This is a genomic window from Nonomuraea marmarensis (assembly GCF_043197025.1).
GTDB classification, from domain to species: Bacteria; Actinomycetota; Actinomycetes; order Streptosporangiales; family Streptosporangiaceae; genus Nonomuraea; species Nonomuraea marmarensis.
This window is the reverse complement of sequence record NZ_JBICRM010000008.1, coordinates 1-113,522: the sequence shown is the minus strand read 5'-3', so window position 1 is coordinate 113,522 and position 113,522 is coordinate 1. Positions and strand designations below refer to the sequence as shown.

Here is a 113,522-nt window from a genome sequence, read left to right as displayed (position 1 = left end):
GTGTACAAGACCGATGTGATCGCTTCGGCGGGCAAGGTCACCGGGATCGCCTTTCCGGAGGCGGACAAGGCGATCAACGACTACCCGATCGCCACGCTGGCCAAGGCTCCGGCTGGTGATCTGGCCGGGCAGTTCGTGGAGCTGGTGTTGTCGCAGCAGGGCAAGGACGTGTTGACCAAGGCCGGGTTCGAGGTGCCCTGACGCGTATGAGCTCCTCGGCATCGAACGGTTTCGACCATCCTGGCGCGCAGGGTGGGGCACCCGCGCCCGGTCCGGACGTCGGTCGGTCCGGTGCGGTTGCCGGGCGGTTGCCCTGGATGCTGGTGCTGCCTGCCTTGCTCGGGCTGGCGTTCCTGGTGTTGCCGCTGGCGGGGCTGCTGATCCGGGCCCCGTGGGCGACGTTGCTGGTGCGGCTGGCCGAGCCGCAGGTGCTGGAGGCGTTGCGCCTGTCGTTGGTGTGCGCCACCGTCGCGACCGCCCTGTGCCTGTTGCTCGGGGTGCCGCTGGCGTGGTTGCTGGCGCGGGTGTCGTTTCCCGGGCGGCGGGTGGTGCGCGCCCTGGTCACCGTTCCGCTGGTGTTGCCTCCGGTCGTGGGCGGTGTGGCGTTGCTGCTGGTGCTGGGGCGGCGCGGGCTGGTCGGGCAGTGGCTGGAGTCGGCGTTCGGGATCACGCTGCCGTTCACCACGGCGGGCGTCGTGGTCGCCGAGGCGTTCGTGGCGATGCCGTTCCTGGTGATCAGCGTGGAGGGTGCGTTGCGGGCGGCCGACGAGCGGTTGGAGGAGGCGGCGGCCACGCTGGGCGCCTCGCGCTGGACGGTCTTCCGCCGCGTCACGCTGCCGCTGGTCATGCCGGGGGTGGTGGCGGGGGCGGTGTTGTGCTGGGCGCGGGCGCTTGGGGAGTTCGGGGCCACGATCACCTTCGCCGGGAACTTCCCGGGCACCACCCGCACCATGCCGCTGGCGGTCTACCTGGCGTTGGAGACCGAGCCGGAGGCGGCCATCGTGCTCAGCCTCGTCCTGCTGGCCGTCTCGGTGATCATCCTGGCCAGCCTGCGTGATCGGTGGGTGACCAGCCCATGAACCCTCCCGGGCTGCGTGCTCGCCTGGTCGTCAGCCGGCCGGGCTTCACCTTGGACATCGACTTCGAGGTCGCCCCGGGCGAGGTGGTGGCGTTGCTCGGTCCCAACGGCGCGGGCAAGACCACCGCGCTCCGCGTCCTGGCCGGGCTCACCGCGCTGTCCCAGGGCGAGATCATCCTGGATGGCCGTCCGCTGCACACCCAGGCGGCCGAGCAGCGTCCTGTCGGCATGGTGTTCCAGGACTACCTGCTCTTCCCGCACCTGTCCGCCCTGGACAACGTGGCCTTCGGGCCGCGTTGCCATGGCGTATCGAAGGCCGAGGCCCGGCGCATAGCCGCCGAGCTGCTGGAGCGGGTCGGGCTGGCCGGTCATGTCACCGCCAAGCCCCGGCGGTTGTCGGGCGGGCAGGCGCAGCGGGTCGCCCTGGCGCGGGCGCTGGCCGTACGGCCCAAGCTCCTGCTGCTGGACGAGCCGCTGGCCGCGCTGGACGCCCATACCCGGCTGGAGATCCGTTCGCAGCTGCGCCGCCATCTGGCCGACTTCGACGGCGCCACCGTGCTGGTCACCCACGATCCGCTGGATGCGATGGTGCTGGCCGATCGGCTGGTCGTCATCGAGCACGGGACGATCGTCCAGCAGGGCAGCCCGGCCGAGGTGGCCCGGCGGCCGCGTACCGACTATGTCGCCCGGCTGGTCGGGCTCAACCTGTATCGGGGGCACGCCGACGGGCAGCGGGTCAAGGTGGGTGAGCTGATGTTCAGCACGATCGAGCAGCTCGACGGGCCGGCGTTCGTGGCCTTCCGGCCCGCCGCCGTCGCGCTCTACCGCTCCCGGCCCGACGGCAGCCCGCGCAACCTGTGGCAGGCCACGATCGAGGGCATCGAACGGCACGGCGACAACGTCCGCGTCCACCTCGACGGCCCGATCACCGCATTCGTGGACATCACCCCGGCCGCCCTCGCCGACCTCGACCTGACCCCGGGCCAACACATCTGGGCCTCGGTCAAGGCCACCGAAACCCACGCGTACCCGGCATGAGCACCGACCCGCATGAATGCAACGCCATCTGCCTGGGTGGTCCGTGCCACGGGCTGCTCACCCACATCGACCAGGACATCGGCATTCTCACCATCCCGGTCCCGTGCCGCTCACCGTCCGACGCCGCCGCCGGCGCCCGCTACCGCATCACCCGCGAACGCATCCGCTACCACGGCCGGCCCGCCCCCTACATCGCCCTGCGCTGGGCCGATCCGCGCCCTGGCCCCATCTGCGAGGATCACCAGTAGCACCTATAGCCACGAAACGGGTGACCCGAGTGTTGTTGCGGGAGCTGGAATACCTGGTCGCGCTGGCCAGGGAGCAGCACTTCGCGCGCGCGGCGGCGGCCTGTCACGTGTCCCAGCCGTCGTTGTCGGCCGGGATCCGCAGGCTGGAGCGGGACCTGGGCGTGCCGCTGGTCCGGCGGGGCGGCCGGTTCGCCGGCCTCACCCTGGAGGGCGAGCGCGTGTTGCCGTGGGCGCACCGGATCCTGGCCGACTGCGAGGCGATGCGCCAGGACCTGACCAGGATGCGCGAAGGGCTGACGGGCACGTTGCGGGTGGGCGCCATCCCCACCGCGCTGGTCGCGGCCTCGCTGCTGACCACGCCGTTCTGCGAGCGCCATCCGCACGTACGGGTCAGCCTCACCTCCCTGTCGTCCCAGGAGATCCGCCGGCAGCTGGCCGAGTTCGAGATCGACGCGGCGCTGACGTACCTCGACGATCCCGGGGACGGCCGGCCGCTATACGAGGAGCGTTACCTGCTGCTCACCCCCGACGACGGCGAGCTGGCCGATCGTGACGTGGCCCGCTGGGCCGAGGTCGCCGCGCTGCCGCTGTGCCTGCTCAGTCCCCAGATGCGCAACCGCAGGATCCTGGACGGGCTGTTCGCGCAGTCGGGCGCGGTGGCGGTGCCGGCCATCGAGACCGACACCGTCTCGGCCCTGTTCGCGCACGTCGCCACGCACCGCTGGTCCAGTGTGATCGCGCATGCGTGGCTGCCGATGTTCGGGGTGCCGGCCGGGATGCGGGTGATCCGGATGGAACGCCCGTACCAGGCGCCGCGGGTCGGGCTGGTGCTGCCGGGGCGCACCCCCGAGCCGGTGCTGGCCCGCGCCCTGATGGAGGTCGCCCGCGATCTCGACCTGCGCCACGCGCTGGACCGGGTGCTGAGCGACCACCTGCGCGCATAGGCGGCGGCTATCGGGCCATAGGGACTCGCGCTTTGCCATCACTTCGCCACGCGCGGAAGGTGAGAGCATCACCGAAAGGACATCAGGACATGGCGAAGATCCTTTGTGTGCTCTACGACGACCCCGTCGACGGCTACCCCGCCTCCTACGCCCGCGACGGCCTGCCGGTCCTGGACCGCTACCCCGGCGGCCAGTCCCTGCCCACGCCCGAGGCCATCGACTTCACCCCCGGGCACCTGCTCGGCAGCGTCTCCGGCGAGCTGGGCCTGCGCCGCTTCCTGGAGGAGCGCGGCCACACGCTGGTGGTCACCTCCGACAAGGACGGCGACGGCTCGGCCTTCGACCGCGAGCTGGCCGACGCGGACGTGGTCATCTCGCAGCCGTTCTGGCCCGCGTACCTGACCGCCGAGCGCATCGCCCGCGCGCCCCAGCTCAAGCTGGCGATCACCGCGGGCATCGGCTCCGACCACGTGGACCTGGACGCCGCCATCGCGCACGGGGTCACCGTCGCCGAGGTCACGTACTGCAACAGCATCAGCGTCGCCGAGCACGTGGTCATGATGATCCTGTCGCTGGTACGCGACTACCTGCCGGCCCACCAGTGGGTGCTGGACGGTGGCTGGAACATCGCCGACAGCGTGCGCCGCTCGTACGACCTGGAAGGCATGCACGTCGGCACCGTGGCCGCCGGACGGATCGGGCTGGCCGTGTTGCGCCGGCTCAAGCCGTTCGACGTGCACCTGCACTACACCGACCGGCACCGCCTGCCCGCCGAGGTCGAACAGGAGCTCGGCCTCACCTTCCACCCCACCGCCGCCGACATGGCGCCGCACTGCGACGTGGTGACGATCAACGCGCCGCTGCACCCGGAGACGGAGAACCTGTTCGACGACGAGCTGATCGCGACGATGAAGCGGGGCGCGTACCTGATCAACACGGCCCGCGCCCGCATCGCCGACCGCGACGCGGTGGTACGGGCGCTGGAAAGCGGGCAACTGGCCGGGTATGCCGGCGACGTCTGGTTCCCCCAGCCCGCTCCCGCCGACCATCCCTGGCGCACCATGCCCCACCACGGCATGACCCCGCACATCTCCGGCTCGTCGTTGTCGGCCCAGGCCCGCTACGCCGCCGGCACCCGGGAGATCCTCGAAGCCTGGCTGGCGGGTAAGCCCATCCGCGACGAATACCTGATCGTCCACGACAAGGCGCTGGCGGGCACCGGAGCACGCTCGTACTCCACGCGCTCCTGACCTGGGACGATCACGTCGGCTAGGGGGTCAGGCCGGTGTACTGGCCGATTCTCGACTTGACCGGGACGTTCACCCGCAGGGGCTCGAAACCGCGGAACGAGAAGGTCATCGGCACCGTGTTGCCGCGTATGCCGGTGACCGTGCCGATGGGCTTGTTCCCGGTGCCGACCGGCCGGTTTGGCGGCAGGGTGACGGGGCCTGCCAGCTGTACGGAGCCGCCGCCGTCGACGGTGACCTGTTCGAGCCGGGTCGGCTGGTTGCCGGTGTTGATCAGCACGGCGTACAGGTGCTGTTGCGGGGCGGGCGAGGCCGGGTCCGTGCCGCTCAGGAGGAACGCGTTGCGCAGGTGCAGCACTCCTCCGAGGTCGGCGTTGGCCCCGTCGTTCTGCGGCAGCGTCAGAGCGGGGTAGGTGGCCGCTGCCGCGCAACCGGTGGCGGCCATGGCCACGACGATCACGGCAAGGATGGTGCGACGCATCGCCGTGCCTCCTCTCGGCGCCCAACGTTGCCCGCCCTGCTACCCGCGAACGCCCCCCTGAACCCAGCCCGACCGGAAGCGCGTGCGGATGGACTGTGGGCGGTGGGCGTGCGACGCTCGGGCGGTGTCGGACCCACCGGCGCTACCCGATCGACTTCCAGCCGTTCACCCCCGGCGACCTGGACGCCCGGCTCACCGAGGCCGGCCTCGCCGTCGCGGGCTCCACGTACCGCCAGGACCGCCAGCGGTACGCCGTCGCGGCCACCAATCGGAGCCCGCTCAGCTGATGCCGAGGACGGCCTTGCCGGCCCGCCACTCCCCGCCTTGATCGTCCCGCGGAAGGGCCGATCACCAGCGGAGCAGCACGATCCCCGCGCTGACGCCGCCGGCCACCCCCACCAGGGCGACCAGGTCGCCGCGCTGGACACGGCCGGACTCGACCGCCTGGTGCAGCTGCGCCGGGATCGTGGACGCGACGAGGTTGCCGTGCTCGGCGATCGTGTGCACGACCCTGTCATGCGGTATCCCGGCCAGGTCGCAGAAGGCGTGCAGGGACGGCAGGGACGGCTGGTGCAGGCAGATCGCGGCCAAGTCCTGCCAGTCGAGCCCACGCTCGGCCAGCGGTTGCCGCAGGAGGGACAGATCGAGCTTGCGTACGCCGGTGGCAAGGTCCATGGAATCGCCCGGCGTGATCGCTTCCCGCCAGTGGGCGGAGTTCGCGCAGAACCGGTGGCCCAGCACCCCCGGGACCGCACTGGCCTGCAGCAGCATGGCCGTTCCCGAGTCGGAGACGGTGTAGGAGGGGATCGCGGCCGTGAAGTCCTCCTCCGACTCCACCTGCCAGCGCATGGCCGGGGTGGCGACTTCCCCGCACACGACGAGGATCGTGCGGTGGCGGCCGGCCGTGATGAGCGTGTCGGCCAGCTCGACCGCGTTCAGCACGCTGTTGGCGGCGTTGCGCACGTCGAACACCGGGCAGCCGGCGCCCAGCTCGGCGGCTACCAGGTGCGCGGTGGCGGGCTCGACGGCGTCGAGGGTCACCCCCGCGAAGATGATCAGGTCGATGGCCGGCGCCGCGTGCCCGATCCGCTCCAGCAGCGTACGCGCGGCGGCCGCGGCCAGGCCGGCGGCCGTCTGGCCGGCGGCGGCCACATGCCGCCGCCGAACCCCGCTGACCTGCTCGATGCCCCCTCGGGGAATGCGGGTGCCGGGATTGCGATCGGCCAGCGCGGCTTCCAGCTCGGGCGTGGTCACGCTCTGCTCGGGCAGGTGGACGGCCACTCCGGCCACGTGGGCGTACCGCCGCGATGCCATGTGCCGTCCCCCTCTTGATCGGCTGCTGCTCAGGATAGGAACGGGAAAGATCCCGTACGCCACGCGAACCGCTGGACCGCGACCGAGTTGCCCGGCTCTTGACCTTGCCCCGGCTCCCCTTCGGCGGGCCTGGCCGCTGAGAGCGGACGCCGTCAGACCACTCCCCAGACCGGGAGGCCGTCGAAGCGGCCTCCGAAGCATCTCAGGTGCGTCTGACTACTCGAGTCCGGCAAGACCACGCCGTCCGAGAGCGTGCAGGCCAGAATCGTGACCTTCTCGTCCTTCTCGATTTCGTTGGCCGAGGCCGGGCCGGCGGCGGCAATCGGCAGCGCGACGGCGGCGGACGCGAAGGCGAGTATGGCGATAAGACGGCTCATGACACCGCTCCAATCACTCTAAGTAACAGTTCGCTACGTAGAGTTACCTTCGGTCTATTGTCCGAAACACGCCAGGGGTGCGGCTTTGGAAGACTTGACCTTGGCCAGGCCGGATCTGATCATGGCGCGCCGAAGATCCCGGCTCGCCCTCCGCCCGGCTGTTTGCCGGCGTGTTAAGGAGTGAAAAATACCTTCGCAAAGATCTCGCCTGCGAAGGAAAATGTTGAGACGCTGAGCTGCAGCACGCACCCCCAGCCCCAAGGAGCGGTTCATGCGCAGACTGCTGGCGATCTCCCTCATCGCCGTTCTGCCCTTAGCCAACACCACAGCCGGCACCGCCGCGGCCCAAGCCCAAGAACCCCCGGATCGGCAACAGGCCTTCGCGGCCGCCGCTCAGGAGTTCCAGGTGCCCGAGAGTGTGTTGCTCGGCGTCTCCTACCTCGAGTCCCGGTGGGACGCACACGCCGGTCAGCCGTCCAGTGATGCCGGGTTCGGCCCCATGCACCTCACCGACGCCGCCGCCTTCTCCTCGTCCAACCATCACAGTGAGGGCGAAGAGGACGCCCGCGGTGACGACAGCCGGCCCCTGTCGGCCCCTAGCGCCCAACCTGCCCCCACTGACATCCCGGGCTCGCTCCGTACCATGGAGAAGGCCGCTGAGCTCACCGGGGAGAGTCGCGAGCGGCTCCGTACGGACGACGCCGCCAACATCCGCGGCGGTGCGGCCCTGCTGGCCGACTACCAGAAGGCGCTCGGTGCGCCACTGAGTGACAATCCCGGCGAATGGTACGGCGCGGTCGCCAAATACTCCGGCGCCGAGGAGTCCGGTGCGGCCAAGTTCTTCGCCGACGAGGTCTTCGCGACGATCAAGGGCGGCGCGGAGCGGGTGACGGACGACGGGCAGCAGGTCAAGCTGCCGGCGGTACCGGGGCTGGCGAAGATCGAGAAGTGGCTCCAGAAGCTCGGCCTGCGGCCCACTCGTCCCGACGGTGTGGAATGTCCGGCCTCGATCTCGTGTGAGTGGATCCCGGCGGCCTACCAGAAACTCCCGGGGAACGACTACGGTCACTACGACCTGGCGAACCGGCCGGTCAGCCAGAAGATCGACTACATCATCATTCACGACATGGAGGGATATTTCCTGCCCTCCATCGGCCTCAACCAGGACCCCAACTACGGCGCGAGCTGGCAGTACTCCGTACGCGCCTCTGACGGCCACATAGCCCAGCACATCAAGAGCAAGGACGTAGGCTGGCAGGCCGGCAACTGGTACATCAACGCCAAGTCCATCGGCATCGAGCACGAGGGCTTCCTGGCGGAGGGCGGCACCTGGTACACGGAGGCGATGTACCGCTCCTCGGCCCGCCTGGTCCGCTACCTGGCGCTCAGGCACGGCGTGCCGCTGGACCGCGCCCACATCCTGGGCCACGACAACGTGCCCGGCACCCTGCCGACGACGGTCAGGGGCATGCACGAGGACCCGGGCCCGTTCTGGGACTGGGCGCACTACTTCCAGCTGATGGGCGCCCCGCTGCACCAGTTCGGCGGCCCCAGATCCGAATCGATCATGATAAATCCGGACTTCGCCACGAATAAGCCGTACTTCTACGGCTGCGACCGCGCGAACCCGGAAGCCGCCTGCCCGCCGCTCCCCTCCGGCACCGTCTGGCTCCGCACCGAGCCCCGCGCCGACGCCCCGCTGGTCAAGGACATCGGCAAGCACCCGACGGGCGACTCCCTCTACAGCGTGTACGACCACAGCGCCAGAGCCGGCACCGGCCAGCGCTTCGCCGTAGCGGACCGCCAGGGCGACTGGACGGCCATCTGGTACCTCGGCCAGAAAGCCTGGTTCCACAACCCGGCCGGCGCCCCCACCGCCGTCCCGTCCATGGGCCTGGTGGTGACCCCGAAGCCGGGCAAGACCACCATCCCGGTGTACGGCAGGGCGTACCCGGAGCAGGAGGCCTACCCGGAAGGCATCCCGTACCAGACGGTGACCCCGCTCCAGTACACGTTCTCGGCCGGTGAGAAATACACCCTCGCGGGCGCCGCGGCCACCGAGTACTACCGGGCGGTCACGTTCAACCTGGAGGACCACAAGGTGGTGAAGGGGAAGACGAAGTACCTGGAGATCCAGTTCGGCCACCGCGTGATGTTCGTCAAGGCTGACGACGTGCGGGTGACGTTCTCCGGGTGAACTCCTTGACGGCCCGCCTGGTGCTCGCGAGCGCCTCCTGAGAGGAGTCGAACGTCCGCTGGGCGACGCCGACGAAGATGCAGTCGACGACGAGGAGCTGGCTGATCCTGCTGGCCAGGGCGCCGGGACGGAACTCCGTCTCGCGCCCCGCGGAGATCAGCACGTGTTCGGCCAGCTCCGCGATCGAGGACCGCGGATTGTTGGTGATGGCCACGGTCGTGGCCCCCGCCTCCTTGGCCCGGGTGAGCGGCTCGATCACATCGGGCGTCTCTCCGGAGGTGCTGATCCCGATGGCCACGTCCCCGGGCCTCAGCAACACGGCGCTGGTTAAAGCCAGATGAGCGTCCGCGAACGCGTGGCTGGACAGCCCGATTCTCAACAGCTTCTGCGCCACGTCCTCGGCGACGAGCCCCGAAGCGCTCACCCCGTAGGCGTCGATCCGCCGAGCGCCCACGATGGCGTCGACCACGAGCCCGAGCCGCTCGGAGGTCAACTGGGCCACCGTGTCGTTGATGGCCTCGGACTCGGCCCTGGCCACCTTCTGGATGACCTCCGACAGCGGATCGTCAGGCGCGAGATCTCCGGGCACCAGCCGGTCCGGCTGCGCCGCGGCCGCCGCCAGAGCCAGCCGGAGCTGCGGATACCCCGCGAACCCGAGCAACCGGGCGGTACGCACGATCGTGGCCTCGCTGGTGCCTGAGGCGGCGGAGAGCTCCGTGATGGTGCTCCTGGCCACCGTCGCGGGGTCTTCCAGGATGAGCCGGGCAACGGTCTGGGCGGCGGGCGTCAGGGACGGCAGCACACCTCGGACCGTGGCCACCAGAGTGTCGGCCCGCAGGCCGTTGCCGCTGTCGTCCACCCCCCGATTATGCCGCAACGTTTACTTTGCGAGCTTTGCCGCGATGGATGTCCTCGCTGCGCTGCGGATCCATCGCATTACCGCAACGTGCCGTTTGTCATCCCGGCAGGCTCCTCAGGCACGGCGATAAGCCCCAACTCAGCGGTGGTGGCGACGAGCGGGTGATGCGGTACGACCCGCACGGTGTATCCGAAAGCACCCGTACGGTCGAGCGGCACGACCCCCGTGTAATGAGCCCGCCCGTCGTCGTCCAGAGACGCCACGGCCAGCTTCGCGTACGCGGGATGCACCAGCTCGTCATGCGGCCCGACCTTGCCATAGGCGGCCTCGACCAGCACGTCGTCCGGCTCCAGGTCACCGAGCGCGATCGTGGCGTGCAGCTCGATCGAGGCCCCCACCTCAGGCGTGTCCTCCACACCCGACGCCTCGACGTGCTCCACCCGCACCCCCGGCCAGGCCCGGGCCACCCGCACCCGCCAGGCGGCGAACGCCTTCGCGGGCGCGTAGGAGTCGGCGGACAACGAACGGGCCGCGCCGGCCGCCGGGCTGTACAGGTCCACGACGTAGTCCCGCAACATCCGCCCGGCCAGCACCTTCGGCCCGAGCGAGGCCAGCGTGTGCTTGACCATCTCCATCCACCTCCGGGGCAGCCCGTCGATGGGACGGTCGTAGAACCGGTCGGACACCTCGTGCTCGATCAGGTCGTACAGGGCGGCGGACTCCAGCTCGTCCCGCCGGTCCGGGTCCGTCACCCCGTCCGCGGTCGGGATCGCCCAGCCGCTGGTGCCGTCGTACCACTCGTCCCACCAGCCGTCGCGGATCGACAGGTTGAGGCCGCCGTTCAGCGCGGACTTCATCCCGGACGTGCCGGACGCCTCCAGCGGGCGCAGCGGGTTGTTCAGCCAGACGTCACACCCCTGGACCATGAGCTGCCCGAGCGTCATGTCGTAGTCGGGCAGGAAGACGATGCGGTGCCGTACCTTCTGCTGGTCCGCGAACTTGACGATCTGCTGGATCAGCTTCTTCCCGCCCTCGTCGGCGGGATGGGCCTTGCCGGCGATCACGATCTGCACGGGCTTGTCCGGATCGAGCAGCAAACCGGTCAGCCGGGCGGGATCACGCAACATGAGCGTGAGCCGCTTGTACGACGGCACCCGCCGGGCGAACCCGATCGTCAGCACGTCGGGATCGAGCGCGTCGTCGATCCACCCGAGCTCGGCGTCGGAGGCGCCCCGCTCGCGCCAGGACCTGCGCAGGCGGACCCGCGCACCCTCGACCAGCCGCTCGCGCAGCGTGCCCCTGATCTGCCAGAGCTCGGCGTCGGAGATCTTCTGGATGCCGTCCCAGCCACGGGCCCGCTCGATGAGCGAGGGCAGCTCCCGCCCGGCCAGCTCCATGAGCTCGCGGCCGACCCAGGTGGGGGCGTGCACGCCGTTGGTGATCGACCCGATCGGCACCTCGTCCAGGTCGAAGCCCGGCCAGAGCTCCTTGAACATCTCCCTGCTGACCTCGCCGTGCAGCACGGACACGCCGTTGACCCGCTGTGCCAGCCGCATCCCCATGATCGCCATGTTGAACCGGCCGGGATCGCTCTCCGCCCCGAGAGCCAGGATCCGCTCCACGGGCACGGTCGGCCAGGCGTTGTCGCCGCCGAAGTGCCGCTCGATCATGTCGCGGGGGAAGCGGTCGATGCCCGCGGGGACCGGCGTGTGCGTGGTGAACACCGTGCCGGCCCGTACGGCTTCCAGCGCCTCGTCGAACGAGAGCCGCGCCTCGGTCAGCTCCCGGATCCGCTCGAGCCCGAGGAATCCGGCATGCCCCTCGTTGGTGTGGAACACCTCAGGCTCGGCGTGCCCGGTGATCTTGCAGTACGCCCGGATCGCGCGTACGCCGCCCACTCCCAGCAGCAGCTCCTGCATGAGCCGGTGGTCCGTGCCGCCGCCGTACAGGCGGTCGGTGATGTCGCGGGCGGCGTTGTCGTTGTCGGCCACGTCCGAGTCGAGCAGCAGCAGCGGCACCCGCCCCACCTGTGCCACCCACACCTGCGCGTGCAGCACGCGCTCGTCCGGCAGGGCGATGCGGACCTTGACGGGGGCGCCGTCGGTGTCCTTGAGCAGGCTCAGCGGCAGCCCGCCGGCGTCGAGCGACGGGTAGTGCTCCAGCTGCCAGCCCTCGGGTGAGAGCGACTGCGTGAAGTAGCCGTGCCGGTAGAGCAGGCCGACCGCGAGGATCGGCACACCCAGGTCGCTGGCGGCCTTGAGGTGGTCGCCGGCCAGGATGCCGAGACCGCCCGAATACTGCGGCAACGCGGCGGCGATGCCGTATTCGGGAGAGAAGTACGCGACGGCGCGCGCTCCGTCGGGCAGCGTCTGGTACCAGCGCGGGGAGGTCATGTATTCGCGCAGGTCGTCGGCGGCGTCGGCGAGGCGGCGCAGGAAACGGCGGTCGGCGGCCAGCTCGGTCAGCCTGGCCGGGGTGACCGCGCCGAGCAGGGCCACGGGGTCGTGCCCGACCTGCTCCCAGAGGTCCGCGTCGACCTCGGCGAAGAGGTCCATCGTCTCCGGGTGCCAGGACCAGCGGAGATTCTGCACCAGCTCGCCCAGGGCGGCCAGCTCCGCGGGCAGGACGGTGCGGACGGTAAACCGGCGGATAGCTCTCACGTTTCTGCACCCTATGGGCTAGGAGGGACCAGTCAGTCCTTCACCCCCATGAACCCCGTTCAAACCCCTTCCGGGAACTAGCATGAAGAGGGACTATTGGGGCAACTTTCCTCATTGTTGGCTCTCCCGCAGACACACTCGGGAGGTCTATCCGCTGCTGTCCACAATTTACATGCAAGGATCGTTCCTGCCAGGAAAGCCTCCGGCGGCTCCGAGAGCGTCGCCGCAAACCCTTGAATGCGATGATCGGACGAATTCCCATCACGGACATCTCCCCCGTCGTCGACTGCGGGCAGTGGCCCGCCAAGGCGGTCGCCGGCGAGACCTTCGGGGTCTCGGCGACCGTGTTCAGAGAGGGCCACGACGCCGTGGCCGCGGGCGTGGTGCTCACCGCGCCCGACGGGCAGCGCGGTCGCCTGAGACCGATGCGCGAGCTGGCCCCCGGCACCGACCGCTGGGGTGTGGACGTGTGCCTGCCCGCCGAGGGTGACTGGCTGTTCCGCGTGGAGGCATGGGGCGACCCGATCAGCACCTGGCTGCACGACGCGGAGATCAAGATCCCGCGTGGCATGGACGTCGATCTCATGTGCGAGGAGGGCGCCCGGCTGTTCGAGCGGGCCGCCAGGGCCGTACGCGCGCCGGACTGCCCGAACGGCGTGCCCAAGAACGCCCACAAGAACGGCCGGCGCAGGCAGAACGGCAACGGCGACAGCGCCTGCGGGCACCGGGCGGCGCTGCTGTCGATCTCGGCCACGCTGCGTGACGAGGAGCTGGACCCCAGGGCGCGGTTGTCGATCGCGCAGCTCCCCGAGACCGCCGCGCTGCTGGACTCGCACCCGTTCCGCGAGCTGGTGACCAGGTCCAGGTCGTACAAGGTCAGGGTGGACCGGCGCAGGGCGCTGTACGGCTCGTGGTACGAGTTCTTCCCCAGGTCGGAAGGCGCGGTGATCAACAAGCTGGGCATCTCCAAGTCCGGAAATTTCCAGACTGCTGCCAAGCGGCTCCCCGCCATCGCCAAGATGGGCTTCGACGTCGTCTACCTGCCGCCCATCCACCCCATCGGCACGACGTTCCGCAAGGGGCGCAACAACACGCTCAGCCCCGAGCCCGACGAGCCGGGCTCGCCCTGGGCCATCGGGTCCGAGGACGGCGGCCACGACGCCGTGCACCCCGACCTCGGCACGCTCGACGACTTCGACGAGTTCGTGGGCCGCACCCGAGCGCTGGGCATGGAGGTCGCGCTCGACTTCGCGCTGCAGTGCTCGCCGGACCACCCGTGGGTGAAGGAGCACCCCGAGTGGTTCACGATCAGGGCGGACGGGTCGATCGCGTACGCCGAGAACCCGCCGAAGAAATATCAGGACATCTACCCGATCAACTTCGACAAGGACCCCGAGGGGATCTACATCGAGGTCAGGCGGGTGCTGCGGCACTGGATGGCCCACGGGGTGCGGATCTTCCGGGTGGACAACCCGCACACGAAGCCGGTGGCGTTCTGGGAGCGGCTGCTGGCCGACATCCACACGACCGATCCCGACGTGATCTTCCTGTCGGAGGCGTTCACCAGGCCGGCGATGTTGCGTACGCTGGCCAAGGTCGGCTTCCACCAGTCGTACACGTACTACACCTGGAAGAACTCCAAGTGGGATGTGGAGACCTATCTCACCGAGCTCTCCCACGAAACGTCCTCCTACCTGCGACCGAACCTGTTCGTGAACACGCCGGACATCCTGCACGAGTTCCTGCAGCACGGCGGCGGGCCCGCGTTCAGGATCAGGGCGGTGCTGGCCGCGCTGGCCTCGCCGACCTGGGGCGTCTACTCCGGGTACGAACTCGGAGAGAACATCCCGGTACGCCCTGGTAGCGAGGAGTATCTAGATAGCGAGAAATATCAGTACAAACCTCGCGAATGGCTCGCGGCCGAACGTGAAGGCCGGAGTCTGGCTCCCTTCATCACTCATCTGAATTTGTTCCGAAGAGCGCATCCGGCGCTGCAGGAATTGCGTAATCTACGGTTCCACAGGGTCGACCAACCGGACATCGTTTGCTTCTCGAAGCGACTTCCGGGCGCCTATGACACGGCCACACGAAGGCACGGGCTGGGCGACGTCGTTCTGGCGGTCATCAACTTGGATCCACACAATACCCACGAGGCGACTGTAGATCTGGAGCTGCCCGCCCTCGGTCTCGACTGGAACGCCGAGTTCGTCGTCGACGACGAATTGTCGGGCGAGTCGTTCCGCTGGCGGCAGAGCAACTATGTTCGCCTCGACCCGCACATCCAGCCTGCCCATATTCTCACCGTTCGAGCCGCGCCACGGTAGAACAGAATTCAGCGGGGAGTCTTCAACGTGTGTGAAAGCGCCTCCCTCGTGAGCCCCTCCTGGGGTGACTCATGAGCTCCACCACACCCATTCCCAACACCTTTGACGAGGAAAAGCCGCGCGACCCCTACTGGTACAAGCGCGCGCTTTTCTACGAGGTCCTGATCAGGGGCTTCGCCGACTCCAACGGCGACGGGACCGGCGACATCCGGGGCCTCATCAGCAAGCTCGACTACCTGCAGTGGCTCGGCATCGACTGCCTCTGGCTGCTGCCGTTGTACGAGTCGCCACTGCGTGACGGCGGCTACGACATCGCGGACTTCATGAAGATCCTGCCCGAGTTCGGGGACCTGGGCGACTTCGTGAAGCTGGTCGACGAGGCCCACAAACGCGGCATGCGCGTCATCGCCGACCTGGTCATGAACCACACCAGCGACGCCCATCCGTGGTTCCAGGCGTCGCGGCACGATCCGGAGGGGCCGTTCGGCGACTTCTACGTGTGGTCGTCGACGGATGAGCAATACCAGGACGCCCGGATCATCTTCATCGACACCGAGACGTCCAACTGGACCTACGACCCCGTACGCGGCCAGTACTACTGGCACCGTTTCTTCCATCACCAGCCGGACCTCAACTACGAGAACCCGGCCGTGCAGGACGCGATGCTGGAGGTGCTGCGCTTCTGGCTCGACCTGGGCATTGACGGTTTCCGGCTGGACGCGGTGCCGTACCTCTTCGAGGAGGAGGGGACGAACTGCGAGAACCTGCCGAGGACGCACGAATACCTCAAGCGCATCAGGTCTGACGTGGACCGGCTGTATCCGGACAGAGTGCTGCTCGCCGAGGCGAACCAGTGGCCGTCGGACGTCGTGGAATACTTCGGCGATCCGGTGGGCGGCGGGGACGAATGCCACATGGCCTTCCATTTCCCGCTCATGCCCCGCATTTTCATGGCCGTGCGCCGGGAGTCCCGTTACCCCATTTCCGAAATCATGGCGCAAACGCCGAAAATTCCGGAACACTGCCAGTGGGGAATCTTCCTCCGTAACCACGACGAGCTGACGCTCGAAATGGTCACGGACGAGGAACGCGACTACATGTACACCGAATACGCCAAAGACCCCCGCATGCGGGCGAACGTCGGCATCCGCCGCCGCCTGGCGCCCCTGCTGGAGAACGACCGCAACCAGATCGAGCTGTTCACCGCGCTGCTCCTGTCGCTGCCCGGCTCCCCGGTGCTCTACTACGGCGACGAGATCGGCATGGGCGACAACATCTGGCTCGGCGACCGCGACGGCGTGCGCACGCCCATGCAGTGGGACCCCGACCGCAACGCCGGCTTCTCCGACTGCGACCCCGGGCGGCTCTACCTGCCGGTGATCATGGACCCGATCTACGGCTACCAGGCCATCAACGTCGAGGCCCATCAGAAGAACGCCGGCTCGCTGCTGCACTGGACCAAGCGCATGATCGAGATCCGCAAGCGGCACCCGGTGTTCGGGCTGGGCGGTTACGCGGAGCTCAACTCCTCCAACCCCAGCGTGCTCGCGTTCGTCAGGGAGCTGGGCGACGACCGGATGCTCTGCGTGAACAACCTGTCACGCTTCCCGCAACCCGTCGAGCTTGATTTGCGGAGATTCGTGGGCGTTTCCCCCGTTGAAACCATGGGAGGCGTACCATTCCCGGCAATTGGCGAACTTCCGTATCTTTTGACGCTTCCCGGGCATGGGTTCTACTGGTTCACGCTCCCGCCGGCCATCACCCAGGAGGAGTAGGACGTGCTTGACGAGCTCCTTGCCGCATGGATCGCACGCCAGCGCTGGTTCGGCGGCAAGGGGCGCCCGATCGACGAGCTGTCGATCGACTCGGATGTCGAGCTCACGCCGGGCCTGCGGCATCTGATCGTCGCCATCTGGCAGGAGGGCTCACGCGACCGCTACCAGGTGCTGCTCGGCGAGCGCGACTCCATCCCCGACCGGCTCACCCACGCCCTGATCGCCACGGTCGGGGACCTGTACCTCTACGACGCCGTACACGACGCCGACCGCATGGGCTGGCTGCTGAACGGCATGGCCCACGACGAGACCAGCGGCGGCCTGCGCATGCGCCATGTGCCCGGCGTCACCATCGACACCTCCCAACGCAGCCTGGTCCTGGGGGCCGAGCAGTCCAACACCTCCCTCGTGTACGGGGACGCGTACATCTGCAAGCTCTTCCGCCGTCTCATCCCCGGCATCAATCCCGAGCTGGAGGTCATCACGGCGCTGGCCGCCAGGGACGCGCCGCACATCGCGCAGCCGTACGGGTGGATCGAGACCGAGCTCGACGGCACGGACACCACGCTGGCGATCATGCAGGAGTTCCTGGCCACCGCGAACGACGGCTGGGACCTGGCGCTGGCCAGCGTGCGCGACCTGTACGCGTCGCTGCCCGAGATCACGGCGGCCGAGGCGGGCGGGGACTTCGCGGCCGAGTCGCTGCGGCTGGGCAGCGCCACCGCCCGGGTGCACCACGAGCTGGCCGAGGCCTTCCCCACGGACGTCGTCGAGATCCACGAGATCAAGCGCATGGCCGAGGGCTTCAGGCGCAGGCTGGGCCGGGCCGTGGCCGAGGTGCCCGAGCTGCGCCAGCATGTGAGCACCGTTGAGGACGCCTACCACGAGGTGGAGCTGCACACCAGCGAGGTGCCTGTGCAACGCGTTCACGGCGACTACCACCTGGGCCAGGTCATGCGCACGCCGACGGACTGGGTGGTGCTGGACTTCGAGGGCGAGCCCGGGCAGCCGCTGGCCGAGCGCAAGGCGCTGTCTTCGCCGCTGCGGGACGTGGCGGGGATGTTGCGCTCGTTCGACTACGCGGCCAGGCACCTGCTGCCCGACAGCGCCAACATCCGGGCCCAAGCCCAGGAGCTCGAGCCGCGGGCCCAGGAGTGGGCGGACCGCAACCGGGCCTCGTTCCTGGAGGGGTACGTCGAGGGCGGCGGGGTCATCACGCGGGGAGACGCGGCGCTGCTGCGGGCGTTCGAGTTGTCGAAGGCCGTGTACGAGGTGGTCTACGAGGCCCGCAACCGGCCCACGTGGATCGCGATCCCGCTGGCCGCGTTCCGTCCCCGGCCGGTCTAGGGTTCGCCTCGTGGCCGAGGGCGCGCCTGGGCGGCGCTCCTGGTCGGAGCCGGGTCAAGAATCCTCTCGGGATGAACCCGGGATTTTGCACTTTCAGTGATTGTCTCGATGAAAGCGGGCAGTGCCTGGGATGGACGGTCATCATAGGGCAGTGTTGGGAGCATGCCGATGAGGACAGAGCTCGACCGCCTCGCGGGCGGGGCGCACCACGATCCGCACTCCGTGCTAGGAGCACACCCCGTGTCCGGAGGGGTGGTCTTCCGCGCGCTGCGCCCGCTGGCCGAGCGGGTGCGGGTGGTGCTCGAAGACGGTACGGCCCATGACATGAAACACCAGGCCCACGGGGTGTTCGAGGTCACCGTCCCGGGCCTGGACAAGGTGCCCGACTACTCGCTGAGCGTCAAATACGCCGGCGCGGAGCCGTACCTGACGCGGGACCCCTACCGGCACTGGCCCACGCTCGGCGAAGTGGACCTGCACCTCATCGGCGAGGGGCGCCACGAGCGGCTGTGGGAGGTGCTCGGCGCCCGCGTGATGGAGCACGAGGACGTCGAGGGCACCGCGTTCGCCGTCTGGGCGCCGAACGCGCGCGGCATCAGGGTCGTCGGCGACTTCAACCACTGGGACGGCATCGCCTACCCGATGCGTTCTCTGGGGCGTTCGGGGGTGTGGGAGCTGTTCGTGCCCGGGCTGGCGGCGGGCGAGCGGTACAAGTACCAGATCCTGGGCGCCGACGGGGTGTGGCGGGACAAGGCCGACCCGATGGCCAGGCGGACCGAGGTGCCGCCGATGACGGCTTCCGTGGTGGAGAAGTCGGACTACACCTGGCAGGACGGCGTCTGGATGGCCGACCGGCCCGAGAGGCAGCCGCAACGCGGGCCGATGAGCGTCTACGAGGTGCACCTAGGGTCGTGGCGGCCCGGGCTGACCTATCTGGAGCTGGCCGAGCAGTTGTCCGCTTACGTGGCCGACATGGGGTTCACGCACGTGGAGTTGCTGCCGGTGGCCGAGCATCCGTTCGGCGGCTCGTGGGGCTACCAGGTGACGTCCTACTACGCGCCGACGGCCAGGTTCGGCACGCCCGACGAGTTCCGCCATTTCGTGGACCTGATGCACCAGCGCGGCATCGGCGTGGTGCTGGACTGGGTGCCCGCGCACTTCCCGATGGACGAATGGGCGCTGGCGCGCTTCGACGGCACCCCGCTCTACGAGCACGCCGACCCGGCCAGGGGCGAGCACCCCGACTGGGGGACGTACGTGTTCGACTTCGGGCGCAGGGAGGTGCGCAACTTCCTGGTGGCCAACGCGCTCTACTGGCTGAAGGAGTTCCACGTCGACGGGCTGCGGGTGGACGCGGTGGCGTCGATGCTCTACCTGGACTACTCGCGGCGGGAGGGCGAGTGGACGCCGAACGTCTACGGCGGCCGGGAGAACCTCGACGCGGTCGAGTTCCTCAAGGAGATGAACTCCGTCTGCTACCGCGAGGCGCCCGGCATCTCGACCGTGGCCGAGGAGTCGACGGCCTGGCCCGGGGTTTCGCGGCCGGTGCACCTGGGCGGGCTCGGGTTCGGGTTCAAGTGGAACATGGGCTGGATGCACGACACGCTCGAATACCTGCGGCACGAGCCGGTCTTCCGCCAGTACCACCACCATCAGATGACGTTCTCGCTGCTGTACGCGTACTCGGAGAACTACGTGCTGCCGCTGTCGCACGACGAGGTCGTGCACGGCAAGGGGTCGTTGCTCGGCAAGATGCCGGGGGACGAATGGCAGCGGTTCGCGCAGCTCAGGGCGTTGCTGGCGTTCATGTGGGCGCATCCTGGCAAGCAGCTGCTGTTCATGGGCGGCGAGTTCGGGCAGGGCTCGGAGTGGTCGGAGGAGCGCGGGCTGGACTGGTGGGTGCTGGAGTTCGACGGGCACCAGGGCGTGCAGCGGCTGGTACGCGACCTGAACCGGATCTACAAGGAGACCCCCGCCCTGTGGGACCAGGACTCCACGCCCGACGGGTTCCGGTGGATCGACGCCGACGACGCCTCCGGGAACACGTTCTCGTTCGTCCGCTACGCGTCCGACGGGTCCGCGGTGGCGTGCGTGGTCAACTTCAGCGGCGGGCCGCATGAGAACTACCGGCTCGGCCTCCCGTACGCCGGGCAGTGGACGGAGATCGTCAACACCGACGCCTACGACTACTGGGGCAGCGGCGTGGGCAACCTGGGAGTGGTCGAGGCGAGTGAGGAGCCCTGGCACGGGCTGCCGTGCTCCACGACGCTGCGGGTGCCGCCGCTCGGCGCGGTCTGGCTCACCCACGAGGGAACAACCTGACAACATCTGGCTGAAAGTTCGGTGAGAAACCCCGCCGGAGACCTGTGCCAGTCCGGCAAATCCCCATAAACTCCGAGATCATCCCCTCTCGGAGGACGACGCGTGCGACTTCGCCCCCTGATCGTGTGCTCGATGGTGCTGGCCCTGCTGCCGTTGTCGGGCTCGGCCTACGCCGACGATCCGACACCGACGCCGACCCCCACCGCGGCCTCGACTCCCAGCCCCTCACCGAGCGCCGCTCAAACCCCCGAGGACAAGGTCGAGGACGGCTTAGGGGTCGACGGTGGCTCCGAGCGGGCCATCGTCGAGCTGACCGACCCCGGGCAGAACGCGCCCGTGGCGAGCCAGGCGGCGGCCGAGAGCGTGGACGTGGTGTTGCAGCCGCCGAGCCAGTCGTTCATGGTCGTCGAAGGGACCGCGGAGGAGTTGGCCAAGCTGGCCGAGGATCCGCGGGTCACCTCGATTCACCGGGACAGGACGTACACGCCTGCCGAGGTGAGCCCCAACCTGAAGCTGATCGGCGCCGACCAGGCGCACGGGAAGGGCCTCACCGGGACCGGCCAGGCGGTGGCGGTGCTCGACACCGGCATCGACCTCGACCACCCGTGGTTCACCGGCAGGATCGTCGCGGAGGCGTGCTTCTCCTCCGTGGAGGAGTCCGGCGTCGAGTCGCTCTGCCCGAACGGCCAGCCGGAGCAGACGGGTGCCGGAGCGGCGGACGCGACCACGGCCAAGTGCCTGGCCGACGGCGTGAACCTGTGCGAGCACGGCACCCACGTCGCGGGCATCGCGGCCGGCAGCGGCGGCGTGGCGCCGGGGGCGAACATCGTGGCGGTGCAGGTGTTCAGCCGGCTCAACGACGAGGGAATCTGCGGCGAGCCCTCGTGCCTGCTGGCGTTCGAGTCGTCGTTGCGGCAGGCCATGGACTACGTGACGACGCTGAACCAGCCGATCGCCGCCGTGAACCTCAGCCTGGGCGGCGAACTCTCCGAGACCGACTGCGACGCCAGCGAGGAAGGCGCGATCTTCAAGCCGAAGATCGACGCGCTGCTGGGCAAGGGCATCGCGACCGTGGTGGCCGCGGGGAACGAGTTCTTCGAGGGGGCGTCGTACCCGGCCTGCATCTCCACGGCGGTGGCCGTCGGGGCGAATGACAACAACGACGTCATCGCGGACTTCTCCAACCGCGGGGCGCTGGTGGACCTGTTCGCGCCGGGCGTGGACATCGAGTCGTCGGTGCCGGACAACGCGACGGCCGTGCACAGCGGCACCTCGATGGCGACCCCGCACGTGGCCGGCGCGCTGGCGCTGATGAAGCAGGCCTCGCCACAGACGCCGATGGCCGACCTGGTCAACACGCTGAAGACGACCGGCAGGCCGTACGTGTACGACGCCAACGGCGCGCAGGTCACCACGCCGCGCCTGGACCTGGCGGCGGCCCTGGCCGGGGCGGCGCCGCAACCGCCGATCACCCAGGCCCCGAACCCGGCGCCCGACCAGCCCGACCCGACCGACAGCAGCGGCCCGAGCCCCGAGCCCGACGACCCGGCAGACCCCGAGCCGGAGCCCTCGACGTCCAGCACGCCGATCCCGTTGCCGACCGTGACGGTCACGGTGACGGTGATGCCGAGCCCGGCCGCCACGACGGCCGCGGTCTGCACGCGCGGCACGGCCGCCAAGAAGCTGACGGCCAAGAAGTGGGCCGTGGAGATCCACCGCAGCAGCGGCACGATCCCGGACGCCACGCTCACCTGCTACCTGAAGCTCATCGGCAAGTCGAGCAAGGTGTTCCCCGAGTTGACGAAGGCGTCGTCGCTGGGCAAGGCGTACCGGGTGCTGAAGAGCACCAAGTCCAGCAAGGCCGCGCTCGACAGCGCGCTGCTGACGGCCTGGCTGAACTGGGCGCACGGCACGAACGGCACCACGACGCTGACCGCCGCGGAGAAGGTGCGGCTGAGCAGCAAGCCGTCCACCGCGGCGGTGAAGAAGGCCGCGAAGAACGTCCTCAAAACCAGCAAATAGCTAGATATCTCGAAAAAGGCCGGTCACTCCTGACCGGCCTTTCTCTTTGGCCGCAACAAGGCAAAAAGGCCTCCAACGTTGCTCTCAGTCACATAGGTCACTGACATCACTGTTGTCGCAGGCGGGGATGTATGCGGCTGTCCGCAAGCCGGGAGCCGCGATCAGCTTCACGGCTCTGATACTCGGAGGAATTTCGTGAGGCTACGGTCTCTTCTGGCCTGCGCCACGACGCTGGCCCTGACGTCCGCCGGGCTCTGTGCGGCCCCAGCGCTCCATGCCGCCACCGCCGACACCGGCGACCCGGTCATCAGCCCCGCGCTCGTCGCGGAGATCAAGGCGAAGACCAGCGTTCGCTCCATCATCCAGCTCAAACCGGGCCAGAGCGTGGCGGCCGTCGCCACCGACCTCGAACAGGCCTCCGAGGGCGGCCGGGTGCTGGAGAGGGCGCAGTCGCCGCACTTCTTCGTCGCCGAGGTGGACGACCCGACCCTGGCCAAGCTCAAGAAGGACAACCGCGTCGAATCCGTCTACAAGGACGAGTTGAGCCTGCCCATCCTCGACGTCAGCACCAACCTGATCCGCTCGAACCGGGCGAACGACGCCGGCTGGACCGGCAGGGGCGCGACGGTCGCCGTACTGGACACGGGGATCGACCGCGACCATCCGTTCTTCGCCGACCGGCTCGTGGACGAGGCGTGCTTCTCCTCGTCCGACGCGAGAGACGGCACCGTCTCGCTCTGCCCGAACAACCAGCCCAGCCAGATCGGCGCCGGCGCGGCGAACGCCGAGATCGGGCAGTGCGTCGTCAACAACGCGAACGCCTGCTCCCACGGCTCGCACGTGGCCGGCATCGCGGCGGGCAAGATGGCCACGGGAGCGCCCTCCGACGGCGTCGCCCCCGCGGCGGGCATCCTGCCGATCCAGATCTTCAGCCGCGTGAACAACGCCCTGACCTGCATGGCCAGGGGCGCCCTCGCGCCCTGCTACCTCACCTACACCTCGGATCAGAAGCTGGCGCTCGAGTACGTGGCCAGGGTGGCCAGGAACCACAACGTCGCCGCGGTGAACATGAGCATCGGCGGCGGCGGCCCGTTCAGCTCGGCCTGCGACACCGACGCGACCGCCGCCGCGGTCAAGCCGAACTTCGACGCCCTGGTGGCCCTGGGCGTGGCGCCGGTGGTGGCGTCGGGCAACGACGGCTTCCTGAACGGTGTCTCCTCCCCCGCGTGCGTCTCCACGGCCATCACGGTGGGCGCCACGGACGACAGCGACGCGTTGACCACGTTCACCAACCGGGGGCGGCTGGTCGACCTGCTCGCGCCGGGCGCGGGGATCAACTCCTCGGTGCCCGACAACACGTACGCCGTCCAAAGCGGCACCTCGATGGCCGCGCCGCACGTGGCCGGGATGTTCGCGTTGATGAAGCAGGCGTACCCGAACTTCACGGTGGCGCAGTCCCTGCAGCGGCTGCAGGCGACGGGCACGCCCATCCGGTACGACGCGGGGGGCACGCAGGTGACCACGACGCGGATCAACGCGGAACGCGCCACGGCCGCCGCCCAGGCGGCCGCCGATCCTCGGGTCTGAGCGGCGGGAGGTGCCGGACCGGCACATCCGGCCCCTCCCGGAGCCTTCCCCGGAACGGTCGGGTCACCGGAACGGTCGGGTCATCACAACAAGAACCGATAACGGAACCCCATCCCCCTCTCTGACATCACTTGTCCGATTAATACACTTCTTAGAACAAACACCCCCCGAGCCCCCGGAGGAACAGTTGAGACTCTCGTCTCTGCTGGCCGGCGCCATCGCGTTAGCGACCACCTCGGCAGCGCTGATCGCCACACCCGCCCTCGCCGCCCCCGACTCCAAGATCGACCCTGCGATCACCGCGTCCGGCGAGCACCGCGCCATCGTCCGCGTACACCGGCCCGCCCAGGTGAAGACCGCGCTGACCAGCGCGGAAGAGGTCAAGCAGGGCAGGAAGAACGTCTCCGCGGAGCCGCCTTCCGAGGTGGCGGGCAAGCTGGACTTCTTCGTCTACCGAGGCACCCGCGCGGAGCTGGAGAAGATCGCCGAGCAGTCCGACGTGGTCTCGATCCGCAAGGACACGCTCAGCGAGCCGTCGCTGGTGCAGAGCATCCCGCTGATCGGCGCGGACCGGGCGCAGCGGCAGGGCTACAACGGCAAGGGTACGGCCGTCGCGATCCTGGACTCCGGCATCGACAACGACCACCCGGCCTTCGGCAACCGCATCACGGCCCAGGCCTGCTTCTCGGCCGCCGACCCGGTGGACGGCTCGTCACCGCTGTGCCCGAACGGCAGCCAGTTCCAGATCGGCGACGGCGCCGCCAACGCCGAGACGCCGGCGTGCATGACGGGCGCCCCGCAGCCCCAGTACGGCCTGTGCTACCACGGCACGCACGTGGCCGGGATCACCGCGGGCCAGGCCACGGCCGAGTTCGCGGCCAACGGCGTCGCCCCCAAGGCCAAGATCATCCCGGTGCAGGTCTTCAGCCGCTTCGACAACTCCCCGTACTGTTCGGGCCGTCCCGCCTGCATCCTCGCGTACGACTCCTCGGTCCTGACGGGCATGGCGTACGCGGACCTGCTGGCCGACCAGTACAACATCGCCTCGGTGAACCTGAGCCTGGGCGGCGGCCAGTACGACACGGCCTGCGACGAGGGCGACGGGGCCGACTTCAAGGCGGAAGTGGACAAGCTCCTGGCCAAGGGCACCGCCACGGTGGTGGCCTCGGGCAACAACGGCTGGGACGCCGCGGTGTCGTGGCCGGCCTGCGTCTCGAACACGGTAGCGGTAGGCGCCACGGACAAGCAGGACGCGGTGGCCTCCTTCTCGAACCGGGGGGCGTTGCTGGACGTGTACGCACCGGGCGTGGCCATCACGGCGGCCATCGCAGGCAACACGTACGCGGCCCTGAACGGCACGTCAATGGCCACTCCGCACGTGACGGGCACATTCGCATTGCTACGCCAGAAGCACAAGAACGCAACGGTGGACCAACTGCTGAACACGTTGAAGCGAACGGGCAAGCCGATCACGTACACAAGCGCGGGCACGGAGACAACCACCCCCCGCATCAACGTCTACGCGGCCTTGCGCAGCCGATAGGCGCAGGGAAGCAGGTTGCCAGGGGCTCACCCACCCGTAACCCATCTGGGCGGTGGGCCACCTGACATATTCCCCTAAGCGCATTTCGAATTGTGTCGTTTAGGGTGGCTTCTATGGACGCAGGCAGGGCGATCTTCGAAACCGTCGACAAGATTCGCCAGCGGCGCACCGCCCCGCTGGTGCTGGAGCTCGATCTCACAGAGGGCCTCACCGAGGGCCCGCCGAGCGATCCGCTCGCCGCAGTGTTGTCCATGCGCAAGACGCGCCTGTCCGACGTCCTGTCCGGGCTCAAGCGGGCCAGGCAGGACTCCAGGGTCAGGGCGCTGATCGTGAAGATCGGGGGCAACCCGCTGGGCCTGGCCACGGTGCAGGAGCTGCGGCAGGCCGTGATCCACTTCAGGGCCGCGGGCAAGCTGACCGTCGCGTTCGCGGAGACGTTCGGCGAGTTCGGCGGCGGTACGGTCCCCTACTACCTGGCCAGCGCCTTCGAACGCGTCTACCTGCAGCCGAGCGGCGACGTCGGGCTGACCGGGGTGGCCATGGAGCAGCGCTTCGTCAAGGGCACGCTGGCGAAACTCGGCGTCGGGTACGAGGTCGGGCAGCGGCACGAGTACAAAACCGCCGTCAACACCTTCACCCAGGACCACATGACCGAGCCGCACCGCGAGTCCATGAGCCGCATCGTGGAGTCGGTCACCGAGAGCCTCGTCGCGGGCATCGCCGACGGGCGCCGGCTGGACCCGGGCAAGGTGCGGGAGCTGATCGACCGCGGCCCGTTCTCCAGCACCGAGGCGCAGGAGGCCGGGCTGGTCGACGGGCTGGCGTACCGGGACGAGGTGTACGACGAGGTCAAAGGCGACGCGCACCTCCTGTACGTCTCCAGGTACGCCAGAGGCGCGGCCGTCAAGAAGTTGCCGCACCCGATGGCGGACGGGATCGCGCTCATCCACGGCCTGGGCATGATCAGGAGCGGGCGCAGCGGACGCAGCCCGCTGGGCGGGGGCGGGGCGATGGGCTCCGACACGATCAGCGCCGCGTTCCGGGCGGCCCGGCGGGACGAGCACGTCAAGGCCGTCGTGTTCCGGGTCGACAGCCCCGGCGGCTCGTACGTGGCCAGCGACACGGTCTGGCGTGAGGTGACGCTGACGCGCAAGGTCAAGCCGGTGATCGTCTCCATGGGCGACCTGGCGGCGTCCGGCGGATACTTCGTGTCGATGGCCGCCGACGTGATCGTCGCCCAGTCAGGCACACTGACGGGCTCGATCGGCGTGTACGGCGGCAAGCCCGTCATTTCCGAAATGCTCGAAAAAATCGGGATAAATTCCGAGATGGTGGCCGCGGGAGCCAACGCCGGGATGTTCTCCACGTCCCGCGGCTTCTCCCCCGAGCAGTGGGAACGCGTGAACGCCTGGCTCGACCGGATCTACGACGACTTCGTGGGCAAGGTGGCGAGCAGCCGCGACCTCACCCGCGAACGCGCCCACGAGCTGGCCCGCGGCCGCGTGTGGACCGGCGCCGACGCGCAGGCGAGCGGGCTGGTGGACGAGCTGGGCGGGCTGGAGGACGCGCTGGCCCTGGCCAGGAAGCGGGCCGGCCTCGCCGACGACGCCCCGGTGCGTACCTACCCCCGGCTCAACCCCCTGGAGCGCCTGCGCGGCCCGGAGTCGAGCGAGGACAAGTCCGCGGCGCTGGCCAGGATCAGGATGGACGCCTGGGGCCCGCTGGCCCGCCTGTCCGCCGAGCTGGGCCTACCGGCCGCGGGGCCGCTCCTGCTCCCCACCTGGTACACGATCCGCTGACGCAGTCCCCGCCTGGTGGAGGCGGAAGCGCTGTACCAGTACAGCGGGGACACGATCAGGGCGCTGCGTGACGCGCATCACGATCCCATCGCGCGGTAGCGGCCGCGGAGTCGTACCAGAGGGTTGAGAGTGGGGTTGACGTAGGAGACGGCGAGGACGGCGGCGATGAAGATCGTGTGGTCGCCGGCCGCGACCACCTTGGTGGTCTCGGCCTCCAGGGCCGCCACGCCGCCCTCCACCACCAGCGCGTCCGTGTGCGGTCCCCGGTGGTGCGGGGTGCCCGCCAGCAGGAGGCGGGCGCTGGGGCGGCCCGCGGTGGCGAAGCGGCTGGCGATCGCGGCCTGGTCCGACGACAGCAGGGAGGCGGCCCAGCGATCCTGGCGCAGCAGGACCTCGTTGAGGTAGCCGCTGCTGGCCAGGCTCACCAGGACGAGCGGGGGTTCCAGCGAGACGGACATCAGCGCCGATACGGTGGCGCCGAGGTCGTCGCGCCCGTCGCGTACGGTCACCACCGCCACGCCCGCCGCGAGCTGCGCCATCGCCTCCGTGAACTCGCTCACGACGAGGGCCCCCGGAGGACGGGGACCCTCGCGACGAGCGTCAGCCCAGGCCGTTGGAGGTCAGCCATTCCTTGGCCACCGTGGCGGGCTCGTCCTTGTTGACGGAGATCTTCTGCATCATGTCCAGGAGGGACTGCGTGGAGAGCTTCGCCGAGATGGAGTTGAGCGTGGTCCTGATCGTGTCGGTCGCCCCGGCCTTGTAGAGGAGCGGCGTCACGTTCTGGGCGGGGAAGATGTTCTTGGTGTCCTGGAGCGGCACCAGGTTGTTGGCCACCATCTTGGGGTCGGTGGTGAACACGTTGCCCACCTGGATCGTGCCGTCCTTCAGCGCGTCAGAGGTGGTCGGCCCCGTGGGCTTCCACTCCTTGAACTCGATCCCGTAGACCTCCTTGAACCGCGCCTCCCACCGCTTCTTGAACTCGGGCGGCCCGCCGACGACCAGGTCCTTGGAGACCTTGGCCAGGTCCTCGATCGTGTTCAGCGACTGCTTGGTCTGGGTGTCCTTGGTGATGGACAGGCTGTCCTTGTCCTCGGCCGGGGAGGAGTCGAGCACCTCCAGCTCGGCCGGCAGCTTCTCCTTCAGCGCCGCGTTGACGTCGTCCGTGGTCGCGGCGGTGTTCTTCAGGTCGATGAAGGCGAGCAGGTTGCCGTTGTACTCGGGCACGATGGTCAGGCCGCCGCTCTTGACCTGGTCGTAGACGGCCTCGCGGCTGCCGATCCGCGGCTTCTCCTCAACCTGCACGCCCTTGGCCTCGAGCGCCTGGGCGTAGATCGACCCGAGCAGCACGCTCTCGTCGAAGTCGAAGGATCCGATGACGGCCTTCCCACCCCCGCCCGAGGCCGAAGCGCTGGGAGCCGCGCTCGTCGTGTCGAGCGGGTTGCCCCCGGTGCTGCCGCCACCACCGCAGGCGGCCAGCGCGAGCATCGCCGAAATCAGCACCCCCGCGATGCCGTACTTGCGTCTCATCTTTGCTTTTCCCTTCTAAGCGGGAGGTAATACGGGAGACTATCGAACCTTCAGTCGCTGGCTCACCCCCGGCGACACCGTCACCCTCTGGACGAGCGTGAACAATATCTGCACGACGAGCGCGAACAGCACAATGAGTACTGAACCCCCGACGACGCTCGCGTAATCCTTCGTCGCGAAACCGTCGATCACAAAACGTCCGAGCCCGCCGAGCCCGGTGTAGGCGGCGACCGTCGTGGTGGCCACGACCTGGATCGCGGAGAGCCGGCAGCCCAGCAGAATCAGCGGCAGCGCCACCGGGACCAGCACCCGTCCGAGCACCTGCCCGCCGCGCAACCCCATCCCGTACGCCGCGTCGCGCAGCTCGGGATCAACCCCCTTGATGCCCTCGAAGGTGTTCACCAGGATCGGCGGCACCGACAACAACACCAGCGGAATGATCACCGGCCAGATCGAGGACGTACCCAGCAACAGCACGAACATCACCAGCAACCCCAGCGTGGGCAGCGCCCTGGCCAGGTTCGCGGAGACGACGACGAGCACCTCGCCCCGGCCCGTGTGACCGATCAGCAGCCCGAGCGGCACGGCGATCAGCGCGGCCAGCACCAGGGCCAGCGCCGAGAACTCCAGGTGCTCCAGCAGGCGCGCGGGGATGCCGCCGGGCCCGGACCAGTTGTCGCCGCTGCCGAAGAACTCGCCCAGCCAGTCGAAGAACGCGGTCAGCCAGCTCATCGGGTGCCCCTTCGAGCGCGTACCCACGGGGTGAGCAGCCGTTGCGCCAGGACCAGCAGGCCGTCGGCGACCAGCGCCAGCGCCACGATCAGCACGATGCCCGTGATCACCGGCGGCATGAACGGGTTCTGGTACGCCCGCGTGAACAGTCCCCCGAGCCCGCCCTGCCCGATCAGCGCGCCCACGCTGACCAGGCTGATGCTGGAGACCGCGACCACCCGCAGCCCGGCCAGCACCACCGGCACGGCGATCGGCAGCTCGACCGTCAGCAGGCGGCGCAGCGGCGTGAACCCCATCGCGACCGCCGACTGCCGCACGTGGTCGGGCACCGAGCCCAGCCCGTCGACCACGGCCGGGATCAGCACGGCCATGCCGTAGAAGGTCAGCGGGATGATCACGGTGGTCTGCGACAGCCCGGTCACCGAGATCAGCAACATGAAGACGGGGAGCGAGGGGAGCGCGTAGACGACGTTCATCAGGCCGGAGGTGGGCTGGTAGAGCCAGCGCCAGCGCACGCAGGCCAGCCCGAGCGGCAGCGCCACGACCAGCGCGACCAGGATCGGCACGAACGACATGGTCAGGTGGTCGGTGAGCAGGTTCCTGATGCTGTCGACCCGGCCGGTGTCCCAGTTACGCCCGATCCACTCCCATATGGAAGGGGGACCGTCACCCATCTGCCGCCTCCGCCAGCGCCTCGTCGAGTGCCTCCCTGGTGGCCACGCCGACGACCTTGCCGTGCTCGTCCACGGCCACGGAACAGCCGGACGGCGACAGCAACGCCGCGTCGAGCGCGGACCGCATGGAGTCGCGGCCGAGCACGAACGTCCCGTACGACTCCAGCTGGTCCGGCCGCGACCCGGCCACCCAGCCGACCGGCCCGCCGTCCTCGCCCACGACCAGCAACCACGGCTCGTCCGTACTGCCCGTGAAGCCCTCAGGGACGGTCAGATCGGTACGCAGCCGCAACCCCTCCGTGGAGACGAACTGCAGCCGCCTGATCCCCCTGTCATGCCCGAGGAACTCGCGGACGAAGTCGTCGGCCGGCTCCGACAGCAGCGTCTTGGGGTCGGCGAGCTGCGCCAGCCGGCCGCCCACCCGCAACACGGCCACGCGGTCGCCGAGCTTGATGGCCTCGTCGATGTCGTGGGTGACGAAGACGATGGTCTTGTTCAGCTCGGACTGGAGCCTGAGCAGCTCGTCCTGCAGGCTCGTGCGCACCACGGGGTCGACCGCGCTGAACGGCTCGTCCATGAGCAGCACCGGCGGATCGGCGGCCAGCGCCCTGGCCACGCCCACGCGCTGCTGCTGCCCGCCGGAGAGCTGGAACGGGTAGCGCCCGGCGAAGGCGGGGTCGAGGCCGACGCGTTCGAGCAGCTCCATGGCTCTGTCGCGGGCCTTCTTCTTGTCCCAGCCGAGCAGGTAGGGGACGGTGGCGATGTTGTCGACGATCTTCCGGTGCGGGAACAGCCCGGCCTGCTGGATGACGTAGCCGATGCCGCGCCGCAGCGTCGGCGGGTCGATCCCCTGCACCGGAACGCCGTCGAGCAGGATCTGCCCTTCCGAGGCGTCGATCATGCGATTGATCATCCGGAGGGACGTCGTCTTCCCGCAGCCAGAAGGCCCGACGAGCACGGTGATCTCGCCGGTGGGCGCCTCGAGGCTGAGGCTGTCCACGGCGACCGTACCGTCTGGGTAACGTTTGGTGACTGCGTCGAATGTGATCACGCGCGACCTCTCGCTCATGGCAGGGTCGCAGCCCCCCTGCCACGACCGCCGCATGATCTCTTGGAGCACAGACTACGGCGATTCGGACCGCCCTGTCCCCTCGGGCCCGGCTTAAACGTTTCACTGACCTGGATATTCACATGAAATCCGGATCTGGTAGTGCGCCGGACCAGGGTGTGTTGGCATGATTACCCACACAATCGTCAAACGCGTCTTCTTCATCCCCAGCGATGAACTTGAGTCACCCTCAGCGTCCCGCACAAACAGCAAGAGGATCCGGCCCCGTGTCTCAGCCGCTCACCGGTCAGCGCCCGCGCGCAGAACTGATCGCGGAGCTCTACGACCGTCATGCCACCGGGCTGTTCGCGTACTGCGCTGACCAGCTCGGCGACCTCGGCTCCGCGTCCGACGTCCTGGTGTCCGTGCTCACCAGCGTCCCCGACGGCGAGCCGCCCCGTGCCGCCATCTACGCGTTCGCCCGCCGCGAGATCCACCGGCGGGACATCGTCTACTCGCCGCCCGCCGTCGACGCGCTCATCGACCCGGCCTCCGCGCTCGTGGAGCGCACCCTGCGGGAGTTGCGCCCGCACCAGCGCGAGGTGCTGGTGCTGTGCACGGTCTGCGGGCTGAGCAAGGCCGAGCTGGCGTGGGTGCTCGACGTCGCGCCGGACACCGCCGCGGAGCTGGCGGTGGGGGCGGGGCACCAGTTCAGGCAGTCGCTCGGGATGGCGCTGCTCGGCCTCGGTGCCCGCGTGACCAAGCCGGCGGCGGACGTCTACGGCGCGCTGGGCATCGCGCCGCTGCGCGACGTGCTCTGCCGCCTGCCGTGGCCCGAGCCGCCCGGCGGGTTACGCATCCACTTCGCGGGTTCCCGTACGGCCAGCCCCGGGCCGCTGTTCGTCAAGCCGCGCTGGCCTGGCCCGCCGGTCTGGCCGCAACCGCTGGCGGAGGCCGATCCGGCGACCAGCACGGTGATCTTCCCCGCCGAGCTGCTGACGCCGCCCGCACCTTCGCGGGTCGCCGAGCACGAGGCGACCACGGCCCCGATGCCCAAACTCCGCAACCGCCTGGACCCACTGGGCCCGGGCGTGCCGCTCAGGGACCCGCTGGGGTCCGCCCGGCCACTGCGGGACCCGCTGGCGGCGCTGGACGCCGCAGGGCCCTTCCCGCCCGGGCAGCCGCGGACGCCCGCGCCGGGGGAGCCTGCGTTCTTCCTGGCGGCACCTCAAGGGGCGGAGCCGTTCGCGACCGGCGATGTGATCCTGCCCAGGGACGCGGGGGAGCCGTTCGCGACCGGCGACGTGCTGCTGCCCAGGGACGCCCCAGGACCGTCCCTTACGGGCGACGTGCTGGTGCACAAGGGCCCCGCCCGTCCCCTCCGCTGGCAGCCGCAGCGGATGGAGGAGACGGCCCGTGAGGCGGCGGCACCGCTGTTCCAGCCCCGCACCCAGCCCGCGGAGCCGCAGTTCCGGAACGGACCCGCGGCGGCGCAGTCCCGCGCCAAGCCGGCGGAGCCGGTCTACCGCCTCCCGCAAGCCGAGGACGGCCCACCGGGCGAGGACGGGCCCACCTTCCTGACCCCGGAGCCCTCCCTACTGGCCCCGCGCCCGGTCCGCGCCCGGCCACCCACCAAGAGAAAGCCGGAGTACACGGCCCGGCCGCAGAAGGCACACCGGCGCACGGACCGCCACTTCGACTGGGCCTGGGAGGTGATCGGGTTCCTGGTGTGCGTGGCGATCGCGATGATCGTGTTCTTCTCCGTCCCCATGTTCATGCACCCGTGAGAAGAGGCGTTCTTCTACCGCGGAGCAAAGCCCCCGCGGGGGGCACACCCCCCGCGACCCCCCCAAAAACAAGGAAGAGGCGTTCTTCTACCGCGGAGCAAAGCTCCGCGGTCAGCCGGTCGAGAGGATCAGGCCGCTCGTCGGTACGCCCGTACCCGCCGTGACCAGGACGTTCGTGACGCCGGGTAGCTGGTTGGCGGCGGTGCCCCTGATCTGGCGGACGGCCTCCGCGATGCCGTTCATGCCATGGATGTAGGCCTCCCCGAGCTGGCCCCCGTGTGGGTTGACGGGGAGGCGGCCGTCCAGTTCGATGCCGCCGTCCCTGAGGAACTCCGGCGCCTCGCCACGGCCGCAGAAGCCGAGCTCCTCGAGCTGGGCCAGGACGAACGGGGTGAAGTGGTCGTACAGGATGGCCGTTTGGATGTCCTTCGGCGACAAGCCCGACATCTCCCAGAGTCGGCGACCGACGACGGACATTTCCGGGAGGCCGCTCATGTCGTCGCGGTAGTAGCTGGTCATCATCAGCTGACCGGCTCCCGAGCCCTGGGCCGCCGCGGTGATCACGGCGGGGGATCTGCGCAGGTCGCGGGCGCGTTCGGCGGAGGTCACGACCAGGGCCACCGCCCCGTCGCTCTCCTGGCAGCAGTCGAGCAGGTGCAGCGGCTCCACGATCCACCTGGACGCCTGGTGCTCCGCCAGCGTGATCGGCCGCCCGTGGAACCAGGCCGCCGGGTTGGTGGCCGCGTGCCTGCGCATCGCCACCGCCACCCGGCCGAAGTCCTCCGACGTCGCTCGGTACTCGTGCATGTAACGCCGCGCGAACATGGCCACCCACGCCGCGGGCGTCATCAGCCCGTACGGCACGTGCCAGCTCATCTCCAGCCCCTGGGAGGTGGGCTCGCCGGTCAGCCGGGCGTTCGGCTGGCCGAAACGGCGGCCGGAACGTTCGTTGAAGGCCCGGTAACAGACCACCGTCGTGGCCAGGCCCGTCGCCACGGCCATGGCCGCGTGGGCCACGGTCGCGCAGGCCGCGCCGCCGCCGTACTCGACCCGGGAGAAGAACGTCAGGTCGCCGACGCCCACCTCCCTGGCCACGGCGATCTCCTGGTTCGAGTCCTGGCTGTAGGTGACCAGGCCGTCCACGTCGCCGGGCGACAATCCCGCGTCGTCCAGCGCCGACAACACCGCCTCGGCGGCCAGCCGGAGCTCCGACCGCCCTGACTTCTTGCTGAACTCGGTGGCCCCGATGCCCGCGATGGCCGTACGCGCCCGCAACACCCTCTGTTCTCCTTCTAGGTCCGAGGAAGGGTCAAGGTGACGGTGCCGGTGGCATGGTCCCCCAGGCTCACCCGGCCGCGTACCTCGACCGTGAACAGGCCGCCCGCACGCGAGACGACCGTCCCGGTGAAGCTCAGGCGGTCGCCCGCGTACGCGGGGACGCCGAGCTTGACCTTGATGCCCTGGATGACGGCCTCCGGGCCCGCCCAGTCGGTGACATAGCGCTCGACCAGGCCCATGGTGGTCAGGATGTTCAGGAAGATGTCCTTCGAGCCCTGGGCCCTGGCGCCCTGGGTGTCGTGGTGCACCGGGGTGAAGTCCATGGTGGCCAGCGCCGTCGAGACGACCACGGTGGGTGTGAGGTCGATGGACAACTCCGGGAGCACCGAGCCTTCGGACGGCATCATGCCTCCCCCGGCGCCCACATCGGGAGGACCAGCCGGTCGTCCATCGAGCGGTACGTCACGCGCAACGGCATACCGATGACCACCTCCTCGATCGGGCAGTCCACGACGTTGCCGACGATCCGTACCCCTTCGGGCAGTTCCACCACCCCCACCACGAACGGCGTCTCGCGGCCCGGCACGGGTGGGTGGTGGTACACGACGTAGCTGTAGAGGGTTCCTTCGCCGGTCGCGACCGTGTGGGCGCGGTTGACCGAGCGGCAGTGGGGGCACAGGGGGCCCGGCGGGTGGCGTAGCTCGCCGCAGTCGGCGCAGGTCTGGATGCGCAGCTCACCCTGCTGGACGCCCTCCCAGAAGAACGCGGTGTCCTGGTTGATCGCGGGCTGCAGCGGGTACGGCTCGGCGGCCGTCCTGTCCGCTGGGCTCGGTGGGCGAAATTTCAGGACTCGGAAGAGCATTTCCGCCACGGGCTCGTCGTCCTCGCTGTACCAGGTGACGTTCCAGGTGGCGAAGTACCCCACGCCCAGCGCCGTCCTCTTGGGCCCCGCCAGATCCGAGAACCTGGTCGCGGGGATGAGCCGCTCGCCGACGCGCGCGTACCGGTGGTACGTCTGCTCGCAGTTCGTCGCCACCACCCCCGTGTACCCGTTGGCGTTGAGCGCGGCCATCAGGTCGTCCACCGGCGAACGGTCCTTGGCCGGGGGGCGCAGGCCCTGCATGGTCCACACCTGGGCCATCGCGGGCGGCGCGAGCCCCTTTTCGAGGTACGCCGGGTTCGCGTCCCCCATGGCGGTCAGCCAGTGCCTGATCATGGGCACGTTCACGGGATCGGGCGCCGGGGTGCCGCGTACCTCGCCCAGCGCCGCCTGCTTGCCCGCGAGCTCATGCAACTCCTCGTGGGTCATCGGGGCGGCCTCGGGAGGCTCAGGCCGAGCATCGCGATCAGCTCCCGTTGCACCTCGTTCACCCCGCCGCCGAACGTCAGCACCACCGCCCCCTTCACCCCGTGATCCACACGGTCGAGCAGCTCGGCCGTCTCCGGGTCCGACGGGTCGCCGTACCTGGCCAGAATGTCGCCGAAGATCCTGCCGACCTCCTGCATGCGTTCGGAGCCGTAGATCTTGGTGGCGGACGCGTCGGGGGCGCCCAGCCAGCCGAGGTCCATGTTCGCGGCCACCTGCCAGTTCAGCAGCTCGTTCGTACGGAAGGCCACCCACACCCGCGCGAGCGCCCGCCGCACGTCCGGGTTCTCCGCGAGCCCGGTGCGGCGCGCCCAGGCGAGGAAGCGGTCGTACGTCTGGCCGAGGTTCCCGGCGGGGCCGAGCGTGACACGTTCGTGGTTGAGCTGGTTGACGATCAGGTCCCAGCCCCGGTCCACCTCGCCGACCACCATGTTCACCGGTACACGCACGTCGGAGTAGTACGTGGAGTTCGTGTGGTGGCGGCCGTCCATGGTGACGATCGGAGTCCAGGAGAAGCCGGGGTCGTCCGTGGCGGCGATCATCATGGTGATGCCCTTGTGCTTCTTGGCCCCGGGATTCGTGCGGGCGGCGAGCCAGACGTACTGGGCGTAGTGGGCGCCGCTGGTGAAGATCTTCTGGCCGTTGACGACGTAGTGGTCGCCGTCGAGCACCGCCGTCGTACGCAGGGAGGCCAGGTCGGTGCCGGCCTCGGGCTCGCTGTAGCCGATCGCGAAGTGGCACTCTCCGGCGAGGATGCGCGGCAGGAAGAGGTCCTTCTGCTCCTGCGTGCCGTACTGCATGAGCGTCGGGCCCACCGTCTGCACCGTGATGATCGGGTACGGGACGCCCGCCCGGGCTATCTCATTGGCGAAGATCTGCTGCTCCAGGGGGCCGTAGCCGCCTCCGCCGTACTCCTTGGGCCAGCCGAGGCCCAGCTTCCCGTCACGGCCGAGGCGGCGGCAGTGTTCCATGTACGCCTCGCCGAACGGGTCTTCGGCGATCTTCCTGCGGTCCTCTCCGGTGAGGCAACCCTGGAAGTATTCGCGGAGTTCGTCACGGAGTGCGCGTTGGCCGGCGGTCAGGTCGATCAGCATCAGACGAGCGCTCCGATCAGGTCGAGCTGGGCGTCGGCGCCGCCGAGCAGCTGGGACAGGTGCTTGGCCTGCGCGAAATAGCGGTGCAGCGGATAGGTCACGTCGAGCCCGAGGCCGCCGTGCAGGTGCTGGCAGGTGTAGAGGGCCTTTACGGCCTCGCTCACGTGGTACGCGGCCAGCGCCAGGTCCCGGTCGGCCTCGAGGCCCTCGCCCAGCCGCCAGACCGCCGACCACATGGCCACGTCCAGCGCCCGCCCGGCGATGTAGACGTCGGCGATCTGCATCGTCACCGCCTGGAACTCGGCCAGCGCCCGGCCGAACTGCTTCCTGCCCTTGATGTACGCGGTGGTCAGCTCCAGCGCCCCGGCCAGCACGCCACTGGCCTGGGCGGCGACGGCGGCCATGAACAACTGCCCGGCCCCGGTGACCGCCTCGGACCCGGCCACGCGCTCGGCCGGAGTGCCGTCGAGCACGATCGTGGCGGCGGGCTCGCCGGTGGAGGTGAACTCGGGAGTCGCCGGAGGTGACTCCACCACGAACAGTCCCTCGTCGGCCGTGACCAGCACCGGCGCACCGGGATACGGCACCGAGACCTTGCGTCCCGTCAACACCCATCCGTCGCCCTCGGCCCGCGCGCTCGTCAAGGGCGGATCGGCCAAGGCCCGGCCGGGCTCGCGGAGCGCGACGGTGGCCCGGCCGCCGCCTTCGTCCGGTCCGCCGGTGAAGCGGCGCTGCTGGTCAAGCGTGCCGTAGCGAGCCAGGACGAGGGTGCTCACCAGCGTGGGCAGCGCGGTCACCGGCGCCGCCCGCGCCCCCACCTCGCGCAGCACCACGGCCATCTCCACCGGACCGAGCCCGGCCCCGCCCGCCTCCTCGGGAACGCAGACGCTCAACAGCCCGGCCTGCCACATCCGGTCGCCGGCGTCGCCTTCCCTGGCGAGGACCTCGGCTGCCAGCTTCTTCAGGTCCTGCTGGGTTTCGTCCAGGTTGAAATCCATCACCGCTCCAGTAGGTGTTGCCTGCCGTGCCGTACGAACTGCTCCTCGATCCCCTTGACGTCCGCGTCCGTCAGCGGCCGGAGCCCGGCGGCGGTACGCCACCAGACCGGGTCGGCGGTGCGCCAGCCGTCCCGGGCGAGCAGCCGTTTGATGACCTTGTGCGAAGGCGTCAGGGGCAGCTGATCAGAAAGGCGGATATAGCGGGGTAAGGACTTGGCGCCCAGATCGCGGCGGGACGCCAGGAAGGCGGTGAACGCGTCCGGGTCGAAGGCCCCCTCCAGGACGAGCGCCGCCATGACCTGGTCACCGGCCGCCGCGTCGGGCACCGGATACACCGCCGCCTCCACCACCCCGGCGAACTCCCGCAGCGCCGCCTCGATGGGGGCGACGGCCAGGTTCTCGCCGTCCACGCGCAGGCGTTCGGTGCCCCGGCCGGCGAAGAACACGTAGCCGTCGGCGTCCATGTAGGCCAGGTCGCCGGACCAGAACGTACCGTCCCTGATCCGCTCGGCGTCCGCCTCCGGGTCGTTGTAGTAGCCCTCGAACAACCCGAGCCCGGCCGTGTTGACCAGCTCGCCGACGGCCTCGTCCGGGTTGAGCAGGCGGCCGTGCTCGACGCGGCCCGGCGGGCAGGGCCGTCCGGTGAACGGGTCGAGAATCCGTACGCCCTCGGGCAACCTGCCGAGGCAGCCCGGCGGGCCCGAAGGGTCGGGGGTGAGCGAGATGGCCGTCTCGGTGGAACCGAAGGCGTCGATCACCTGGCACCCGAACCGCTCCCCGAACCTCCTGATCGCCACCGCGCTGCCCTCGTTGCCGAACGCGATCCTGAGCGGGTTGCCGGCGTCGTCGGGGCGTTCCGGGGTGGCCAGGACGTAGGAGAGCGCTTTGCCCACGTAATGCAGGTACGTGCCGCCGTACCGTCTGATGTCGGGCAGCAGCCCCGAGGCCGAGAACCGCCGCCGCACCACCAGCGCCGCCCCCGACGCGACGGCGGGAGCGTAGGCGGCCATCAGGGCGCCGGAGTGGAACAGCGGCATCGAGCAGTAGACGACGTCGTCGGGCGTGAGCAGCGCCGCCAGGCTCACCCCGGGCACGGCGATCTTCCGCTGCGTGATCCGCACGGCCCGGGGACGGCCGGAGGTGCCGGACGTGAAGATCAGCATCACGAGGTCCGAGGGCTCGGCCGGATCCACGGCGCCCGACGGTTCCGACGTCACGGCGGAGAGGGGCATCGCCTCCACCCCCAGCGCCTCGGCCACCGGCCGGGCGACGTCGGCGTAGGGAGCGTCCGCCAGCAGGAGGGCGACGTCGGTCGCGCGGGCGTCGCGGATCAGCTCGTCGACCGACCGCGTGGGGTTCAGCGCCACGACCACGTGCCCGCCCAGCGCCGCCCCGCCCACCAGGAAGACCAGCTCCGGAACGTTCTCGCTGAGCACCCCGATATGCGATCCCGCGCCCCGCCCGGACAACCAGGCAGCGGCGGCGCGGCAGGCGGCGACGTGCTCGCGCCACGACCACACCGTGCCCTCGAACATCAGCCCAGGTCGATCGTCCTCGGCCCGGGCGAGAAGCAGGGACGCGAGGGTGTTCGCAGTCATCGCTCCTCCAGCAAGCGCTAGGTCAGCCGATTCGCAAACTAGAACACATTCTAATATCTGTCCAGTAGCCACCCATGCCGACAAGTCACGTCATATGCCGGTAACGCCGTAGACATGGGCCGATACGGCTCGTTTGTGACCCGCGAGTAACAAGCCGCGTTATCGAGAAATCAGATAACGTGTTCTTATGCGTACCCCGCACGCGACAATCGCCGCGCCCTCCAGCGACACCGAGGGGACCATGGAGACCCACGCCACGCAGCCGGGCGGGCACAGCGTCCGTACGCGCAGCCAGCACCAACGCCGCAAGCGCATCGTCCAGGCCGCGGCCGCGCTGGCCTCGCGCGGCGGGGTCGAGGCCATGCAGATGCGCACGGTCGCCGAGCGCGCGGGTGTGGCGCTCGGCACCCTCTACCGCTACTTCCCCTCCAAGATGGACCTGGTCGTGGCGGTGGTCGGCGAGGAGATCGACCTCCTCGAAAGCAGCATCGAGCGCCGGCCGCCCGGCGCCGCCACCCCGTCGAGCCGCGCGGTGGACGTGCTGATGCGGGCCACCCGGGGGCTGATGCGCGAGCCGGAGCTGGCCGACGCGCTCATCCGGTCGCTGATCATGGCGGAGGTCCAGACCCCGTTCGGCGACCGCATGACGGGGCTGTTGCTGCGCGTCTCGGCCGAGGGCCTGTCGATCGAGCAGGCCAGCGAGGCGCAGCTCGACCTCGCGGGGTCGCTGGCCAGCGTGTGGGTGCAGGAGCTGCTGGAGATGCTGCGCGGCCGCCGTACCTATGATCAGATCCAGCGTCGCATCGAGACCGCCGCCGCGAGGCTTCTCACCGACATCTGAAACCATCATCTTTTACGCTGCGCACGGGCATGCCACCCGCCGTAGACGGCTGAGGGCCCTCCAGGAAACGGCCGCTGACCCTTCAGTGGCAGGCCGCCGTTACGGTGCGCACAGTGAGCCCCCTAAGTGGTGATCCGTTGGACGCATGGCCCAATCTTTGCGCATCATGACCTTTGGGCCACTCGCGCATCAAGTTCGGGCCGAGCAGGCTGTATCGCATGAAGATGAACGCGATCAGTCAGGACGCCCTTGGCGGCCCGGAAGTGCTGAAGCTGGTGCAGGTGGACAAGCCGGCCCCCGGGCCGACCGAGGTGCTGGTGCGGGTGGAGGCGGCCGGGCTCAACCCGACCGACTGGAAGATCCGGAAGACCGGCGGCATGACACGGATGCGGCCGCCGTTCGTGGGCGGGTACGACGTCTCCGGCGTCGTCGAGGACTCGGGCATCGGGCAGGCGCTCTACAAGCCGGGCGACGAGGTGTTCGGCATGCTGAAGTACCCCCAGGGGCACGGCGCGTTCGCCGAGTACGTGACGGCGCCGTCCCGGCACTTCGTACGCAAGCCCGCGGGCGTCGACCACGTGCAGGCCGCCGCGATCCCGCTGGCCGGGCTGACCGCCTGGCAGGCGCTGGTGGACGTGGCCGGGGTGCAGGACGGCCAGCGCGTGCTCGTCCATGCCGCGGCGGGCGGGGTGGGGCACCTGGCGGTGCAGATCGCCAAGGCGCGCGGGGCATACGTGATCGGCACGGCCAGCGCCCCCAAGCACGACTTCCTGCGCGGTCTGGGCGCCGACGAGCTCGTCGACTACCGGACCGAGGACTTCGCCGAGGTGGTGCGGGACGTGGACGTGGTGATCGACACCATGGGCGGCGAATACGGGCCACGCTCGCTGCGGACCATGCGCGGCGATGGCACGATCGTCTCGCTCGTCCTCTCGCTCGAGATCCTCCACGCCAAGGCGGCCGAGCTGGGCATCCGTTCGGAGAGCATGCTGGTCGAGCCGGACCAGGCCGCGATGCGGGCGCTGGCCGCGCTGATGGAGGCGGGCCGGCTGCGGGCGGAGATCGCCGCCGTCCTGCCACTGGCGGAGGCGGCCAAGGCCCACGAGCTCGGCGAGACCAACCGCACCACCGGCAAGATCGTCCTCACCGTCCCCCACTGAGCCCTGCCGCGAGCCGCCCTCGCCACGCCCCTGTGCAGGCGAGGGCGGGTTTCGCTCGCTCAGTGGCCCGCGGTGAGGCAGAGCTCCTTGGAGCGATCCGCGTTCATCGTGATTCCCCTCGTTCGTAAATGGTTCGCCCTTATCGACCGGCGAAGGGTAAAAAACTCATCGGTTTGTCGGTGGCGGCGTCTATACAGGGGGTATGAGCGACAAGCCAACCAACGAGGACTTCCTCCGGCTGGCCGATCCAATGCGGCGTGAGTTGCTGGCGCACTGCTACCGCATGATGGGGTCGGTGCACGACGCCGAGGACCTCGTCCAGGAGACGTACTTCCGCGCGTGGCGGGCCTACGACGGCTTCGAGGGGCGTTCCTCGTTGCGTACCTGGCTCTATCGCATCGCCACCACCGCGTGCCTGACCGCGCTGGACAGCCGCAGCAGGCGGCCGTTGCCGACCGGGCTCGGCGCGCCGAGCCTGGAGGCGAGCGCGCCACTCGTGCAGGACACCGAGGTGCCGTGGCTGGAGCCCGTGCCGGACACACTGGCGGGCGCGGGCACCGCCGACCCCGCCTCGATCGTGACCTCGCGCGAGAGCATCAGGCTCGCGCTCATCGCCGCCCTGCAGCACCTGCCGCCCAGGCAGCGGGCGGTGCTGATCCTGCGTGACGTGCTCAGGTGGAAGGCCGCCGAGGTGGCCGAGGCGGTCGGCACCTCAACCGCGGCCGTCAACAGCAGCCTGCAGCGCGCCCGCGCCCAGCTCAACGAGGTGTCGCCGAGCCTGGACGACCCCGTGGAGCCGCTGTCGCAGGAGCAACGGGCCCAGCTCGACCGCTATGTGGCGGCGTTCGAGAACTATGACATCGACAGCCTGGTGCACCTGTTCACGAAGGACGCGGTCTGGGAGATGCCGCCGTTCGTCGGCTGGTATCAGGGGCCGGACACGATCGTGCAGCTCACCAAGACGCAGTGCCCCGCCAAGGGCCCCGGCGATCTCAAACTGGTCCCGATCGCGGCCAACGGGCAGCCGGCCTTCGCCATGTACTACCGCGGGGACCAGTTCGCGATCATGGTGGTGACGTTGTCCGGAGATCAGATCAGCCACGTCGGCATGTTCTTCGAGGAGAAGCTGTTCGGCACGTTCGGGCTGCCGGCGACGTTGGAGGGTTCCGCACCAAAGTAGAACGCGTTACAGTCGCGCCAGCGCATCTTTTGGAGGCGACTGTGGGCACACCAGTGATAGTCGAGGCTGTACGGACCCCCATCGGCAAACGGGCGGGCTGGCTGGCCGGGCTCAAACCGCAACAGGTTCTGGCTACCGCGCTGAACGGGCTCGTGCGGCGCTCGGGCATCGATCCGGCGGTCGTGGACCAGGTGTTCGCCGGGTGCGTGACCCAGGCGGGCGAGCAGGGCGGGCACGTCGGGCGGCATTCGTGGCTCTATGCCGGGCTGCCGTACCAGACGGGGGTCACCACGGTGGACGCGCAGTGCGGGTCGTCGCAGCAGGCGGTGCACCTGGCGGCGGCGCTGGTCAGCGCAGGAGTGATCGAGGTCGGCGTCGGCTGCGGCGTCGAGGTGATGAGCCGGGCGCCGCTCGGGAGCAACGTGTTGCCCGCGCGGCCGAAGCCGGACGACTGGAACATCGACCTGCCCGACCAGTTCACCGCCGCCGAGCGGATCGCGCGGCGGCGCGGGCTGACGCGGGAGCGGCTCGACTGGCTCGGGGCGCGGTCGCAGCGGCTGGCGGCCAAGGCGTGGGCCGACGGGCGGTTCGAGCGGGAGATCGTCCCCGTCGGGGACGTGCGCAGGGACCAGGGACTACGCGAGACGACCGTGGAGAGCCTGGCCGGGCTCAAGCCCGTGGCGGAGGGCGGCCTGCACACGGCCGGCACGTCGTCGCAGATCTCCGACGGCGCCGCCGCCGTGCTGGTGATGAGCGAGCAGGCGGCTCGGCGGTACGGGCTGCGGCCCCGGGCGCGCATTCTGGCGCAGGCGCTGGTCGGGGCGGAGCCGTACTACCACCTGGACGGGCCCGTGGACGCGACGGCCAAGGTGCTCGCGGCGGCCGGGATGACGATCGGCGATCTCGACAGGTTCGAGGTGAACGAGGCGTTCGCGTCGGTCGTGTTGTCGTGGGCCGGCGTGCACGAGCCCGACTTCGACCGCGTGAACGTGAACGGCGGCGCCATCGCGCTCGGCCATCCGGTGGGCGCCACGGGCGCGCGGCTGATCACCACGGCGCTGCACGAGCTCGAACGCTCCGACTCGGCGACCGCGCTGGTCACGATGTGCGCGGGCGGGGCGCTGGCCACGGCCACGATTCTGGAGCGGATCACCTGATCGGGTATTCGGATCCGGTGCTCGGCGCTCCTTACCGATCGGGGGGTACATGAAAAGCAGACGCAGGCCGTATGCGGAGCAGCGGCCGCAGGATCTCGGCGGTGGCGTGTGGAGCGTGCCGGTGCCGATTCCCAGCAATCCCTTGGGCTACACGCTCGTCTACGCCGTCGAGTCGCCCAAGGGACCCGTGCTGGTCGACGCCGGGTGGAACCATCCGGACGCCTGGGAAGCGCTCAGCGGCGGGCTCGCGGCGCTCGGGATCGACGTGACCGCGGTGAGCGGGGTGGTCGTCACCCATTTCCATCCGGATCACGCCGGGCTCGCCGGGCAGGTCAGGGACGAGTCCGGCGCGTGGATCGCCATGCACGAGAGCGACGCGGCGCTGGTCAGGCTCATGACCGAGTACGCGGCCAGCGAGCACGACGGCTTCCAGTCCGACATGCTCAGGCGGGCGGGGGCCGATCCCGGCGAGGTACGGCAGGTGATGGGGGCCAGGCCCGCGCCGCCCGCCCTGCCCGACCGCGAGCTGCGCGACGGCGACCTGGTGGACCTGCCGGGGCGCAAGCTGCGGGCCGTGCACACGCCGGGGCACACCCCCGGGCACATCTGCCTGCACCTGGAAGACGCGGACCGGCTGTTCACCGGTGACCACGTGCTGCCCGACATAACCCCGCACGTCGGGATTTATCCCTATGACAGGGACGATGTCGATCCATTGGGTGATTTCCTGGAATCCTTGGACCGGGTCGGCGAGTTGGGTCCCCTCGACGCGCTGCCCGCACATGAGTGGATATTTCCCGATGTGGCCGCGCGGGCCGCCCAGATCCGCCACCATCACGAGGAGAAGCTCGAACGGCTGCTCGCCCTCCTGGTCCAGCGGCCGGAACCGCTGACCATCTGGGAGGTCGCCGCGATGATGACGTGGAACAGGCCGTGGGACGCCCTGGCCCCCGTGCTGAGAGGCATGGCGGCCGGAGAGGCCGCCGCCCATCTGCGCACCCTGGAGGCCAGAGGCCGGATCCGCCGCCTCTCAGGTGTCGATCCCGTCCGCTTCCAGGCTCTAGACTCCTAGACATCCGATGTCTAGGGAGAAGAGCGTGGCGGTCACCGACGCGGCCATCGACAAGATCAAACAGATGATCCTTTCCGGGGAGCTGGCCCCCGGTGACCGGCTGCCGAAGGAGGCCGACCTCGCCGAACGGCTCGGCCTGTCACGCAACTCGCTGCGCGAGGCCGTACGCGCGCTGTCGTTGATCAATGTGCTGGACGTGCGGCAGGGCGACGGCACGTACGTCACCAGCCTGGAGCCCCGCCTGCTGCTCGACACCATGTCGTTCGTGCTCGACCTGCACCGCGACGACACGGTGATCCAGTTCTTCGAGGTCAGGCGCATCCTGGAGCCGGCCGCGACGGCGCTGGCGACCGAGCTGATGAGCAATGCGGAGATCGACGAGCTGCGGGTGATCCTGGAGTCGTTGCCCGACGAGCCCACGGTCGAGGAACTGGTGGCCAACGACCTGAAGTTCCATCAGCGGATCGCGCAGGGGTCGGGCAACAGCGTGTTGAGCTCGTTCATCGACAGCCTGTCGGGTCCGACCACGCGGGCGCGGATCTGGCGCGGGCTCACGCAGGAGGGGGCGATGGAGAAGACGCGGGAGCAGCACACCGCGATCTACGAGGCAATCGCCGCCCGCCAGGCCGACGTCGCCCGCTCCTGGGCCACCGTGCACGTGGCGGGCGTGGAGTCGTGGCTGCGCAAGGCGCTGGAGCTCGACTGATTCACCACGGATAGGTGCCGCCCTGCTCGCTCAGGAAGACGCCGGTCGGGCCGTCGTCCGGCACGATGGCCAGGCGGGCGACGTGCTCGCCGCCCTCGTCGGCGCTCAGCACGCCGCGGAAGCCGTTGAGGTCGGTGGCGCAGAATCCGGGCGACACCGCGTTCACCTTGATCGGCGTGTCCCGCAGCTCCTCGGCGTACATCAGGGTGACGGCGTTCAGCGCGGCCTTGGAGGAGTTGTAGCCGAGCAGCGTCGCGTACGGGCGCAGCTCCGGGTTGGGGGCGGTCAGGAAGGCGACCGTGCCGAGGCCGCTGGAGACGTTCGCGATGCGGCCGGCCGGCGATTTGCGCAGGAGCGGGAGCATGGCGTTGGTGACGGCGACGACGCCGAGCACGTTCGTCTCGTAGACCTCGCGCAACATCGCGACCGGCAGCTCGCTCGGCTTGCGGTCCCGGCCACGGGTGATCGCGGCGTTGTTGATGAGGAGGTCCAGGCGGCCGAACTCCCGGTCGATGTAGGCGGCGGCCGCCTCCACGGTGTCCAGGTCGGTGACGTCCAGGCGGACGAAGCGGGCGTCCAGCCCCTCCGCCGCCAGCTCGGAGGCGGCCTTCGTGCCCCGCTCGGGGTCGCGGGCACCGACAAGCACGATATTTCCGGACTTGCCCAGTACGCGGGCGGTGGCGTACCCGATGCCCTTGTTGGCGCCGGTGATGAGTGCGATGTTCATGCTCCCAGCGTGGCCGGGGTCCGGCGCGGGCGGGAGAGACCCGCCGAGCCTCGGATCGGCGGTCCCTGGTTACGGCGCCGCAGCTCAGGCATGCTGGAAGGCATGGACCGGATCAACAGGGCGGAGCTGGCGGCGTTCCTGCGCAGCCGCCGCGAGCTGGTGCGGCCGTCCGACGTGGGCCTGGAGACCGGCAAGCGCCGCCGCACCCCCGGGCTGCGGCGCGAGGAGGTCGCCCGGCTGGCCGGAATGTCCGTCGACTACTACGCCCGCCTGGAGCAGGCCCGCGGGCCGCGGCCGTCGCGCCAGATGCTCGGCGCGATCGCCAGGGCGCTGCGGTTGTCGGACGACGAACGTTCCTACCTGCACTACCTGACCGGCGAGCCGCCGGGACCGCCTCCCGGGCCGCCCCGCGACGTCCGTCCCGGCGTGCTGCACCTCCTCGACCGGCTGGACGACACCCCGGCGATGGTGATGGACGCCAAATACGACGTGCTGGCCTGGAATCCACTGGCCGCGGCGCTGATCACGGACTTCTCCGAGCTGCCCGCCGACGATCGCAACTTCATCTGGCGCTTCTTCAGCGACCCGCGGGCCAAGGCGCGCCACGATCCGGCAGGCTCGTGGCAGTTCGCCAGGGAGTCGGTGGCCGACCTGCGGGCCGCCACGGCCCGCTATCCGGACGATCCCGGCATCAAACGGCTCGTCGAACGGCTGCTGGCCGCCTCCGCCGAGTTCGCCGAATTGTGGGCCGGGCACGACGTGACGGTGCGCAGGTCCGCGCGCAAACGGCTCAACCACCCCACGGTGGGCTGGCTGGAGCTCGACTGCGAGGCGCTGCACGTGCCCGAGTCCGACCAGTGGGTCGTGCTCTACACCGCCGCGCCGGGGTCGCCGTCGTACGAGGCGTTGCGGCTGCTCAAGGTCATCGGTACGCAGGACCTCCAGCACTCTTGAACGGTCGGAGGACTCCCGCTCCTCATGAGAGCTTTCCCTGCACCAGATTGAACGAGACCGGCGGGAGCACCGCCTTGAGCTGTCCACCGTCGATCACTGCGCCGTCGAGCACGCGCGGTTCGACGCGGCGCGGGTCCCGCTCGGTGTTGCGCGCGGCGGTGTCGTCTTCGGCCACCGTGACGTGCGAGATCGCCGTCGCCCGCGGCAGGCCGCGCAGGTCGATCTCCAGCGGCAGAGGCTGGTCGCCGCGGTTCACCGCGAAGACCGAGAGCCGGTCGTCTTCCAGCGTGGCGGCGGCGACCAGCGCGGGCACCTCGCCGTAACGCTCGGTCGGCATGGTCGGGGCCGTGGCCTGCACGCGCAGGACCCGACCGCGGGCGTGGGCGGCGGTGAGCGCGAACGGGTGGAAGATCGTCTGCCGCCAGGCCGGGCCGCCGGGCTCGGTGCGGATCGGGGCGATCACGTTCGCGAGCTGGGCCTGGCAGGCGATGCCGACCCGGTCGGCGTGGTTGAGCAGGGTGATGAGCAGGCTGCCGACGACCGCCGCGCCCGCCACGTCGTACTCCTCCTCGATGATGCGCGGCGCGTGCGCCCAGTCCAGGCCGCTCTCGCCGCCGAACAGGCTCTGCGACCAGACGTTCCACTCGTCGAAGGAGACCTTGAGCCGCTTGCGGCTGCCCAGCTTGGCGGCCACGTGGTCGGCCGTGGCGATCACGCCCTCGATCTGCCGCTCCATCTCCACGGCCGAGGCCAGGTAGCCGGCCCGGTCGCCGGCCACCGCGTCGTAGTAGGAGTGCGCGGAGATGTAGTCGACCTGGTCGTAGCAGTGCTCCAGCACCGTCGCCTCCCAGGAGCCGAACGTCGGGATCCGCATGTTGGAGCTCCCGCACGCCACCAGCTCGATGCTCGGATCGACCCGCCGCATCGCCTTGGCCGTCTCGAACGCGAGCCGGCCGTACTCGGCCGCCGTCTTCCCGCCGATCTGCCAGGGCCCGTCCATCTCGTTGCCCAGACACCAGACCTTGATCCCGTACGGGTCCCGTACGCCGTGCTTGATCCGCAGGTCGGACCAGCGGGTGCCGCCCGGGTAGTTGGCGTATTCGAGCAGGTCGCGGGCCTCCCCGACGCCCCTGGTGCCCAGGTTGACCGCCATCACCGGCTCGGCGCGCACCTCGCGCAGCCAGGCCATGAACTCGCCCAGCCCGAACGCGTTCGTCTCAATCTGCCGCCAGGCGAGGTCAAGCCTGGTGGGCCGATCGGCGGCGGGGCCGACGCCGTCCTCCCATTCGTAGTTCGAGACGAAATTGCCACCGGGGTAGCGCACTGCCGTCACGCCCATTTCCCGCGTCAGCTCGATCACGTCGCGGCGCAGCCCGTCGTCGTCCGCGGTCGGGTGCCCCGGCTCGAACACCCCGGTGTACACGCACCGCCCCATGTGCTCGACGAACGATCCGAACAGCCGCCGTTCGACCGGCCCGACCTCGAACGCCGGGTCCAGGGTGAGCTTGGCGGATTCCATGGACAGTCCTCCTAAATCGGCTCAGCCCATCTATACATCGTTGTATTCAACGTTGTAAAGAAGTGCGTACACTTTGTCGTCATGGACAGACCTCGCGTCGGCCTCAAGGACGTGGCCCGGCTCGCCGGCGTCTCGGTGAAGACCGTCTCCAACGTGGTGAACGGCTACGTACACGTCACCCCGGCCATGCGGACCCGGGTCGAGGCGGCCATCAAGGAGCTCAACTACCGGCCAAACCTGTCGGCCAGGAACCTGCGGCAGGGCCGTACCGGGATCATCGCGCTGGCGGTGCCGGAGCTGGACATCCCGTATTTCGCGGAGCTGGCCAGGTTCGTGGTGGCCGCCGCCGACGAACGGGGGCTGACGGTGCTGATCGACCAGACCGGCGCCTCGCGCGAGCGCGAGCAACTCGTCGCCGAGGGGTTCCGCGCCCACCTGATCGACGGCCTGATCTTCAGCCCGCTGGCGCTGACGCCCGAGGACCTGGCCGCGCGCATGGACGAAACGCCGATGGTGCTGCTGGGCGAGCGGGTGTACGAGGGTCCGGCCGACCACATCGTGGTGGACAACGTGGCGGCGGCCAGGGAGGCGACCCTGCACCTGGCCTCGCTCGGCCGCCGCCGCATCGCCGCGATCGGCGCCCAGGACGACGTGGCGGCGGAGACGTCCCGGCTGCGCCTGGCGGGCTACTTCGAGGCGCTGGCCTCGGCGGGCCTGCCGGCCGACGACCGGCTGGTGGTGCACGTGGAGGCGTACCACCGGGCGGACGGGGCGCGCGCGATGGCCTCCCTGCTCGACTCCGGCCCGGCGCCCGACGCGGTCTTCTGCTTCAACGACCTGCTGGCCCTCGGCGCCCTGCGGACGCTGCTGGAGCGCGGTCACTCGGTGCCCGGGGAGGTGGCGCTGGCGGGTTTCGACGACATCGAGGACGGCCGGTACGGCACGCCCACCCTCACCACGATCTCCCCCGACAAGCAGTCGATCGCCCGCCAGGCGGTGAACCTGCTGGCGGCCCGCATGGCGAAGGGCCCGCAGGCCGAGGCCAGGGAGATCCGGGTGCCGTATCGGCTGGTGATCCGGGAGAGCACGAGCGGGTAGAACCGGTTTGTGTCCGACAAATTGTCGAAATACCGTGACAAGCGCGACGCTGAACGCACCCCCGAGCCCGTCCCCGACTCGCTCTCGTCCTCGGCCGACGGCAACGCGTTCGTCATCCAGGAGCACCACGCGCGGGCCCTGCACTGGGACCTGCGCCTGGAACGCGACGGCGTCCTGGTCTCCTGGGCCGTCCCCAAGGGCCTGCCCACCGACCCCGGCACCAACCACCTGGCCGTGCAGACCGAGGACCATCCGATGGAGTACCTCGCCTTCCACGGCGAGATCCCCAAGGGCGAGTACGGCGGCGGCACCATGACCGTCTGGGACACCGGCACGTACGAGACGGAGAAGTGGTCGGACCGCGAGGTCAAGTTCGTCCTGCACGGCTCGCGCGCCTCCGGGCGATTCGTCCTGTTCCGGACGCGCGGCAAGAACTGGATGATCCACCGCATGGACGCCGCGGCCCGCGACCCGTTCCCTCCCGCCGACCCCATGCTGCCCACTGAGCGGACGAAACCCCCTCGTGACGCCTCGGCCTACGCCTTCGAGTTCGCGTGGGGCGGCCGCCGCCTCCTGGTCCCCATCGAAGGGGGCCGCACCACGGCCGCCCGCGAGCATCCGTGGCTGCGGGGACTGGCGGAGTCGTTCGGCAGCCGCACGGCGGTGCTGGACGGGGAGCTCGCCACGCTCGGGGGCGCCGAGATCCTGGTCTTCTACGACCTCCTGTACGACGACGGCCACGCGCTGACCGGGGAGCCTTACACCGCCCGGCGGGCCGCCCTGGAGGCACTCGGGCTGGCGGGCGCCCACTGGCAGACCGCGCCTTCGTGGCCGGAGGACTTCGGCCCGGTACGGCAGGCGGCCCTCGAACAGGGCCTGCCCGGGGTCGTCGCCAAACGCCTCGACTCTCCGTACGAGCCTGGGGTGTCCAAGTCCTGGCTGTTCATCCCCTCCTGACCCACCCGAGTCACCACGGAAGCAGCGACCAAACCACCACGCACCCAGCGACCAAACCACCACGGAGCTGGCGACCAAATGACCACGATCATGGCGACCAATCCACCACGCCATGTGCCATGCTGGGTTCATGGTCAGCACTCCTCTCGGCAGGGTGGTGCCCCGGCACGCCGAAAAAGCCGTGGTAGAAGCCCTGGCGGATACCCGGGTCGTCTTGATCAACGGCGCACGACAGTGCGGCAAGAGCACCTTGGTCAAGCAGATCGCCAAGGGACGAGCGGCGGAGTGGCGCGACATGGACAGAGAGTTCATGCGCCAGGGGGCCATGAGCGATCCGGAGGGCTTCGTCGACTTCTCCGGCATGATGGTCATCGACGAGATCCAACGGGTGCCGGAGCTGCTGCTGGCCATCAAAGCGCAGGTCGACGACGACCCCAGACCCGGTCGTTACCTGCTGACAGGCTCCGCTCGCATTCTCGGGCTGCGCGCATTGCCGGACACCCTCGCCGGGCGGATGGAGACCATTGAGCTCTGGCCCTTCTCTCAAGGAGAGATCGACAGCACGCCCGACGGCTTTGTCGACGCGATCTTCGCGCAAGGCGCCGACCTCCGCCACACGTCTCAACTCTCTCGCGTGGACTATGCGGAGCGGGTGGTTCGAGGAGGCTTTCCAGAGGCGGTCACCCGGACGAACATCCGGCGGCGGCAACACTTCTTCGACTCATACATCGGGGACCTGATCGCCCGCGACGTGAACGAGCTCTCGGAGATCGAACGGGTCCCCGACATGCATGCGCTCACTCGCCTGCTGGCAGCGCGATCCGGTCAGCTGCTGGTGCGTCAGTCCATCGGCAGCGACCTGGGACTTCCGGCGAGCACCGCGTACAGGTACCTCAGCCTCCTCGAGGAGGTGTACCTGATCAAGCGCATACCCGCCTGGTCGCGCAACCTCAGCAACCGTGCCGTCCACACCTCCAAGGTGGCCTTCGTGGATTCCGGAATCGCGGCGAGCCTGCTCGGTGTCGACTCACGTGGGCTCGTCCGGCCCAACGGGTCGTTCGGCCCTTTGCTCGAAGGGTTCGTTCTCATGGAGCTGGCACGCCAGCTGAGCTGGGCGGAAGGTCAGGTCGATCTGTATCACTACCGGACCAAGGACGGTGTCGAGGTGGACGCGATCCTGGAGAATCGGCGTGGCCAGGTGGTGGGTATCGAAGTCAAGGCAACCTCCACCGTACGAGCGGATGATTTCAAGGGTCTGCGACACCTCGCCGATCGACTCGGGGATGACTTGATCGCAGGCATCGTCCTGCACACCGGCACGCAAACACTCCCCTTCGGCGATCGGATGCGGGCCATGCCCGTCAGCGCGCTGTGGGAAGTCGGCTGACGAGCACTCGTGGCACGCGCAAAATCGCGGCGACGGCATACCTGTCCGGCAGGCCCCTCGCGCACCCGCGTCACAGGCGTCGCAAACCGCTCCTACCCTGACTTGGGCAGCAAACCCTCCGACTCCAGTTCCGCCCACAGTGCCTCCGGGACCGGGCGGGACCACAGTGTGGCGTTCGTCGTGACCTCCTCCGGTGCGCGGGCGCCCAGGACGATCGAGGCGATCGCCGGGTGTCGCAGGGGGAAGGCCATGGCCGCCTGGGGCAACGAGACCCCATGGCGCTCGCAGATCTTGGCGATCCTGGTGGCCTTGTCCACGAGCGGTGCTGGGGCCGGGGCGTAGTCGTACGTGCCCGACGGCGTGGGCGTGGCGAGGATGCCGCTGTTGAAGACTCCCGCCGCCAGCACCCTGGCGCCGCGTTCCGCGCACGCCTGCAGGAGCGGCAGGCCCGACTGGTCGAGCAGGGTGTAGCGGCCCGCGAGCATGACGACGTCGATGTCGGTCTCCTGGATGAAGCGCAGCGGGACCTGCCACTGGTTCATCCCGACGCCGATCGCCCGCACCACGCCCTCGTCCCGCAGCTCCGCCAGCGCCGGGTACGCCTCCTCGATCGCCTGGTCCACGTGGTCGTCCGGGTCGTGGATGAGGGCGATGTCGATGGCCGGCAGGCCCAGGCGTTCCAGGGACTCCTCCAGGGACCTGCGTACGCCGTCGCGCGAGAAGTCCCACTTCCGCTCGAGCTCGCCGGGCACGTCGAAGCCCTGGGCGTCGCGAACGTCCCGGGAGGACGCGGGCACCAGCAGGCGGCCGACCTTCGTGGACAGGACGTAGCCCGAGCGTCCGGCCAGCGCCGCGCCGAGGCGCCGCTCCGACAGGCCGAGCCCGTAGTGGGGCGCGGTGTCGAACAGGCGCACCCCGCTCTCCCAGGCCGCGTCCACGGTGGCGCGGGCCTGCTCGTCCGTGACCCCCTGATAGAGGTTGCCGATGGGGGCACCACCGAAGCCATGACGCGGCAACTCGATCACGCCACACCTCCGCGAGCGCTCCACGGCAACTCCACCACGCCACACCTCCGGCGAACGGTCCAAGGCATCTCCGCCACGCCACCTTCCAGGCCGACCCGAGGTTTCCCGGTCACGCCACACCTCCGTGACGTTTCATTAATCTTGTGCCTTTCCGCCCGCGATCCGGCTGATCATCAGCGCGATGAGGATGATGCCGCCGTAGATGACCGGCTGCCAGAAGCCTGAGACCCCGATGAGCGTCAGGATGTTCTGCACCAGGCCGATCACCAGCACGCCCGTCAGTGCGCCGAGGATCGTGCCCTTGCCGCCGTCCATGCTGACGCCGCCGATGACCGCCGCGGCGAACACCATGAAGATCCAGCCGACCCCCTGGTTGTTGCCGATCGCGCCGAGGCGGCCGGTCTCCAGGATGCCGGCCAGCGCCGCCAGCGTCCCGCCCAGGATGAACACGCCGTACAGGACCCGGTCCACCCGGATGCCCGCGGCGCGGGCGGCGTCGGAGTTGCCGCCGATCGCGTAGAGCGAACGGCCGAGCCGCAGGTAGCCCAGCCCGAAGATGCCCGCCGCGAACAGCAGCCCGGCGATCCAGATGGCCGCGGGCAGGCCGAGCCAGATGGCGCTGCCCAGGTAGAGGATCGAGTCGGGGAGCTGGAACAACGTCTTGCCCTCAGTCGGCCCCTGCAGGAAGCCGTGCACGATGATCAGCATGGCCAGCGTGACGATGAACGCCGACAGCTGGAACCTGATGATCAGAAAACCGTTGAAGGCCCCGATGGCCGCGCCCACCAGCAGGGCGAACGGGATCACCAGCGTCCCGGGCAACCCGAGGCCGAACCCGCCCGCCGACACCGGGATGACCAGCATCACCGCGATGGCCGGGGCGGTGCCGACCGTGGACTCCAGCGAGAGGTCGAACTTGCCGGCGATCAGGATCATCGCCTCCGCCAGCACGAGGAGCGAGATCGCCGCCTGCTGCTGCAGGACGTTCGTCAGGTTGCCCGGCGTCAGGAACGTCGGGTCCAGGAACGCGCCCACGACGAGCAGGAGCAGGATCACCGGCACGAGCGTCAGGTCGCGGAACCTGGCCAGCCGCACCCGGGGCGCCGGCGCAGTCAAAGTGGTCAATCTTCTATGCCTTCCATCACGGCCACGAGCTCGTGGTCGGTCCAGCCACGCGGCACGTCCTTGACGACCCTGCCGTGGAACATCACCAGCACCCTGTCGCAAATGCGCAGGTCGTCGAGCTCGTCGGAGACCACCACGGCCCCCGCTCCCCGGCCGACCGCGTCCTCGACGGCGCCGAGCAGGGCCTGCTTGGCCTTGACATCGACGCCGGCGGTCGGGTTGATCACGACCAGCACCGTCGGATCGTCCACGAGCGCCCGCGCGAACACCACCTTCTGCGCGTTCCCCCCGGACAGGTCACTGACGGGCTGATCAGGCCCTTCTGTCTTGATATCCAGACTTTTAATCATCTGTACGGCCTTGGCCCGGCGCCGAGCCGGCCACACCATGCCGTACCGCCCCAGCTTGCGGACGATCGGGAACGTGGCGTTCTCCCCCACGGACAGGAGGGGGACGAACCCCTCGTGGTGCCGATCTTCGGGCACGAACCCGAGGCCGGCCTTCATGGCGGCGGGCACGTCGCCCGGCCTGACCTGCGTGCCGTTGACCGTGACGGTGCCGGAATCCGCCTTGCGCAGCCCGACCAGGGTCTCGGCCACGCCGACCTTGCCGCTGCTCGCGGATCCGGCCAGGCCGACGACCTCGCCCGATTTAACGGAAATATCAACATCCTGGTAGCGGCCGTCCAGCGACAGGCCCTCACCCGACAACACCACCGTGTCGCCGGGCGTGCGGGAGCGGGACTCGTACGCCGTCGTGGCCTCCCCCGTCATCGCGGCGACCAGCTCGTCGTGCGGGAGGTCGGCCACCGGCCTGGTCACGATGTGCCGGGCGTCGCGGAAGACCGTGACGCTCTGGCAGATCTCGTAGACCTCGTCCAGGTGGTGGGAGATGTACATCATCGTGACGCCCTGCTCGCGCAGCGACCGCATGCGCGCGAACAGCCGCTCGATGGCCGGCCCGTCGAGCCTGGCGGTCGGCTCGTCGAGAATGATGAACCTGGCCCCGAACGACAGCGCGCGGGCGATCTCCACGAGCTGGCGCTGCTCGACGGTCAGGTCCCCGGCCAGCGCCTGCGCGTCGACGTCCACCTCGTACGTGTCCAGCAGCTCGCGAGCCCTGCCCCGCAGCCCCGGCCAGTTGATCGTGTGACCCCTGGCCGACTGGCGGTTGAGGAACAGGTTCTCCGCGACCGTCAGCGCCGGGATGATCGTCGACTTCTGGTACACGCAGGCGACGCGCTGCCGCCAGGCGTCACGGTCCGCGAGGGCGGGCGCCGCCTCTCCCGAGAACAGCACCTCGCCCTCGTCAGGCCGCTGGAGCCCGGTGAGGATCGACACCAGGGTGGACTTCCCCGCGCCGTTCCTGCCGACGAGCGCATGGGTCTCGCCCTCGGCGATCGCGATCTCCGCGCCGTTGAGCGCGGTGGTCGGGCCGAAGCGCTTGACGACATTTCGGGCTTCAACGTGATTTTTCATTACTTGACCTGGTTACCCCAGAGGGCCTTGTCGTCCACGTTGTCCTTCGTCACCAGTGGCGCGGGAAGCTGGTCCTCCAGGCCGTTGGGGAGCTGGATGATGGTGCTGTCGTGGTCGGTCGGGCCCGGCTTGAACGTCTTGCCCTCCGCCGCCGCCTTGGCGTAGAAGAGCGCGTACTTCGCATACAGGTCGGCCGGTTGGGACACCGTGGCGTCGATGTCGCCCTTGCGGATCGCCTCGAACTCCTGCGGGATCCCGTCGTTCGACACCACGAAGATGTGCTTGGGGTCGGTCGGCGGGACGAGCAGCCCCTTCTGCTTCAGCACCTGCAACGTCGGGGCCAGGTGCACACCGCCGGCGTGCATATAGATGCCCTTGATGTCGGGGTTCTGCTCCAGGCGGGTCTGCAGCATGGACGCGGCCTTGCTGCCCTCCCACTCGGTCGGCTCGCTGAACACCGTGATCCCGGGGAACTTCGTCTTCATGCACTCCGCGAACGCCTCGGACCTGTCGCGGCCGTTGATCGAGCTGAGCGCGCCCTGGAGCTGCACGACCTTGCCCTTGCCGCCGAGCTTCTCGCCGAGGAACTCGCAGGCCTTGGTCCCGTACGCCCGGTTGTCGGCGCGTACGACCATGAAGACCTTGCCCTTGTCCGGGCGGGTGTCGACGGTCACGACGGGGATCTTCTTGTTCTCGAGCTGCTGCAGCGTGTTGGCGATGGCGCCGGTGTCCTGCGGGGCCATGACGATCACCTTGGCGCCCTGGCCGGTCAGCGCCTGCACGTTGTTGACCAGCTTGGCCACGTCGTTCTGCGAGTTCGTGGCGGGCATGAGGTCCACCTTGAGCTCGCTCGCCATCTGCGGGACGTATTTGATGTAGGAGTTCCAGAAGTCGGAGTCGGCCCGGGGGTGGTCGATGCCGACCTTTCCGCCGCCGCTTGCTCCTCCTTCCGTCGAGGTGCCTGAGCCACACGCCGTGACGACCGCCAAGAGGGCCGCTGCCGCGGCCGCCGGTCCGAGTTTCATTGGGGGGTTACCTTCCTTAGTTGGTTGGCCGGAGGCGAAGCCCCTGCATGCCGCCGTCGACCGCGAGCGCGGTCCCGGTGGTCGCACCGGCCTCGGGGCTGGCGAGGTAGGCGATCGCCGCGGCGACCTCCTCCGCGCTGACCAGGCGGCCCATCGGCTGCCTGGCGTTGAGTGCCGCCCGCTCCGCCTCGGGGTCACCGGCCGAGTCGAGCAGCCTGGCGACCCACGGGGTGTCCGCGGTGCCCGGGTTGACGCAGTTGACCCGGATGCCCTCGCGTACGTGATCTGCGGCCATCGCGAGCGTCAGCGACAACACCGCGCCCTTGGTCGCGCTGTAGAGCGCCCGCTGCGGCAGCCCGGCGGTGGCCGCGATCGAGCAGGTGTTGACGATCGCGGCGTGCTCGGACCTCCTGAGGTACGGCAGCGCCGCCCGCGCCACCCGCACCATGCCGAGCACATTGACGTCGAACACCTTCTGCCACTCGCTGTCCGGGTTGTCCTCGATAGTGCCCTGAGCCCCGATGCCCGCGTTGTTGACGAGCACGTCGATGCCGCCCAGCCGCTCGGCGGCCTCGGCCACCGCGGCCCGCACCCCGGCGTCGTCGGTGACGTCGGCCTTGATGCCGATGAACGGCTCGCCCGGCGGGTTGAGGTCGAGGCAGGCGACCTTCATGCCACGTTCGGCGAGCAGGGTGGCCGCGGCCAGGCCGATGCCGGAGCCGCCGCCGGTCACGATCGCTTTGAGGCTCATGCGTCCCTCCAGACCTCGCCGCCGGGGAACGTGTGGGCGGCGATCGACTCCGCGTGCATCTCCGAGCTGAAGCCGGGCGCGGACGGGGCGACGTACCGGCCGTTCCTGATGACGACCGGGTCGACGAAATGCTCGTGGAGGTGGTCCACGTACTCGATCACGCGGTTGTCCATGGAGCCGGTGACCGCCACGTAGTCGAACATCGACAGGTGCTGCACCAGCTCGCACAGCCCGACGCCGCCCGCGTGCGGGCACACCGGGACGCCGAACTTGGCCGCGAGCAGCAGAATCGCGAGGTTCTCGTTGACCCCGCCGACCCTGGCCGAGTCGATCTGCAGGTAGGAGATGGCGCCGGCCTGCAGGAGCTGCTTGAAGATGATGCGGTTCTGTACGTGTTCGCCGGTGGCCACCGGGATCGGGTCGATGCCCCTGGCGATGGCGGCGTGGCCGAGCACGTCGTCGGGGCTCGTCGGCTCCTCGACCCAGTGCGGGTCGAACTCCCTCAGCGCATTGATCCACTCGATGGCGGAGCCGACGTCCCAGCGCTGGTTGGCGTCGATCGCGATCGGGTAGTCGGGCCCGCACACCTCGCGGGCCACCCTGAAACGGCGCCTGTCGTCGTCGAGATCGGCGCCGACCTTGAGCTTGATCTGCCCGAACCCCTGGTCGAGGGCCTCCTTGCAGAGCCTGCGCAGCTTGTCGTCGTCGTATCCGAGCCACCCGGGCGAGGTGGTGTAGGCGGGATAGCCGCTCTCGAGGAGCCGACTAATCCGCTCTTCTTTGGTTGCTTCCGCATTTTTCAGGATCTGCAGGGCTTCCTGCGGTGTCAGCGCGTCGCTCAGGTAGCGGAAGTCGATGAGATCGACGATCTCCTCGGGCGACAGCTCGGCCAGCAACCGCCACAACGGCTTGCCCGCCCGCTTGGCCTTGAGATCCCACAGGGCGTTGACCACGGCGGAGATCGCCATGTGCATGACGCCCTTCTCCGGCCCCAGCCACCGCAACTGCGAGTCGTTGACCATGTCCTGGTAGAGCGCGCCCAGGTCTTCGACGTCCTTGCCGACCACGTACGGCTCGAGCGCGCTGATGGCCGTGGTCTGGATGTCGTTCCCACGCCCGATCGTGAACGCGAACCCGTGCCCCTCGAACCCATCATCGGTCTTGAGCACGACGTAGGCGGCGGAGTAGTCGGGATCGGGGTTCATCGCATCGGAGCCGTCGAGCTCCCGCGAGGTCGGAAACCGCACATCGTGCGTCTCCATCCCGACAATCCGGTACGCCACCGCTGCGCCTTGGTCCGTCATGCCTGCCCCACCGTCTGGCGCTGCCTTCCGAGCCCTTCGATCTCCAGCTCCATCACGTCGCCCGCACGCAGGTACGGCTGCCCCGGCATGCCCATCGCCACTCCGGCGGGCGTACCGGTGTTGATCACGTCACCGGGCTCGAGGACCATGAACTGGCTCAGGTACCGCACGATCTCCGCGACATCGAAGATCATGTTCTTGGTGTCGCCGTCCTGCCGCCGCTCACCGTTCACCCAGAGGCGCAGGGGCAGGTTCTGCGGGTCGCCCACCTCATCCGCCGTCACCAGCCAGGGGCCGAGCGGGTTGAACGTCTCACAGGACTTGCCCTTGTCCCACTGCCCACCGCGTTCGAGCTGGAACTCGCGCTCGGAGACGTCGTTGGAGATCGCATACCCGGCGATGACGCCGAGCGCCTCCTCCCGGCTGCCCAGATACCGGGCCTCCTGACCGATGACGATGGCCAACTCCACCTCCCAGTCGGTCTTCACGCTCTCTCGTGGCACGAGGACCTCGTCGTACGGGCCGATCACGGTGTTGGGCGCCTTCATGAACACGACCGGCTCGGCCGGCACCGGCGCGCCGGACTCGGCGGCGTGGTCGCTGTAGTTCAGGCCGATGCAGACGATCTTTCCTGGACGCGCGAGCGGGGCGCCGATCCGCAACCCCTCGGCGTCGACGACGGGCAGGGCACCGCGCTCGAGCGCGTCGCGGACGCGCGCCACTCCCCCGGAAGCGAGGAAAGCCCCATCGATCTCGGGCTCTCCGATGTCGCGCAGGTCACCGGCCGCATCCAGCACCACCGGTCGCTCCTGGCCGACAGGTCCTACTCGCAGTAGCTTCACACTGCATCCTTCACATATACATCGGATGTCTCGATTCACGATGCTCGTGCGACGGGGTGGAGCGTGTCAAGGGTGCCGAGGTGGATACATCCGATCCGTGACCTCGAAGGATACCCGCGCGAGTAGCCCCCCGCCTGTGAACCGAATTAACCGCCCCGACGCCCCCGTTCACATTGCTGAATTCTCGCCAGCCAAAACATCGGAGGTGCAACCCGGGCGACAAAGCCGCAGCACACGGCACGGAATACCCACTCGCGACCGAGCCTCCCTGCCCAGCTGGCTAGTGAAGATGCCGTCGGGGGCCGCCCTCGCGCGAGCCCGCCGCGACCAGGTCTCCTTGACGACCGTACAGTGACGTAATAGAACACGTTTCAGAACGCTTAACCAAGCGCTTGATCAAGAGGGTGAACCCGGTGCAGATCAACCTCGTCGACAGGGACCTTTACGCGACCGCTGGACCGCCACACGACCAGTTAGCCTGGCTCCGCGCGAACTCCCCCGTCCATTGGCACGAGGGCGAGCCCGGCTTCTGGGCCGTCACCCGGCACGAGGACGTCGTCCACGTGTCCCGGCACTCCGACCTCTTCTCCTCCTCGAGAAAGCTTGCCCTGTTCGACGAGATGCCCGAGGAGCAGATCGCGCTCCAGCGGCTCATGATGCTCAACCAGGACCCGCCGGAGCACACCCGGCGGCGCTCGCTGGTCAACCGGGGCTTCACCCCGCGCACGATCGGAGCCCTCGAACAACACATCCGCGACATCTGCGACGACCTCCTCGACAAGTGCACCGGCGAGATCGACTTCGTCACCGAAGTCGCCGCGCCTCTCCCGCTGTACGTGATCTGCGAGTTGCTCGGCGCGCCCGTGGCCGACCGCGACAAGGTGTTCTCCTGGTCGAACCGCATGATCGGCGCCCAGGACCCCGACTACGCCTCGTCCCCCGAAGAGGGTTCGGGCGCCGCCATGGAGGTCTACGCCTACGCCAACCAGCTCGCGGCGCAGCGCAGGTCCAATCCGAAGAACGACATCGTCACCAAGCTCATACAGCCCGACGAGCACGGCGAGACGCTCGACGAGGACGAGTTCGACCTTTTCGTCCTCCTTCTGGTGGTGGCCGGCAACGAAACCACCCGCAACGCGGCCTCCGGCGGCATGCTCGCCCTCTTCGAGCACCCGGACCAGTGGGACCGCCTGGTCGCCGACCCCACCCTGGCCAAGACCGCCGCCGACGAGATCGTCCGCTGGGTCTCCCCCGTGAACCTCTTCCGCCGCACCTCCACCACCGACCAGGTGCTCGGCGGCCAGCCAATCCGGGCCGACGACAAGGTCGTGGTCTTCTACTCCTCCGCCAACCGCGACACCACGGTCTTCCCCGACGGCGGGGCCTTCGACATCGGCCGAGACCCCAACCCCCACATCGGCTTCGGCGGGGGCGGCGCCCACTTCTGCCTGGGCAACCACCTCGCCAAGCTCGAGCTCCGCATCCTGTTCGAACAACTGGCCCGCCGCCACCCCCGCCTCCACCAGACGGGCCCGGCCCGGCGCCTGCGCTCGAACTTCATCAACGGCATCAAGGAACTACCCGTCACGATCGGCTGACGGCCCCAAACCAGGCCACCGCCACCCCGGGCGTGGCATGTGGTGCGCTCAGGGCCGGGTTGCCGGCCGCGTTCGATCAAGGCGTTGGCCACAGGGTGGCGGAGGTCGGGGGACTGCTCGCGTGACTCGCCGAGCGCGCTCGATCAAGCGTGGTGAACCGGGCTGGCGACGCACCGTAGCCCCGGAGCCTCACGGGGCCGGAGCTCAGGGATGTAGCGCCAGGCCCTTCAGCACCTTGTCCACGCCGTTCTTCGGCCCATGGACCGCCACCCCCACCAGCGCCAGCTCATCGGCCTCCACCGCCCGCACAGCCGCCCGGTTGTCCGCATCGTGCCCCGTCTTGAACATCTCCTCGATGTAGACGGCCACATCCATCCCCCGGCCCGACGCCTTCTCTCGAACGGCGCGCAAGTCCTCCATAGCCCCCACGTAAACCAGCACAGGCTGCCGGAACATCGGCAGGTACGAGTTGCCGGACCCGTCCTCGTACGGCTCGCCGATGGTCTCAGGCACCCCGCCCGCCACCGCGCTGGCCAGGAAGGCGGTGACGTTGAGCTGCTGCCATGCGGCCAGATCCGCGCGAACCACGATGCCGATCTTGGTGTCGAAACGCATGGCCATCAGTCTCCACGCCCCGCCCCCATCACGTCTTGAACGCTGGTGCGAACCCGGCCCCAGGGGCTAGGGCAGCAGGACCGGCTGCCAGTCCCGTACCTCGTGGTAGCGCCGCAGCTCCGCGACCCCCGACAGGATCCCGCCCCAAGCCGCGTACGGAGGCCGCTCGACGTCGAACCCGCTCTGCACCAACGTCAGCCGCGTCTTTCCCCCGGCCCCCTCCAGCTCCCACGTCCCGACCCCGGCGTCGCCCCAGTTCACGGAGAACTTGCGGCCGGGCTCGAGTTCCAGCACCTTGGCCGGGCTCGGGTCGTTCTCGAAGCCGCCCATCGCGAAGCGCCCGCCCACGTACGGCTCGATCTCGATCGGGAACCCGAACCACCGGGTCACCGTCTCGGAGTCGATCAGCGAGTCGAACACCTCGGACGTCGAGGCGTCGATCGTGACCTGCGCCCGCAGCTCCGCGGAGGTGAAGTCGACCCTCGGCGACAACTCCCGCCCCTCGAAGTGCTCGGCCAGGCTGGCCAGCGCCTGGCACCAGTACGTCTGCAGCACCCCTCGGATGCTCTTGCCCGTGATCACGTCCTGGAAGTCGAAGTGCGACTGCGACACCGACACGATGGTCGTGTCCCCGTCCTCCTCCAGCCCGAACTCGGTGGTCGTCTCCTCGCCGTCGAGCAGCCACGCGAACCGCACCGTACGCTCGTCGGCATGCAGCAGCCGCTGGTGCGGCGCGTCCCCCTCAGGCGTGGTACGCCCCCAGAACCCGAACCGGCCGGGCAACTCCACCTCGGCGTGCTCGGCGAGCCAGATCCGCAACGTGGCCGGATCGGTCAGCGCGTGACGCACCTCCTTGAGAGGCGCCTGGACGCGGGCTCGAATGATCATGGGCTCAGTCATGCTCTTCTCCTTTGTGGATACCGCTGGGGTAGCAGGCGACGGCGAGCTTGAAAGCGTCGCCCTCCGCTCCCCCATACCGGGTGAACAGCTCCCGCAGCATCGTCTGCAACTCGTCCAGGAACTCCTGACGGTTCTCCGGCCGCACGTGGATCTCCCCCGACAGGCCGATGGACGGCAGCTCGGGCGCGGTCCGATCGAGCGCCGCGATGTCGGCCTGGACCTCCTCCATGAGGTCGAGCAGGTAGCCCAGGCTCAACTCGTCGCGGGCCTTACCCAGCCCGATCCGCCCCACCAGGCGCGGCGACAGCCAGTACGAGCGGGCTCCGGCCTGATAGATGCCCTCGTGGATCCCGCGCACCTTGCGCTCGGACACCAGATCGACCAGACCCGCCTCCACCAGCCGTTTGACGTGGTAGTAGACCCGCTGAGGCGTCTGCCCGAGCCGCTCGGCGACCTCCGAACACGTACGCGGCTCGGCCAACTGCCGCAACACCTCCACGCGTTGCGGCTTGAGCAGCGCCTCGGCCTGCTCGATCTCTTCCAGGTACAGGACATCTCTCATCGCAAAAACCATCCTTTACGTAAAAATTCTCTTTGTCAATAAGATGGGAACATGCAACATGACTGGTCCCGATACTGGCGGTCGCCCGACCGGCCGATCGAGGCCATGCACGCCCACTTCGAGCAGCACGTGTACCACCGGCACAGCCACGAGACCTACTCCTTCGGCATGACGGAGACGGGAGCGCAGTCGTTCACCTGCCGGGGCGGGGCGCACACGAGCGCGGCGGGCATGGTCATGGCCTTCAACCCGGAGGATCCCCACGACGGCCACGCCACGAACCCACTCGGATTCACCTACAGAATGGTCCACATCGGCCCCGACCTCGTGTCGAACGCCCTGGCCGACGCCACGGGCCACCCCACGGGCCTGCCGCTCTTCACCGCCCCGGTGCTCGACGACCCCGCCCTGGCAGGCGCGCTACGCGCCCTGCACGCGGCCCTGCTGGGCGACGCGACAGCCCTCCGCCGCGACGAACTGCTCACGGCCACGATCGCGGGCATCGTACGGCGAGCGGCGACGACCCCCATCGGCCGACCCGGCGAACCGAGCAGATCGACGAGGGTGGCCAGGCAGACCAGGCAACTCCTCCACGACCGCCTGACAGACGACCTCACCATGGACGACCTGGCAAGATCCACGGGCACCAGCCGGTACGCGGTCTACCGCGCCTTCCGGACGGAGTACGGCCTGCCGCCGAGCGACTACCAGCGCCAGCTGAGGCTCAGAACGGCCCGCACCCTGATCGCCGACGGCACGCCGATCGGCGAGGCTGCGGTATCGACGGGCTTCGCGGACCAGAGCCACCTGACCCGCTGGTTCACCCGCTACTTCGGCCTCACCCCCGGCGCCTACCGCCAGGCCGTCACACCAGGTCAACCACGGAGCCGGTGAACGTGCGCGCCGTTACGGCGGCGCGCCACTGACCGGTCAGCGGGCGTTTCCTGGAGAGACGGAAGCGGCGACGGCGGGTGGCAAGCCACGGCACCGCGTAACAGATGGGAGGTTTTAGGGCCAGGAGCTGTCCTGATCGGGATCGCCGCCGTCCGACAGAAGCCGCAGATCGGACTCGACCATCATCGCCACCAGCTCGTCGAACGACACCCGAGGCTCCCACCCCAGCTGCGCCCGAGCTTTCTTGGGATCCGCGCACAGCAGATCCACCTCGGCCGGCCGGTGCAGCGCCTGGTCCGTCACCACGTACCGCTCCCAGTCCAGCCCCGCCGCCGCGAACGCCGCCTCCACCAGCTCCCTGACCGACTTCATCCGCCCGGTCCCGATCACATAGTCCTCGGGGTTGTCGGCCCGCACCATCAGGTGCATCGCCTTAACATAGTCCCCCGCGAACCCCCAGTCCCGCCGCGCCTCCAGATTGCCCAGCCGCAGCTCCGTGTCCAGCCCCAGCTTGATCCGCGCCACCCCCAGCGTCACCTTCCTGGTGACGAACTCGGCCCCCCGCCGCGGCGACTCGTGGTTGAACAGGATCCCGGACACGGCGAACATCCCGTACGACTCCCGGTAGTTCTGCGTGAGAAAGTGCCCGTACGCCTTCGCCACCCCGTACGGCGAGCGCGGGTGGAAGGCGGTGCCCTCGGTCTGCGGCGTCTCGCTGACCTGCCCGAACATTTCGGACGATGAAGCCTGATAAAAGCGGATCCGCCCGGCAGGACCCCCGCCCCGCGACACCCCGGAGCACACGCGAATGGCCTCGAGCATCCGCAGCACCCCCATCCCGGTCACCTCAGCCGTGAGCTCCGCCTGCTCCCACGACATGGGCACGAACGAGATGGCGCCCAGGTTGTACACCTCGTCGGGCTGAACCCGTTCCACCGCCGAGATCAGCGACCCTTGGTCAAGCAGGTCCCCCCGCACCACCTGAACGTCCGTGAGCAGCTTGCGCATCCGGGACACGCGCGGGTTCGCCTGCCCCCGGGCCAGCCCCCAGACCTCATACCCCTGCTCCAGCAGGTGCTCCGCTAGATAAGAACCGTCCTGGCCGGTGATGCCGGTGATCAGAGCGCGCCTGGCCAAGGGGTCCTCCAACTATGAGCCGCTACCTGCGGTGGCCCGCTGGACGCGACCCACCCTGCCGCATCCCTTTGGGACGCGAATGTACAGCCAAGCGCCTTGATGGGGCATCAAGCCGCATAGAACACGTTCCACCGAACCACGCTCGGTCATAGCAACGTCGCAGTTCGCACGGCCTATGACGGCTGATGTGAACAATTCCAGGCGACCTACCGAATGGTAGCCTTCTCGGACTAAGGTCATCTTTCACGGTACACGCCCGTCTCAGGGCCCTACCGGCGGAGAAAGGGGTGTCCGTGCAGGAGCCAACGCTGCGGGTTTCCGGGCGGGAGCGAAAGCTGCGGATCGCACTGCTGTCCTACCGCAGCAAGCCCACCTGCGGCGGCCAGGGTGTCTATCTCCGCCACGTGAGCCGCGAGCTGGTCGCGCTCGGGCACCACGTCGAGGTGTTCTCCGGCCAGCCCTACCCCGAGCTGGACGAGGGCGTCATCCTGCACAAGGTGCCCAGCCTCGACCTCTACCGCGACGAGGACCCGTTCAGAACGCCCAAGCTGCACGAATACCGCGACTGGATCGACTGGCTCGAAGTCGGCACGATGTGGACGGCGGGTTTCCCCGAGCCGCTGACGTTCACGCTGCGCGCCTACCGCGAGCTGAAGAAGCGGGTCGGCGACTTCGACGTCGTCCAGGACAACCAGACCCTCGGGTACGGCCTGCTGGGCATCCAGAAGTTGTTCCCCGTGGTCGGCACCATCCACCACCCGATCAGCGTGGACCGGCGCATCGAGCTGGAGGCCGCCACCGGCGGGAAGAGGCTGAGCATGCGCCGCTGGTACGGCTTCGTGAAGATGCAGTCCCGCGTCGCTCCCCGGCTGAGCCCGATCCTGACCGTCAGCGAGTCGTCGCTGGCCGACATCCACCGCGACTTCAACGTCCCCCAGGCGAACATGCGCCTGATCCCCCTCGGCGTCGACACCCGCTACTTCCACCCGCGCCCGGACAAGCCCAGGCGCAAGGGCTCGATCGTCGCGGTGGCCAGCGCGGACTCCCCGATGAAGGGCGTCGCGACACTGCTCAGGGCCGTGGCGAAGCTGGCCACCGAACGCGACGTGCACCTCACCGTCGTCAGCAGGCCCACCCCCGGCGGCCCCACCGAGCAGCTCGTCCAGGAGCTGTCCCTGCAGGACCGCGTCCGCTTCGTGCACGGCATCTCCGACGACGAGCTGGGCGAGCTGATCGCCACTTCGGAGATCTCGGTCGTGCCCTCGCTCTACGAAGGCTTCTCGCTGCCCGCCGTCGAGCACATGGCCTGCGGCACGCCCCTGGTGGCCAGCCGTACGGGCGCCCTGCCCGAGGTCGTGGGCGACGCGGCCGTCCAGGTCCCGCCCGGCGACCCCGAGGAGCTGGCCGCGGCGCTGCGCCGCCTGCACGACTCGCCCGAGGAGCGCGAACGGGTGGGCCAGGCCGGATACGACCGCGTCATGGAGCGCTACACCTGGCACGTCGTGGCCAAGCGAACCGTAGAGGCATACCGCGAGGCCATCGCGGCCCGTAAGAGCTGAGGAGAGGCGACAAGTGCTGACCGTGGACTTCGCCCGGCTGCCCGTCGGCCCCGGCGTACGCGTGCTCGACCTGGGCTGCGGCGGCGGCAGGCACGCCTTCGAGGTGCTGCGCCGGGGCGCGGACGTCACCGCGTTCGACATGGACCAGTCGGAGCTGGACGGCGTGGCGGGCATGTTCGTGGCGATGGACAAGGCGGGCGAGGTGCCGCCGGGGGCCAGCGGGGAGATCGTCCAGGGTACGGCGCTCGACATGCCCTTCGAGGACGGCAGCTTCGACCGGGTCATCGCGGCCGAGGTGCTGGAGCACATCCCCGACGACATGACGGCCATGCGCGAGATCTTCCGCGTGCTCAAGCCCGGCGGCACGGCCGCGATCACCGTGCCGAGCTTCCTGCCCGAACGCATCTGCTGGGCGCTGGACGAGGACTATCACACGGCCCCGGGCGGACATGTCCGGATCTATACGTTGGCCGAGCTGTCCGCCAAGCTGAAGTCCACCGGCTTCGAGATCGGCCCGCACCACCACGCCCACGGGCTGCACGCGCCGTACTGGTGGATCAAGTGCGCGGTCGGCGTCAACAACGACGAGCATCCGCTCGCCAAGGCGTACCACGGGCTGCTGGTCTGGGACATCATGAAGCGCCCGGCCGCCACCAGGATCGCCGAAGCCGTGCTCAACCCGGTGATCGGCAAGAGCGTGGTCCTCTACGTCAGGAAGCCATGATCTCCCGCGAGGAGGTCGTACGCACGGCCGGGAGCATCGCGGCGATGCAGCAGGACGACGGCGCTGTGCCCTGGCCGGAGGGGCACGTGGACGCCTGGAACCACGTCGAGTGCCTGATGGCCATGTCCGTCGCGGGGCTCGGCGAGCCCGTGCGGCGCGGTTACGAATGGCTGGCCCGCCACCAGCGCGCCGACGGCTCCTGGCCGATGAAGCTGGTCGACGGCGTGCCCACCGAGCTGGGCGGCGAGACCAACCACGCCGCCTACGTGGCCGCCGGAGTCTGGCACCACCACCTCGTCACCGGCGATCAGGCGTTCACCGAGGAACGCTGGCCCATGGTCAAGGCCGCGCTCGACTACGTGGCGGGCCTCCAGACCGAGCGCGGCGAGATCGTCTGGGAACGCGACGCGCAGGGCAATGCCTCGACGTACGCGCTGCTCACCGGGTGCTCGTCCATCCACCAGGGGCTGCGCTGCGGCGTGCTGCTCGCGGACCACCTGGGTGACCCGCAGCCGCACTGGGAGCTGGCCGCCGACCGGCTGGCGCACGTGCTGGCGGCGCATCCCGAGGCGTTCGCCGACAAGAGCCGCTTCTCCATGGACTGGTACTACCCCGTGCTCGGCGGCGCGGTGCGCGGGCGGCAGGCGTTCGAGCTGCTGGAACGCGAGTGGTCGACGTTCGTGGTGCCCGGGCTGGGCATCCGGTGCGTGTCGGACCAGCCGTGGGTGACCGGGGCCGAGACCTGCGAGCTGGTGCTGGCGCTCGACGCGCTGGGGGATCGGGGGCGGGCGGTCACGTTGTTCGCGGACGTACAGCACCTGCGGCACGAGGACGGCTCGTACTGGACGGGGTGGCAGTTCGCCAACCGCAGGCACTTCCCCCACGAGCGCTCCGGCTACACCGCCGCCGCCGCCATCCTGGCCGCCGACGCGCTGCTGCGGCTCTCGCCGGGGTCCGGCCTGTTCAGGGACATCCCGGAGACATCGGTGTTCGACCCCGAGATCTGCGGATGCGCCGCCGGTACGGGACTGCGCGTCCCTCCCCAGGTCGCCGAAGAGGGCCACTGATCTTCCTTGGCCACCCGCAAGGGCTTTTGCGGGTTCTTTGCCGGGGAAATCCGGTGCGCCGCCGACGAAAGGCGCAATGGGCTTACTAGCTTCTGAGTGGCCGGTACGAGGCGTCTTCGGGGGAAGCGTGGGCGACACGGGCACAACATCGTTCTTGGACCAGGTCAGGACCGACCCGGCACTGTCTCCGGCGAGGGGGCTGCGGAGGTTCCTGGCCAAGGATCCGCTGGAGTCCGATCTGGGTCGGCGAAGGTTCCGGCTCAGAGGGGGAGCTTCTCGCACAGTCTTCACCAACGCCGAAAAATCATATGTTTTCGGCTTCAACGCGGTGATGTCGCGAGAAGTTGAGAAGGTCGAGGAAATTTCGGGAGAGCAGCGGCCCTTCGGCTACGAAGGGGCGGCAGCCGCCTGCACCATGCTCGACCTGCTCACGCTGACACGGGGCCGGCGCCTTCACGAGCTACTTGCCGGCCCCGCCCAGCATCACCGCCACGCCGCCTACCTCGGCGCCGGTCGCGGGTACGCCCTGGTGCGGCTGCGGCCCGTGTGGGGCGCGCGGCGGGCCCATCCGCTGCTGCGCTGGCTGGCGGTGGACGGGTTCGGGTTCCAGTGGAGCCTGAGCAGGGCCGATCGCATGGTGGGCGAGCGGACGATGCCCGACCTGCTCACGAGGGCGCACTGCGCCGTGTTCGACCAGGGGCTGGGACGGCTGCTCTGGTATCACGACAGCGCCTCGCCCGACGACGTCGCCGCCAGGGTCGGCGGGTATCCGGCGGGGCGACGGGCCGATCTGTGGAGCGGGGTCGGGTTCGCGGCGACGTACACCGGTGGGGCCGAGGCCGACGAACTCTGGTGGCTGACCGAGCACGCGGGGGCCGACGGGTTCCGGGCCCACCTGGCGCAGGGCTGCGCCTTCGCCGTGGCCGCCCGGTTGCGGTCCGGGGTGTTGCCGGACCACGCGGCGCAGGCCGTACCGATACTGGCTGGGGCAGAGCCCGACGAGGCGGCGTCGTGGACGGACCGGGCGCTCATCGCGCTCGGGCACGAGGCGCACACGCACGAGGACTTCCAGCGCTGGCAGTCCCAGACCCGCCGCTCCTGGGCCCGCCGCCACCACCACTGACCAGCCCGCTAGATGCCGGGACCGACGCGTTCCAGCACGCGCAGGGAGCCCTGCACCGACACCTCCGCGAACGCCCCGGACTCCAGCGCCCGCACATACACCCGGTACGGCGCCTGCCCCCCATCGGCGGGATCGGGATAGACGTCGTGGAACACCAACGCCCCACCCTCCATGACATGCGGCGCCCATCCCTCGTAGTCCCGGGTCACCGGCTCCTCGGAATGGCCGCCGTCGATGAACAACATGCCCAGCGGCGCCCGCCAGAGCTCGGCGACCCGCTCCGACCTCCCGACGATCGCGATCACCTCGTCCTCCAGCCCCGCGGCCGCGATCGTGGACCGGAACGTCGGCAACGAGTCCATCTTCCCGACCCGCGGATCCACCAGCGTCGGATCGTGGTGCGCCCACCCCGGCTGGATCTCCTCCGACCCCCGGTGATGATCCACGGTGACGACCACGGACCCGGCCTGCCTGGCCGCCGCGCCCAGGTAGATCGCGGACTTGCCGCAGTAGGTGCCGATCTCGCAGATGGGCCCGAGCTTTCCGTACTGGCAGGCCACCTCGAACAGGGCCGAACCCTCCTCGGGCGGCATGAATCCCTTGGCGTGTTTAGCTGCGTAGAGCAGCTCTGACGGCATCGTCATAGGCATGCACCCTAACCGAACCGAATAACATTCCAGGGAGCACTTGCAGGCGTCTTCTGCAACCTGTTCTACTTGGCAACGTGAATCAGCGCGCTCGCATCGCGATGTCGGACGACGACGTCACCGCGTTCCTGGAGGGCTCACGCAAGCTGCAACTGGCGACCATCAACCCGGACGGCATGCCGCACCTGGTGACCATGTTCTACGGGCTCGACGAGGGCAGGATCGCCTTCTGGACCTACGGCAAGGCCCAGAAGGCCCGCAACCTGGCCCGCGACCCCCGGGTGAGCTGCCTGGTCGAGGCCGGCGACGATTACGGCGAGCTGCGCGGCGTCCTGGTGTACGGCAAGGCCGAGCGAGTGGACGACCGGGACCGGGTCATGGCCATCGGCCTGATGATCGCCCGCAGGATGACTCCGGGCGTCCCGGACGAGCTGTTGCGCCCGTACGTGGAGAAGACCGGGCTCAAGCGGATCGCGTACGTCGTCGAGCGCACCAAAGTGGTCTCATGGGATCACCGGAGGCTCACATGAAAGTCAAGCTCAATGAGCTGGTCTGCGAGGCCAACGCCGTGTGCATGGGGCTGGCCCCGGAGGTGTTCGAGGTGGACGACGACGACCAGCTGCACATCCTTCTTCCGGAACCACCCCCCGAGATGCTCGACCGCGTCCGCCACGCGGTCAGGTCCTGCCCCAAAGCCGCCCTTTCCCTCGAGGAATAAGCCCCCAGGCACGAGGAGGAACCCCACATGCGCGCCGCGATCCTGCACGCCGTAGGCAACGACAAGCTCGACATCCGCGACGACGTCACCCTGGCCCCGGTCGGGCCGACGGACGTACGCGTACGGATCCGGGCGACCGGTGTCTGCCACTCGGACCTGTCGGCCATGTCCGGCGTGCTGCCGCAACCCGTGCCGCTCGTCCCGGGCCACGAAGGCGCGGGCGAGGTGGTGGAGGTGGGCGAGCACGTCAGTTCCGTCAAGCCGGGCGACCACGTGGTGGTCAGCTGGCGCCCGGCCTGCCAGGACTGCGACCTGTGCCTGGGCGGCCAGCCGTACCTGTGCATGAAGTACGTGATCGAGTCCTTCACCAAGGGCAACTTCCGGTTCGGCGGCGACGGGGCGACGGCGTTCGGGATGGCGGGCTGCGGCACCTGGGCCGAGGAGATCGTCGTCCCGTGGCAGGGCGCGATCAAGATCGACGACGAGGTGTCGTGGGAGGCGGCGGCCCTGATCGGCTGCGGCATCACGACGGGCGTGGGCGCCGCGCTCAACACCGCGAAGGTACGCCCCGGCTCCACGGTCGCGGTGATCGGCTGCGGCGGCGTGGGCCTGTCCGTCATCCAGGGCGCCCGCGTCTCCGGCGCCAGGACGATCCTCGCGGTCGACCCGCTGGAGTCCAAGCACGAGCTGGCCAAGAAGGTCGGCGCGACGCACGCGGTCACGCCGGAGCAGATCCCCCAGGCCCTGAACGACCTCACCGGCGGCAGTGGCTTCGACTACGGCTTCGAGGTGGTCGGCAAGTCGGCCACGATCCAGAACGCCTGGCAGATCACCCGGGCCGGCGGCGACGTCATCGTGGTCGGGGCGGGCGCGATGGACGACATGGTGTCGATCTCGGCGTTCAGCCTGCTGTTCGAAGGCAAGAACCTGCTCTCCAGCCTGTACGGCGAAGCGGACGTACGCCACGACTTCCCCTACTTCGCCAAGCTCCACAAGGCCGGCAAGCTGGACCTCGAATCGCTGATCAGCGCCCGCATCCGCCTGGCCGACCTGAACGACGCGGTCGAGGCCCTGCGCAACGGCGAGGTCCTCCGCCAGATCGTCCTCATGGACTGACCGTTGGGGAACCTGGTGCAGGAGTCCGGTCCTGCACCAGGTTCCTCCAAGCCACGTCACCGCTCAGCGTTGCGGCCGGGCGGGAACGATTCGTCCGGGCGGCGATTCGCGCGTGTCCCAGCGGGTGCTCGCCAGGCGGCGCTCGGTCAGCGTGAGCAGGTCAAAGATCTCGCGGGCGAGATACCCCGTGGTGTTTCTTTCCACCTGCTTGGGATACAGGATGCCGGCCCCTGCAAGCTCCTCCAATGCCTGGCGCGCGGCGGGATGCGTGATCGAGAGCAGACATTGCACGGTACGGGCGGTCACGAGCGGCACCGCCGGCAGGAGATTCAGAAGGCGTGCGACCGCTGAGTCTGTCCGGGGCATCGGGCGCAAACCCTGAGACTCGCGGAAGCGACGGTGTCGTGCCAGCCACTGGTCGTGTAGTTCACTGAGCTCGTCAGCGAACCTCTCCGCTTGCTCAACGGCGGTAGAGGTAGCCGCGAGAAACACACGCAGCCAGGCGTTGGTCCCTCGCTGTGACTCTGCCGATCCAGGTTCTCCCGCGTGCCTGTACGCCGTGAGCCCATCGACGTACGCATCCGATCGCGTGAGCAGCACGAGGCTGATCGGAAGGATCGCGTGGGGTGTGAGACCCCGGCGAGCCAGAACTGTGTGGATCAGTGCCCGGCCAACCCGGCCGTTGCCGTCCGTGAACGGGTGAATCGTCTCGAACTGTGCATGTGCCAACGTCGCTTGGATCAAGGGCGAGTGTTCGGCCATGTTGATGTACGACACGAGATCGTCCATCAAGGGCTGGACATGCCCGGGCGGGGGCGGAACGAACTCGGCGTCCAGCGGATGCCAATTCCCTCCTCCCACCCAATTCTGCACCTCGCGCAGGCCATGATGCCTCTCCTCGGGAAGCAACGCCGTGTGCAAAGCGACGACGTCCGCCACGGAGACCGACTCGACTGCGACGAGTTCAGTGACGGCTTGCCGCAGCGCCTTCACGTTGTTGGCGACCAGAGCCGCCGTCGCGGTGAACCCCCTTGACACCCCCGGGTCGTGCACGGCCAGCTCGGCGAGCGCGACCTGCTGCGGGGACGTCTGCAGCCCTTCGATACGCGACGATGCGATCGCCTCTGACCGGAGGAGGAAGCGGGCGAGACCGTCCACGCCGTGACTGGCGGAGTGCGACGTAAGCCGTCTGACGAGCCCTTCTGCCTTGGCGGCTTCCTGCGCGACGTCCGGCGCGATGACAAGGGTCCCGCCTACCAGATGGTCGGGCACATAGGGACGATAGACGCCGCCCTGTCTGTCCCGCCTACTCGGGGCGTCCCATGCCGCGGGCCACGAGGCCTCTAGGTACACCGCCACGGCGATTATCCTTTCACGCTCACCTCAACGATGAAAGGATAAGCCGTATCCTTTCATCGCAGTGTCTTTCGTGTAAGGATCCAGCGGGTCCCGAGCGTGGGTACGCCCTCATCGCCGGTCCCGGTTGGCCTGATCACGTAGCCAGTCCAGTTGAGCCTGGTTACCGCTCGAGGTCGGGAGCGCCAGGATGGGGATTTCCTCGTCGCGGTGGTTCTCCCCGACGTGCTGCTCGATCGCGGCCAGCTGCGACGCGGTCGTGATGACCGCCAGCTGCCAGGCGCTTGCCTCCTCGATCCCGTTTTCCCGCCGGATCAGCCGCGTCACTTCCCCGATGTCGATCGAGGCGGCAAGGCCGGTGTGCAGCAGGCTGTGCGCCAGTCGGGACGCTTTCTCGTGTCCCTCGATGGTGATGTGGACCTCGATGAATTCCGCCATGAACCCATCCTTTGCGGGGAGAGCCGACTATCGGCGGAAGGGACTCTAGCGTGCTGGACTCGTGACGGAAAGTGAACGGGTGACTCCCAGATTGCCGGCAACCCCCAATGCGACTCCGCCGGTGCCGGGGGGCGCGAGGGGCGGCCTTGTGTGGCGCGCCCCAAGCGGTGCCCTCCCGGCCGAAGGTCAGGTGGTGGAGAAGGCGGCGTCGAAGGCGGTGGTGGGTGGGGTGATGGAGTTGAGCTTGCGGATGTACGCCAGCGCCTCCTTCGCCCCGTCCAGCCGGTCCATGCCCGCGTCCTCCCACTCGATCGAGATCGGCCCTTCGTACCCGATCGAGTTGAGGGCCCGGAAGCAGTCCTCCCACGGCACGTCGCCGCGGCCCGTCGAGACGAAGTCCCAGCCCCTTCGCATGTCGGCCCACGGCAGGTGCGAGGACAGGCGGCCCTTGCGCCCGTCGCCCACCCGCATGCGGGTGTCCTTGCAGTCCACGTGGTAGATCCGGTCCTTGAAGTCCAGGATGAACCCCACCGGGTCCAGGTCCTGCCAGACCATGTGCGACGGGTCCCAGTTCAGGCCGAACGCCGGCCGGTGGCCGATCGCCTCCAGGGTGCGTACCGTCGTGTGGTAGTCGTACGCGATCTCGCTCGGGTGGACCTCGTGCGCGAAGCGCACTCCGACCTCGTCGAAGACGTCGAGGATCGGGTTCCAGCGGTCCGCGAAGTCCTGGTAGCCGGCCTCGACCATCGAAGCGGGCACCGGCGGGAACATGGCCACCGTGTGCCAGATCGACGAACCCGTGAAGCCCACGACCGTGTCCACGCCCAGCAGGGAAGCGGCCCTGGCGGTGTTCTTCAGGTCCTCCGCCGCGGCCTGGCGTACGGACTCCGGATCCCCCGAGCCCCAGATGCGCGCCGGCAGGATGGACTTGTGGCGCTCGTCGATGGGGTGGTCGCAGACCGCCTGGCCGACGAGGTGGTTGGAGATGGTCCAGACCTTGAGGCCGTGCTTGTCGAGCTGGGCGCGCTTCTGCTCGACATAGGACGGGTCCGCCACCGCCTGGGCCACGTCGAAGTGGTCGCCCGAGCAGGCGATCTCCAGGCCGTCGTAACCCCATTCGGCCGCGAGCCGGCACACCTCCTCGAATGGCAGGTCGGCCCACTGCCCTGTGAACAGGGTGACAGGTCGCATGAGTCAGTCCTCCACGTTCGTGTAGCGGCTGCCCTCAGCCGCGCTCTGCTCGACCGCCGCCAGCACCCGCTGCACCCGCAGCCCGTCCGCGAACGACGGCGTGGGGTCGGCTCCGGCGGCGATCGCCTCCAGGAAGTCCTTGACCTCGTGGGTGAAGGTGTGTTCGTAGCCGAGCCCGTGCCCGGGCGGCCACCAGGCACCCGCGTAGGGATGGTCCGGCTCGGTGACCAGGATCCGCTCGAAGCCGCCGCCATGGGAGCTGAACCACAACTCGTTCATGGCCTCGAAGTCGAACGCCAGGCTGCCGAGCGAGCCGAAGATCTCGATGCGCATCGCGTTCTTGCGCCCGTTGGCGAACCGGGTGGCCTCGAACGAGGCCAGCCCGCCGCCGGACAACCGGCCGATGAACAGCGCGGCGTCGTCGACGGTGACCGGCCCCATGGACTCGGCCCGGGAAGCGCCCAGACCCGCCGACTCCGCGGCGAGCGGGCGTTCCTTGATGAACGTCTCCGTCAGCGCGGAGACGCCCACCACCTTCTCCCCGGTGATGAACTGGGCGGCGTCCACGATGTGCGAGCCGATGTCGCCGAGCGCGCCGGCTCCTGCCTTGTCCTTCTGCAGCCGCCACACCAGCGGGAACTCCGGGTCGACGATCCAGTCCTGCAGGTACGCGGCCCGCACGTGCCTGATCTCGCCGATCCGGCCCTCCTCGACGTATCGGCGGGCGAGCGCGATCGCGGGCACCCGCCGGTAGTTGAAGGCCACCATGCTCTTACCCGAAGCCGCGGCCGCCGCCCGCACCATGGCCTCGGCCTCGGCGACGGTGTTGGCCAGCGGCTTCTCGCAGAGCACGTGTTTACCGGCCCGCAGCGCGGCGATGGCGATCTCGGCATGGGAGTCGCCCGGCGTGCAGATGTCGACGATCTGCACGTCGTCGCGCTTGACCAGCTCCCGCCAGTCCGTCTCGACGTCGGCCCAGCCGAGCTGCGCGGCGGCGGTCTCGGTGCGTTCCTTCGACCTGCCGGCGAGCACCGCCATCCGCGGCGCCAGCGGCAGGTCGAAGAAGGCCCCCACGCTGCGCCAGGCCTGGGAGTGGACACGGCCCATGAAGGCGTAGCCGACCATGCCCACGCCGATGCTCGTTCTGTCTGACATGCAACCCCCGATCAGGATTCGAAGCCGAGCGCCAGGTACTTCTCGACGTTCTCCTTGGTAATGGTCTCGGATGCGAGCGTCAGTGACTGCGGAACCTGGTTCTCCACCAGATCACTCATGCCCTTACCCTGCGCGATCAGACGTGCGAGTTTGATCGCCGACGAGGCCATCGTAGGGCTGTAGGTGACGGTGGCCTGCAGCACGGACGAACCCGACTGGATCTCCTTCATCGCGTTCAGCGAGCCGGCCCCGCCGACCATGATGAACTCGTTGCGGCTGGCCTCCTTGATGGCGGCCAGCACGCCGACACCCTGGTCGTCGTCGTGGTTCCAGAGCGCGTCGATCTTCTTGTGCGCCTGGAGCAGCGACGTGGCCACCTCGTTGCCGGTCTCGACGGTGAACTGGGCGTCCTGCTTGGCCGTGACGCTGAACCCGTACGTCTTCAGCGCGTCGGCGAAGCCCTTGGTGCGGTCCTGGGTCAGGGGCAGCGTGGCGATGCCCTGGATCTCCACGATGACGGGGTTCGAGACTCCCTTGTCCTTGAGCTGCTTGCCGATGAAGTGCCCGGCCGCGACGCCCATGCCGTAGTTGTCGCCGCCGATCCAGGTCCGATATGCCAATTTGTCCGGAAATATCCGGTCAAGGTTGATGACCGGGATCCCCGCCTCCGTGGCCTGCAGCGCGACCTGGTTCAGCTGCTGACCGTCGTTCGGCAGGATGACCAGCGCGTTCACCTTGGCCGCGATGAGCGACTCGACCGCGGAGATCTGCTGGTTGATGTCGTTCGTGGGCTCGACGGGCTTGAACTCGATGTCGGAGTACTGCTTGGCGGCCGCCTCCGCGTTCTTGGCGATGGCCGCGATCCACCCGTGGTCCGCGGCCGGCGCCGAGAAGCCGATCACGACCTTCGTACCCGGCTGGTCGTTGCCGCTCGCCGCGGGGGCGGGCGCGGGGGCCGCGCTGCTCGGCGCGGCCGCGGGCTCGTTGCTGGTGCAGCCGGCCGCTAAGAGTACGGCTCCGCCGACGAGGAAACCCCGGCGCGCGACGTTCTCACTCATGGTGCTCTCTCCTTTAGGTTCCGCCGCTGGAGAAGTACGGCGAGGACGATGATCAGGCCCTTGGCGATCAACTGGTCGCTGGTGTTGAGCCCGTTGAGAATAAACAGATTGGTAATCAGGGTGAAGATCAGCAGACCCAGGATCGAGCCCACGATCGTGCCCCGGCCCCCGGTGAGCAGCGTGCCGCCGATGATGACGGCGGCGATGGCGTCGAGCTCGTACAGGTCGCCGTGGGTGGACGAGCCTGTCGTCGTACGGGCCATGATGAGGATGGCGGCCAGGCCGCAGCACAGCCCGGACAGGGCGTAGAGCAGCATCGTGTGCCTGCGCACGTCGATCCCGGCGAGCCTGGCGGCCTCCGGGTTGCCCCCGACCGCGTACGTCCGCCGCCCGAACGTCGTGCGGTTGAGCAGGATCCACCCCAGCACCACCACCAGGGCGAAGATGTAGACCAGCAGCGGGATGCCGAGCCAGCGCGTGAGCGACAGGTCCACCAGCGCCGAGTTGTCGGTCCCGACGAGCTGCGTCTTGCGGTCGGACATGCGCTGCGCCAGCCCGCGGGCGGCGACCAGCATGGCCAGCGTGGCGATGAACGGCACCATCCGCCCGTAGGCGATGAGCAACCCGTTCACCAGTCCGGCGCCGGTGCCGACGAGGATCGCGCAGATCGCCATCACCACCGGCCCGTACGACTGTGTGGCCAGCGTCGTCGCCCAGACCGAGGCCAGCGCCATGACCGCGCCCACCGACAGGTCGATGCCGCCGCCGATGATCACGAACGTGGCCCCGACCGTGATCACGCCGATCGTGGCGGCCAGGGACAGGATGCTGACGAAGTTGGAGGCGGTGGCGAAGTTCTCCGGCCTGGTGACCAGGCCGACGACGATCAGCAGGGCGAGGGCGCCCAGCAGGCCGAGATGTCGCATCTCGCTGACGCCGCGAATCGACGACAGACCCGGCGCGGCCGTCTTGGTGGCGGCCCTGTCCGTAGCGGGCTCGCTCATCACGCCGCCCTCCCATTCATGATCATGTCGAGTACGCGGTGCTCGTCCAGCTCCGCGGCGACGCCCTGGTGGATGACCGACCCCTCGCGCAGCACCAGCACCCGGTCGGCCAGGCCGAGCACCTCCGGCACTTCGCTGGAGACCAGCAACACGCCGATGCCCTGCTCGGCCAGGCCGCGGATCACCGCGTACAGCTCGGCCCTGGCGCCCACGTCCACACCCCTGGTCGGCTCGTCGAGCAGGAGCAGCTTGCGCCCGCCGAGCAGCCAGCGGGCGAGCACGGCCTTCTGCTGGTTGCCCCCCGATAACGTCCTGATCGGGCGTTCGGTGTCGGGCGGCCGGATGTCCAGCATTTCCGACAGCCGTCGGGCCTCGCTGCGCTCACGTTTGCGGTCGATCCAGCCGAACCTGGCGAACCCCGGCAGGCTGCCCAGCGTGATGTTGGCGGTGACGCTCTGGTCGAGGAGCAGGGCCTGGGCCTTGCGTTCCTCGGGGGCCAGGCCCATGCCGTGCCTGACGGTGCCGACGACGCCGCGCCGTACGGGCTTGCCCGCGAGCAGGACGCGGCCCGAGGCGGGGCGCGCGCCGTAGACCGCCTCCAGGATCTCCGAACGCCCGGAGCCGACCAGCCCCGCCAGGCCGACGATCTCGCCCGCCCGCACGGAGAACGAGACGTCGGCGAAGACGCCCGGCGAGGTCAGGCCCTCGACCGTGAGCACCTCCTCGCCCGGCGAGCGATCGGCTCTGGGCGGAAAGACGTACTCGACGTTCCGGCCGGTCATGAGTGAAACGATTTGCGTCGTGGGCGTGTCCCGCGCGGACAGGCCGACGGCGACCGTACGGCCGTCCTTGAGCACGGTCACCCGGTCGCCGATCTCGCGGATCTCCTCCAGCCGGTGCGAGATGTAGACGACCGCCACGCCCTGGGCCGTGAGCTCGCGGATGATCCTGAACAGGTTCGCGACCTCGTCGTGGGCCAGGGCGGCCGACGGCTCGTCCATGATGATCAGGCGGGCGTCGTGGGAGAGCGCGCGGGCCATCGAGACGACCTGCTTGGCCGCCGGCGACAACCGCCCGACCTCGGCGGACGGGCGGATCTCGGCGTGGCCCAGCCGCTCCAGCACCTCGCGGGCGGCGCGCCTGGCGGCGGGCCTGTTCACGAAGCCGAGGTGACTGTGCTCATGGCCGAGGAAGATGTTCTCGGCCACGCTGAGCCCGTCGACCAGGTCCAGCTCCTGGTAGATGGTGGCGAAACCGAGCTTGATGGCGTCGATCGGGCTGCTCGGCCGCACTTCCGTGCCGTTGAAGACGATCGTGCCCTCGTCCGGCTGGTGCACTCCGGCCAGCACCTTGATCAGGGTGGATTTGCCGGCGCCGTTCTGGCCGAGCAGGCAGTGCACCTCGCCGGCGCGTACGTCCAGGTCGACCCCGTCCAGCGCGCGCACGCCGGGGAACTGCTTGACGATGCCCTTCATGACCAGCATCGGGAGATCCCTTTCAGCGTTCTCTATGCGTTGACGATGCGGTTGATGTTGTCCGGTGACAGGTAGTGCTCGATGGCGAGGATTCCCGCCCCGAGCGCGGCCGCGTTGATGCCCGTACGGCTCGGCGTGATCGACAGGTGGTGCGTGGCCAGCGGGAGCGACCTGCGGTAGACCGTCTCCCTGATCCCGGCGAGCAGGTGCTCGTGCACCCGCGACAGCGCGCCGCCGATCACGATGACCTCGGGGTTGAAGAAGTTGACCAGGCTCGCCAGCACCTCGCCGATGAGCCGGCCCGCCTCCCTGACCAGCCGCAGCGCCTGCGTGTTGCCCGCCTGTACGAGCGCCACGACGTCCGCTCCCGACTCGGCCGCCAGGCCCAGCTCGGTCAGCCGCCGCGCGATCGCGGCCCCGCCGGCCACGGCCTCCAGGCAGGCGCTGTTGCCGCAGCGGCAGCCGGCGTCCTCGTGCCCGCTGACCCGGATGTGCCCGATGTCGCCGGCCGAGCCCTGGGCCCCCCTGTGCAACTTGCCCTCGGCCATGATCCCGCAGCCGATGCCCGTGCCGACCTTGACGAACAGCAGGTGTCCTGCGCCGGGGAAGGCGTTGCGGTGCTCGCCGAGCGCCATCACGTTGACGTCGTTGTCGACCAGCACGGACACACCGCCGAAGTATTCGGGGACGGGGTAGTCGTTCCAGCCGGGCATGATCGGCGGGTTGTTCGGCCGTCCGGTGGCGAACTCCACCGGCCCCGGCACCCCGATCCCCATTGCCCGCAGCGCCGACCGCGGCCGCCCCGCCCGGCCGAGCAGCAGATCGAGCCGCTGGTCCACGTGGGCGAGGACCTTCTCGGGACCCTCACCGATCAGCAGCGAGTCCTCGCATTCGGCCAGCACGTTGCCGGAGATGTCCATCAGCGCCACCCGGCAGTGCGTGGCGCCCAGGTCCACGCCCGCGAAGGCGTGCTCCTCGGTGTGCAGGCGCAGCTGGCGCGGGGGCCGGCCGCCGGTGGACTCGCCGCTCTCCGTCTCCTCGACCAGGCCACGCTCGATCAGCGCGTCCACGCGCTGCGAGATCGTGGACCTGGCCAGGCCGGTGAGCCTGGCGAGATCGGAACGGGTCGTGGCCGAGCCCGCGCTGATCAACGTCAGCACGTCGCCGGCCGAACCCTGCTGAGGGGTCATGCCGAGACAATAAGATCACCGATGCGGCAAATCAAGAGTGAGAATCGACCAAACTCCCCCAACTTCCGCCGAAGATCGAACAAAGCACGGTCTCGCACCCCATTTCGCGACATTTCGGGATCAGTTCAAGCCAAAAGCCGGCCCCCGCCCACAGGCGAGGACCGGCGCAGAGGGATCGGACTAGAGCATGGCCTTCATCGAGTCGGCGGCCGTGAGGACGTACGGCTGCTCGGCCATGACCGCGTCCCAGTTGCCGGCGATCGCCTCCGGCGTGAGGTCGTCGGTCTTCCAGCCGGGTCCCTCGGCCACGAACACCCGCGCCACCCGGCCGCCCCCGACGGTGAACACCTCGCCGCTCACCTCGCACGACTCGTGCACGAGGTACGCCACCAGCGCGCTCACCCGCTCCGGCGTGAACTTGGCCGCGAACTCGGCCGGCAGCAGCGACTCCGTCATCCGGGTCCAGGCGACGGGCGCGATGGCGTTGGCCCTGATGCCGTTGCGCGCGCCCTCGATCCCGAGCGTCTTCGTCAGCCCGACCAGCCCCATCTTGGCGGTGGAGTAGTTGGCCTGCCCGAAGTTGCCGAACAGCCCGGCGGGGCTGGAGGTGTTGACGATGCGCCCGTAGCCGGCCGCCTTCATCAGCGGGTACGCGGCCTGGCTGACCAGGTAGGACCCGCGTACGTGCACGGCCAGCACCCCGTCGAACTCCTCGACCGTCATCTTCCCGAACGACTTGTCCCGCAGGATCCCCGCGTTGTTGACCACGATGTCGACCTTGCCGAACGCGTCCACGGCCGCCTGCACGAGCGCCCTGGCGCCCTCCGGCGTGGCCACGTTGCCGGCGTTGGCGACGGCCTGGCCGCCGTTCTTGGTGATGAGCTCGACCACCTCGGCGGCGGGCCCGGCGGAGGCGCCCGTGCCGTCGAGCGCGCCGCCCAGGTCGTTGACCACGACCTTGGCCCCCCGCTCGGCCAGCAGCAGCGCGTGCGACCTGCCGAGACCGTGCCCGGCCCCCGTAATGATCGCGACCCTGTCATCGAACCGAAGCATCGAACCTCCCACGCAGAAGAACAACATTCTGGTACGAGTACGATAACCGCGTTACGGCAGGCGCCACAGCTCTGGCTCGCCGACCACCTTCCGCACCCGGCCCCTGGCCTCCAGCCACACCAGGTGCGCCAGCGTCTCGTTGTTGGCCGCCCGCCGCATGAACGGCGGGATCGTCTCCCACGGCCGCGACCAGGTCAGCCGGGTGGCCACGGCCCAGCACGTCACGCCGTCGAGCGCGCCGACGACCCGCTCGATCTCGGCCAGCCGCTCGTCGTGGTGCGCCATCACGTAATCGACGCGCTCGGCCAGCTCCAGGAACCGGTATTCATGCGCCGGCAGCACCTCCTCCACGTCCAGCTTGCGCACGGCGGCCAGCGCGTCGAGGTAGTCGGCCAGCGGGTTGGGCCCGGACTGGGGATGCACGGCCACGATCGGCGTGATCTTCGCCAGCACGTGGTCGCCGGAGAACAGCAGCCTGCGCGAGGGCGAGACGAAGCACAGGTGCCCGGGCGAGTGACCGGGGGTCCAGACGGCCCGCAGGTCCCAGCCGGGCAGCCCGAGCTCCTCCCCGTCCTCGACCAGCCGATCCGGCCTGGCCATGGAGACCATGTGCCTGATCATCATCGACGCCCCGGCCAGCTCGTCGAGCGTCAGCGCCGGCACGCCGCAGCGGGCCAGCAGCGCGCGTTCCCGCTCGACCAGGGAGTCGATGGCGCCGTCGTCGTAGCGCTCGCGGACCAGGCGCGCGTCGGCCGGGTGCAGCGCGATCCAGGCGCCCGACATCTCACGAATGCGCCCGGCCAGTCCGTAGTGGTCGGGGTGGATGTGGGTGACGAGTACGCCCTTGACGTCGATGATCGCGTACCCGGCCACGCCCAGGCCGGCGACGAGCGCGTCGTACGCCTCGTCGGTGTTCCACCCGGCGTCGACGATCGCCACGCCGCCGGGCAACTCCAGGACGTAGACCAGCACGTACCGGAGGGGGTTGATGGGGATCGGGACGGGGACCGACCACAGCCCGGGGCGTATCCGCTCGACGTCGGGGATCGTCCCGCCGGCCCACGCGTCGCGCTGCGCCGGGTTCGACGGGGTCACTGCAAACTTGGCCACAGGCCCGAATATAGTTCTGAATCCGAATCATGTTCTACTGGGGGCATGAAGCTGAGCCGCGAGATTTCCAACAATGGCCGCTTCGTCCGGCAGCCGAACCGTTTCACGGATCGGCTCGGCCCTCCCGAGCCCGGCCGCTACCGGCTCTACGCCTCCTACGCCTGCCCGTGGGCACAGCGCGTGCTGATCGTCCGGGCGCTCCTCGGCCTGGAGGACCTGCTGGACGTCACGATCGTCGACCCGATCCGCGACGAGAAGGGCTGGCGGATCCCCGATGGCGACCCGGAGTACCTGTCGGAGCTCTACCACGCCACCGAACCGGGCTACACGGGCCGCTACACCGTCCCCTGCGTCTGGGACACCACGGACAAGCGGATCGTCACCAATGACTTCCCCCAGATCACCCTCGATCTGGAGATGTCATGGGGCACCTCCCCCAACCTCTATCCGGAACGCCTGCGCCCCGACATCGACATCATGAACGACCGCCTCTACCACGGCCTGAACAACGCGGTCTACGAGGCGGGCTTCGCCCGTGACCAGCAGGCGTACGAGGAGGCGGTGGCGCGCGTCTTCTCCACCCTCGACTCCCTGGAGGTCCGCCTGGCCGAGTCGGACTACCTCTTCGACACGCTCACCGACAGTGACGTGCGCCTCTACACGACCCTGGCCAGGTTCGACGCCGTCTATTACGCGCACTTCAAGTGCTCGGTCAGGCGGCTGAGCGACTATCCGGCGCTGTGGGCGTACGCGCGGAGGTTGTACGCGATCCCGGCCTTCCGCGAAACCACCGACTTCGACCACATCAAGCGGCACTACTACATCACCCAGACCAACATCAACCCGACAGGGATCGTGCCTGTGGGCCCGGAGATCGACTGGAGCCTGTAGGAGCGGGCATCCGCACGAACAGCAGAGCCGAGGCCAGCATCACCGGGGCGGCGGCCACCCAGGCGACGGCCGGGCCCGCCTGGGTGGCCAGGGCGCCCAGCGTGAGGTTGGCCACGATCCCGCCGGACTGCAGCGACAGGGAGCTGGTCGAGGTGACGGTGGTGCGCTCGGCGGCGCTGACCGCGTTGTGGGTCATCTCCAGGCAGAGCAGGCCCGTCACGGAGACCCCCACGAACAGCGTCACGTACGCCACCCCGGCGCTCACCAGCCCGGCCGTGCCGTCCAGCCCCGACGAGGCGGCCAGCGACCCCACGGACAGCGCCGCCAGCACCGACCCGGAGATCGCGCCCCTGGCCGAGCCGCCGGCCAGGCGCGCCACGCGCGGCGCCAGGGCGCTGCCCGCCGCGCTGCTCGCGAACCCGAGCGCCGCCACCACGGCGTAGGCCAGGCTGCCGCGCTCGGCCGTGCCGGCCAGCTCGGCCAGCCGCCCCGGGGTGAGCAGCTCGATACTCATCAGCACCACGCCCGTGCTCGCCGCCGCCGCCATCAGGCGGCGCAGCACCGGACCTCCCGCCGCCAGCCGGATGCCCGACACGACCGTGGCGGGCACCTCGCGCAGCACGCTCGCGAGCGACCTGCGCGCATGCGGCGGCTCGGGCATCGCGAACACCACCACGACCAGCAGCACGGCCGCCGCCATCGCGCCCAGCAGCGGCGGCGCGGCCAGCGGGAACATCAGCGAGGGCGGCACCAGCAGCGGGACGGCCCCGCCCGCCAGCACGCCCAGGCACAGTGCCACCGACTCCATCGCGCCGCCTCGTGCCAGGCCCGGCTTGAGGTCGGCGTCGCTCCCCTCAATCTCGTGGAGCGTGTCGACGTACCAGGAGGTGGCGGGGCCGCTGGACAGCGCCCTGGCGACACCCTTGAACACGCAGCTCACCAGGAACATCCAGAACGTCGTGGACACGCTGACCAGCGCGAGCGCCGCCACGGTGCACGCGGCGGAGGCGGCCAGCACCATCCGGCGGCCGATGACGTCGGCCAGGCCGCCCGTGGGCAGTTCCAGGCTCACGGTGACGACCGAGAACACCGTTATCGAAAGCCCCACCTCGGCCAGGCTGAGGCCTCGCGCGGTCATCAGCAGCACCATGGTGGCCGCCATGAGCCCTATGGGCAGCCAGGTCAGGAAACTGACGAGCATGTAGCGGCGTAACGCCGAGCGTGCGGTCACTGCTCCTCCTCTTGCTTCGACAGCGGTACGGCGCCGTACCAGACATCGACCTGCCTGGTCTCGGGGTCACCGGCGTATTTGGCGGCGAGGTCGCGCAGCAGCTCCTCGGCCTTGTCGCTGAACTCGCGCAGCCCGGCGGGCGGCAGCGAGAGGATGTGGTCGCTCATCCCCGCCGCGTCGACCCAGTCGCGGGACCACTCGGCAGCGTCGAAGTCCTCCATCATCCGCCGGACCAGCTCGGCTTGCCGAAGATGCATGATCCTCATCGCCTCACGCCCCTCCGCGCTGGCGGACATCTCGCCGGCGTCCCACGAGGTGTAGCGGTGGCGGGGTCGCCAGCGGCGCTCGCGCCCGTCGCGCCGCTCGGGGTCCTCCTCGATGAAGCCGTACTTGAACAGCTCACGCAGGTGATAGCTGGTCGAGCCGGAGCTCTCGCCGACCTTGCGCCCCAGCTCGCTCGCCGTCGCGGGGCCGTCGGTGCGCAGCAGGCCGAGCAGGCGCACCCGGAGCGGGTGGGCGACCACCTTCAGCACCTGCGGGTCACTGATCTTGTATTGCTCCATACGCCTCACCATAGACCGCAAAGGCAATTTTGCAAAGGGAATTTTGCGGTCTCGGCACTTCTAAACTGTGGGGATGCTCGATGACATCTGGGTGGACGACTCCGTCTTCGCACTGCGCCCCGACTTCGCGGTGCTGATCATGACCGCGCACGGCCTGCGTAACGGGCCCACGGACGACCGGTCCCGCGCCTGGCTCGCGGAGGCCTCGGCGGTGGCCGTACAGACCGAGAAGATCGACGCGTGGAAGGACGCCTACCGCGCGTTCGGGGCCAAGCCGCAGCGGACCAGGCCCTCGGTCGACGCCCTCACCCGGAGGATGCCGCTGCCGGAGATCAACCAGGCGGTGGACGCGTACAACTCGATCAGCGTGAAGCACGCGCTGCCGATCGGCGGCGAGGACCTCGACCACTACGCCGGCCCGGCGCGGCTGCTCAGGGCGGCCGGCGACGAGCCGTCGGAGGAGGCGCTCGGCACGCCCGAGCCCGGCGAGGTGATCTGGCGCGACGACGTCGGCGTCACCTGCCGCAGGTGGAACTGGCGCCAGGTGGTGCGCACCCGGCTCACCGAGGAGACGACCAACGCGTTCTTCCTGCTGGAGCGGCTGGAGCCGATGTCGCTGGAGGAGCTCAAGCAGGCGGGCGAGGAACTGGCCGATCTCCTGTCCGAGTTGTCCCCTCAGGTGCGGATCGCGAGCAGATTGGTGTCTAGCGGGAAATAAACCTCTTGTAGCGACGTTGATACCAAAGAGTAATAATTGCGGCTCCACCTGGATTGACTAGGCAGGCGTGACCTCTATGCGCTGTGCTGAGAGGATCGTTCGAGGCGGCACGGCCTCAGCGGCGCGCGCTGCCGGTCCAGGCGAGTAGCCTTGGACAGGTTCTCTAACATCAACGCCGATCTGCGGAAGAGGGCGATTTCCGCCGTGTCGTCTGAGTCGTCGCGGACAAACCCGCTGGCAAGCTTCGGTCAGAACGAGTGGCTTGTCGACGAGCTGTACCAGAAGTACCTCCAAGATCCCGAGTCTGTCGACAAGGCTTGGTGGAACTTCTTCGCTGACTACAACCCTGACTATGGACCCGGGCGCACGCCTGCCAGGGAGGCGGCGAACGGCACTGTGACCGCTCCCGCTCCCCCACAGGCGCCGCCCAAGGCGCCTCCGGCAGCCGAGAAGCCGAAGCAGCCTGCCACGCCGGTGCCCAAGGGCGCCGAGGAGGTCAAGCTGCGCGGCGCCGCGGCCCGCACGGCCGCCAACATGGACATGTCGCTGGCGGTGCCGACGGCGACGAGCGTGCGCGCCATCCCGGCCAAGCTGCTCATCGACAACCGCATTGTGATCAACAATCACCTCAAGCGAGGCCGCGGCGGCAAGGTCTCCTTCACGCACCTGATCGGTTTCGCGATCGTCAAGGCGCTGAAGGCCATGCCGGAGATGAACTTCTCCTACGCGGAGGTCGACGGCAAGCCGACGCTGATCAAGCCCGAGCACGTGGGGCTCGGCCTGGCGATCGACGTGCAGAAGAGCAACGGCGAGCGCCAGCTCCTCGTGCCCTCGATCAAGGGCGCCGAGGAGATGGACTTCCGGCAGTTCTGGATGGCCTACGAAGAGGTCGTACGCAAGGCGCGCGCGGGCAAGCTGGGCGTCGACGACTTCGCCGGCACCACGATCTCGCTGACCAACCCCGGCACGATCGGCACCGTGCACTCCGTGCCGCGGCTGATGCCCGGTCAGGGCACGATCATCGGCGTCGGCGCGATGGAATACCCGGCCGAATACCAGGGCGCGTCGCCCGACACGCTCTCGCGCCTGGCCGTCTCCAAGGTCATGACGCTGACCAGCACCTACGACCACCGGATCATCCAGGGCGCCCAGTCGGGCGACTTCCTGCGCCAGATCCACCGGTTGCTGCTGGGCGAGCACGGCTTCTACGACGAGATCTTCGAGGCACTGCGGATCCCGTACGAGCCGGTCCGCTGGGTCCAGGACATCTCGGCCTCCCACGACGACGACGTGGCCAAGTCCGCCCGCGTGATCGAGCTGATCCACGCCTACCGCGTGCGCGGCCACCTGATGGCCGAGACCGACCCGCTCGAATACAAGCAGCGCAAGCACCCCGACCTCGACATCCAGTCGCACGGCCTGACGCTGTGGGACCTGGAGCGCGAGTTCGCCACCGGCGGTTTCGGCGGCCGCCCGCTGATGAAGCTCCGCGAGATCCTGGGCGTGCTGCGCGACTCCTACTGCCGCACGGTCGGCATCGAGTACATGCACATCCAGAACCCCGAGGAGCGGGCCTGGATCCAGGCGCGGGTGGAGAAGCCGCACGCCTCACCCGAGCGCGCCGAGCAGCTCAACATCCTGTCGCGGCTCAACACCGCCGAGGCGTTCGAGACGTTCCTGCAGACGAAGTTCGTCGGCCAGAAGCGCTTCTCGCTGGAGGGCGGCGAGGCCCTGATCCCGCTGCTCGACTCGGTGCTCAGCGACGCCGCCGACGAGGGCCTCGACGAGGTCGTCATCGGCATGGCCCACCGCGGCCGGCTCAACGTGCTGGCCAACATCGTGGGCAAGTCCTACGCCCAGATCTTCGGCGAGTTCGAGGGCAACATCGACCCGCGCACCGCGCACGGCTCCGGCGACGTGAAATACCACCTGGGGGCGGCGGGCCGGTTCACCGCGCCGAGCGGCAAGACGATCACGGCGTCCGTGGTCGCCAACCCGTCCCACCTGGAGGCGGTCGACCCGGTGCTCGAAGGCGTCGTACGCGCCAAGCAGGACCTCCTGGAGCGCGGCGAGGAGGGCTTCACCGTCCTGCCCGTCCTCGTCCACGGCGACGCGGCCTTCGCCGGCCAGGGCGTCGTGGCCGAGACGCTCAACCTGTCTCAGCTGCGCGGCTACCGCACCGGCGGCACCGTGCACGTGGTGGTCAACAACCAGGTCGGCTTCACGACCTCGCCGGCCTCGTCCCGCTCCTCGGTCTACGCGACCGACGTGGCGCGGATGATCCAGGCTCCGATCTTCCACGTCAACGGCGACGACCCCGAGGCCGTGGTGCGCGTGGGCGAGCTCGCCTACGAATACCGCCAGACGTTCCGCAAGGACGTCGTCATCGACCTCATCTGCTACCGCCGCCGCGGCCACAACGAGGGCGACAACCCGGCCTTCACCCAGCCGCTGATGTACGACCTGATCGACGCCAAGCGCTCGAGCCGCAAGCTCTACACCGAGGCGCTGATCGGCCGGGGCGACATCACGGTCGAGGAGGCCGAGTCGGCGCTGCGCGACTACCAGGCCAAGCTGGAGCAGGCGTTCACCGAGACCCGGGAGGCGTCGAAGAAGCCGCTGGAGGCGGGCGCCATGCGGGTGCCGCCGACCGAGGTCGTCAAGTGGTCGCACGACGACACGCCGACCGCGATCAGCGACGAGACGCTCAAGCGCATCGTCGACACCCAGCTCAACATGCCCGAGGGCTTCACGGCGCACCCGCGCCTGGCGCCGGTGCTGCAGCGCCGCGGCCAGATGGTCGAGCAGGACTCGATCGACTGGGCGATGGGCGAGACGCTGGCGTTCGGCTCGCTGCTCATCGACGGCCACCCGGTGCGCCTGGTCGGCCAGGACTCGCGCCGCGGCACGTTCACGCAGCGGCACGCCGTCCTGGTGGACCGGATGACCGGCGCCGACCACACGCCGCTCAAGACCTTCAACCAGGGCACCACGAAGTTCTACGTCTACGACTCGCTGCTGAGCGAGTTCGCGGCGCTCGGCTTCGAGTACGGCTACAGCGTCGTACGCCCCGACGCCCTGGTCGCCTGGGAGGCGCAGTTCGGCGACTTCGTCAACGGCGCCCAGACGATCATCGACGAGTTCATCTCGTCGGGCGAGCAGAAGTGGGGCCAGAAGTCCTCGGTCGTGCTGCTGCTGCCGCACGGCTTCGAGGGCCAGGGCCCCGACCACTCCTCGGCCCGCATCGAGCGGTTCCTGCAGGTCTGCGCGGTCGACAACATGACGGTCGCGCAGCCGACGACCCCGGCCAACTACTTCCACCTGCTGCGCTGGCAGGTGGAGTCGGAGCGGCACAAGCCGATGGTGGTCTTCACGCCCAAGTCGCTGCTGCGCCACAAGGCGGCCACGTCCAAGGCGTCCGACTTCACCACGGGCACCTTCCAGCCGGTGATCGGGGACACGACCGTCGATCCGGCCAAGGTCACCAGGGTCGTGCTGGCGTCCGGCAGGCTCTACTACGACCTGGCGGGGCAGCGCGAGAAGTCGGGCCGCGACGACGTGGCCATCGTCCGGCTGGAGCGCCTCTACCCGTTCCCCGGGGAGGAGCTGGCGGCCGAGCTGTCGCGCTACGGCGCGCAGGCGGAGCTGGTCTGGGCCCAGGACGAGCCGGCCAACATGGGGCCGTGGCCCTACCTGGTGCTCAAGCTGGCGGAGGACCCGCAGACGCTCGGCGGCCGGGAGCTGCGCCGCGCCTCGCGCACGCCCAACAGCTCACCGGCGACGGGCTCGCACAACTCGCACGACACGGAGCTCGAGGAGATCCTCCACGAGCTGTTCGGCTGAGTCACGCACCAGTGAGCCCCCGGCTTCGGCTGGGGGCTCACGGTTGTGTGGCGACTGAATGGAGAGCGATGTACTTCACCGATCGGGGGATCGAGGAACTGGTCGAGCGGCGGGGCGAGGAGGAGGTGAGCCTGCTGTGGATGGGTGAGCGGCTGCGCGAGTTCGTCGACCTCAACCCCGAGTTCGAGACCCCGATCGAGCGGCTGGCCACCTGGCTGGCCCGCCTCGACGACGAGGACGACGACTAGGCGATCACTTACGCCGAGATAGTCTGCCGCCGGACGCGATACATCTTGAGTTTCCGCCGGACGCGACATATCGTGTCTCATATAGGGACATGTCGCCGAGGAAGGCGGGGATCATGCAGCAGTGGACGATCGAGGAGCCCGAACAGCTGACGTTCGGCCAAGTGGAGTCGCTCGACGTGCGCATCGTGAGCGGGCGGCTGGCCGTGCTCGCCAGCGACGGCCCGCCCACGCTGGAAGTGGCCGAGATCGAGTCCGCCTCGCCCCTCGTGGTGACCTATGACGAGGACGCCAGGGCACTCGTCGTCGCGTACAAGGACCTCACCTGGGACGGGCTGCTCGGCTGGCTGCGGCGCGACCGGCGCAGGACGGTGCTCTCGATCACCGTTCCCAAGACCTGCCGGGTCAACGCGGGCGTGGTGTCCGCGCCCGCCGTGGTCGCCGGGTTCGAGCGGGTGACCCACGTCAGGAGCGTGTCCGGGGAGATCGTGCTCGACGCCGTGAGCGGCGACGTGGTCGCCGGGACCGTCTCGGGCGCCGTCGAGAGCCGGGCCATGGAGGGCGACCTGGCGTTCAACAGCGTCTCGGGCGATCTGACCGTGGCCGACGGCACCCCGCGCCGGCTCAAGGCCAAGACCGTGTCCGGCCGCATCACGGCGGACCTGGCGTTGCGGCCGACGGGTCACGTGACGCTCAACAGCATTTCCGGTGCCATCCTGGTCAGGCTGCCGGAGAACGTGGAGGCGGACATCACCGCCAGGTCAACCTCAGGCAGGCTGGTCAGCACGTTCGAGAAACTGTCCAACAGGAGCGGTCCCGGCTCGAAGTCGTTGTCGGGGCGGCTGGGTGGCGGCATGGCCTCACTGTCGGCGATCACGGTCTCCGGCGAGGTCGCGCTGCTCAAGGGAGAGAAGGAATGAGCCCTGTCTTCGGTCACGGCCGGCTCCGGCTGTACCTGCTCAAGCTGCTGGAAGAGAGCCCGCGCCACGGTTACGAGGTCATCCGGCTGCTCCAGGACCGCTTCCTGGGCGTTTACTCGCCCTCTCCCGGCACGATCTACCCGCGCCTGGCCCGCCTGGAGGAGGAGGGCCTGGTGACGCACGAGGTGGTCGAGGGCAAGAAGGTGTTCTCGATCACCGACAAGGGCCGCGAGGAGCTGAACGCCCGGCTCGACGAGCTCGACGACCTGGAGCAGGAGATCTCGGCCTCCGTGCGCGACATCGCCCGCGAGGTCAAGGAGGACGTCCGCGACACGGTCAAGTCGTTGCGCGACGAGCTGACGAGGATGGCCAAGGACGTTCGCACGGGGGCACGTGAGGACACCAGGCGGCAGAAGGAGGACCTCAGGCGGCTCAAGGAGCAGCAGCAGCGGCAGTGGATGGAACACGCCTACCACTGGCAGGACGAGGGAGAGCGGTTCAGCAGGGAGTGGCGCAGGATCTGGTCGGAGGTCTGGTCCACGCTCGGGGGCGCGCCGCCCAACCGTCCCGACCTAGACGCGGAGCTGGGCGAACTGCTGGCCGACTTCGTCGCCCAGGCCCGTGAGGAGGCCTCGGACGCCCGCCTGACGCCGGAGAAGCTGGCCGAGCTGCGTACGACGCTCGCCGAGGCCAGCCGCCGCATCCACGACATCCTCGAGGGCTAGGCGGAGCGAAGCCGGCGTTCGAGGCGGCGGGAGCTCCGCGCGGCTGCCTTGCGGGCGTGGTAGGCGATGGGCATGTAACGCAGGCGTTCGGGCAGTCGCGGCGTCAGCATCGCCACCGCGTGCCCGAGATGCCGCAACCGCCGCTCCTCCCGCGCCGTCCACCGCAGCCCCAGCTTCTTGCGCACCGCGGGCGGCAGGGTGCCGACGGTCACGAAGTGGTTGAACTCCCCCGAACTCGCCCCCACCGGCGTCCACAACCGGCGCAACGGCCTGGGCAAGCCCGGAGGCGCCGGCGTGCCCCGCAACACCGACAACACGTCCAGCGCGGTCGGATGCGGCTCCAGCCGGTGGGCCACCATGTCGTCGAAGTACCGCCAGAACGCCTCCAGGTCCGCGGGCAGCTCCCGCTCGGGCACCCGCAGGATCGCGCCGAGCTGCCGCGACTCCGCGTAGAGCCGCCGCTCCTGCTCGACGGTGAACGGGGTGCCGAAATAGCGGTTGAGCACGATGAACCGCTCGAACAACGTCAGGTGCACCCACGCCCACGCCTCGCCGTTCAGCGCGTGGTAGGGCCTGCCGCGCTCGTCCACGCCGCAGATCGGCTTGTGCAGCTCCCTGAGTCGCTCGCCCTCGGCCGGGCCGCCCGCGCCGCCGTACACCCACTTCTGGACCGAGGCGAGCGTACGGTTGAGCCGCCCCCACGGGTCGGCCTTGTACGTCGAGTGCTCCGCGACGGCGGCGCCGACCGCCGGGTGCATCGTCTGGAGGACCAGCGCGCTGCCGGCCACGAGCAGGTTGCGGTATTCGCCCGCGGTGTCCCAGTGCATCGAACCTGGGCCGAAGGGCTCAACGTCCATGATGACGGCCTCCCGGGTGATACCACCTCTCTCTCCCCTTGTATCACCCGGGACCCAGACAAGTAACCCATCACTTATTCAGGCGGTAAAGACGATCTTTCCGAAGATCTCCCCTTCTGCCAGGGCGGCGAACCCGTCCCGCGCCTCGGCCAGCGGCAACACCCGATCGACGACGGGCCGCACCCCGGTCTGCTCCAGGAACACGCCCAGCCGCTGGAGCTGGTCCCGCGTCCCCATCGTGGATCCGACCACGGACAACTGCAGGAAGAAGACCCGGTTCAGGTCGGCGGGCGGCGCGGCCCCGCTGGTGGCGCCGCAGACGACGATGCGCCCGCCGGGCTTGAGCGACTTGAGCGAGTGGTCCCAGGTGGCCTGCCCGACGGTCTCCATGACCGCGTCCACCCGCTCCGGCAGCCGCGTACCGGGCTCGAAGACCTGGTCGGCGCCGAGTTGCCGGGCGCGTTCGCGCTTCTCCTCGGAGCGGCTGGTGGCCCAGACCCGGTAGCCGCCCGCGCGGCCGAGCGCGATCAGCGCGGTGGCGACGCCACCGCCCGCCCCCTGCACCAGCACGGTCGAGCCGGGCTCGAGCCCGGCTTTGTCGAACAACATCCGGTACGCGGTCAGCCACGCCGTCGGCAGGCACGCGGCGTGCTCGAAGCTGAGCGCGGCCGGCTTGGGCACCAGGTTGCGACGCGGCACGGCCACGCGTTCGGCGAACGTGCCGTCGTACTGCTCCGACAGGAGCGTGCGCTTGGGATCGAGCGTCTCGTCGGCGCCGGTGCCGATCACGGCGTGCACGATGACCTCGTTGCCGTCCTCGTCCACGCCGGCGGCGTCGCAGCCGAGCACGATCGGCAGCCGGTCCTGCCTGATGCCGACGCCTTTGAGCGTCCACAGGTCGTGGTGGTTGAGCGCGGCCGCCCGCACGGAGACGGTCGTCCATCCGTCCGGCGCCTTCGGCTCCGGGCGCTCGCCGAGCGTCAGCCCGGCGAGTGGGTTGTCGGGGTCGGTCTGTGTGGCGGTTACGGCGAACATGGCCGCACCTTACTTCAGCGTGATCCCGATGCCCGGGATCGCCTTACTTCAACGTGACCCTGATGCCCTCGATCGCCTGCTTGCGGAACGACGACGGCCCCGTGACGGCGACCCGCACGCCACCCCGGCACACCGACTCGGCGGGACGCCCGCGTCCGACGATCACCTCCGGCATCCTGACCTTCGCCGCGCAGTCGGGCGTCGGCACGAGCGCCACCATCCGCCCCGCACCGCCGCCGAACCAGAGCTGCGGCCCCACCGGCGACCCCTGCTCCATCTCCCCCGGCTTGGCCAGCCGCACCGGCCCCTTGGCCGACAGGACCAGGTATCCGTCCTTGGTCACCTTCCCCTTCACGGCCCGTGCGAGGGCCGTGCGCTGCTCGAACGTCAGCCCCAGCCCCCGGTCGTACATCGCCATCCGCCACTGCCCGAACCCGAACAGCAGCACCTGACCGTAGGAGCCGCTCCCCGCCTGACGCGGCCAGAGCGTGACGTTGCCGGCGTAGCTCCTGAGCGGCCGGCCCCCGCGGGTGACCTCGATCTCGCCGTTGTACGGGGCGGTGAGCTGGCGGTAGCTCCCGTCGATCCAGAGCCCCTGGAACGGCCGCGACCCCATGTCGTTCAGGTCCAGCTCGGCCGGATAACGCACCTCGGCCCGCGCCCCGTCCGGGAACACCACCTCGAGCACCTCGTCGTGGCCCTTGGCCGCGGCGGGCACGTTCAGGATGTTAGGGGGACTCTCGATCCTGGTCAGCGACCGGATGGGGGCAGGAGCGGGCGACACCGGCTGGGGCTCGGGGTCTCGGCTGGCGAGCAGGCTGACAACGGGGATGAGCAGCAGCGCCAGGACCACCACCAGTCCGATCCACCGGCGACGGCCGCGCTCGCCTGCCTCGATGACGTCGAACTGGTCAGCCACGACGTTCCTAGCCGAGTAGTGCCGGCTTGCGCCCTTGCCTTCAGTTCAGTTGAGCGGCGACCGCCAGCGCAAGCCCTGAAACCGGGCGAAATCCTTGTCGCAGGTCACGAATTCACAACCGTGCTCTATGGCGAGTGCGGCGAGGTAGGCGTCGGGAATGAGGTTGCCGGTGGCACCGGCCTCGCGGGTGAGCCGGGTGAAGATCTCCCAGTGCCTGTCCTCGGCGGTGACCACCGACGCGTGCGACTGGTTGCGGTAGCTCTCGGCGAACGTCAGGGCCCGTTCGAGGGGATCCGGGTCCTTGTAGACGCGCCGGTTGGTCACCATCCGGATGAAGCCGTTGACGACGAAGTCGCTCACGGCGTAGCTGGAGTCGCCGTTCACCATCTCGGCGATGAGCGCATGGCAGCGATCGTGATCGGCGGACTCGCGCCTGAAGGCGTTGACGAGGACGTTGATATCAGCCAGCAGCATTGAACAACTCCGGGAACCGCTCCTGGTCGTCGAGGTCGTAGACGATGTGCTCCAGCTTCTCGCCGGCGTCGAGCCGCTCCTGGACCCACGGCTGGAAGCCGGACTCGGCCGTAGAGGTGATCAGCTCCACGCGGGGCCGCTCGGCCGCCTCCGTGGATCGGTTGAGTAGTTGCCTCAAGGCATCCTCCATCACTGAGTTGAGACTGCGTCCGTTTCGTGCCGCGTACGCCTTCGCCTCGTTGAGGAGTGTCTCGTCGATGCGCACAGTTGTCCTCCGCATGACTCCAGCGTCCGCCTGTGACATAAAAATGTCAACACCAGATAGTAGTCATGCGGTCACAGTCTTTGCACCTGCTTTAAGTCACCACGCGGCTACATTGACCTTCCCATCGGACGTGAGCCGCACGGCCTGCCCCACCAGCTCCCGCGACTCCGCATCGGCCAGCAGTTCAGCCCGCTCCACCACCGCATGCGCCCGCCCTCCACCAGGCAGATCGACCACGAGAATCCCCCTCTCGGCCGCACCGTCCCGCCCGTGCGCCACCGTGTACCCCGCCACCACAGCCGACCCCTCATGGGCCTCCACGATCGGCACCCCCTCGGCCACGAACACCGGCGCGGCATCCCCCGACAGCCCACCCGGCTCGCTGGACCACACCGCATACGTGTGCTTCGTCAGATGCATCCCCACCCCCGTCACCAGCCCGTGCCCCGACTGCGCGCGCAGCAGCCCCGCCATGGTGGCCGTCGAGTGCAGCACGTAGTCGCTCGCCGGCCCGCCCGCGTACGGCAGCCCGCCCGTGACCGTGAGCCCACGCCGGTCCAGCGGATCGAGGCCGATCGCGTCGCACGCCTGCCGCAACGCGATCGCGAAGCAGCTGTACACGTCCAGCGCGTGCATGTCCCCGAGCCCCAGCCCCGCCCGCAGGAAGGCCGCCTCGGCCGCGTGCCCGATCGCCTGCGAGGAGCCGAGCGCGGGCCGCCCGGCGACCTCCCACGTGTCCTCCGCGTACGCCCATCCCCGCAGATAGACCCGCCCCTCGGCAGGCACCCCGAGCCGGTCGGCCAGCCGCGTGCTGGCCAGGACGACGGCCGCCGCCTGGTCGACCTCCAGCACGGCCACCGTGTCCCTGGTGTAGGGCCAGCCGACGAAGCGGCCGCCCTTCACCAGCTCGTCGGGAGTGCGGACGGTCCTGCGCCAGGCGTACGGGTTCGCGGCGGCCACCTCGGTCATCGGCGCCATCATCCGCCCCCTGTCGCGCATCTCCTCCTCCACCGTGAGCCCCAGGGCCGCCCGCCGCGCCGTCTCCATGATCGGGTAGGTGTGCACCGGCAGGAACAACCCGTGCGCCAGCTCGGCGGGATGCGGCGGGCGTTCCCACCCGTAAGGGGGCTTGGGGTCGGCGGGATGGCTCCACGGCACGTGCTCGCCCGCCAGCCGGTACGCCCTGCGCGTGGCCAGCGCCTCGCCCCCCGTGACCAACGCGGAGTCCAGCTCACCCGAGGCGATCCCGGCCGCGGCGGCACCGATGAGCAGTTGCGGAGCCGTACCGGAGACCTTGGAGTACGCGCGGTGCCGCGGCGTGGCCCCCAGGCGCTCGGCGAGGCGGCCGGTCGGCGAGTCGTACTGCCAGGAGTCGGTGTAGACGATCTGGATCGAGTCGAGCCCCTCGACGGGGAGCCGGGCGTCGGCGGCGGCCGCGCGCGCCACCTCCTCCCACAGATCGAGCGGTTCAGGACCGGGCTGCGCGCGAATGGTGAGTTGCGCGATGCCGATGAGACAAGGGGTGCGTGGATCCATGAAACCAAGCTAACCAGAACATCATTCGGTTGAAAAGAAGTGGCGTCTGATAATAGCCGTTACCGCTGTTACGAGAGACAAATAGGCAACGCGGCCACCTGCGGAAATGCCGATCCGGAATACATGCGATTTCGCTATTTCTATAACGGAATGGAACCGGCCCATGCTTTTTCACGTCGTTTCCTGGCCGCCGGGCCGAGCCATTCATTAACGTTCCCAACGTTTTCCTGGCCCACCGGGGCGCAGTACCCCGCTCTGGGCCGCCGAGAACTGAGAGGAGCTCCATGTATTCCCGAGCAAGGCGCATCGCGATCCCGCTCGCCGGACTGGTGGCCATCGGGCTGGCCGCAGGAATGGTCGGCAACACCGCCGCGAGCGCGACCGCACCCTCCGACGTCGTGTCCAAGAACGCGGCGACCCCCGCCGAGCAGGCGATCCAGTTCTGGACGCCGGACCGGATCAAGCTGGCCACCGACTACGACGACAGCCTCGACCTGTCCACCAAGGGCGTCAAGGGCAAGGCCGACGCCCCCGACGGGCCTCCTGGATCCGTGCCGCCGATCGGCCAGGAAAAGGGTTCGGCCAAGAAGAGCAAGCAGGTCAACCTGCCGAACACGGTCGGCCGTGTGTTCTTCACGCTGCCCAAGGCCGACCCGCGCAACCCGAAGAACTGGCGTTACTGCTCGGCCAGCTCCGTGCAGAGTAAGTACCGCAACCTCGTGGCGACCTCCGCCCACTGCGTCTACGACACCAGCAAGAACACCTTCTACGACAACTGGATCTTCATTCCGTCGTACTGGGACGGCAACAATGTCTGGGACGGCAAGGCGCCGTACGGCATTTACGCCGCCAAGACGTTCAACGCGCACGACGACTTCGTGGTGAAGGAGGACTACGACTTCGACTACGCGTTCGTCAACGTCTACAACGGCATCAAGGTCAAGTGGGAGAAGGTCGGCAACAAGTGGCAGTGGACCGTCAAGAGCGCCGGCCGGCTCGGTGACAACGTCGGCGGTCAGGGCTTCACCTGGAACCGGAGCACGAAGCTGAACGTGTTCTCGTTCGGATACCCGGCGGGCGAGCACCCCGACGGCGACAAGCCGTACACCGGTCGCACGATGAAGTGGTGCTACGGCAAGACCAAGCCGATGCCCGAGGCCAAGAAGTACAACCTGCAGGAGCACATCGGCTTCAAGTGCTCCTTCACCGCCGGCGCGAGCGGCGGCCCGTTCATCTACAACTACAAGAGCTCGTCGCGCACCGGCTACCTGGTGGGCGTCAACAGCGTCGCGTGGGACACCGACGCGAACGACCGCTACGACCACATCTCGTCGCCGTACTTCAACACCGACACCTACAAGGTCTACAAGGCCGCCGCCAACCGGTGGACCGGCAACATGCCGTGACAAGTTGGCACCCTAGGCCCCGGTTCCCCTGGGATCCGGGGCCTTCCCCGGCCGCATTTGAGGGTGGCGTTCGCCACTGCGGCGGTCGCGAATGCCGCACGAAAAGAGGCGAATTCGGCGCACCCGGACCACCCTCCGAAACCCTGCCTGACCTGCGACGATGATATGGATTAATGATCATTTAGGCGCGAGTTGAGTGAGTGGCTGACGGTGTCCTTATCGTGCGCGATGCACCCTTGATCAGGTAACGAATCTCTATCCTGGCTGCAATACAGGCTGTTCATCTGGAAAAATCCACCCTTACGAGGTCAAAGAAAGGCATTTCATGATCCCCCCGGCCAGGCACCTGGTAGCGGCTGCGCTCAGCAGCGCGCTGCTGTTGCTGCCTGCCCTCACGGGGATCGCGACCGCCACCGCGGCTCCCACCAGCAAGGTGTACGCCGTCCCGCTGGCCAAGACCTCGGCCGACGTGAAGAGGGTCGCCGACTACTGGAAGCCCGACCGGCTCAAGCAGGCCGACAGGTACAGCCCGGCCACGCCCGCCACGAAGGCCTCCGCGGCGTCATCGTCCGCCTCGAGCGCCGGCTCGTCCGTCGCCTCGGTCAAGCGCTCGACGGCCGCACAGCCCGTGGCGCCCGCACTGCCCAGCCAGGGCCAGGTCGGCAGGACCATGGGCAAGGTCTTCTTCCGGTTCGGGGACAAGGAGTACTGGTGCTCCGCCAGCTCGGTCGCGGCCAAGAACCGCAGCGTGGTCGCCACGGCAGGACACTGCGTGTACGACTCGCGGCAGGCCAAGCCCGCCGACTACTGGATCTTCGTCCCCAATCCGGACCCCACCGGCGAGACGCCTGACGGGATCTACGTGGGCGCGTCGATCAGCATGCACGAGGACTGGTCGGGCAAGGGCGATTACGACTACGACTACGCGTTCGTGACCGTGCACCGCGGCATCAAGTGGACGCCCAAGAACGGCACGTACGTCATGGAGGACGTCGGCAGGCTCCAGGACAACGTGGGCGGGCAGGGGCTGGAGCTGAACAAGAAGCCGACCACGTACACGGTGGCCGCGTTCGGCTACCCGGCGGGCGAGCAGCCCGACCACTCGCACCCGTTCGACGGCAAGAAGCTGCGGGTGTGCCCGGAGGGCGCGACGCGCTGGACCTCGGCGGTCAGCGCCGACCTGCAGAAGGGCGTGCAGCTCCAGCCGTGCGACTTCAGCCCCGGCGCGAGCGGCGGCCCCTGGCTGGTCGGCTACGACCAGACCCGCATGCTCGGCAGCCTGAACGGCGTCAACAGCCTGACCTGGAACAGGGACGCCCAGGGGTGGTACGACGCGGTGTCGTCGCCGTACTTCGACACCACCACGGGCGAGGTCTACCGACGCGCCGCGACCCTGACCACACTGCAGAATGTGACGTAAGTCATAGCAACCAGTTGATCACTACGGGTGATCAGGTAAACCTTGGTTTCGGTACGGTCACGGCGACCCGTTGGAACGTTGACAGGATCTACCAGAAATTCGCACGAACTTGGTCAACGCTGTAGGTTCCGGGCTGTCCGTTTGCTGAGTTTTGGGGGTGCATGAGGCGCCTCATGTCAGCGCAACCAGGAGTTACCTTGAAGCGAATCCTCCTTCCCGCCGGCGGCGCCGTACTGGCGACGGGCCTGCTCGCCGCCGGTCTGTCCGGCACCGCGCAGGCCGACGGGGACGTCTCCCACGACCCGATGGCCCGCAACACGTCCGACGCCGTCTCCGTCGCCTCGTTCTGGCTCGCCTCGAACGCCGCCGCCCTGCGCTCCGCGACGCAGTACACGTGGGACGCCAAGGAAGTCAGGAAGGTCGTCTCCAAGGGCGGCTACAGCCCCGACGGCCGGCCCGGCACCACGGCCCCAACCGGCGAGTCGAAGTCCACCGGCAAGGCCCAGAACGTGAACCTCCCCAAGACCGTCGGCAAGGTCTTCTTCGTCGACGGCGGCGGCAAGTTCCGCTGGTGCTCGGCCACCTCCATCCAGTCGAACAACCGCAACCTGGTCTCCACCGCCGGCCACTGCGTGTACGACACGGACAGCGACCAGGCCCTCCTGGACAACTGGGTCTTCGTGCCCGGCTACTACCAGGGCAAGACGCCGTGGGGCATCTACGTGGGCAAGCAGGCCTTCACCCACTACGACTTCGACACGTACGAGGACTACGACCGCGACTACGCGTTCGTCACCGTCTACAACGGCATCAACTTCAACGGCGTCAAGCAGGTCGACCGCCGGGACTACCACCGCTTCACCGGCCCGAAGCGCTCGTGGGGCGGCCACTACTACATCCTGCTGTCGAAGGACGCGGGCCGCCTCGGCGACAACGTCGGCGGCCAGGGCTTCGCCTGGAACCAGCCCACGGGCAAGAACGTCCGCTCCTTCGGCTACCCGGCGGCCCCGCACCCCGACGGCAACAAGCCGTACAGCGGCGTCACGCCGAAGCACTGCTACGGCAAGACCACCGCCAAGGCCGTCGGCGCCTCCTGGCTCAAGATCGAGGAGCACATCGGCCTCAAGTGCGCCGTGACCCCGGGTTACGACGGCGGCCCCTGGCTCCTGAACTACAACAACTCCAAGCGCCTGGGCTACGTGAACGGCACCACCAGCACGTTCGCCGACCAGGACGGCAACGACCGCGTGGACTACATCACCTCCCCGTACTTCGACGGCGAGACGGCCGCGGTCTACAACGCGGCCACGAACGCGGGGTCCGGCAAGATCGTCGGCCCGAACGGCGAACTGTACAAGTAAGCCCTACCAGGGGAAAGCGAGGGCCTCGAGTACACACGAGGCCCTCGCCTTGGTCGTTCACCCCGGTCCCATGCCGTCCTGTTCACCCGGAAGGTGCATCCGTTCTCTGCGGCGACGTGATCTAGACACTCGCATCCTCGCAGATCAGGTGCACCTTCTTCATGTCAGCGATCTTTGCGCCTAATTCCAGCTGACTAGCCGAGGTCAACGTGTACGCCGACATCGGATGTCTGGTGCTGGTCCTGGCGGTCGGCCCACTTCGTCTCCCTGTCGTGCTCGTGCTCGTGCTCGTGCACGCCCTTGCGCCACCGGAAGGTGTTGGTGAGGGTCACCTGCTGGGTTTCGTCGGCCACGATGGTGACGCTGTGGAGAGAGATCACGGGCTTCGCCGCGGCGACGTTCTTGGTGGCGCCAGTGGTGGGCTCGGTGATCGTGCACACGCTGCCGGCCGGGATGCCGTTGATCGTCCGACGGTGGGTGTCGGCGGACGTGCCCGCGCGCAGGCTCCGGACGTAGCGCCGGTTCAGTGAGGTCTCCGTGCCGTGGCAGACCACCCCGATCACGATCCTGCCTTGGTGCTCGGCCGCCTTGCCCCGGATGTTCTTGATGAGCTCCAGGCTGCCGACATCGCACGACTCGTCCCCGGCTTCCTCCTCGGCTTCCTCCTCGGCTTCCTCCTCGGCTTCGTCCCCGGCTTCGTCCTCGGACTCGGACTCGTCCTCCAAGTCGCACTCGGGCTCGGTTGAGGGAACGATGGCCATCGCGTGGTAGGAGCCGGACCCTATGGCCTGGACCGTGACGTCGGCGGGCAGGTCTACCTCGACGGGCAGGCTGCTGTTGGCGTTGGTGCCGTCGCCGAGCTGGCCGTAGCGGTTGTATCCCCAGGTCAGCACGCGCCCCCCGGACGTCAGCGCCACGGTGTGGTCATCGCCGGCGGCGATCTGGGTGACGGTGGTGCCGTCGGGCAGGCCCACCTGGATCGGAACGTTGCTCCGGGTGGTGGTGCCGTTGCCCAGCTGGCCGTAGGAGTTGTCGCCCCAGGCGAGCAGCTCCCCGTTGGATTGCAGCGCCAGGCTGAACCAGCCATGGCCTGCCGAGATGGCGGTGACCGTGGTCCCGGTCGGCAGGGCCACCTGAACCGGGACGTTGCTCTGGGTGGTGGAGCCGTTGCCCAGCTGGCCGTAGGTGTTCCATCCCCACGACCACATCTGCCCGGTGGACGTCAGCGCCAGGCTGTGGGCCGAGCCGCCGTCCACTGCGGTGATCGTGACATCGGCGGGAAGGGGCACCTCCACCGGCACGTTGCTGTCGGTGGTGTTGCCGATCCCCAGCTGGCCCGTGTTGTTGTATCCCCAGGCCAGCACGCGCCCGGTCGAGGTCACCGCCAGGCTGTGGCCGGCGCCGGCGCCGATCGTCGTGATCGTGGTACCGGCCGGCAGGTCCACCTGGACCGGGGTGTTTCTGTCGACGGTGGTCCCGTCTCCGACCTGGCCGAAGTCGTTGTATCCCCAGGCGAGCACGGTCCCGGTGGAGGTCAGTGCCAGGGTGTGGTCGTCGCCGGTGGCGATGGCGGTGACGGTGGTGCCTGCCGGAAGGTCCACCCGCACCGGTACGAGGCTGCCGTTCGTGGTGCCGTCCCCGAGTTGACCGTTGGGATTTTCGCCCCAGGCCCACACCTGCCCGTCCGAGGTCAGCGCCACGGTGAACCCGTAGCCTCCGCTGATCTGCCTGATCGTCGTGCCTTCGGGAAGCAGCGCCGTCACCGGCACGTTGCTGTGGTCCGTGGAGTCGTTCCCCAGCTGACCGAACTGGTTGCGCCCCCAGGTCAGCACCTCGGTATCAGAAGCGCGGGCCCCGCCCCAGTCGGCGCTCGCCGTGCCCGCCGCCACACCCACCAGCCCGATGACCAGCGCGACCACCAGGCACAACGAGGTGCCCAGCTGCCGGAATGCCGACCGCGCCCAGAATCGACAAATCACCCTCACCATGACCCCCGTCGTGGTTGAAGAATCGTCGGGTAAAAGCCAGGAGATTAGCGGAATCGCCGTCAAATCGAGAATCCCTGGCGCCGCAGGAGCGTAGCACGATGTTTCCGCCGAATTCAGAATCGCCGTTTACGCGCGTGTCGGGACCTCGGCAACCTCCAAGTTGAAAAGAAATTTGAAGTAGCCCGGGTTTCGATTTATCTGAATACCTGGAATTGAGCACCGATGATGTCCAGGACGGGCGGGCGCCGTTTTCCGGCCGCCATTGCCCCCGGTGCACGCCCGGCGCCGGACACCACTCGCGCCAGGCCGACCCCAGGACCGTCACGAAGTCACCGCGCCGGAAGCCGGCCGGCCCGCATCTCTCGTAGCCGGGCGGAAGCCCCCGCAGGTCATCGCCGAGTCATCACCGGGTCAACACGCCTCCCTACTGTCCAGGTGAACCCCGCAACGATCACCCGATCAAGGGAGGAAACCCGGATGAAACGCATCATCGCAGTGCTGGCGGTCCTCATCGGCGGCCTGGCCGTGTGGCCCTCGGCGCCCGCGAACGCGGTCGACTACTTCCAGTTCAGGAACGCGGCGAACAGCAACTGCTTGACCCTCGTCGGATCCGCCGCCCACGACGGCGCCTGGATCGGGCACTACCCCTGCGACGGCTCCAACGGCCAGAAGTGGCGGCTGGAGGGCATGGGTCAGAAGCTCGTGTGCGTGGACGACGCCTGGTACAACTTCGGGCAATGCACGCTGTACGGCTACGTGAACGCCTACCGCATCCGCAGCAAGGTGACGGACAAGTGCGTCGACCTGTCGGAACGGAGCACGAGCAGCGGCACGCGGGTCCACCAGTGGTCGTGCTACGACGGGGATTCCCAGCTGTGGTACTTCCGCGGCGACAACTCCAGCCAGAAGATCATGAGCATACGAGCCCAGAACAAGCGGGAGAAGCCCATCTCGATGGAGCCGCGCTGGGACGACAACAACAAGGCCCAGATCTGGACCGACAACGGATCGCTCCTCCAGACGTGGGTGCGGTCCGCGTGACCGGATCGCCTCAGGCGGCCTGAGCGTGCCGGGAAGGTGCTGCCTTCCCGGCACGCTTTCGCCTGCGTATGGGGCCGCATAGATGAATCGCGGCGCGGCGCCGCGCTTGTGGGGGCACTGCGGTTGATCTATGCGAGCGCAGTGCCTGTTGGCCACCCTCAGATGTGCTGCCCCGATCGGCAGCATCAGGGGGAAGGCAACGAAGATGCGATTTCGCATGCTGGGTCCACTGCGCGTGCGCGTGGGCGCCGGATGGACGCGGGTGGCCGCCGCACAGCAGCGGGTGGTGCTGGCGGTGCTGCTGGTCCACGCCGGGCGAACGGTGAGCAGGGATCAGCTGACCGACGCCGTATGGGGCGATCGTCCGCCACGGACGGCGGCCAACACGGTGGCGGCGTACGTGCTGCGGCTGCGGCGGCTGCTGGGCGGCGAGGTGCTGCTCACCCGGGGGCGCGGCTACGAACTGGCCGCCGGCGAGGGCGACATCGACGCCGACGTGTTCGAGCGCTCGCTCGTGTCCGGCCGCGGGGAGCTGCGGCGCGGGCGGATCGAGGCGGGCGCGGCCCGGCTGGCCCAGGCCATGAGGTTGTGGCACGGGCCCGGCCCGGCGCTGGCGGACCTGCCGGAGGTACCGGCGCTGGCGGCGCGCGCGACGCATCTGGAGCAGTTGCGCCTCGGTGCGGTGGAGGACCACGCGGGCGCGCTGCTCGACCTGAACCGGCACGACGACGTGGTGGACGAGCTGCGCCGGCTGGCCGAGGAGAGCCCGCTGCGGGAGCGGCGCTGGGCGCTGCTGATGACGGCCCTGGCCCGGTGCGGCCGGCGCGCGGAGGCGTTGGAGACCTACCAGCGGGCGCGGCGGGTGCTCCAGGCCGAGCTGGGCGTGGAGCCGGACGCGCAGCTCCGCCGGTTGCAGCGGAGGGTTCTCGCCGGGGAGATTCCGGAGGCCGCGACACGTCAGCGGTGGCATCAGGCCTCCACTTCATAGAGCGAGGCATCCATGACGGCGAACGAGGCGTCTTCCGTGGTGAGCACTTCCGCCCAAACGGCCCGGCCGCCAAGCGCGTCGTCGCGTACACCCCACCGCACTGCCGTCTGCTCGACGATCTGCAGGCCGCGTCCTGCGCAATCCGTATCGCTGGACTCGTGCACCCGGGGAACGGTCAGCGCACCCTGGTCGATCACATCGATCCGGGCCATGCCGTCGCCGATCTCCCGGACATCCACCGTGATCAGCCCGCCCACCAGCCCCGAGACCGTGTGGACGACGGCATTGGCGACCAACTCGCTGACCACGAGCAGCACGGCGTCGACGCTCCGGTGCCCGGCCTCCGTCAGCACACGGCCGACACAAGAACGAGCCGTCGATGCCGAACGCGGCACCCCCGGAAACACCAGCTCGGCGAGGAACCGCCCGCTCACAACGACACCGCCTTCAGATCGATGGGCTTTCCGGAAACCGAGCCGCACGCAGCCACAGTCCGCCCCATTGCCGGTGCTCTTCCGCTTGGAGAACACTGGCCAACCCCGCTGCCGAGCGACGCCGGTTGCACTTCGGGCAAGAGCTCTTGCTCTTCGTGGTCATACGACGCCATATCGGACCTCTCATGCGCAGAGGGCGGGCCATCGATACGCAGGGCTCGCTGTTCATTCGCCAGCAGCGAAGTCCAGCCAGGGCCTACACTTTGGAAGTTACCTCAGAAAGACTGCCGATGGTAGATTCCAAAGGAAGCTTCCTTTGGTAGTTTCCAAGGAGTTGGAGTGCCAGCAGAGACAAGCCCGACAGTGCGCAGACGCCGACTAGCGGCAGAGCTGCGACGGTTGCGGACTGAACGCGACATGTCCATGCAACTGGTAGCAGAGCGGATGGATATGACTGCCGCGTCGCTCAGCCGCATCGAAACGGGGCGACGAGGCATCAGACCGCGCGATCTTCGAATCCTTCTCGACCTGTACGACGTCACAGAGACGGAACGGGAAACGCTGCTTTCTCTCGCCCGGGAGGCCCAGCAGAAGGGATGGTGGCAGCAGTACGGGAACGTCCTGCCCAGCGAGTACGCCACCTTGATCGGCCTTGAGGCTGAAGCAAGCACCGTCCGGAACTACGAACAGAGCCTCGTTCCTGGCCTGCTGCAAACAGAGGCTTACACACGAGCAATCACAACCGCGTTCCGCCCCAGCGACTCACCAGAAGAGATCGACAGGCTCGTCGCCGTCAGACTCAAGCGCCAAGAACGACTTGACGAGAGCGCGTTCAACCTATCTGCAATCATCAGTGAAGCTGTGATCCATCAACACGTCGGAACCCCAGCCATCAGGGCCGATCAGCTCAGACACCTCGCCAACGCGAACCGGAGACCCAACGTCATGATCCAAGTCCTGCCGTTTCGAGCAGGAGAGCACGCGGCCCTAACCGGATCATTCAGCATCGTGGGCTTCCCCGCCCCGAGCGACATGGACATCGTGTACCTGGAGAACATGACCAGCGCCGTCTACCTGGAGGAACCCTCAGAGGTACGCCGGTACGAGTCTGTGTTCGACTATCTGAAGGCCAGCGCGCTCAGCCCGAACGATTCAGCATCTATGCTGATAGAAGTATCGGGAGGTCTCGCGTGACACTGTTACGGAAGGGGCGCGGGATGGACAAGCCAGACACGATGTGGATGAAGAGTCCCTATAGCGGCGGTAACGGCAACTGTGTCGAGCTCAGACGACATGGCGGGATGATCGAGGTCCGAGACTCTAAAAATCCAGACGGCCCCAAGCTGCGCTTCACCGACGCAGAGATCGTCGCCTTCCGGCTTGGCCTCGCAGACGGCGTGTTCGACTCCGTTATTGGATCATGACTAGCACGGCTCGGTAGCCATCGAGTCGTACCAACACGATGAGTGAGGCCGGTGGCCCCTGCTTCCCACACCCACCTACAGGACGTCTGCAGCTCCCAGCGCGACCACGACCAGCACGAGTACGACGACCCCCACGACAAGCTGGGTTCTCGTGATCGCGTGACGGAGAGCACGCTTGTGTCGCATCGCACGCTGCATCGCCCGCTCAGCCCGTAATCTGGCGATCCCATGACGGTCCATGCTTTGATCGTGCCCTACTGATCGCTTCTTGTCCTGCTACGCGGGTCTTGGCATGACCAAGGTGGCACTGTGGAGCCGACCTCGACGAATGGGGCCGCATCGTGGCTCCGGCGGATGAGCGGTTTCTGGCGGCCGCCAGCCAACCATCGGTCGCAAGGAGAGTCCGTTGCCGGACCCCAAGCGACGCCGGGCGCCCATGTCATACAAAGCGCTCGCTCCGTTCCGGGTTGATTACGGCTGTTGTCGGCACCGGTGCTGACTCTGTGCTGACATCTTCCAACGGCTCCTCGCGCAAGAGCCCTTGACGACCCGGCGACCTCACGAGACGGTCGTCTGGTAGCTCGGACGACCACCAGGAGGCGCAATCTCATGCAATCGACTGGCGACGTGATCGTTAGCTTCTACTGCAAGGACCCGTCCTCTACCGGAACCGAAGACTGTCCGACGTTCTACCGAACCAACCGCTCCTCCTGGATCGTGCAGGGCGACAGGCGAGGCGAACACATCGCGGCGCAGCTAAAGGGCCTGAAGCCCACCGAGACGTTCCTGGAGATCCCAGAACGCTTGGTCGAGCGAATGGTCATCATGTACGCAAAGGAGCAGTATGGAGTCGATCTCACCGGAGCGGCGCGGCGAGCTGGTCCGCAACACGCGCCACTACCTGAAGCTTGAACTGCGGGACAACTACCAGATCGACCATGACCTGCTGATCGCATGGCGGCGTGGCCCCTCTGAAGTGCTGACAGGTCCCGCGCTTGCCTGGCGGGACCGGGTAGCCCACGATCTTTCGGAAGGGCGTAGTTGGCAACGGCTGCGCGTGGTTTCTGAGCCGCTCTCGGAGTACCACAGGTTCGCATACGAGTTCGCCGGGCCTGGGGTCGACGCCGGAGAGCAGATGCGCTACCTCCCGCGCCGGCTCGTCTCAGCTATCCCGCTGCCCGGTAACGACTGCTTCGTACTGGACGACCAGACGGTCATGTTCAACGTGCTCGATGGCGACAACAACCGGGTGGACATCCAACTCACCACTGACCCTGACGTGGTGGAGTTCTGCCGTGACGCGTTTGAGGCAGCCTGGGTGCTGGCAATCCCGTACGACGAGTACCGCGTGTAGACCCGCGTCATGACCGAACAAGCAGACGCCGCGAAGAAAGCACTCGGTGTCAGGCTCCGCAACATGCGCCAAGACGCCGGGATAAACGCGAAGCAGTTGGCAGGGATGCTGCACTGTCATCCCGCGAAGATCACCCGAATCGAGCTGGGCCAGTCCAACGCGTCCGAGGACGACATTCGAGCCTGGGCCATCGCCTGCGGGGTCGCGCGGCTCATTCCCGAGTTGATCGCGACGCGCCGCGAGATCGCGCTCATGTGGGAAGAACACCGCCAGGCCATGCGGGCCGGGCAGCGATACGTACAGGCCAGGGGCAATGCTCTGTATGAACGGACCAAGCTACTCAAGGTCTACGAGTCAGGAGTCGTGCCGGGCATCCTCCAAACGCGGGGCTACGTGTACGGAGTCATGGAGGCCAACGCACGCTTGTACAACCTCCCCACCGACGACCTGGCGGAGGCAACCGAGGCCAGGCTGTCACGCCAGCATCTGGTCATCAACGGCCCCAACACCTACGCGTTCGTGCTGGAGGCTGGAGCGCTTAACGCGTCTATGGGTGACGTTGAGGCGATGCACGAGCAGTTCGACTTCCTCATCCGAGTCACCAGATTGCCCAACGTGGCACTCGGCGTCATCCCTCCCGCCAAGCGAAGAATCCTGTACCCCGGAGAGTGCTTCTACATCTTCGATGACAACCTCGTCCGCGATGACCTCTGGACCGGACGCATCCGCACCACTCGACCAGATGAGATCGCTGTCTACCTCAAAGCGTTCGAGATGCTGCACTCCATGGCTATCTACGGAGACCCGGCTCGCGCGCTGATTGAAGAGGCACGAAGCCGCCTACCGCAATTTGGCGCAATTTCGTAGATCCTGAGAGTCACCCCACGGCACAGTCGAGGCATGCCCGCAGGACAGACGGCCCCCGCGCAGCGGCACCACAGTGCCGCATGGTCAGACATCCCCCCGCCGCCCGAAGAGCTTGAGACGCTCGGCCCGCCCTCCATGGCACCGCCGCCGCTGACGTGGTCGCACCTCGCGGAGATGCTGGTGTACGGCATTCGCGAACGCACCGGCGACGGCTTGGGGTTTGCGGGCTTCCTCGCATTGGCCGAAGAGAACGGATTGCTGGAGCTGCGGCCCAACACCTGGCCGGACCCCAGCAGGGGAGGCACCCTCATGGTTCACACCCAAACGTCGGAAGTCCGCCAGAGCGGCCTGTGGGTCAACACCCTTGACCCCGGAAACGCGGTCGCCGCCCGGCAGCTCGCCCGCAGCAAGAACGTGCACGTGTGCGAACTGGCCAACCCCGAGCAGGTCGCCGAGGTATCTGCCCTCACGTGGGCGAAGTTCCTCAGCCTGGTGCGCGAGAACACGTACCAACCGGACATGTACGGCAACCTCGTAATGTTCACCATCGACGAGCCGTACACCACGCCCAAGCCGATCATCACGACCCTGGTCAACTGGCAGGTGTTCACCTACGCGGTAACCAGAGGCCATTTTGACAAGCTGCCGCCTGTCGAGATCGGGCTTGATCGCGGCAAGTGGCTGACCGCCGAAACCATCGTGTGACGGCCCTGGGGACTCTCATGACTGCGAAAAAGGGTGCGCAGCAGCGCACTGACAACCTGCCCGAGGTCGAATGGGCGCGCTCACCCGGGTCCCTTTTCCGGGAGATCGGCTGGGTCGGGCTGCGCCAAATCTTCTCCCTCGTTGACCGCAAGCACGAGTTCGGCTTGCACATCCACCTTGTGGGCCGGGACGGCATCACCCTGCCGAGCGAGGTATTCGGCGTCTCCTGCGAACAACCGCGCGAGCAGGCACAGGAAAAGGCACGCGCCCGCGCACAGGAAGTATGGCGCGCATACCTGCTCGACCTCGCCACGCCCAGAGGCACGCAGGAGAGACAGGCGTCCTAGACACCGCACAGACCGTATGCGGCCGGCCGTGCGCCTTCCCTGCAGGGCCACCCCGGCTGGTCGTTCCCATCCCTGGTGATGCCGTCCCGGATGACGGCCTTGCGGCCGGCACCAGGGAACCGGCCCCCGCCAAACTGGGCAACTGGCGGGGGCCGCCGTCATGACCAGGCGGACCGGCGCCCGAGCGGGTCAGGGAGTGCCATGGCGCCGCGCTGAAGATCGTGGTGCGGATCAACGACCCGTACGAGCTGGAAACCGCCCGCACGGGTTGAGTCTGGCCCTCGAAGCCCTTGGTCATCCTGCTTAGGGACGGCGGCTCCGGCGGTAGCGAATCCGCCTGATCGGGTGAACCTCTGCCCGCGGCCTGCGAGCCCGGACGTTCATTTCCGGATCAGGAGTCGAACCAGGTGGTGGAGGCGGGCATCAGAAGCAGGACAATGGCCACCGCCGCCAGCGCGAGTCCGACGAATCCTCCAACGCTCGGTCCGGAGAACAGTCCCACCCCCTGACTGATCACCCAAACGCCCTGGATCACCACTCCAGTCCATCGCACCCACTTCCTACGCGCCCTCATCCTGACTACGACCACAGCGATGACCACGGTGACGCCGATTCCCAAGAGAAAGGTCAACAGGAGGATTCCGGCCGCCTGTTGGACAAGTGGCAACAGCAGCATGGTGGCCAAGAGTGCCAGGACGAGCTGAACGCACATGATCGTCCGGGCGGCCAACACCGGGCCAGGCATGACTAGATTCCGGGAAGGGCGCACGGAAGCCTCCGTCACTTGCGTTATCGGCACCTGAGTAGATCTTGCTCCTGGGCAAGACGTCCCCTGTAGCCGGCTGTGGAGGCGGTGGACGGGGCGCTTGGTTATGGTTGCACCCGGTGGCGAGAAGAGCAACTTGCCGGAAACCATTATGGATGTCGACATTTTGGTTCAGACGAATGCCTTGGTCACCCGCTTGCGGCGTAGCCCTCGATCTCTTGAAATAAATCTGACCAATGGCAGAGGTCAACGGGCGCGGCCATGGAGGCGTTCCAGTCCGGGTGGCATGCCCTTGATCTTGGTGATGCCGTGGATGCGGAACCAAGGAGGCCCTGGACCAGGGGCCCGTTGCCGAGGTTGGATTCGTGGGTCGTCTTCGTGCCAGACGGTGTCCCGTGGTCGGTGTTCGAGGTTTCGATCCCCATGGGTTCTGGTGTGATAACCGATCGCGACCGCGGTCAGGCCCATGCGACTGATGGCATGCCTCGGCCACGCGGGCGAGCTAGCCTCCGACCAGCTCGCGGCCCGCGACGACGGCCGCGGCATGAGCGAGGACGACATGTCCTATCTGTTTGTCAGCGGGCCATCGGGCGAGAGGACAAGGCCGCGGTTGGTTCCGCGACGCTCGCAGGGTCCGTGCCGGAAACGTGACGGTCATCCTCTACGAACAGCACCGGGCGTCGGTTCGATCAGAGCCTGCTCTTCACTCTCGAATCGCGATCCAAATATCGTCCATGAAGATCTTTCTTGGATCTGCTGACAGAGAGTGTTTACCTTGTCACGATGGGCGCATGCGTCGAGGTGATCTAACGAACGCCGAGTGGGAGCGACTCGCACCGCTGCTCCCCCCGGCCAGCAAGCGTGGACGTCGGTGGGAGGATCACCGGGCGGTGATCAACGCAGTGCTCTACCAAGCTCGCACCGGGGCGCGCTGGCGTAACCTCCCCGAGCGGTTCGGCTGCTGGGTGGACATTTACCGATGCCATCGCCGCTGGGCGGCCGATGGCACCTGGCAACGGTTGCTGGCTGCCCTCCAAGCCGATCAGGACAACGTCGGCCAGGTGGACCGAGGAATCAAGTCGACGAAATCCACCAGCAGGCGGGCGCCGCGCAGCGTTCCATCGCTGGCCGGAAGCAAGGGTTCAACAGCGAGCGATCCGGCGCTCGCGCGCCTCCGCGCCCATCTGGCCGAGGTGGTCGGGCAGACGGATGTCTAGAACCTGCTTCGAGATGGGCCAAGGCTCCATGTCGCATGGCGATGAGCCCGTCAAGCCGATCATCCGACCGCCCGCGCCGGGCATCATGGACACCATGAACCTTCCGGACTCCAGCTGGGTCACCATCGCGGCCTATGAGAACGTGGCCGGCCGGCTCCATCCCATGGCCGCCGTAAGCGCTTGACTGCGCGATCGTGGCATCGACTGGATGCCCTTCTCCCAGAACGAGCTCCGCTGCGGCCTGGCTTGCGGGATTGGCGCAGACGGTCACTGGCACGGCTGGTTCGACATCCATATTCGAGCTGACTCGCTGCGACGTCTCGGCCTGCATCCCGACCAGCCGACCGCGCGGATCAATGGACCCTCTCCGCCTGAGTGGTGGCATGCCGCCGCAGAACGCAACGCTCGCAGGAGCGACTGATAACCGCACCGCTTGAGATCGGCCGTCGACCTCCCTCGCCAAGATCCGGCTCGGGTCTGGGGCGACGAGCCTGAAGGAACCTTCCGACAGGCTTGGTCTGCGGCGTCCAGCAGGTGGGGAACGGCCCGGGCCTGTCGTGTAAAGCAGGCGACAGCAGCTGTCGCCGATGTTTTGTCCGTGGCCATGTAAAAGTCCCCACAGGTGGCCAGTTCGAGGTCACCACTGGTGGCCGGTTTAGGTCCCCACTTCTGCTTCGCGTTGTCCGCGTGTCGTGAGGAGGGGTGTGCCCTGAGCGGTGA

General features: G+C 68.7%; 105 protein-coding genes (1 of these 105 running past the window's edge). 54 read left to right on the top strand and 51 right to left on the bottom strand.

Annotated features, from left to right (window positions below; genetic code table 11):
• From modA to ACFLIM_RS15305, 6 genes are all read left to right on the top strand, one after another.
• Nucleotides 1-201 carry the end of a molybdate ABC transporter substrate-binding protein gene (gene modA / locus ACFLIM_RS15330; RefSeq protein ID WP_393166196.1) on the top strand. 525 nt of this gene lie to the left of the window's left edge, so 201 of the gene's 726 nt are visible here — the last part of the coding sequence; its start codon lies off the left edge, out of view; it ends in the stop codon at nucleotides 199-201.
• 116 nt (nucleotides 202-317) lie between these two features.
• Nucleotides 318-1,079 (top strand): molybdate ABC transporter permease subunit, encoded by a 762-nt coding sequence (modB, locus tag ACFLIM_RS15325; protein WP_393165718.1) that lies wholly within the window; start codon nucleotides 318-320, stop codon nucleotides 1,077-1,079.
• Nucleotides 1,076-2,116 (top strand): ABC transporter ATP-binding protein, encoded by a 1,041-nt coding sequence (locus ACFLIM_RS15320; protein WP_393165716.1) that lies wholly within the window; start codon nucleotides 1,076-1,078, stop codon nucleotides 2,114-2,116. The genes modB and ACFLIM_RS15320 overlap by 4 nt, the downstream gene beginning before the upstream one ends.
• Nucleotides 2,113-2,364 carry a hypothetical protein gene (locus ACFLIM_RS15315; RefSeq protein WP_393165714.1) on the top strand — a complete coding sequence of 84 codons (252 nt, stop codon included), beginning with the start codon at nucleotides 2,113-2,115 and terminating at the stop codon, nucleotides 2,362-2,364. Before ACFLIM_RS15320 ends, ACFLIM_RS15315 begins: the two co-directional genes overlap by 4 nt.
• 20 nt (nucleotides 2,365-2,384) lie before the next feature.
• A complete protein-coding gene (locus tag ACFLIM_RS15310) occupies nucleotides 2,385-3,308 on the top strand; it encodes a LysR family transcriptional regulator (protein WP_393165712.1) in 924 nt (307 codons plus the stop codon).
• Nucleotides 3,309-3,397: 89 nt separating this feature from the next.
• Entirely contained in the window at nucleotides 3,398-4,558 is a 1,161-nt protein-coding gene (locus ACFLIM_RS15305; protein WP_393165709.1) for an NAD-dependent formate dehydrogenase, read from the top strand.
• Between the two features lie 19 nt (nucleotides 4,559-4,577).
• Here the strand turns inward: ACFLIM_RS15305 and ACFLIM_RS15300 are convergent, their stop codons facing one another.
• Nucleotides 4,578-5,036 carry a hypothetical protein gene (locus ACFLIM_RS15300; protein WP_393165707.1) on the bottom strand — a complete coding sequence of 153 codons (459 nt, stop codon included), beginning with the start codon at nucleotides 5,034-5,036 and terminating at the stop codon, nucleotides 4,578-4,580.
• A 95-nt stretch (nucleotides 5,037-5,131) separates the two neighbouring features.
• Between ACFLIM_RS15300 and ACFLIM_RS15295 the strand changes: the two genes are divergently transcribed.
• The gene (locus tag ACFLIM_RS15295) at nucleotides 5,132-5,323 is read left to right on the top strand and encodes a hypothetical protein (RefSeq protein WP_393165704.1); all 192 of its coding nucleotides are present in this window, start codon (nucleotides 5,132-5,134) and stop codon (nucleotides 5,321-5,323) included.
• A gap of 61 nt (nucleotides 5,324-5,384) precedes the next feature.
• On the opposite strand, the gene ACFLIM_RS15290 is transcribed toward ACFLIM_RS15295, so the two are convergent.
• Together ACFLIM_RS15290 and ACFLIM_RS15285 are read right to left on the bottom strand one after the other, a co-directional pair.
• The gene (locus tag ACFLIM_RS15290; protein WP_393165702.1) at nucleotides 5,385-6,350 is read right to left on the bottom strand and encodes a 3-oxoacyl-ACP synthase III family protein; all 966 of its coding nucleotides are present in this window, start codon (nucleotides 6,348-6,350) and stop codon (nucleotides 5,385-5,387) included.
• Between the two features lie 152 nt (nucleotides 6,351-6,502).
• A complete protein-coding gene (locus ACFLIM_RS15285; protein WP_393165701.1) occupies nucleotides 6,503-6,727 on the bottom strand; it encodes a hypothetical protein in 225 nt (74 codons plus the stop codon).
• Nucleotides 6,728-6,998: 271 nt separating this feature from the next.
• On the opposite strand from ACFLIM_RS15285, the gene ACFLIM_RS15280 reads away from it, so the two are divergent.
• The gene (locus ACFLIM_RS15280) at nucleotides 6,999-8,924 is read left to right on the top strand and encodes an N-acetylmuramoyl-L-alanine amidase (RefSeq protein ID WP_393165699.1); all 1,926 of its coding nucleotides are present in this window, start codon (nucleotides 6,999-7,001) and stop codon (nucleotides 8,922-8,924) included.
• Here ACFLIM_RS15280 and ACFLIM_RS15275 read toward each other — a convergent pair.
• Nucleotides 8,887-9,783: a MurR/RpiR family transcriptional regulator gene (locus ACFLIM_RS15275; RefSeq protein ID WP_393165697.1), complete on the bottom strand. Its 897-nt coding sequence runs from the start codon at nucleotides 9,781-9,783 to the stop codon at nucleotides 8,887-8,889. The genes ACFLIM_RS15280 and ACFLIM_RS15275 overlap by 38 nt on opposite strands.
• A 77-nt stretch (nucleotides 9,784-9,860) precedes the next feature.
• Nucleotides 9,861-12,443, bottom strand: coding sequence for an alpha-glucan family phosphorylase (gene glgP, locus ACFLIM_RS15270; RefSeq protein ID WP_393165695.1), 2,583 nt, complete (start codon nucleotides 12,441-12,443; stop codon nucleotides 9,861-9,863).
• A gap of 242 nt (nucleotides 12,444-12,685) precedes the next feature.
• Here glgP and ACFLIM_RS15265 point away from each other — a divergent pair, with 242 nt between their 5' ends.
• From ACFLIM_RS15265 to sppA, 8 genes are all read left to right on the top strand, one after another.
• Nucleotides 12,686-14,767 (top strand): alpha-1,4-glucan--maltose-1-phosphate maltosyltransferase, encoded by a 2,082-nt coding sequence (locus tag ACFLIM_RS15265; protein WP_393165694.1) that lies wholly within the window; start codon nucleotides 12,686-12,688, stop codon nucleotides 14,765-14,767.
• 71 nt (nucleotides 14,768-14,838) lie between these two features.
• On the top strand, nucleotides 14,839-16,542 hold the full coding sequence (treS, locus tag ACFLIM_RS15260; protein WP_393165692.1) for a maltose alpha-D-glucosyltransferase: 1,704 nt from the start codon (nucleotides 14,839-14,841) through the stop codon (nucleotides 16,540-16,542).
• Between the two features lie 3 nt (nucleotides 16,543-16,545).
• A complete protein-coding gene (locus ACFLIM_RS15255) occupies nucleotides 16,546-17,889 on the top strand; it encodes a maltokinase N-terminal cap-like domain-containing protein (RefSeq protein ID WP_393165690.1) in 1,344 nt (447 codons plus the stop codon).
• 168 nt (nucleotides 17,890-18,057) lie between these two features.
• Nucleotides 18,058-20,211, top strand: a complete 2,154-nt coding sequence (glgB, locus tag ACFLIM_RS15250) for a 1,4-alpha-glucan branching protein GlgB (protein ID WP_393165688.1) — start codon at nucleotides 18,058-18,060, stop codon at nucleotides 20,209-20,211.
• A gap of 102 nt (nucleotides 20,212-20,313) precedes the next feature.
• Complete coding sequence (locus tag ACFLIM_RS15245) at nucleotides 20,314-22,233, top strand: S8 family peptidase (RefSeq protein ID WP_393165686.1); 1,920 nt, start codon at nucleotides 20,314-20,316, stop codon at nucleotides 22,231-22,233.
• A 195-nt stretch (nucleotides 22,234-22,428) separates the two neighbouring features.
• Nucleotides 22,429-23,820, top strand: a complete 1,392-nt coding sequence (locus tag ACFLIM_RS15240) for a S8 family peptidase (protein WP_393165685.1) — start codon at nucleotides 22,429-22,431, stop codon at nucleotides 23,818-23,820.
• Nucleotides 23,821-24,007: 187 nt separating this feature from the next.
• Nucleotides 24,008-25,363: a S8 family peptidase gene (locus ACFLIM_RS15235; RefSeq protein ID WP_393165683.1), complete on the top strand. Its 1,356-nt coding sequence runs from the start codon at nucleotides 24,008-24,010 to the stop codon at nucleotides 25,361-25,363.
• Nucleotides 25,364-25,476: 113 nt separating this feature from the next.
• Nucleotides 25,477-27,162 (top strand): signal peptide peptidase SppA, encoded by a 1,686-nt coding sequence (gene sppA / locus ACFLIM_RS15230; RefSeq protein WP_393165681.1) that lies wholly within the window; start codon nucleotides 25,477-25,479, stop codon nucleotides 27,160-27,162.
• Between the two features lie 77 nt (nucleotides 27,163-27,239).
• Here the strand turns inward: sppA and ACFLIM_RS15225 are convergent, their stop codons facing one another.
• From ACFLIM_RS15225 to ACFLIM_RS15205, 5 genes are read right to left on the bottom strand one after another with little or no spacing between them, the layout of a single operon-like run.
• Nucleotides 27,240-27,722 (bottom strand): flavin reductase family protein, encoded by a 483-nt coding sequence (locus ACFLIM_RS15225; RefSeq protein ID WP_393165678.1) that lies wholly within the window; start codon nucleotides 27,720-27,722, stop codon nucleotides 27,240-27,242.
• Between the two features lie 40 nt (nucleotides 27,723-27,762).
• Nucleotides 27,763-28,689, bottom strand: coding sequence for an ABC transporter substrate-binding protein (locus tag ACFLIM_RS15220; RefSeq protein WP_393165676.1), 927 nt, complete (start codon nucleotides 28,687-28,689; stop codon nucleotides 27,763-27,765).
• Between the two features lie 39 nt (nucleotides 28,690-28,728).
• Nucleotides 28,729-29,421, bottom strand: a complete 693-nt coding sequence (locus tag ACFLIM_RS15215; protein WP_393165674.1) for an ABC transporter permease — start codon at nucleotides 29,419-29,421, stop codon at nucleotides 28,729-28,731.
• A complete protein-coding gene (locus tag ACFLIM_RS15210) occupies nucleotides 29,418-30,095 on the bottom strand; it encodes an ABC transporter permease (RefSeq protein WP_393165672.1) in 678 nt (225 codons plus the stop codon). Before ACFLIM_RS15210 ends, ACFLIM_RS15215 begins: the two co-directional genes overlap by 4 nt.
• Nucleotides 30,088-31,146, bottom strand: coding sequence for an ABC transporter ATP-binding protein (locus ACFLIM_RS15205; protein ID WP_393165670.1), 1,059 nt, complete (start codon nucleotides 31,144-31,146; stop codon nucleotides 30,088-30,090). Before ACFLIM_RS15205 ends, ACFLIM_RS15210 begins: the two co-directional genes overlap by 8 nt.
• 284 nt (nucleotides 31,147-31,430) lie before the next feature.
• On the opposite strand from ACFLIM_RS15205, the gene ACFLIM_RS15200 reads away from it, so the two are divergent.
• Nucleotides 31,431-32,930, top strand: a complete 1,500-nt coding sequence (locus ACFLIM_RS15200) for an RNA polymerase sigma factor (protein WP_393165669.1) — start codon at nucleotides 31,431-31,433, stop codon at nucleotides 32,928-32,930.
• A gap of 111 nt (nucleotides 32,931-33,041) precedes the next feature.
• Here ACFLIM_RS15200 and ACFLIM_RS15195 read toward each other — a convergent pair whose 3' ends face one another.
• From ACFLIM_RS15195 to ACFLIM_RS15170, 6 genes are read right to left on the bottom strand one after another with little or no spacing between them, the layout of a single operon-like run.
• Complete coding sequence (locus ACFLIM_RS15195; RefSeq protein ID WP_393165668.1) at nucleotides 33,042-34,208, bottom strand: lipid-transfer protein; 1,167 nt, start codon at nucleotides 34,206-34,208, stop codon at nucleotides 33,042-33,044.
• A gap of 14 nt (nucleotides 34,209-34,222) precedes the next feature.
• Entirely contained in the window at nucleotides 34,223-34,615 is a 393-nt protein-coding gene (locus ACFLIM_RS15190; protein ID WP_393165666.1) for a MaoC family dehydratase, read from the bottom strand.
• Nucleotides 34,612-35,517 (bottom strand): bifunctional MaoC family dehydratase N-terminal/OB-fold nucleic acid binding domain-containing protein, encoded by a 906-nt coding sequence (locus ACFLIM_RS15185; protein WP_393165665.1) that lies wholly within the window; start codon nucleotides 35,515-35,517, stop codon nucleotides 34,612-34,614. Before ACFLIM_RS15185 ends, ACFLIM_RS15190 begins: the two co-directional genes overlap by 4 nt.
• Nucleotides 35,514-36,668, bottom strand: coding sequence for an acyl-CoA dehydrogenase family protein (locus tag ACFLIM_RS15180; protein ID WP_393165663.1), 1,155 nt, complete (start codon nucleotides 36,666-36,668; stop codon nucleotides 35,514-35,516). Before ACFLIM_RS15180 ends, ACFLIM_RS15185 begins: the two co-directional genes overlap by 4 nt.
• Nucleotides 36,668-37,666 (bottom strand): acyl-CoA dehydrogenase family protein, encoded by a 999-nt coding sequence (locus ACFLIM_RS15175; RefSeq protein WP_393165661.1) that lies wholly within the window; start codon nucleotides 37,664-37,666, stop codon nucleotides 36,668-36,670. Before ACFLIM_RS15175 ends, ACFLIM_RS15180 begins: the two co-directional genes overlap by 1 nt.
• A complete protein-coding gene (locus tag ACFLIM_RS15170) occupies nucleotides 37,666-39,264 on the bottom strand; it encodes an AMP-binding protein (RefSeq protein WP_393165659.1) in 1,599 nt (532 codons plus the stop codon). Before ACFLIM_RS15170 ends, ACFLIM_RS15175 begins: the two co-directional genes overlap by 1 nt.
• Before the next feature lie 187 nt (nucleotides 39,265-39,451).
• Between ACFLIM_RS15170 and ACFLIM_RS15165 the strand changes: the two genes are divergently transcribed.
• The 6 genes from ACFLIM_RS15165 to ACFLIM_RS15140 all read left to right on the top strand — a co-directional run bounded on the left by ACFLIM_RS15165 (nucleotide 39,452) and on the right by ACFLIM_RS15140 (nucleotide 45,380).
• Nucleotides 39,452-40,105, top strand: a complete 654-nt coding sequence (locus ACFLIM_RS15165) for a TetR family transcriptional regulator (protein ID WP_393165657.1) — start codon at nucleotides 39,452-39,454, stop codon at nucleotides 40,103-40,105.
• Nucleotides 40,106-40,329: 224 nt separating this feature from the next.
• Nucleotides 40,330-41,265, top strand: a complete 936-nt coding sequence (locus ACFLIM_RS15160; RefSeq protein ID WP_393165655.1) for an NADP-dependent oxidoreductase — start codon at nucleotides 40,330-40,332, stop codon at nucleotides 41,263-41,265.
• A 202-nt stretch (nucleotides 41,266-41,467) separates the two neighbouring features.
• The gene (locus tag ACFLIM_RS15155; RefSeq protein WP_393165653.1) at nucleotides 41,468-42,445 is read left to right on the top strand and encodes a sigma-70 family RNA polymerase sigma factor; all 978 of its coding nucleotides are present in this window, start codon (nucleotides 41,468-41,470) and stop codon (nucleotides 42,443-42,445) included.
• 41 nt (nucleotides 42,446-42,486) lie between these two features.
• Entirely contained in the window at nucleotides 42,487-43,602 is a 1,116-nt protein-coding gene (locus tag ACFLIM_RS15150; RefSeq protein WP_393165651.1) for a steroid 3-ketoacyl-CoA thiolase, read from the top strand.
• Nucleotides 43,603-43,651: 49 nt separating this feature from the next.
• On the top strand, nucleotides 43,652-44,674 hold the full coding sequence (locus tag ACFLIM_RS15145) for an MBL fold metallo-hydrolase (RefSeq protein WP_393165649.1): 1,023 nt from the start codon (nucleotides 43,652-43,654) through the stop codon (nucleotides 44,672-44,674).
• 25 nt (nucleotides 44,675-44,699) lie between these two features.
• Complete coding sequence (locus tag ACFLIM_RS15140; RefSeq protein ID WP_393165647.1) at nucleotides 44,700-45,380, top strand: FadR/GntR family transcriptional regulator; 681 nt, start codon at nucleotides 44,700-44,702, stop codon at nucleotides 45,378-45,380.
• A 1-nt stretch (nucleotide 45,381) separates the two neighbouring features.
• Here ACFLIM_RS15140 and ACFLIM_RS15135 read toward each other — a convergent pair whose 3' ends face one another.
• Complete coding sequence (locus ACFLIM_RS15135) at nucleotides 45,382-46,107, bottom strand: SDR family oxidoreductase (protein ID WP_393165645.1); 726 nt, start codon at nucleotides 46,105-46,107, stop codon at nucleotides 45,382-45,384.
• Between the two features lie 102 nt (nucleotides 46,108-46,209).
• Between ACFLIM_RS15135 and ACFLIM_RS15130 the strand changes: the two genes are divergently transcribed.
• Entirely contained in the window at nucleotides 46,210-47,061 is an 852-nt protein-coding gene (locus ACFLIM_RS15130) for a helix-turn-helix transcriptional regulator (protein ID WP_393165643.1), read from the top strand.
• A 22-nt stretch (nucleotides 47,062-47,083) separates the two neighbouring features.
• Here ACFLIM_RS15130 and arfA read toward each other — a convergent pair whose 3' ends face one another.
• Complete coding sequence (gene arfA, locus ACFLIM_RS15125; RefSeq protein WP_393165641.1) at nucleotides 47,084-48,580, bottom strand: arabinosylfuranosidase ArfA; 1,497 nt, start codon at nucleotides 48,578-48,580, stop codon at nucleotides 47,084-47,086.
• An 81-nt stretch (nucleotides 48,581-48,661) separates the two neighbouring features.
• Between arfA and ACFLIM_RS15120 the strand changes: the two genes are divergently transcribed.
• The 3 genes from ACFLIM_RS15120 (at nucleotide 48,662) to ACFLIM_RS15110 (ending at nucleotide 52,022) form a co-directional block, all read left to right on the top strand.
• Nucleotides 48,662-49,678 (top strand): LacI family DNA-binding transcriptional regulator, encoded by a 1,017-nt coding sequence (locus tag ACFLIM_RS15120; RefSeq protein WP_393165639.1) that lies wholly within the window; start codon nucleotides 48,662-48,664, stop codon nucleotides 49,676-49,678.
• 9 nt (nucleotides 49,679-49,687) lie between these two features.
• Nucleotides 49,688-50,635 (top strand): DNA polymerase ligase N-terminal domain-containing protein, encoded by a 948-nt coding sequence (locus ACFLIM_RS15115; protein ID WP_393165637.1) that lies wholly within the window; start codon nucleotides 49,688-49,690, stop codon nucleotides 50,633-50,635.
• Between the two features lie 130 nt (nucleotides 50,636-50,765).
• The gene (locus ACFLIM_RS15110) at nucleotides 50,766-52,022 is read left to right on the top strand and encodes an ATP-binding protein (protein ID WP_393165635.1); all 1,257 of its coding nucleotides are present in this window, start codon (nucleotides 50,766-50,768) and stop codon (nucleotides 52,020-52,022) included.
• A gap of 92 nt (nucleotides 52,023-52,114) precedes the next feature.
• On the opposite strand, the gene ACFLIM_RS15105 is transcribed toward ACFLIM_RS15110, so the two are convergent.
• From ACFLIM_RS15105 to ACFLIM_RS15075, 7 genes are all read right to left on the bottom strand, one after another.
• Entirely contained in the window at nucleotides 52,115-53,047 is a 933-nt protein-coding gene (locus ACFLIM_RS15105) for an aldo/keto reductase (RefSeq protein WP_393165633.1), read from the bottom strand.
• A 135-nt stretch (nucleotides 53,048-53,182) separates the two neighbouring features.
• The gene (locus ACFLIM_RS15100) at nucleotides 53,183-54,172 is read right to left on the bottom strand and encodes an ABC transporter permease (RefSeq protein ID WP_393165631.1); all 990 of its coding nucleotides are present in this window, start codon (nucleotides 54,170-54,172) and stop codon (nucleotides 53,183-53,185) included.
• Nucleotides 54,169-55,650 (bottom strand): sugar ABC transporter ATP-binding protein, encoded by a 1,482-nt coding sequence (locus ACFLIM_RS15095; protein WP_393165629.1) that lies wholly within the window; start codon nucleotides 55,648-55,650, stop codon nucleotides 54,169-54,171. The genes ACFLIM_RS15100 and ACFLIM_RS15095 overlap by 4 nt, the downstream gene beginning before the upstream one ends.
• Entirely contained in the window at nucleotides 55,650-56,675 is a 1,026-nt protein-coding gene (locus tag ACFLIM_RS15090; RefSeq protein ID WP_393165627.1) for a sugar ABC transporter substrate-binding protein, read from the bottom strand. Before ACFLIM_RS15090 ends, ACFLIM_RS15095 begins: the two co-directional genes overlap by 1 nt.
• 16 nt (nucleotides 56,676-56,691) lie before the next feature.
• Entirely contained in the window at nucleotides 56,692-57,426 is a 735-nt protein-coding gene (locus tag ACFLIM_RS15085) for an SDR family NAD(P)-dependent oxidoreductase (protein ID WP_393165625.1), read from the bottom strand.
• Nucleotides 57,423-58,730: an L-fuconate dehydratase gene (locus ACFLIM_RS15080; protein ID WP_393165623.1), complete on the bottom strand. Its 1,308-nt coding sequence runs from the start codon at nucleotides 58,728-58,730 to the stop codon at nucleotides 57,423-57,425. Before ACFLIM_RS15080 ends, ACFLIM_RS15085 begins: the two co-directional genes overlap by 4 nt.
• A complete protein-coding gene (locus ACFLIM_RS15075; RefSeq protein ID WP_393165621.1) occupies nucleotides 58,727-59,572 on the bottom strand; it encodes a fumarylacetoacetate hydrolase family protein in 846 nt (281 codons plus the stop codon). The genes ACFLIM_RS15080 and ACFLIM_RS15075 overlap by 4 nt, the downstream gene beginning before the upstream one ends.
• A 413-nt stretch (nucleotides 59,573-59,985) precedes the next feature.
• Here ACFLIM_RS15075 and ACFLIM_RS15070 point away from each other — a divergent pair, with 413 nt between their 5' ends.
• The gene (locus ACFLIM_RS15070; RefSeq protein WP_393165620.1) at nucleotides 59,986-61,170 is read left to right on the top strand and encodes a cytochrome P450; all 1,185 of its coding nucleotides are present in this window, start codon (nucleotides 59,986-59,988) and stop codon (nucleotides 61,168-61,170) included.
• Between the two features lie 204 nt (nucleotides 61,171-61,374).
• Here the strand turns inward: ACFLIM_RS15070 and ACFLIM_RS15065 are convergent, their stop codons facing one another.
• The 3 genes from ACFLIM_RS15065 to ACFLIM_RS15055 all read right to left on the bottom strand — a co-directional run bounded on the left by ACFLIM_RS15065 (nucleotide 61,375) and on the right by ACFLIM_RS15055 (nucleotide 63,247).
• Nucleotides 61,375-61,785, bottom strand: coding sequence for a DUF2000 family protein (locus tag ACFLIM_RS15065; RefSeq protein ID WP_393165618.1), 411 nt, complete (start codon nucleotides 61,783-61,785; stop codon nucleotides 61,375-61,377).
• Nucleotides 61,786-61,851: 66 nt separating this feature from the next.
• Complete coding sequence (locus tag ACFLIM_RS15060) at nucleotides 61,852-62,685, bottom strand: SRPBCC domain-containing protein (protein WP_393165616.1); 834 nt, start codon at nucleotides 62,683-62,685, stop codon at nucleotides 61,852-61,854.
• A complete protein-coding gene (locus ACFLIM_RS15055) occupies nucleotides 62,678-63,247 on the bottom strand; it encodes a helix-turn-helix domain-containing protein (RefSeq protein ID WP_393165614.1) in 570 nt (189 codons plus the stop codon). Before ACFLIM_RS15055 ends, ACFLIM_RS15060 begins: the two co-directional genes overlap by 8 nt.
• Nucleotides 63,248-63,298: 51 nt before the next feature.
• Between ACFLIM_RS15055 and ACFLIM_RS15050 the strand changes: the two genes are divergently transcribed.
• The gene (locus ACFLIM_RS15050; protein WP_393165613.1) at nucleotides 63,299-64,141 is read left to right on the top strand and encodes a helix-turn-helix transcriptional regulator; all 843 of its coding nucleotides are present in this window, start codon (nucleotides 63,299-63,301) and stop codon (nucleotides 64,139-64,141) included.
• A gap of 114 nt (nucleotides 64,142-64,255) precedes the next feature.
• On the opposite strand, the gene ACFLIM_RS15045 is transcribed toward ACFLIM_RS15050, so the two are convergent.
• Complete coding sequence (locus tag ACFLIM_RS15045) at nucleotides 64,256-65,278, bottom strand: GDP-mannose 4,6-dehydratase (protein ID WP_393165611.1); 1,023 nt, start codon at nucleotides 65,276-65,278, stop codon at nucleotides 64,256-64,258.
• Between the two features lie 293 nt (nucleotides 65,279-65,571).
• On the opposite strand from ACFLIM_RS15045, the gene ACFLIM_RS15040 reads away from it, so the two are divergent.
• From ACFLIM_RS15040 to ACFLIM_RS15025, 4 genes are all read left to right on the top strand, one after another.
• Nucleotides 65,572-66,837: a glycosyltransferase family 4 protein gene (locus ACFLIM_RS15040; RefSeq protein WP_393165609.1), complete on the top strand. Its 1,266-nt coding sequence runs from the start codon at nucleotides 65,572-65,574 to the stop codon at nucleotides 66,835-66,837.
• A gap of 13 nt (nucleotides 66,838-66,850) precedes the next feature.
• The gene (locus ACFLIM_RS15035; RefSeq protein ID WP_393165607.1) at nucleotides 66,851-67,561 is read left to right on the top strand and encodes a class I SAM-dependent methyltransferase; all 711 of its coding nucleotides are present in this window, start codon (nucleotides 66,851-66,853) and stop codon (nucleotides 67,559-67,561) included.
• Nucleotides 67,558-68,628 carry a prenyltransferase gene (locus tag ACFLIM_RS15030; RefSeq protein WP_393165605.1) on the top strand — a complete coding sequence of 357 codons (1,071 nt, stop codon included), beginning with the start codon at nucleotides 67,558-67,560 and terminating at the stop codon, nucleotides 68,626-68,628. The genes ACFLIM_RS15035 and ACFLIM_RS15030 overlap by 4 nt, the downstream gene beginning before the upstream one ends.
• A gap of 76 nt (nucleotides 68,629-68,704) precedes the next feature.
• Nucleotides 68,705-69,751 (top strand): DUF1702 family protein, encoded by a 1,047-nt coding sequence (locus tag ACFLIM_RS15025; protein ID WP_393165604.1) that lies wholly within the window; start codon nucleotides 68,705-68,707, stop codon nucleotides 69,749-69,751.
• Between the two features lie 8 nt (nucleotides 69,752-69,759).
• Here the strand turns inward: ACFLIM_RS15025 and ACFLIM_RS15020 are convergent, their stop codons facing one another.
• Nucleotides 69,760-70,389, bottom strand: coding sequence for a class I SAM-dependent methyltransferase (locus tag ACFLIM_RS15020; RefSeq protein ID WP_393166194.1), 630 nt, complete (start codon nucleotides 70,387-70,389; stop codon nucleotides 69,760-69,762).
• An 86-nt stretch (nucleotides 70,390-70,475) separates the two neighbouring features.
• Between ACFLIM_RS15020 and ACFLIM_RS15015 the strand changes: the two genes are divergently transcribed.
• From ACFLIM_RS15015 to ACFLIM_RS15005, 3 genes are read left to right on the top strand one after another with little or no spacing between them, the layout of a single operon-like run.
• Nucleotides 70,476-70,928 carry a pyridoxamine 5'-phosphate oxidase family protein gene (locus ACFLIM_RS15015; protein ID WP_393165602.1) on the top strand — a complete coding sequence of 151 codons (453 nt, stop codon included), beginning with the start codon at nucleotides 70,476-70,478 and terminating at the stop codon, nucleotides 70,926-70,928.
• Nucleotides 70,925-71,116, top strand: a complete 192-nt coding sequence (locus ACFLIM_RS15010) for a ferredoxin (protein ID WP_393165600.1) — start codon at nucleotides 70,925-70,927, stop codon at nucleotides 71,114-71,116. The genes ACFLIM_RS15015 and ACFLIM_RS15010 overlap by 4 nt, the downstream gene beginning before the upstream one ends.
• A 27-nt stretch (nucleotides 71,117-71,143) precedes the next feature.
• Complete coding sequence (locus tag ACFLIM_RS15005) at nucleotides 71,144-72,232, top strand: Zn-dependent alcohol dehydrogenase (RefSeq protein WP_393165597.1); 1,089 nt, start codon at nucleotides 71,144-71,146, stop codon at nucleotides 72,230-72,232.
• Between the two features lie 63 nt (nucleotides 72,233-72,295).
• Here ACFLIM_RS15005 and ACFLIM_RS15000 read toward each other — a convergent pair whose 3' ends face one another.
• The 10 genes from ACFLIM_RS15000 to ACFLIM_RS14955 form a co-directional block, all read right to left on the bottom strand.
• Nucleotides 72,296-73,504, bottom strand: a complete 1,209-nt coding sequence (locus ACFLIM_RS15000) for a Fic family protein (RefSeq protein WP_393165595.1) — start codon at nucleotides 73,502-73,504, stop codon at nucleotides 72,296-72,298.
• A gap of 195 nt (nucleotides 73,505-73,699) precedes the next feature.
• Nucleotides 73,700-74,026, bottom strand: coding sequence for a divalent cation tolerance protein CutA (gene cutA / locus ACFLIM_RS14995; protein ID WP_393165593.1), 327 nt, complete (start codon nucleotides 74,024-74,026; stop codon nucleotides 73,700-73,702).
• A 186-nt stretch (nucleotides 74,027-74,212) separates the two neighbouring features.
• Nucleotides 74,213-75,217 carry a sugar phosphate isomerase/epimerase family protein gene (locus ACFLIM_RS14990; protein ID WP_393165591.1) on the bottom strand — a complete coding sequence of 335 codons (1,005 nt, stop codon included), beginning with the start codon at nucleotides 75,215-75,217 and terminating at the stop codon, nucleotides 74,213-74,215.
• Nucleotides 75,218-75,220: 3 nt separating this feature from the next.
• On the bottom strand, nucleotides 75,221-76,372 hold the full coding sequence (locus tag ACFLIM_RS14985) for a Gfo/Idh/MocA family protein (RefSeq protein ID WP_393165589.1): 1,152 nt from the start codon (nucleotides 76,370-76,372) through the stop codon (nucleotides 75,221-75,223).
• Between the two features lie 11 nt (nucleotides 76,373-76,383).
• The gene (locus ACFLIM_RS14980; protein ID WP_393165587.1) at nucleotides 76,384-77,430 is read right to left on the bottom strand and encodes a substrate-binding domain-containing protein; all 1,047 of its coding nucleotides are present in this window, start codon (nucleotides 77,428-77,430) and stop codon (nucleotides 76,384-76,386) included.
• Nucleotides 77,427-78,434 (bottom strand): ABC transporter permease, encoded by a 1,008-nt coding sequence (locus ACFLIM_RS14975; protein ID WP_393165585.1) that lies wholly within the window; start codon nucleotides 78,432-78,434, stop codon nucleotides 77,427-77,429. Before ACFLIM_RS14975 ends, ACFLIM_RS14980 begins: the two co-directional genes overlap by 4 nt.
• Entirely contained in the window at nucleotides 78,434-79,918 is a 1,485-nt protein-coding gene (locus ACFLIM_RS14970; RefSeq protein WP_393165583.1) for a sugar ABC transporter ATP-binding protein, read from the bottom strand. The genes ACFLIM_RS14975 and ACFLIM_RS14970 overlap by 1 nt, the downstream gene beginning before the upstream one ends.
• Before the next feature lie 23 nt (nucleotides 79,919-79,941).
• On the bottom strand, nucleotides 79,942-81,099 hold the full coding sequence (locus ACFLIM_RS14965) for an ROK family transcriptional regulator (RefSeq protein ID WP_393165581.1): 1,158 nt from the start codon (nucleotides 81,097-81,099) through the stop codon (nucleotides 79,942-79,944).
• Nucleotides 81,100-81,279: 180 nt separating this feature from the next.
• On the bottom strand, nucleotides 81,280-82,152 hold the full coding sequence (locus ACFLIM_RS14960; protein ID WP_393165579.1) for an SDR family oxidoreductase: 873 nt from the start codon (nucleotides 82,150-82,152) through the stop codon (nucleotides 81,280-81,282).
• A 51-nt stretch (nucleotides 82,153-82,203) separates the two neighbouring features.
• On the bottom strand, nucleotides 82,204-83,262 hold the full coding sequence (locus tag ACFLIM_RS14955) for an MBL fold metallo-hydrolase (protein ID WP_393165577.1): 1,059 nt from the start codon (nucleotides 83,260-83,262) through the stop codon (nucleotides 82,204-82,206).
• 45 nt (nucleotides 83,263-83,307) lie between these two features.
• On the opposite strand from ACFLIM_RS14955, the gene ACFLIM_RS14950 reads away from it, so the two are divergent.
• Nucleotides 83,308-84,153 (top strand): glutathione S-transferase family protein, encoded by an 846-nt coding sequence (locus ACFLIM_RS14950; protein WP_393165575.1) that lies wholly within the window; start codon nucleotides 83,308-83,310, stop codon nucleotides 84,151-84,153.
• On the opposite strand, the gene ACFLIM_RS14945 is transcribed toward ACFLIM_RS14950, so the two are convergent.
• Together ACFLIM_RS14945 and ACFLIM_RS14940 are read right to left on the bottom strand one after the other, a co-directional pair.
• Entirely contained in the window at nucleotides 84,101-85,384 is a 1,284-nt protein-coding gene (locus ACFLIM_RS14945; RefSeq protein ID WP_393165573.1) for an MFS transporter, read from the bottom strand. The genes ACFLIM_RS14950 and ACFLIM_RS14945 overlap by 53 nt on opposite strands.
• Nucleotides 85,381-85,947 (bottom strand): winged helix-turn-helix domain-containing protein, encoded by a 567-nt coding sequence (locus ACFLIM_RS14940; RefSeq protein WP_393165571.1) that lies wholly within the window; start codon nucleotides 85,945-85,947, stop codon nucleotides 85,381-85,383. The genes ACFLIM_RS14945 and ACFLIM_RS14940 overlap by 4 nt, the downstream gene beginning before the upstream one ends.
• A 73-nt stretch (nucleotides 85,948-86,020) precedes the next feature.
• Between ACFLIM_RS14940 and ACFLIM_RS14935 the strand changes: the two genes are divergently transcribed.
• The 5 genes from ACFLIM_RS14935 (at nucleotide 86,021) to ACFLIM_RS14915 (ending at nucleotide 92,398) form a co-directional block, all read left to right on the top strand.
• Nucleotides 86,021-86,665: a B3/B4 domain-containing protein gene (locus ACFLIM_RS14935; protein ID WP_393165569.1), complete on the top strand. Its 645-nt coding sequence runs from the start codon at nucleotides 86,021-86,023 to the stop codon at nucleotides 86,663-86,665.
• A 204-nt stretch (nucleotides 86,666-86,869) separates the two neighbouring features.
• On the top strand, nucleotides 86,870-90,508 hold the full coding sequence (locus ACFLIM_RS14930; protein WP_393165567.1) for a multifunctional oxoglutarate decarboxylase/oxoglutarate dehydrogenase thiamine pyrophosphate-binding subunit/dihydrolipoyllysine-residue succinyltransferase subunit: 3,639 nt from the start codon (nucleotides 86,870-86,872) through the stop codon (nucleotides 90,506-90,508).
• Nucleotides 90,509-90,576: 68 nt separating this feature from the next.
• On the top strand, nucleotides 90,577-90,756 hold the full coding sequence (locus ACFLIM_RS14925; RefSeq protein ID WP_393165565.1) for a DUF6104 family protein: 180 nt from the start codon (nucleotides 90,577-90,579) through the stop codon (nucleotides 90,754-90,756).
• Between the two features lie 89 nt (nucleotides 90,757-90,845).
• On the top strand, nucleotides 90,846-91,673 hold the full coding sequence (locus tag ACFLIM_RS14920; protein WP_393165563.1) for a DUF4097 family beta strand repeat-containing protein: 828 nt from the start codon (nucleotides 90,846-90,848) through the stop codon (nucleotides 91,671-91,673).
• Complete coding sequence (locus ACFLIM_RS14915; protein ID WP_393165561.1) at nucleotides 91,670-92,398, top strand: PadR family transcriptional regulator; 729 nt, start codon at nucleotides 91,670-91,672, stop codon at nucleotides 92,396-92,398. Before ACFLIM_RS14920 ends, ACFLIM_RS14915 begins: the two co-directional genes overlap by 4 nt.
• Here ACFLIM_RS14915 and ACFLIM_RS14910 read toward each other — a convergent pair.
• From ACFLIM_RS14910 to ACFLIM_RS14885, 6 genes are all read right to left on the bottom strand, one after another.
• Nucleotides 92,395-93,255 (bottom strand): oxygenase MpaB family protein, encoded by an 861-nt coding sequence (locus tag ACFLIM_RS14910; RefSeq protein ID WP_393165559.1) that lies wholly within the window; start codon nucleotides 93,253-93,255, stop codon nucleotides 92,395-92,397. The genes ACFLIM_RS14915 and ACFLIM_RS14910 overlap by 4 nt on opposite strands.
• Nucleotides 93,256-93,333: 78 nt before the next feature.
• Nucleotides 93,334-94,290, bottom strand: a complete 957-nt coding sequence (locus tag ACFLIM_RS14905) for a zinc-binding dehydrogenase (RefSeq protein ID WP_393165557.1) — start codon at nucleotides 94,288-94,290, stop codon at nucleotides 93,334-93,336.
• A 43-nt stretch (nucleotides 94,291-94,333) separates the two neighbouring features.
• Complete coding sequence (locus tag ACFLIM_RS14900; protein WP_393165555.1) at nucleotides 94,334-95,209, bottom strand: hypothetical protein; 876 nt, start codon at nucleotides 95,207-95,209, stop codon at nucleotides 94,334-94,336.
• A 45-nt stretch (nucleotides 95,210-95,254) separates the two neighbouring features.
• Nucleotides 95,255-95,683 (bottom strand): type II toxin-antitoxin system VapC family toxin, encoded by a 429-nt coding sequence (locus ACFLIM_RS14895; protein ID WP_393165553.1) that lies wholly within the window; start codon nucleotides 95,681-95,683, stop codon nucleotides 95,255-95,257.
• Nucleotides 95,670-95,963 (bottom strand): DUF6364 family protein, encoded by a 294-nt coding sequence (locus ACFLIM_RS14890; protein WP_393165551.1) that lies wholly within the window; start codon nucleotides 95,961-95,963, stop codon nucleotides 95,670-95,672. Before ACFLIM_RS14890 ends, ACFLIM_RS14895 begins: the two co-directional genes overlap by 14 nt.
• 81 nt (nucleotides 95,964-96,044) lie before the next feature.
• Entirely contained in the window at nucleotides 96,045-97,484 is a 1,440-nt protein-coding gene (locus ACFLIM_RS14885) for an acetyl-CoA synthetase (protein WP_393165549.1), read from the bottom strand.
• A gap of 284 nt (nucleotides 97,485-97,768) precedes the next feature.
• On the opposite strand from ACFLIM_RS14885, the gene ACFLIM_RS14880 reads away from it, so the two are divergent.
• The 3 genes from ACFLIM_RS14880 (at nucleotide 97,769) to ACFLIM_RS14870 (ending at nucleotide 101,671) form a co-directional block, all read left to right on the top strand.
• On the top strand, nucleotides 97,769-98,890 hold the full coding sequence (locus ACFLIM_RS14880) for a trypsin-like serine peptidase (RefSeq protein ID WP_393165547.1): 1,122 nt from the start codon (nucleotides 97,769-97,771) through the stop codon (nucleotides 98,888-98,890).
• A gap of 325 nt (nucleotides 98,891-99,215) precedes the next feature.
• A complete protein-coding gene (locus ACFLIM_RS14875; protein WP_393165545.1) occupies nucleotides 99,216-100,310 on the top strand; it encodes a trypsin-like serine peptidase in 1,095 nt (364 codons plus the stop codon).
• Nucleotides 100,311-100,507: 197 nt separating this feature from the next.
• Nucleotides 100,508-101,671: a trypsin-like serine peptidase gene (locus ACFLIM_RS14870; protein ID WP_393165543.1), complete on the top strand. Its 1,164-nt coding sequence runs from the start codon at nucleotides 100,508-100,510 to the stop codon at nucleotides 101,669-101,671.
• A gap of 194 nt (nucleotides 101,672-101,865) precedes the next feature.
• Here the strand turns inward: ACFLIM_RS14870 and ACFLIM_RS14865 are convergent, their stop codons facing one another.
• The gene (locus tag ACFLIM_RS14865; protein WP_393165541.1) at nucleotides 101,866-103,659 is read right to left on the bottom strand and encodes an RCC1 domain-containing protein; all 1,794 of its coding nucleotides are present in this window, start codon (nucleotides 103,657-103,659) and stop codon (nucleotides 101,866-101,868) included.
• Between the two features lie 477 nt (nucleotides 103,660-104,136).
• Here ACFLIM_RS14865 and ACFLIM_RS14860 point away from each other — a divergent pair, with 477 nt between their 5' ends.
• Nucleotides 104,137-104,700, top strand: coding sequence for an RICIN domain-containing protein (locus tag ACFLIM_RS14860; RefSeq protein WP_393165539.1), 564 nt, complete (start codon nucleotides 104,137-104,139; stop codon nucleotides 104,698-104,700).
• Nucleotides 104,701-104,917: 217 nt separating this feature from the next.
• The gene (locus ACFLIM_RS14855) at nucleotides 104,918-105,688 is read left to right on the top strand and encodes an AfsR/SARP family transcriptional regulator (protein WP_393165537.1); all 771 of its coding nucleotides are present in this window, start codon (nucleotides 104,918-104,920) and stop codon (nucleotides 105,686-105,688) included.
• Here the strand turns inward: ACFLIM_RS14855 and ACFLIM_RS14850 are convergent.
• Nucleotides 105,670-106,122 (bottom strand): ATP-binding protein, encoded by a 453-nt coding sequence (locus ACFLIM_RS14850; protein ID WP_393165535.1) that lies wholly within the window; start codon nucleotides 106,120-106,122, stop codon nucleotides 105,670-105,672. The two genes, ACFLIM_RS14855 and ACFLIM_RS14850, sit on opposite strands and share 19 nt — an antisense overlap.
• Before the next feature lie 339 nt (nucleotides 106,123-106,461).
• Between ACFLIM_RS14850 and ACFLIM_RS14845 the strand changes: the two genes are divergently transcribed.
• The 6 genes from ACFLIM_RS14845 to ACFLIM_RS14820 all read left to right on the top strand — a co-directional run bounded on the left by ACFLIM_RS14845 (nucleotide 106,462) and on the right by ACFLIM_RS14820 (nucleotide 110,819).
• Nucleotides 106,462-107,316, top strand: coding sequence for a helix-turn-helix domain-containing protein (locus ACFLIM_RS14845; protein ID WP_393165533.1), 855 nt, complete (start codon nucleotides 106,462-106,464; stop codon nucleotides 107,314-107,316).
• A gap of 23 nt (nucleotides 107,317-107,339) precedes the next feature.
• The gene (locus tag ACFLIM_RS14840; protein WP_393165532.1) at nucleotides 107,340-107,546 is read left to right on the top strand and encodes a DUF397 domain-containing protein; all 207 of its coding nucleotides are present in this window, start codon (nucleotides 107,340-107,342) and stop codon (nucleotides 107,544-107,546) included.
• A gap of 844 nt (nucleotides 107,547-108,390) precedes the next feature.
• Nucleotides 108,391-108,900, top strand: coding sequence for a DUF6879 family protein (locus tag ACFLIM_RS14835; protein WP_393165531.1), 510 nt, complete (start codon nucleotides 108,391-108,393; stop codon nucleotides 108,898-108,900).
• A 9-nt stretch (nucleotides 108,901-108,909) separates the two neighbouring features.
• Nucleotides 108,910-109,767 (top strand): helix-turn-helix domain-containing protein, encoded by an 858-nt coding sequence (locus ACFLIM_RS14830; protein WP_393165530.1) that lies wholly within the window; start codon nucleotides 108,910-108,912, stop codon nucleotides 109,765-109,767.
• A gap of 33 nt (nucleotides 109,768-109,800) precedes the next feature.
• A complete protein-coding gene (locus ACFLIM_RS14825) occupies nucleotides 109,801-110,472 on the top strand; it encodes a hypothetical protein (RefSeq protein ID WP_393165528.1) in 672 nt (223 codons plus the stop codon).
• A gap of 17 nt (nucleotides 110,473-110,489) precedes the next feature.
• Nucleotides 110,490-110,819 (top strand): hypothetical protein, encoded by a 330-nt coding sequence (locus tag ACFLIM_RS14820; RefSeq protein ID WP_393165526.1) that lies wholly within the window; start codon nucleotides 110,490-110,492, stop codon nucleotides 110,817-110,819.
• Nucleotides 110,820-111,210: 391 nt separating this feature from the next.
• On the opposite strand, the gene ACFLIM_RS14815 is transcribed toward ACFLIM_RS14820, so the two are convergent.
• Nucleotides 111,211-111,495, bottom strand: a complete 285-nt coding sequence (locus tag ACFLIM_RS14815) for a hypothetical protein (protein ID WP_393165524.1) — start codon at nucleotides 111,493-111,495, stop codon at nucleotides 111,211-111,213.
• An 824-nt stretch (nucleotides 111,496-112,319) separates the two neighbouring features.
• On the opposite strand from ACFLIM_RS14815, the gene ACFLIM_RS14810 reads away from it, so the two are divergent.
• Nucleotides 112,320-112,802: a transposase gene (locus tag ACFLIM_RS14810; RefSeq protein WP_393165522.1), complete on the top strand. Its 483-nt coding sequence runs from the start codon at nucleotides 112,320-112,322 to the stop codon at nucleotides 112,800-112,802.
• Nucleotides 112,803-113,522 lie beyond the last annotated feature (720 nt).

Coding starts and splice junctions, on each gene's coding strand:
- modB (WP_393165718.1), top strand. CDS start 318: ATGCTGGTGCTGCCTGCCTTGCTCGGGCTGGCGTTCCTGGTGTTGCCG.
- ACFLIM_RS15320 (WP_393165716.1), top strand. CDS start 1,076: ATGAACCCTCCCGGGCTGCGTGCTCGCCTGGTCGTCAGCCGGCCGGGC.
- ACFLIM_RS15315 (WP_393165714.1), top strand. CDS start 2,113: ATGAGCACCGACCCGCATGAATGCAACGCCATCTGCCTGGGTGGTCCG.
- ACFLIM_RS15305 (WP_393165709.1), top strand. CDS start 3,398: ATGGCGAAGATCCTTTGTGTGCTCTACGACGACCCCGTCGACGGCTAC.
- ACFLIM_RS15300 (WP_393165707.1), bottom strand. CDS start 5,036: ATGCGTCGCACCATCCTTGCCGTGATCGTCGTGGCCATGGCCGCCACC.
- ACFLIM_RS15290 (WP_393165702.1), bottom strand. CDS start 6,350: ATGGCATCGCGGCGGTACGCCCACGTGGCCGGAGTGGCCGTCCACCTG.
- ACFLIM_RS15285 (WP_393165701.1), bottom strand. CDS start 6,727: ATGAGCCGTCTTATCGCCATACTCGCCTTCGCGTCCGCCGCCGTCGCG.
- ACFLIM_RS15280 (WP_393165699.1), top strand. CDS start 6,999: ATGCGCAGACTGCTGGCGATCTCCCTCATCGCCGTTCTGCCCTTAGCC.
- ACFLIM_RS15265 (WP_393165694.1), top strand. CDS start 12,686: ATGATCGGACGAATTCCCATCACGGACATCTCCCCCGTCGTCGACTGC.
- treS (WP_393165692.1), top strand. CDS start 14,839: ATGAGCTCCACCACACCCATTCCCAACACCTTTGACGAGGAAAAGCCG.
- glgB (WP_393165688.1), top strand. CDS start 18,058: ATGAGGACAGAGCTCGACCGCCTCGCGGGCGGGGCGCACCACGATCCG.
- sppA (WP_393165681.1), top strand. CDS start 25,477: ATGGACGCAGGCAGGGCGATCTTCGAAACCGTCGACAAGATTCGCCAG.
- ACFLIM_RS15220 (WP_393165676.1), bottom strand. CDS start 28,689: ATGAGACGCAAGTACGGCATCGCGGGGGTGCTGATTTCGGCGATGCTC.
- ACFLIM_RS15215 (WP_393165674.1), bottom strand. CDS start 29,421: ATGAGCTGGCTGACCGCGTTCTTCGACTGGCTGGGCGAGTTCTTCGGC.
- ACFLIM_RS15210 (WP_393165672.1), bottom strand. CDS start 30,095: ATGGGTGACGGTCCCCCTTCCATATGGGAGTGGATCGGGCGTAACTGG.
- ACFLIM_RS15190 (WP_393165666.1), bottom strand. CDS start 34,615: ATGATGCCGTCCGAAGGCTCGGTGCTCCCGGAGTTGTCCATCGACCTC.
- ACFLIM_RS15185 (WP_393165665.1), bottom strand. CDS start 35,517: ATGACCCACGAGGAGTTGCATGAGCTCGCGGGCAAGCAGGCGGCGCTG.
- ACFLIM_RS15180 (WP_393165663.1), bottom strand. CDS start 36,668: ATGCTGATCGACCTGACCGCCGGCCAACGCGCACTCCGTGACGAACTC.
- ACFLIM_RS15175 (WP_393165661.1), bottom strand. CDS start 37,666: ATGGATTTCAACCTGGACGAAACCCAGCAGGACCTGAAGAAGCTGGCA.
- ACFLIM_RS15170 (WP_393165659.1), bottom strand. CDS start 39,264: ATGACTGCGAACACCCTCGCGTCCCTGCTTCTCGCCCGGGCCGAGGAC.
- ACFLIM_RS15165 (WP_393165657.1), top strand. CDS start 39,452: ATGCGTACCCCGCACGCGACAATCGCCGCGCCCTCCAGCGACACCGAG.
- ACFLIM_RS15160 (WP_393165655.1), top strand. CDS start 40,330: ATGAACGCGATCAGTCAGGACGCCCTTGGCGGCCCGGAAGTGCTGAAG.
- ACFLIM_RS15155 (WP_393165653.1), top strand. CDS start 41,468: ATGAGCGACAAGCCAACCAACGAGGACTTCCTCCGGCTGGCCGATCCA.
- ACFLIM_RS15145 (WP_393165649.1), top strand. CDS start 43,652: ATGAAAAGCAGACGCAGGCCGTATGCGGAGCAGCGGCCGCAGGATCTC.
- ACFLIM_RS15135 (WP_393165645.1), bottom strand. CDS start 46,107: ATGAACATCGCACTCATCACCGGCGCCAACAAGGGCATCGGGTACGCC.
- ACFLIM_RS15130 (WP_393165643.1), top strand. CDS start 46,210: ATGGACCGGATCAACAGGGCGGAGCTGGCGGCGTTCCTGCGCAGCCGC.
- arfA (WP_393165641.1), bottom strand. CDS start 48,580: ATGGAATCCGCCAAGCTCACCCTGGACCCGGCGTTCGAGGTCGGGCCG.
- ACFLIM_RS15120 (WP_393165639.1), top strand. CDS start 48,662: ATGGACAGACCTCGCGTCGGCCTCAAGGACGTGGCCCGGCTCGCCGGC.
- ACFLIM_RS15110 (WP_393165635.1), top strand. CDS start 50,766: ATGGTCAGCACTCCTCTCGGCAGGGTGGTGCCCCGGCACGCCGAAAAA.
- ACFLIM_RS15095 (WP_393165629.1), bottom strand. CDS start 55,650: ATGAAAAATCACGTTGAAGCCCGAAATGTCGTCAAGCGCTTCGGCCCG.
- ACFLIM_RS15090 (WP_393165627.1), bottom strand. CDS start 56,675: ATGAAACTCGGACCGGCGGCCGCGGCAGCGGCCCTCTTGGCGGTCGTC.
- ACFLIM_RS15085 (WP_393165625.1), bottom strand. CDS start 57,426: ATGAGCCTCAAAGCGATCGTGACCGGCGGCGGCTCCGGCATCGGCCTG.
- ACFLIM_RS15080 (WP_393165623.1), bottom strand. CDS start 58,730: ATGACGGACCAAGGCGCAGCGGTGGCGTACCGGATTGTCGGGATGGAG.
- ACFLIM_RS15065 (WP_393165618.1), bottom strand. CDS start 61,785: ATGCGTTTCGACACCAAGATCGGCATCGTGGTTCGCGCGGATCTGGCC.
- ACFLIM_RS15060 (WP_393165616.1), bottom strand. CDS start 62,685: ATGACTGAGCCCATGATCATTCGAGCCCGCGTCCAGGCGCCTCTCAAG.
- ACFLIM_RS15055 (WP_393165614.1), bottom strand. CDS start 63,247: ATGAGAGATGTCCTGTACCTGGAAGAGATCGAGCAGGCCGAGGCGCTG.
- ACFLIM_RS15050 (WP_393165613.1), top strand. CDS start 63,299: ATGCAACATGACTGGTCCCGATACTGGCGGTCGCCCGACCGGCCGATC.
- ACFLIM_RS15030 (WP_393165605.1), top strand. CDS start 67,558: ATGATCTCCCGCGAGGAGGTCGTACGCACGGCCGGGAGCATCGCGGCG.
- ACFLIM_RS15025 (WP_393165604.1), top strand. CDS start 68,705: ATGGGCTTACTAGCTTCTGAGTGGCCGGTACGAGGCGTCTTCGGGGGA.
- ACFLIM_RS15020 (WP_393166194.1), bottom strand. CDS start 70,389: ATGCCGTCAGAGCTGCTCTACGCAGCTAAACACGCCAAGGGATTCATG.
- ACFLIM_RS15010 (WP_393165600.1), top strand. CDS start 70,925: ATGAAAGTCAAGCTCAATGAGCTGGTCTGCGAGGCCAACGCCGTGTGC.
- ACFLIM_RS15005 (WP_393165597.1), top strand. CDS start 71,144: ATGCGCGCCGCGATCCTGCACGCCGTAGGCAACGACAAGCTCGACATC.
- cutA (WP_393165593.1), bottom strand. CDS start 74,026: ATGGCGGAATTCATCGAGGTCCACATCACCATCGAGGGACACGAGAAA.
- ACFLIM_RS14990 (WP_393165591.1), bottom strand. CDS start 75,217: ATGCGACCTGTCACCCTGTTCACAGGGCAGTGGGCCGACCTGCCATTC.
- ACFLIM_RS14985 (WP_393165589.1), bottom strand. CDS start 76,372: ATGTCAGACAGAACGAGCATCGGCGTGGGCATGGTCGGCTACGCCTTC.
- ACFLIM_RS14980 (WP_393165587.1), bottom strand. CDS start 77,430: ATGAGTGAGAACGTCGCGCGCCGGGGTTTCCTCGTCGGCGGAGCCGTA.
- ACFLIM_RS14975 (WP_393165585.1), bottom strand. CDS start 78,434: ATGAGCGAGCCCGCTACGGACAGGGCCGCCACCAAGACGGCCGCGCCG.
- ACFLIM_RS14970 (WP_393165583.1), bottom strand. CDS start 79,918: ATGCTGGTCATGAAGGGCATCGTCAAGCAGTTCCCCGGCGTGCGCGCG.
- ACFLIM_RS14965 (WP_393165581.1), bottom strand. CDS start 81,099: ATGACCCCTCAGCAGGGTTCGGCCGGCGACGTGCTGACGTTGATCAGC.
- ACFLIM_RS14960 (WP_393165579.1), bottom strand. CDS start 82,152: ATGCTTCGGTTCGATGACAGGGTCGCGATCATTACGGGGGCCGGGCAC.
- ACFLIM_RS14950 (WP_393165575.1), top strand. CDS start 83,308: ATGAAGCTGAGCCGCGAGATTTCCAACAATGGCCGCTTCGTCCGGCAG.
- ACFLIM_RS14940 (WP_393165571.1), bottom strand. CDS start 85,947: ATGGAGCAATACAAGATCAGTGACCCGCAGGTGCTGAAGGTGGTCGCC.
- ACFLIM_RS14935 (WP_393165569.1), top strand. CDS start 86,021: ATGCTCGATGACATCTGGGTGGACGACTCCGTCTTCGCACTGCGCCCC.
- ACFLIM_RS14925 (WP_393165565.1), top strand. CDS start 90,577: ATGTACTTCACCGATCGGGGGATCGAGGAACTGGTCGAGCGGCGGGGC.
- ACFLIM_RS14920 (WP_393165563.1), top strand. CDS start 90,846: ATGTCGCCGAGGAAGGCGGGGATCATGCAGCAGTGGACGATCGAGGAG.
- ACFLIM_RS14915 (WP_393165561.1), top strand. CDS start 91,670: ATGAGCCCTGTCTTCGGTCACGGCCGGCTCCGGCTGTACCTGCTCAAG.
- ACFLIM_RS14910 (WP_393165559.1), bottom strand. CDS start 93,255: ATGGACGTTGAGCCCTTCGGCCCAGGTTCGATGCACTGGGACACCGCG.
- ACFLIM_RS14905 (WP_393165557.1), bottom strand. CDS start 94,290: ATGTTCGCCGTAACCGCCACACAGACCGACCCCGACAACCCACTCGCC.
- ACFLIM_RS14895 (WP_393165553.1), bottom strand. CDS start 95,683: ATGCTGCTGGCTGATATCAACGTCCTCGTCAACGCCTTCAGGCGCGAG.
- ACFLIM_RS14890 (WP_393165551.1), bottom strand. CDS start 95,963: ATGCGGAGGACAACTGTGCGCATCGACGAGACACTCCTCAACGAGGCG.
- ACFLIM_RS14885 (WP_393165549.1), bottom strand. CDS start 97,484: ATGGATCCACGCACCCCTTGTCTCATCGGCATCGCGCAACTCACCATT.
- ACFLIM_RS14880 (WP_393165547.1), top strand. CDS start 97,769: ATGTATTCCCGAGCAAGGCGCATCGCGATCCCGCTCGCCGGACTGGTG.
- ACFLIM_RS14875 (WP_393165545.1), top strand. CDS start 99,216: ATGATCCCCCCGGCCAGGCACCTGGTAGCGGCTGCGCTCAGCAGCGCG.
- ACFLIM_RS14865 (WP_393165541.1), bottom strand. CDS start 103,659: ATGGTGAGGGTGATTTGTCGATTCTGGGCGCGGTCGGCATTCCGGCAG.
- ACFLIM_RS14860 (WP_393165539.1), top strand. CDS start 104,137: ATGAAACGCATCATCGCAGTGCTGGCGGTCCTCATCGGCGGCCTGGCC.
- ACFLIM_RS14855 (WP_393165537.1), top strand. CDS start 104,918: ATGCTGGGTCCACTGCGCGTGCGCGTGGGCGCCGGATGGACGCGGGTG.
- ACFLIM_RS14840 (WP_393165532.1), top strand. CDS start 107,340: ATGGACAAGCCAGACACGATGTGGATGAAGAGTCCCTATAGCGGCGGT.
- ACFLIM_RS14835 (WP_393165531.1), top strand. CDS start 108,391: ATGGAGTCGATCTCACCGGAGCGGCGCGGCGAGCTGGTCCGCAACACG.
- ACFLIM_RS14830 (WP_393165530.1), top strand. CDS start 108,910: ATGACCGAACAAGCAGACGCCGCGAAGAAAGCACTCGGTGTCAGGCTC.
- ACFLIM_RS14825 (WP_393165528.1), top strand. CDS start 109,801: ATGCCCGCAGGACAGACGGCCCCCGCGCAGCGGCACCACAGTGCCGCA.
- ACFLIM_RS14820 (WP_393165526.1), top strand. CDS start 110,490: ATGACTGCGAAAAAGGGTGCGCAGCAGCGCACTGACAACCTGCCCGAG.
- ACFLIM_RS14815 (WP_393165524.1), bottom strand. CDS start 111,495: ATGCTGCTGTTGCCACTTGTCCAACAGGCGGCCGGAATCCTCCTGTTG.
- ACFLIM_RS14810 (WP_393165522.1), top strand. CDS start 112,320: ATGAAGATCTTTCTTGGATCTGCTGACAGAGAGTGTTTACCTTGTCAC.